We start from the raw sequence: 114675 nt of genomic DNA, 5'->3' as shown, positions 1-114675 counted from the left end.
TTTCCGGGGCGCGGTGCTGCCGGTGCTGTCGTTCGCGACGTTGCTGGCGCGGCCGCGCGGCGGGGAAGCGCGGATTCTGCTGGTCGAGGACGGCGATCCGGTCGGCATCGCGGTCGATTCGGTCGAGGGGATCGCGCGCGAGGCCGATGGCGCTGCCGAGCCGGTGGCGCTGGCGCCGCTGATCGCGGCCGGCTTCGCGCGCACCACCGGACGGCGCGGCGGACACACGGTCGTCGCGATCGCGCGTGCCGCCGAACGGCGCGACGAAATCGCGCTGCTCGTTTTCGCAGTCGGCGGGCAGGAGTTCGCGCTGCCGCTCGGCGCCGTCGAGGAGGTGCTGCGGCTGCCGCGCGAGGTGACGTTGCTGCCGCGCGCCGAGGCGGCGGTGGTCGGCAGCATCGCAGTGCGCGACACGTTGCTGCCGCTGCTCTCGCTCGCCGCGCTGCTCGGCCTGCCGGGTGCCGCCGCCGGCGCGCGGACGCGGGTGATCGTCGTGCGGATCGGCGCGCACCGCTTCGGTCTCGTCGTCGATGCGATGCGGACGATCGAGCGCGTGCCCGAGGGCGGCGTGGATGCCGTGCCCCCGGTGTTCAACCGGGGCGGCGGCGAGGCGCGTATTCAGGCGATCTGCCGGCTCGACGGCGGGCGCCGGCTGGTGTCGGTGCTCGCGGTCGACCATCTGCTGAGCGACGCGATGACCGCGCGGCTGCTGCAATCGAGGGAGGAAAAGCCGGTGATGGCGAACGCGCGAGACGAGCCGGCCGAGCAATTCCTGCTGTTCCGCGTCGGCGACGGCGAGTTCGGCCTTCCCGTCGCCGCGATCGACGAAGTGGTGCAGGTGCCCGAGACGCTGACCCGGCTCCCCAAGGCGCCGGCGTTCGTTCAGGGCGTGATGAACCTGCGCGGCGCGGTGGTGCCGGTGGTCGATCAGGTGCGGCGGTTCAGCGGCGTCGCGGCGCAGGGTGGCAAGCGGCGGATCATCGTCGTCCGGCTCGGCGCGATGCGAGTCGGCTTCACCGTCGATGCCGCGCCCGAGGTGCTGCGCGTGCCGGTATCGGCGCTTCGCGACGCGCCCGAGCTCGGCGGCGCGGAAACGCGGGTGTTCGAGCGAGTCGCCAATTTCGCCGACGAGCAGCGGATCGTGCTGATCGTCTCGCCGCGCGACATGCTCGACCGCGCCGAACAGGACATGCTCGCCGCACTCGGGCCGGAAGGCGTGGCCGCACAGCCGTGACCAGATTGCTGATCGTCGATGATTCGCCGCTGATGCGGCGACTGCTGGGTGACATCTTCGAAGGCGCGGGCGATTTCGAGGTCGCGATCGCGCGTTCGGGTGCCGAGGCGGTGGCGCTGCTGAGCGACTTCGCGCCCGACGTCATCACGCTCGACATCCACATGCCGGAGATGGACGGACTCGCCTGTCTCGACCGGATCATGCTGCTGCGCCCCTGCCCGGTGGTCATGGTCTCCGCGCTGACCGCCGAGGGCGCCGACGAGACACTGGAGGCGATGGCGCTCGGCGCGGTCGATTTCATCGCCAAGCCGCGCGGCGCGATCTCTCTGGAGATCGATTCGCTCGCGCCAGTGCTGGTCGACAAGGTTCGCGCCGCCGCGACCGCGCGCGTATCGCGTGCGACTCGGCTGACCGAGCGCGTGCGCGCGCGCGCCGGCGGGATTGCCCTGCCCGGCCCGAAGACCGCGCCGCGCGCCCGTGCCGCCAGCGTGCGCCCGCCGACGCGCGCCGCGGCGCCCGCCGGGCTCGTGCTGGTCGGCTGCTCGACGGGTGGCCCGCCCGCACTCGACGCGCTGCTCGGCGGACTGGAAGCGGATTTCCCCTGGCCGATCGTCATCGCGCAGCACATGCCGGCGAGCTTCACCGGCGCGCTGGCGCGGCGGCTCGACCGGCTCTGCGCGCTCGACGTGGTCGAAGTATCGGCAGCGGTGCCGCTCGAACCCGGGCGCGCCTATATCGGGCGCGGCGATGCCGATGTGATCGTCTCGCGCCGCGCCGGCGCGCTCGTCGCGATGTCCGCGCCGAGCGATCCGGCGCGGCTGTGGCATCCGAGCGTCGATCGACTCGTCGAAAGCGCCGTCACGTCGCTCGCCCCCGAACGCCTCGTTGGCGTGTTGATGACCGGCATGGGCAATGACGGAGCGAACGCGATGGCCGACCTATACCGTGGCGGTGGCCACACCATCGCCGAAAGCGCCGAGACGGCGATCGTCTGGGGCATGCCCGGCGCGCTGGTCGCGGCGGGTGGCGCGAGCGAGACGCTGCCGCTCGATCGCATCGCGCCCGCGCTCGCCGGCCTTTTCGCGACATGAGCGAGTCGCCGGCCCGGCTCGCTGACGACGACCTCACCCGCACCAGCGATCTGATCTACCGCTGGACCGGTATGACCTTCGGTGAGACCAAGCGCTATTATATCGAACGCCGCATCGCCGAGCGGATGAAACGCACCGGCCGCGACACGTCGCGCGCGTATCTCGCCTTCGCCGCCGCGGACCTTGGCGAGCGCGAAGCGCTCATCAACGCCTTCACGATCAACGAGACCTATTTCTACCGCGAGGAGCATCAGTTCGCGGCGCTTGCCCGGCAGATCCTGCCAGCCCTGGCTGCGGAGCGGCGGCCGGGCGACCGAATCCGTATCTGGTCGATGCCGTGCTCGACCGGAGAGGAAGCCTATTCGATCGCGATCTGGCTGCTGGAGAACTGGCGGCTGGTCGATGCGTACAATATCGAGATCGTCGGATCGGACATCGACACCCATGCGCTCGCGATGGCGCGCGAGGGGCGGTACTCCGCGCGCGCGCTGGCGCGGCTGCCGGAGCCACTGATCGCCGGCTATTTCGAGCCCGAACATCGCCAAACCCGGCGCATCATCGCCGATCTGCGCGAATCGGTGCAGTTCACCGTCGCCAATCTGGTCGACCGCGCGACGTTGGTCGATCAGGGCCTGTTCGACGTGATCCTGTGCCGCAACCTGCTGATCTATTTCGACGATGCCGCGCGTACCCTTGCGGCGGACAATCTGTTCGAGCGGCTCAATCCCGGCGGCTATCTCGCGCTCGGGCACAGCGAATCGATGGCGCGCATTTCGGACAGGTTCACGACCGTTCGCCTTGACGATGCGATCGTCTATCGTCGCGCGTGATGGATGACCTGCTCGAACAATTTTTGATCGAAGGCCGCGATCTCGTCGCGCAGGCGCAGGCCGATCTCGCGACGCTGGCACGCGACCCCGCCGATGCGCGCGCGATCGACAGCGCGTTTCGCGCGGTCCACACGCTGAAGGGGTCGGTCGGGCTGTTCGACATGGCGCCGGCCGAAACGCTGCTCCACGCCGCCGAGGATGTTCTGGAGCGCGCGCGCAAGGGCACCGCCCCGCTCGATGCGGGGGCGGTGGCGACGCTGGTGGCGACGCTCGACCAGACCGATCGCTGGATCGACGCGCTCGAACGCGGCGACGCGATCGTGGCCGAGGCGACGGCGGCGGCGGTGCTCGCCGAAACCGCGCCCGAGGCCGATTGGGCCGAGGCGCTATATACCGCCGCGCGTCTTGGCGATGGCGCCGTGCCGCAGACCGCGTTCCGATATACGCCCGATGCCGACTGCTTCTTTCGCGGTGACGATCCGCTCGCCATCGTCGGTGCGGTGCCCGATCTGCTCGCCCTGACCGCGCAGCCGGCGGCGGGCGCGTGGCCGGCGCTCGACGCGCTGGAGCCGTTCCAGTGCGCCACCCGGCTGGAGGGTCTGAGCGGCGCCCCGGTCGCGGCGGTGCGCGCCGCGTTCCGCATGGTCTCCGACCAAGTCGAAATCGCCGCGATCGCGCAGCGCGCGGCGCCGGTTGCCGCCGCCGAGAGCACCAGCGCCGCCACGGCAGTGCTGCGCGTGGACGCCGCGCGAATCGACGCGCTCGGAGATGACCTCGGCGAACTGGTGGTGGCGGCCAACACGCTCGCGCCGATCGCCGCGCGGCTCGACCGGATCGATGCCGCCGCCGCGCTGGAAGTTCGGGCCGCGCAGGCGCAGATCGGCCGCTCTGTCGCGGCGTTGCTGCGCACCGTCTCGGCGGTGCGGATGGTGTCGCTCGAACCGACGCTGCGCCGCCTGCCCCGGCTGGTCCGCGAGATCGCCGAGCAACTCGGCAAGGCAGTGCGATTCGATATGCGCGGGCACACCACCGAGGTCGACCGGCAGATCGCCGAAGGCCTGTTCGAGCCGCTGCTTCACCTCGTCCGCAACGCGATCGACCACGGTATCGAGGATAGCGCCATCCGCGCCGCCGCCGGCAAACCCGCCGAGGGCGCGCTGTCGCTTCAGATTGCGCGCGAAGGCGGGCAGATCGTCGTGACGCTCGGCGACGACGGTGCCGGCATCGACCCCGCACGAATCCGCACCACCGCCATCGCGCGGGGGCTGATCGACGGCGCGGCGGCGGAGGCGCTGAGCGACGCGCAGGCGATCCGGCTGATCTTCCGCGCCGGCTTCTCGACCGCGGCCGCCGTCACCGGCGTTTCGGGGCGCGGTGTCGGCATGGATGCCGCGCTCGCCGCGATCGAGCGGCTGCGCGGGAGCATCGAAATCGACAGCACGCCCGGCGCGGGCACCCTTTTTCGGCTACGATTGCCGGTCCACGCCATCACCACGCAGATCCTCGTCGTCGAGGTGGGTGGCGACCGCTACGGCGTGTCGCTCGACCAGATCGTCGAGACGGTCAAGGTCGGCGCGGACGCGCTGCGCCCGCTCGGCACCGGCACTGCCGTCGTGCTGCGCGACCGGACCGTGCCGGTGCTCGATCTCGCCACGTTGCTCGGCGGCGCCGGACCAGCCGGCGGCGGCGCGCGGCTGCTCGTCACGCAGGCGGACGGCGCGCTGGTGGCGCTGCGTGTCGATGGCTTCGGCGAGCGGATCGACACGTTGGTGCGTCCCCCCAGTGGCGTGCTCGCGGCGGTGCCCGGCGTCACCGGCACCGCGCTGACCGGCAGCGGCGACGTGCTGCTGGTGCTCGACCTGCCCGAGTTGGTGGCATGAGCGTCCGTGTCGAAGCCGGAATGGTCCATCTCGCCGGCCGCTGTCTGGTCGAGGACGCCGAACCGCTGCTGCTCGCCTTGCAGGACGATGCCGGCGCGATCGTGTCGCTCGCTGGGGTGACGCGGCTGCACATGGCGGTGGTACAGGTGCTGATCGCCGCACGGGCGCCGTTGGCGGATGTTCCCGCTGATTTGGGCGCGGTGCGGTTTCTTCTCGCACTTTGATCTGGATCAGTCCATCCCGTCACGACTTTGCCTAAGCCGGCGGTATACGCGTGCCATCTGCCCACGGGGGCGCTTCGGAGTTCTCAATGCCGGTAAACGTCCTGATCGTCGATGACAGCAAGCTTGCGCGGATCGTCGCCGGCAAGGCGCTCGCCGCGCTTCAGCCCGACTGGTCCAAGGTCGAGGCTGGCAGCGGCGCGCAGGCGCTAGACCTCGTCGATCAGGCGTCGTTCGATCTCGCGCTGATCGATTTTAACATGACCGAGATGGACGGGCTCGAGCTCGCCGGCGCATTGCGGGCGCGCTTTCCCGACATGCCGATCGCGATCATCACCGCCAACATTCAGGATGAGATCGTCGCGCGCGCGCGCGCGGTGGGCGCGGCGTTCGTCGCCAAGCCGGTCACGACCGAGGGGCTCGAAGGCTTTCTGTCGGGAGCCGCGTTGCGGCTGCGCGCGGCGCGATCATGATGCCAGAGGGGGTGGCGCTCGGCGATCTCGAGCGCGACGCGCTGACCGAGATCGTCAACATCGGCGTCAGCCGCGCGGCCTCCAACCTGCGCAAGATGATCGGCGACCATGTCATCCTGTCGGTGCCGTCGATCGACGTGGTCAGCCAGCAGCGGGCCGCGCGGCTCATCACCGAGCGCGAAGCGACCGATCTGATCGCGGTCCGGCAGGATTTCACCGGCCCCTTCTCCGGCCGCGCGCTGTTGATCTTCCCCGAGGCCAACAGCCTCGAACTGGTGCGCGCGGTGACGCGCGGCGAGCTTTCGCCCGAAGAGGTGATCGAGATCGAGCGCGAGGCGCTGGTCGAGACGGGCAACGTCATCCTCAATTCGTGCCTCGCGACGATGGCCAATCTGCTCAAGAGTTCGCTGTCGATGACGATCCCGGAGGTGCTGCGCGGATCGGGGGCGATGCTGTTCGAAGTCGATGGGGCCGAGCCGAGCGACGGGCTGGTGCTGTTCCTCTACATCGATTTCGCGGTGCGCCGACTCGACATCCGCGGCTATATCGCGATGATCATGGACCTGCCCGCACTGGAGACGCTGCGCGCGCTGCTCGATGATTTCATCGCACGCGTGGTTGGCGACGATGCCTGACGCCGCCATCGAAGCGGAACGGCTGCTCGCGATGCTCGCGGCGGCGGGCGCGAGCGGAACGTGGGACTGGGACATCGTCGCCGACCGGCTGCGAGTCGATCAGCGCTTCGCCGAACTCTACGGCCTCGATCCCGCCGCCGGTTTGTCCGACCTGCCGACCGCGCGCTTCTTCGCCGCGGTCCACCCCGACGACCGCCCGCGCATGCGGATCGCGGTGGCGGCGATCCTCGCAGGGGCCGAGCTGTTCTCCAAGGAGTTCCGCATCGTCACGCCCGCCGGCACGACGTTGTGGATGCACGCGCGCGGGCAAAGCCACCTAGACCCGCATGACGAGCCGGTGCGCTTCACCGGGCTGCTCGTCGATGTCACCGAACGCAAGCGCGCCGAGGAACGGCTGCGCATCGCGCAATCGGCGGGCGGGGTCGGCAGCTTCGAATATAGCGACGGCTTCGCCACCGCGACCGTATCCGAGGAATTCTGCCGGCTGCTCGGGCTGCATCCCGCGCAGGCGCTGCCGGTGCGGACGATCAACGGCGTGCTCAGCGACGGCGACGTGCCGTTGATCCCGGACCCCAATCGCGGGCCGCCGCCCGAGACGCTCGACCACGTTTTCCGCGTGCGGCGCGCGGATGACGGCGGCGAACGCTGGATCGCGCGGCGTGGCGAGATCCTGCGCGAAGGCTCGGGCTATCGGCTGGTCGGCGTGATCTACGACGTGACGCTTGCCAAGGAGCAGGAAGCGCGGCTGCGCGAACTCAACGAAACGCTCGAGATGCGCGTGGCGAGTGTGATCGCCGAACGGCAGGAAGCCGAGGATGCGTTGCGCCAGGCGCAGAAGATGGAGGCGGTCGGCCAGCTCACCGGCGGGATCGCGCATGATTTCAACAATCTGCTGACGATCATCATCGGCAATATCGACACGGTGTTGCGCCGCTTCGACCCGGCGACTGACCCACGCGCGCGGCGTGCGCTGGAGAATGCGCTCAAGGGGGCGGATCGCGCCGCCTCGCTCACCCAGCGGCTGCTCGCCTTCTCGCGCCGCCAGCCGCTCGACCCCAAACGGATCGAGATCGACCGACTGCTGTCGGGCATGTCCGACCTGCTGACGCGCTCGATCCCCGAGGCGATCGCGATCCAGATCGCGCCCGCCGCCGACCTGTGGAGCATCGAGGCCGATCCGCACCAGCTCGAAAACGTCATCCTCAACTTGGCAGTCAACGCGCGCGATGCGATGCCCGACGGCGGATCGCTGACGATCGCGGCGCGCAACGTGACGGTCGGTACGGGCGGCGAGCCGGTCGCGGGCGTACCCGATGGCGCCTATGTGATGATCCAGGTGACCGATACCGGCATCGGCATGACCGCCGAGACGATCACCAAGGTGTTCGACCCGTTCTTCACCACCAAGGAGGTCGGCAAGGGCACCGGCCTCGGGCTGTCGATGGTCTACGGCTTCGTCAAGCAGAGCGGCGGGCATATCGACATCGATTCGACGCCCGGCCGAGGCACGTGCGTATCGATTTTCCTGCAGCGCCAGTTCGCCGACGCCAGCGAACGCCACGAGGATATCGAGGCGCCGACCGCGCAGCCGGGCAAGCTCTCCGAAACGATCCTCGTCGTCGAGGATGATGACGATGTCCGCGCCTATACCGTCGGCATCCTGCGCGAACTCGGCTACCGCGTGGTCGAGGCGCATGATGGCGCGGCGGCGCTGCGGCTGCTCGAACGGCAGGAAACGCCGATCTCGCTGCTGCTGACCGACGTGGTGATGCCGCAAATGTCCGGGCAGGATCTCGCGGTGCGCGTGCGAGCGCTGCAGGGGGACATACGGGTGCTCTACGCCTCCGGCTATACGCGCGAGGCGATCATGCGCGACGGGCGGCTGGAGCCGGGGGTGGACCTGATCTCCAAGCCGTTCACCTATCACACGCTCGCGGCCAAGGTGCGCGATCTGCTTGATCGGGTTCAGTAGGGCGAGAACGCCCCCACCCCCGTTCGTCCCGAGCGAAGTCGAGGGACGTGCCTCGAACGCTGTGGCATGTGTCTCGACTTCGGCCCTTTGGGCCGAAGTTTATCCTGAGCGGCTGGCTTGCCAGCCAGCCGAAGGGCTCGACACGAACGGGTTGGAGGTGGGTGCGGCTACCTCAGTTCGTCACCGGCACCTTGGGCAGTACCGCCGGATCGGCCAGCGACTGTGCGGCGCGCAGGACGCGCAGCGCGTTGCCGCCCCAGATCTTGCCGATGTCGGCCGGGCTATAACCTGCCTTGAGCAACGCCGCCGTCACCTTGGGATAGGCGGTGATATCCTCCAGACCGTCGAGGCCGCCGCCGCCGTCGAAATCGCCGCTGATGCCGACATGGTCGATCCCGACGACTTTGATGGCGTGAAGCAAATGCTGCATGAACATATCGAAATTCGCGCGCGGCGCGGGGAATTGCGTCTCGATTGCCTTGCGCCGGGCGATCAGCGCGCGGCGTTCGGCGACGGTCATCGTATCGGCTTTTTCGTAGCTCGCCATCAACTCCTTCATCGCCGCGTCGCGGGCGGCACTGGCGGCGGGGGGATCGACCATATAGCCGCTATACGCGTTGATCTGGATGACGCCGCCCTTGGCCGCGACCAGCTTCGCGTCTTCGTCCGACACGTTGCGCGGGTGATTGTGGATCGCGCGCATGCCCGAATGCGACAGGATGATCGGCGCGCTCGACAGCATCACGGTCTGGCGTAGCACATCGTCCGACGCGTGGCTGACGTCGATCACGACGCCGAGCTTGTTGGCCTCGGCGACGGCTTCCTTCCCCTTGGGCGAAAGACCGTGCCATTCGGGCGTATCGGTCGCGCTGTCGGCGAGATCGTTGTTCTTGAAGTGGACCAGGCCCATCATCGTCACGCCGAGACCACGGAAGGTCCGCATCAGCGTCAGGTCGCCTTCGAACGGATAGCCGTTCTCCATGCTCAGGAACACGAAACGCTTGTGCGCCGCCACGGCTTTCGCGGCATCGTCGGCGGTGAGCGCGAGTGCGAACACGTCGCTGTGCTTCGCCGCCATCTCGCGAATCTGCACCGCGCGCTGGATGCCGAAATCGCGCGCGGCACGATCGCCGACCGGCGTGCGCGGGCCGGAGGGCGTGTAGATCGCGAAGAAGCCGCCATCGACGCCGCCTTGCACCATGCGCGGATAATCGACCTGATCGCCGTCGGTCACGGTCGCATGGCGGTCCATGATGCTCCAGCCGGGGCGGCCGAGATTGGCGGGGGTGTCGAAATGCGTGTCGAGCACGATCAGCGTCTCATGGATTGCGCGCGCCGGATCGGCGGGCGCTTTCCGGCTCGCCGCATACCCTGCGCCGCCGATCAGCAAGGCCGCGCTCGCCAGCAGCGCCGTAATGTGTCGATTTCGTCCGTTGACCACAGCGCTGCCCCTTTATGTTTGCACGTGCAGCATCGTCGGGGTGACGGCGCGGTTCGTCAAGCGATGGATCGCGCGATTCACGCGTCGAGCCGCATCGCGCCGATTCCGGGATCGGTCTTGCGACCGCCCGCGAGGCGCCCCGCGAAGCGGCGCAGGAAGGCGGCATCGCCCTCGCGGCCCACGCTGAGATCGTACCAGCCGTCGCTCGCCGCCAAAGACCAGCGGTCGGTAGCGCGCTTGCCGGGTGCGACGGTGATACGGCGGGAACGGTCGACGCCGGAATAGGCGGGATCGAGAGCGATCACGAACACGCACGCTTCGCTGCCGTGGTTGGCGAGCGTCAGATCGACGGCGTCCGCGTGTCGCCGGAGCGTCGCTTCGGTCGTGGCGTCGAGCGTTCCGGCGAAGCGGCGGTAGAAGCCGTCGGGGCCATGCACCGTCAGGTCATAGGCGGTGTCGCCGACGCGGTGCCAGTCGTCGGCGGCATGGCGTGCGCCTGCGCCGATGGTAAAGTGCCACGGCGCTTGCCTGTCATGATTGTCGTGAACCGAAAACACCGCGCCGGTGCGGCCCGTGTTGGCCATGTCGATTCTCAAGCGGCCGTTCGACAACGCGGCGTTGATGTCGAGCGCGTAAGCGAGCGGGCGCGCGGGCCGCTGGCCGGGCATTTGCCGGGGCGGGGTTTGCACGCCCGGGATGGTGAGCGCGGTGCCGGCCTTGGAGCGCGCTATGCGATCGAGGAAATCGCGCGTTTGCGGGAGATCGGGCGCGGCGACATCGGCTCCGGCGAAATCGAACGCGGAGGTGAGATCGCCACAGACCGCGCGACGCCATGCGCTGATATTGGGTTCGGCGACCCCGAAGCGCTTTTCCATGAACCGGAGCACGGAGGTATGATCGAACAGCTCCGAGCAGACATAGCCGCCGCGCGTCCACGGCGAGACGATGATCGCGGGCACACGGATGCCGAGGCCGATCGGATGCGTGCCTGTGTTGGCGACCGCGCCCTGCCCCCAATCCTTGGTCTCACCGTCAATCGGCACGGTCGAATGGCCGCGATAGCCCGCGACCGGGGGTACCGGCGGCGCCATGTGATCGTAGAAGCCGCCGGCTTCGTCGTAGTTGATGATGAACGCGGTCTTGGCGAACATCTCCGGGTGATCGACCAGCGCCGCGATCAGCTCGGCCGCGACATGCTCGCCGCGCGACGGCTCCGCGTTCGGATGTTCGGACAGAGCGGCGGCGGTGACGATCCACGAGACCTGCGGCAGCGTACCGTTCGCGAGATCGTCACGGAACGCGGCGACGAGCTGCTCGCCGTCGGAGCGGGTGCGGTCCGCGCCAGCCTTGTGCTCGCTTACCCATGACCGGCCGCGCCGGTATAGCGGCGACTCGGGCGCGCACGGGCGGAAGGCGGGGAACACGGAAAGCAGGTTGTCGCCGAAATTGTCGTATTCCTGATAGACCTTCCAGCTTACCCCGGCTTTCTCCAGTCGCTCGGCATAGGTCGTCCAGCGGTAGGCGTCGGGGCGGAGCGGCTTGTCCTCGCGCATGTCGGCGCTCGGCGTTTCGTCCTCGCCGTAATTGTGCATCTGCGGATCACCGCCGACCGTGCCGCCGCCGTTGCAGCCGGTGAAGAGGTGCAGCCGGTTGGGATAGGTCTGAGTCATCGTCGAGCAGTGATAGGCGTCGCAGACGGTGAAGGCGTCGGCGAGCGCGTAATAGAAGGGCAGATCGCCCGCCGTGTAATGCAGCATGCGGTTGTGGAGTTCGCCGCTCGCGCCCCAGCGATCATAGCGGCCCTGATTGAAGATCGTCATGTTGCCCTGGTGCGACTGATCGGCGCCGTCGACGAGGAACGCGCGGCTGACCTTCGAATCACCGTGATACGGCATGACATAGCCGTCGGGGTGCTCGCGCGAGGGCTGGCGCCAAACGCTCGCGCCGCCTTTCAGCCGGAGCGGACGCGGATCGCCGAAGCCGCGCACGCCGCTCAGCATGCCGAAATACTGATCGAACGCGCGATTCTCCTGCATGAACACGACGATATGCTCGACATCCATGATCGAGCGCGTGCGGCGATTGGCCGGAACCGCGAGCGCGCGGCCGATCAACCCCGGAAGCGATGCCGCCGCTGCCCCCGCCCCCGCCATGCGCAGAAAATCCCGTTTCGACCGGTCCATGCTTTTGCCTTTTCAGCCTCGATCTTTGCCGCTATCGGCGCTGGCCACTGGTATAGTCCAAAAGTGACAAAACCACGACATCGGGGCGGCTCGACGCGCCCCAGCCTATCCGGCCAATCGAGGACGCTGATGACGACACAGGTGATCGACGAGATTTACGCGCTGTTCGCGGCGGCGGGCGACGAACATTATGGCGAGAACGCCACCCAGATACAGCACGCACTCCAGGTCGCCGAACTGGTGCGGCAGGCTGGTGGCGACTCGCCGCTGATTGCCGCGGGGTTGCTCCACGACGTGGGCCAGTTGATCGGCGACGCGGGCCATGCCGCCGAGCGCCACGGCATCGACATGCGCCACGAAATGCTCGGCAACACGTTGCTCAAGGCGCACTTCCCGCCCGCCGTGACCGAGCCGGTGCGGCTTCACGTCGACGCCAAACGCTATCTGTGCGCGATCGAGCCTGGCTATCAGACCTCGCTCAGCGCGGCCTCGTGGCTCAGCCTGACATTGCAGGGCGGCGCGATGACGGCGAAGGAGCGTGCGACGTTCGAGGCGGAGCCGTATTTCGCCGAGGCGGTTCTGCTGCGCCGCTGCGACGATGGCGGCAAGCGCAAGGATTGGGTGGTGCCGACGCTGGATTCGTACCGGCCGCTGCTCGAGCGACTGGTCGGTTCGGGTTACGACACGCGCGCGGCGCGTTGATCGGGCGCGCGCGGGGCCGTTACGCCTCGCGCCATTCGCCGGGCGCGAGGCCGGCGGCGGTCCAGTCGCCGATGCTCCAGCGGATCAGCCGGAGCGTCGGGTAGCCGACCGCCGCCGTCATGCGCCGGACCTGCCGGTTGCGGCCTTCGCGGATCGTCAACCTCAGCCAGCAATCGGGGATGTTCGCGCGGACGCGGATCGGCGGATCCCGCGGCCAGAGTGCCGGAGCCTCGATTCGCTCGGCTTCAGCGGGCCGGGTCACCCCATCCTTGAGCACGACGCCGGCTCTCAGCCGATCGAGCGCACCGGCATCGACCTCCCCTTCGACGTGGACGAGATAGGTCTTGGGCAACTTGAACTTGGGATCGGCGATCCGGGCCTGGAGGCGGCCGTCGTCGGTCAGCACAAGCAGCCCCTCGCTGTCGCGATCCAGCCGCCCCGCCGGGTAGACGCCGGGCAGATCGATGAAGTCCGAGAGAGTCGCGCGCGCATCCGCCGTTCCGCGATCGGTGAACTGGCTCAGCATGCCATAGGGTTTGTTGAACAGAATCACGCGCGCCATGCCACCGCCTTTAGGACCGTGCCGACACTACGGTCGAGGGGTTCGGCGATCGCGGCCGTATCAAATTATTTCCATCCGGCACCGCGCTTGTAACCATGCCGTCATCACATCTGGTTTAGACCAGTTTTAGCCGGAAAAACCGACTCGCCCGGCCCCACCGGGGAAAGGGATCAGACTGCGACGCTCCCGACCCGCAGGCGCACCCGCGCCGGCGACGAGAGCGGTGTGTCTGTGCCCGGTCGGTGTCCGGCTCGAGCTTGATATTCTCACATCCCGAAGGGGGGACATGATGACGATGCCGTTCCACAGCGCGCGCCGGGCGCGCGCGCTCCGATCCGCCGCTTTGCCCGCGCTGGCAGCCGCGCTGTTCACACCGGCGGTCGCGCGCGCCGACGCCGCCGCTCCACCCGCCGCCGATGCCGACACGGCGAACGATGTCGTCGTCAGCGGTCAGCGGCTTAGCACCGCGCGCGCGCTGGAAGACAAGCGCGCGTCCGACCGGGTGATCGACGTGATCTCCGCCGACGATCTCGGCAAGCTCCCGGACGCCACCGTGGCGGATTCGCTCGCGCGAATCCCCGGCGTCTCGACGATCGTCAATCAGGATACCGGCGAGGGCGAATATGTCACCGTGCGCGGCCTGTCGGGCACGTACAATGCGGTGATGATCAACGGCGTGCGCGTCGCCAACACCGACCCGAGCACGCGTGACGTGTCGCTCACCGTACTGCCGCCTTATGGCCTCGCCTCGGTCACCGTCACCAAGACGCTGACGCCCGATCAGGACGGCGACGCGATCGGCGGGACGATCGATTTCCGCACGCCGAGCGCGTTCGATTTCAAGAACCCGACGACGTTCCGCCTCTACGGTAGCGGCGGGTTCAACGATCGCGCCAAATCCGCGAAGCTGCCGGCGGAGAATTACACCGTCCAGGGCGATTTCGCGCACCGCTTCGCCGATGATCGCTTCGGGGTATTCGCCTCGGCCAATTACGGCGTGACCCACGGCGACGGGCAGGAGACCGAGAATGACGGCGAGTGGGAACCGAACCAGTGGCGCGCCAATTCGACTGAGGTGATCGACCAGCGTAACATGCACTTGCCCGGGATCGATCTCGATTTCCGCCGCGTCAAGAACACGCGCTATGGCGGCAACCTCTCGCTCGACTGGCGTGGCGACACCACGCAGCTGTATCTGCGCGGTCAGGTCTCGCGGCAGGAACAGCGCGGCAGCAATGACGTAACCGATTACCGCAGCCGCAAGACCGCACGGCTGACCCAGGTTAACCAGAACGACACCGGCCTCGCTCAGCCCGAGAACAGCGTCATCGGCACGACCACCATCGGCGGCGTCACCTATAGCCGCTATGGCTATTCCACGTCACAGATCGTCGATGCCGATGGCGACGGAATCATCACCGGGCACGATGCCAACTCGAGCCAATATTGGTCGCTCAACGGCCGTTCGGGCGTGTGGGACCCCAAGGCGTTTCAGTTCGCGCGCAACTTCGGCACGATCAATTCGAACCAGACGCTCGCGACGGTGAGCGGTGGCGGGCACAGCGATTTCGACAGGCTGCATGTCGACTACCAGGGCAGCTACAGCTACGGCGTGCGCGAGAACCCGGACAATTATTCGATCGCATACAATTGCGACAAATGCGCGCCGGCATTGCTGTCGCAGGGGCTCGACTGGGTCTCGGCCGATCCGCGCTTTCCGCAGGCCAGCCCGACCGGCGCCGCCGCCAACGTCCAGTACGACCCGACGCTGCTGCCGTTCGACGGCGCCAGCCACAGCCGCGACAAGCAGACTGACAACCGGATCAACGCCAAGCTCGACGTGCGCTATGATTTCGATGGGTGGCTGGAGTATCTGAAAGCGGGCGCGCAGTTCAACCGCTCGCGCCGCGTCTATAACTATACGCCGTTGTGGAGCGGCGATTTCACCGGCACCGCGCTCGACGGCAAGAGCCTCGCCGCGTCGGGGCTGATCCAGCGCGACGTGCCCGACATCCTGCACGGCGAATATTATTACGGCGCGATCTTCGATCCGGCCAAGGTGCGGGCGGCGATCAACGCGGCGCAAGCGCTCGGCAACAACGGCCTGCCCTCGGCGACCGATCTGCTGTCGAACGACAACAGGAACACCGAAAAGGTCACCGCTGGCTATCTGCTCGCGCATTTGAAGCAGGGCGCGGTTCAGGCGACGATCGGCGTGCGCGCCGAACACCGCGAGACCAAGAACATATTCTGGTCCGACGATGGAGACAACAGCGGCTTCGACAGCACCACCAACAGCTATACGGTGGTGTTGCCGAGCGCGAACCTGATCTGGCGGCCCACCGACAAGCAGGTCTATCACCTCGCGCTGTGGACCGGCTATTCGCCGCCCGAATATGGCTATCTCTCGGGCGGGCAGAGCGTCGCGCGCAACGCGCAGAACGAGATCACCGCGATCAGCCGGGGCAACCCCAATCTGAAGGCGGCGCGCGCGGTCAACCTCGATGTTTCGGCGGAATATTATCCCGATCGCACCAGCATCGTCAGCATCGCAGGCTATTACAAATCGATCAGCAATTTCATCTTCACCAACGGTAGCCAGGTCAACGCCGATACCTCGGTCGGCACGGTCGAGATCAGCCAGCCGCAGAACGGCAAGGACGCGATCGTCTATGGGTTCGAAGCAGCGATCGTGAAGCAGTTCCAGGGGCTGCCGGCGCCGTTCGACGGGTTCGGCTTCGAGGGCAATGTGACGATCCAGCATAGCGAGGGCGACACCGGCCAGGCCTACCGGATGGGCAGGAAGATCCCGCTCATCAACACGCCGGGGGTGCTCTACAACGCTTCGCTCACCTACCAGAAATACGGGTTCGAGGCGAAGCTGTCGTACAATTATCGCGGCAAGTATATCGAGAGCCTGCGCGACAATGCCGTCGACAAATGGGTGCAGCACAACCGCAGCGTCGATCTGCACACGCGCTACAACATCAATGACCGTTTCGCGATCGACGTGGATGTCAGCAATCTGCTCGACGACTGGAAATATTGGACGACCAAGGGCGACAACCCGAGCTACCTCAAGGACTATATGGAGCCGGGCCGCAACGTGATCGTCCGCGCGAGCGCGCGGTTCTGATCGCGTGATGGGCGGGAGGCAAAGGCTTGCCTCCCGCCTCCGCCCCGCCCAAGATCGCGCGCATGGCGCGCCCCGACAGCATGATCCCGCTCGCCCCGCCTGAGGGCGGCGGCCCGCATTATATCGCGTTGCGCGACCAGATCGCGACCAGCATCGAGGCGGGGCAACTCGCCGCCGGGGCGAAGCTCCCTTCCGAACGCCAGCTACAGACTGGCGCGGGCACTGCGCGCGGCACGGTCCGCGAGGCGCTGTTCCAGCTGGAGGCCGAGGGGCTGATCTACCGGCGCGAGCGCAGCGGCTGGTACGTGTCTCCGCCCGCCGTCACTTATGATCCGACACGGTGGAGCGGGTTCATGACCTATGTCGCCGAACAGGGTCGCCGCCCCGCGACTCGCACGGTGAGCAAGGAGAGCGCCCCCGCCACCGCCGCCGTCTCCGACATCTTCCGCGTTGCGCCGGGGACGCTGCTCTATGTGATCGGGCGGCTGCGCTCGATCGACGGGCGGCCGGTGCTCGTCGAGAAAATCACGGTCGACCCGGCGCTGGCGCCCGGGCTGCTCGACCATTCGCTCGACGGTTCGCTGACTCAGGTGCTCACCCGCGAATATGGCGCGACGGTAATCCGAAACCGGGTCGATATGCGGCCGTGCGCGCTCATCAAGACGGTGGCGGACGAACTCGGCGTCAAATCGGGCACGCCGGGGCTGCTGGTGGTGCGCACCAGCTTCGATGCGGGCGGGCGCGTGGTCGAATACGATCAGGAATATTGGCGCCATGACGCGATCCGCGTGCATGTCGATTTGAGTGTGCGGGGGTAATTTACGGCTCCAGCGCACGTTCCTGCGCATCCACCGTGTGACGGAAGGCGAGCGCGCCGAACGCGGTGCCGGCCAGCCCCAGCCCGCACGCGCCGTAGCACACCGCACACAGGAAGTTGCTCCAGTCGAGCGAGACGTGCGCGAAGCTGCGGAACAGCAGCAACGCGACGCTGCCGACATAGCCGCAGGCATCGGCGACGTAGATCAGAAAACCGGCATTGCCCGCCACCGACGCGGTCGCCATCAGCCGGTCAAACAGCAAAGCGTTGAACGGGGTGTACGCGAAATACAGCCCGGCGCCGATCACGATCATCCACGCGACCGGGCCGATCAGGCCGAACTGGAACGCGGCGGTCGCGAGGCCGAGCAGCGCGAAACCCAGTGCGATCAGCGCAAGGTTCCAGAACACCGCCGCGCGATTGTCGCGCACGCGGATCAGCATCCCCATCGACACCAGCACCACCACCGCGACGGGCAGTTCGGATACGGTGAAGATCCCGGCCTCGCCGGCGAAGCCCAGTTCCCGCCAGATCTCGGCGGCGAAATTGTCGCGGAAATCGCGAAGTGCGGTGAGCATGACATAGACGCCGATCAGCGCGATCAGCGACGGCGCATAGGTGGCGAACAGCCGTGCGCGTTGGTCGCGGCCCATCGGCACGCGCGGGGCGCGCTCGGCCTCGTCGCGCGCATCGGGCGGTGGCAGTTGCGCGAGCGCCCACACCGCGAGCAGCAGGAGCGGCGTGAAGGCGAGGCCCGTCGCGGCGGGCATCCAGCGCTCGCTCGCCCAGCCCGACAGGATCAGCGCCTCACCCGCCGATTTGACCAGCCCGGAGGACAGGATGAAGCTCGCGCACAGCATCGCGCCGAGCACTTCGGATAGCCGCCGTCCTTCGAGGAAGCCGAACACCAGCCCCCAGATCATCCCGAGCATCAGCCCGTTGAGGAACAAGGCCGCGATGCCGACCACCGCCGGCAGCGTCGCAAAGCCGACCAGCGCGAGTTCCGCCACGCCGATCAGCGTGAGAATGCCGACGGCGCGGCGCGCGGGCGGCATTTCCGAGACGATCTTGATGCCGATCACCTTGGAGAGCGCGTAGCCCGCCACCTGTGCGATGACGAGCGCGACCTTGAAATCGATCGCGAACGGCCAGTTCGCGATATGCTCATAGCTCGCGGCGGTGAAGGGTTTGCGGAACGCGTACATCGCCGAATAGGCGCCGAAGCCGGCGAGTCCGCCGTACAGGGCGAACAAGACCGGCGGCGCGGTGCGCAGCCAGCGCGTCACCGCGCTGTCGTGAGCGCTCATGCCGGCTTTTCGCCGGCTGCGATGCGGATCGAGATTGCGTCGAGCACCGGCCACACATCGGCGACGCTGTCGACGACGTAGTCGGCTCCCGCCTCGTAGAGCGCTTCCGCCGCGTCGGCGATGCGGCGTGCGCGCGCATCGGCCGGGAGCGCGGCCAGATCGGCGGCATCCAGCCCGACGCCGTTGCCGGATGCGGCCAACCCGACCGTCCACATCCCCGCTTCTTGCCCCTCGCGGATGCCGACGCAGGCATCGTCCACTTTCACGCACGCCGACGACGGCCAGACGCCGAGCTCGACCAGGATTTTCCACGCCATCAGCGGCGATGGCCGCCCTTCCGCCGTCTCGCCCGAACAGACCACGACCTCGGGCGCATAGCCCTGTTCGGCGGCGCGCGGCAGGATGTCGGCCATCATCGCACGGGTGTAGCCGGTGCAGGAGCCGATCCGCACGCCCGCGTCGCGCAGCCGCGCCGCGATCTCCGCAGCCCCGGGGACGAGCAGCGCACAATCGGCGGCGGCGGCACGCATGATCGGCTCGACCGCATCGTGCAATCGCGACACGTCCTCCTCGCCGGGTGGCGCATCGTACACCGCCTGCCAGCCCGCCGCGATATGCGGCGCCGCGAGGATCGCGCGGATGTGGTCGCGCTTGGCGCGGCCCATGTCGGCGCGTGCATCCGCCTCGGTGATCGGCACGCCCGCATCCTCGAACAGCCGTAGCAGCGCGATGACGGGGGCGCGCGAGCCGAAATCGATCATCGTGCCGGCCCAGTCGAAAATCACGGCCTTGATCGCGAGGCTCATACGGAAGCTCCCAGTTGGATGTTGATGATGCCGCCGATCACCTCCTCGGCGAGCGCGAAGGCGGTCGAGGCGCCGGTGCCGCTGGTGACGACGACGAGCCGCACGCCGTCCATCGGCGTTTCGACGAGGCTGTGCCCCGATGCGGACGCATAAGTGCCGGTCCAGCGTTCGAGCACCGGGGGCACGAGCCCGAACACGGCGGCGAATTCGTCGAGGATAAGCGCGTCGACCTCGCTCGAACCGAACGGGTCCGGGGTGGCGGCATAATGGTGGCTGTCGCCGACGATCAAGCTGCCGTCGGCGTTCTGCGCGACAATGAGATGGACGCCGTTGGCGAGGTGATCGCCCTGCTCGGCCTCGAGCCGCGCGGAGAGCGCGGCAGCGGCAGGCAGCGCCGCATAGCCGCGATAGCGCACCAGCCCCAGATCGGACATCACCGCCGAGGGGAGACGGAAGCCGGGATCGGCGAGCCGCAGCATCTGGAGCTTGCAGCGCGTGACGCCGGCGCGCGCCAGCGCATCGGGGAACAGGGTGGCGAGATCGTCGCCGGGGCAGACGATGATCGTGCCGGCGGCGATGCTGCCGGCGCTGGTCGTCACCCGCGCGGATTCGACCGCGTTGACCGCGACGCCGCGCCGGAACGTGACATTGTGGCACTCGGTCAGCCAGGCGGCCAGTCTGGGAATGGCGGTGCGCGATTCGACGCGCAGATCGATACCGCTGAACAAGGCGCCGGCCAGATCGCGCGGGCGGACTTCGCCAAGTCGCGCGCGCGCGGCAGCGCCTTCCAGCAACTCGCAGCCTTCGGCCATGTCGGTCGCCATGAAGGCTTCGAGCACCGCCAGCGCCTCGCGCCGCTGCGCGACCATGGCGAGGCCGGTGTGCTCGATGGGGATGCCCGCCTGTGGCGCGACCTCAGCCCACACATCGCGCGAGCGGCGCGCGCGACGCCACGGCGCGCCATTTTCCTGCCCGGTAACGGTGACGAAACCGAAATTGCGGATCGACGCGCCGTTCACCTGCGCGTCGCGATCGATCACAACGGCCCGCAGGCCCGCGCGCGCGGCGGCGAGCGCATGCGCCAGCCCGACAATGCCGGCGCCGACGATGGCAATGTCATACTGGTCTTCCGCCACGATCCGCTCCCTGCGCAAACAGGGGATCGCCCTCGCGCGGAAAGCCCCGCCCGTGCCAAGCGTTTGCTTGAATGCGGCATATAGGTGAAACCTATCGACATCGCGCGAGATCGTCACGCAACCGTCACCACTCTACGGTAGACGGAAGTCCCGATGGCAGCGAATCATCAGCACCTGCGCGCGTTCCATGCGATCGCGGTGGAAGGCGGCGTGTCGCGGGCGGCGCGGCGGCTCAACGTGTCGCAGCCAACCTTGTCGCAGCAGCTCAAGGCGCTCGAAAGCCGCTACGGCGTGACGTTGTTCGAAAGCCGCAAGGCGCCGCTGCGCCTGTCGCCCGCCGGCCGCGATCTGCTTGCGCTGACGCGCAAATTGTTCGCCACCGCAGCGGATATCGACGATCTGCTCGGCGACACCGCCGACCCGGCCGGCGGGGCGCTCCGGCTCGGTTCGGACTCGCCGCTCTATGCCGCGCAACTCGTCGAGCAATTCCACCGCCGCCATCCCGATACCGGCATCCAGATCCGCATGGGCAACGCGCGCGAAGTGATGCGCTGGCTCGACGACGCCGAGATCGACGCCGCCGTCGCCAGCGACCCGCCTGCGCAAGGGGCGTTCAGTTACGATCCGTTGTTCACCGATCGCCTCGCCTGCGCGATGCGCCACGACCATCCGCTCGCACGCCACGCCAGCGTCCCGATCCGCGCGCTCGCCGACGAGACGCTGATCCTGCGCGAGCCGACCTCGAAGACACGCGCCTTCACCGAACGCGCGCTCGGCGATGCCGAAGTGCGGCCGCGTGCGACGCTCGAATTGCAAAGCCGCGAGACGATCCGCGAGGGGATCGCGCTTGGGCTGGGCATCAGCGTCTTCCTCACCTCGGAATGCCCGCCCGATCCGCGCATCCTATACCGCCCGCTGGACACCGGCCCGCGCGTTTATCGGTTGCGCAGCTATCTGGTCTGCCAAAGCGATCGAAAGCGCAGCGCGATGATGCGCGCGCTCCGCGAAATCGCGCTGGAGATGCGGGTGGCGGATGAGATCGAGGAGATCAGCCCGGCCGCCGCGCCAGCACCGAGCAACTGATCGACAATTTGTGCTTCTCCGCGCGCGCGAGCGTGGTGCCGGACATCGGGAAGGCGACCGCGTCGATCACCTCCAGCCCCGCCTCGCGCGCGATCGCCTGCGCGTGGTCGAGGCCTTCGAACAGGAAGATATGGTCGGGCGCCGGGCTGTTGGCGGGGACGTTGATCCACAGCAAGCCGCCGGGCGCGAGCCAGCGCGCCGCCGACTGGAGCGCGGCGACGGGTTGTTCGAGATGTTCGAGAATCTCGCTCATGACGATGCCGTCGAACAAGGCGTCCTCACCCGGCGCGGCGGCGGCGAACAGATCCTGCAGTGTCAGTTCGACCGGCGCGGTGACGCCGAGCAGGTCGAGCGCGTGGCGGGTCTTGGCGATGCTGGTCGGGCTGACGTCCCATGCGGCGATTCGGGACAAATGCCCGGAGGCGGCGGCGAAATAGAGCAACAGGCCGTGGCCGGGGCCGATCTCGAGGTGCCTGCCGCCGGCGGGCAGGCGCGGCAGGTAGTGATCGACGAAATAAGCGAAGGCGTGCGCGTGGTTCGACCATAAAACGTCGGAGAGGAGCAACCCGTTCATGTAGCGGTTCATGAACGGCGCGTTGGCATAGCATTCGCGGTTGGCGTCCTCGAAGCGGCTCAGACGGTAGCTGTCATAGCGGCGGAAATGCATTTCCTCGGGGAGCACGATCTCTTCGCACAGGAAGCGGTAATCCGCGACGAGCGCGGGCAAGCCGCCCTCGATATCGGGCGCTAGCTTGAGGATCGCGTCGCTGAGCCGTTCCGACACGTCGAGCACCGCGTCGGAGCGACCGGCGAGGCTCTTGGCGATGAAGCCTTGATGCTCAGGCCATGCGGTGCCGACGGTCTCCGTAATCGTGCGCAGGGCGACCCGCGAGCCGGTTTCGGTCATGTCATCTCCAGTCGCCGGAACCCGCGCGTCGCGTGGCCGTCGGCAGAGTATAACCATGCTGCGTTGCAAGGGGCAACGCCGCGGCGTTGCGGAAATCCGCAAGCGGGCGGCTGGACAAATCGCGCGCTTGGCCGCACCAGTGTGCCTTAGGGCCGATGGATCATAGGGTCCATACGGCCACGGCATTCAACGGCTTGGCGGGCAGCGCGATCGATGTTGTTCAATTCGGCGGGTTTTTTGCTGCTGTTCCTGCCGGCCGCGCTGATCCTGTACCATCTCCTGTTCGCGCGCGCGGAACGCTGGCGCCAGCCGTTCCTGATCGCGCTGACGATCCTGTTCTATACGATCGGCGGCAAAAAATTCCTTGTGTTGCTGCTGGTGTCGGTGGCGGTGAATTATGCGGTGGCGCGCTGGATCACGGCGCGGCGGCGGGTTGGCCGGTCGGCGCGCTGGCCGCTGGTGGTGGGTATCGGCTTCGATCTCGCCTTGCTGTTCTACTTCAAATATTTCGCGGCGGTGATCGTCGGTGCCGGCGGGTTGTTCGGGCTGGATCTGCCGCTCCGACACATCGCGCTGCCGCTGGGAATCTCGTTCTTCACCTTCCAGCAGATCGGCTTCCTGGTCGATCTCGCGCGCGGGCGGTTCGAGATGAAGCGAGCGGTCGATTACGCCGGGTTCGTGCTGTTCTTCCCGCAACTGCTCGCCGGTCCAATCGTTCGCTATGAGGAACTGGTGCCGCAATTGCGTGTCCGCCCGCCCGGTGCGGCGAGCGCCAACATCCTGATCGGGCTGACGATCTTCGCGATCGGGCTGTTCAAGAAGGTGGTGATCGCCGATACGGTCGCGACACTGGCGGCGCCGGTGTTCGACGCCGCCGCGACCGGGGCGACGCCGGGCATGATGGCATGCTGGATCGCCGCCTTCGCCTATACCGCGCAGATTTATTTCGATTTCTCGGGCTATTCGGACATGGCGATCGGCACCGCGCGGATGTTCGGCGTGGTGCTGCCGCTCAATTTCCATTCGCCGCTGCGCGCATCGAGCATCATCGAGCTGTGGCGGCGCTGGCACGTGACGCTGAGCCGCTGGGCGCAAAGCTATATCTTCCAGCCGCTGACGATCCCGCTTGCGCGGTTCTCGGCGGATCACGCGGCGGGCAAATTCGCGAGCTTCCTGCTGTCGTTCGCGGTGCCGATCATGCTGTCGATGGTGGTGATCGGCGTGTGGCACGGCGCGGGGTGGACGTTCGTGATGTTCGGCGTGATGCAGGGCGTCTACATGGCCGTGAACGAATATTGGCGGATGACTCACCGCAAGGCGCGCAAGGCGCGTAAAGGACCGCCGCCTTTATATGTCGAGCCGATGTACCGCGCGCTGACGCTGGTCGCGTTTGTGGTCGCGGTGGTGGCGTTCCGCGCGCCGTCGCTCGACGTGGTCGGCCGGATGTACGGCGCGATGCTCGGCGTGGGCGGCGACGCGATCGTGGCGTGGCCGGGCGGACTCGGGGCGACGCTGGCGATCCTCGCGGTCATTTACGCGATCATCTACCTCGCCCCCAACACGCAGGCGATTCTCACGCACTATGAGCCGGTGCTCGAATGGGCGAAGTGGCGTAAGGTCGATCCGCCGCGCGCGGCGATCGAATGGCGGCTCACCGCCGGCTGGACGATCGCATCCTCGGTGCTTCTGTTCGTGGGCTTCGTGCTGATGATGCGCGGCACCACAAACTTCATATACTTCAATTTTTGAGGGGGACCGTGGCGCAGCCGACCGACACCCTGAATGCCCCGGCACCCGCGCTTCCCGCGCGGCGCGGGCTGCTCGCGCTGTTCGTGCTCGCCTTCCTCGCCTGCTGTGTCGGCGCGACGCTGCTGCCGCATGACCGCTACATCCGCTACCAGCAGTTCGGCGGCACGGCGATGCTGCCGCTCGGCTGGGTCTATGACCGGCTTCATTATGATCGCACGCCGATCGACATCGCGATCATCGGCGCGTCGCGCACCGAGGTCGGCGTGAGCGGCCCGCAGGTCGAAGCGCTCCTCGCCGCGAAGCTCGGACGGCCGGTGCATGTCGCCAACCTCTCGCTGCCGCAGGACGGCCGCAACCTCCATTACGAGATGACCAAGGAGTTGCTGGCGACGCATCCCGAGGTGAAGCTGATCCTCTATTCGCTGATCGAGCACGCCTCGCGCACCGGGCACCCGGCCTTCCGCGACGTCGCCGACACCGGCGACGTGCTGCGCGCGCCGATGCTGCTCAACCCGAAGTATTTCGACAACGTCGCCTACCAACCCTATCGCCAGCTTTCGCTATTCCTCCAGACACAGATGCCGGGTCTGTTCGGCGTGCATCGCCGCTTCGATCCGAAACGCTATGCTGGCGCCGAGCATGATGGGACGCTGAGCCACTGGTCGGTCCACGGCAACTGGGTCGATCGCGATACGATCCACACCGCGGACGAACTGGCCAAGGCCGCGAAGGGCAAGGTCGCGCGGCGCAACCCGATCTTCCTGCCGGCGCGACTGCGCGAGTATGAATATGTCATCGAACGCCATTATACGCGCGCAACAATCGCGCTGGCGCACGCGCACCATGTCCAGACCGGCTTCCTGTATCTGCCGATCTACGGGCATGACCAGCCGATCGCCGATGTGGATTTCTACCGCGCGCGCGGCTTCATCCTGAATATCGGCGTGATCGCGCGCGACGCGAGCAGTTATTCCGATTACGCGCACCTCAATCGCAACGGATCGACCAAGGTGTCGCGCTGGCTGGCCGGGTGGCTCGCGACGGGGGAGAAGCGCGGCCAGCTTCATTTCGTGTCGAATGATCGGGTCCGGTAATGTTCGAAACCTATACTCTGCACCACGTCGGCATCATCTGCCCGGATCTTGCCGATGCCAACGACTTCATGGCGAAGATGGGGCTGGTCGAAAGCTATCGCGGCCATGTCGAACGCTGGGGTTGCTGGTGCATCTTCACCGTCGCCGCAGCAGGCGCGGTGATCGAACTGGTCGTGCCCGATGCCGACAGCGTGCTGGCGAAGTTCAACAAGGGCGCCGGCGGCGTCCACCATTTCGCCTATCAGGTGGAGGATCTGCGCGCGACGATGGACTGGTGCGCGGCGCGTGGCCTGCGCATGCTGGAACCCGAGCCGGTGAAAGGCGCGGGCGATTTCCTGTGCAATTTCGTCAATCCGGTCGATACGCGCGGAATTCAGATCGAGTTCGTCCAGCCGCTCACGGCTTGACGGGCAAGCCGTGAGCGGCAGCAGGGTCAGAAAACGAAGAAGCTGACGATGCCGGCCCAGATCACCAGGCTGATCGCACCACCGAGTACCACGCCACCGAGAACGCCCGCACCAGCCAGTTCGTCCGGCGCGAATTCCACAGATGACTCTTTCCCGCGACCCATACCGCTCTCCTACTCGACCCGCCGATGGCGATTCTGCCGATCGACATTGTTTTTTATCACGCCGTTTTTAACACACGTTGCACGTTTTGATGACGCGCGCCTTCATGAAGAAACGTGCATATTTGATTACGGTTCCGCGACAAACGCGATGTTTACTGCCGATGAACGGCGTCAGCGCGCCGAGTGTAATGCCTACCGGCGTTGAACCGCGCCGAAGCTCGGCGGGACCAAAGGCTCAAGCGCCCAGCCATCGCAAGCCGGGTCGCCACAGCGACAGATGCTGGCCGCCCAATGTGTCCGCCCGATGCGGACGGTGTTTCCCGAAATCGAGAAATTGTCGATCGACATCGATCGAAGATGTGCTGCCAGCGACTCGCGAACGATTTCGACCATCGCTGGATGATCCCTCTTTTGATTGTGCGTTGCAACGTCTTTGTAACGGCGCAATTCAACTCGCGTTTGTCCGACATTACGCGATCTATTGGGCGAAAGTATTGTGGGAGCGCTACCCTCGCTCTGTCGGTGACGATGATACCGGCATGCACAGGGAGGCAAGCTTCTGTTTGTTGCGGCTCGGTGGCGCGCAGTGCATGGGCGGGCCCGACGTTTCGAAGGCTCGCGAATGATTCTTGCCGGTATCAACCCGCTCTACTCGGTGGCTGGCCTGGCCATCGGCACGCTCGTCGGGCTGACAGGCGTGGGCGGCGGATCGCTGATGACGCCCCTGCTCGTGCTGCTGTTCAACTTCCATCCCGTCACCGCGGTCGGCACCGACCTGCTCTACGCCTCCGCGACCAAGAGCGTGGGGACCGGCGTCCACGGCTTCAACCGCACCGTCGACTGGCGGGTGGTGCGATTGCTCGCCATCGGCAGCGTGCCCGCCACGGTGCTGACGCTGGTCGTGCTCGGCTATGCCGGCAGACATTATGGCGGGATGGTCGAGGTCGTGACGATCGTCCTCGGTCTGACGCTGATCGCGACGGCGATCGCGATGCTGTTCCGCACCCAGATCGTCCGCCGGATCGCGCCGGCGATTGCCGCGCTCAGCACGCGCCGCATCGCCACGCTGACGATCACGCTCGGCGTACTGCTCGGCGTGCTGGTGTCGCTCACCTCCGTCGGCGCGGGTGCGATCGGCATGACCGCGCTGCTTGCGCTCTATCCGCATTTGCCGACCAACCGGCTGGTCGGATCGGACATCGCGCATGCGGTGCCGCTGACGCTGATCGCCGGCATCGGCCACTGGGCGATGGGCGCGGTCGATTTCGGGCTGCTTGGCAGCCTGCTGATCGGATCGGTGCCCGGCATCGTCATCGGCAGCTTGCTCTCGGCGCGCGTGCCCGACGGCGTGCTGCGCGCGATCCTGGCGGTGACGCTGTTCGTGGTGGGCACCAAGCTGCTGTTCTAAACCCCGTCCAACCGTGGTAGCGCCGGGTTCGCGGGGCGGAGGTTTTCAGAAGAATGCGGTTCGAACATCGCGCGGTGCCGATCGTTCTGGCGGCCGTGCTGATCGATACGATCGGCTTCGGCATCGTCATGCCGGTGCTGCCGACGCTGATCGTGCAGTTGAAGGGCGGCACCCTCTCCGACGCGGCACGCACCGGCGGCGCGCTGCTGATCGCGTTCGCCGCCGCGCAATTCTTCGCCGGGCCGATCTTCGGGAGCCTCGGTGATCGCTTCGGGCGGCGGCCGGTGCTGCTCGCGGCGATGATCGCCTTCGCGGTCGATTACGGGCTGATGGCGTTCGCGCCGACGGTCGGCTGGCTGTTCCTGGGGCGAATCTTCGCCGGGGTGGCGGGCGCGATCTATGGCCCCGCCAACGCCGTGCTCGCCGATGTGACGCCGCCTGAGAAACGCGGCGAGACCTTCGGGTTGATGGGCGCGGCGTTCGGCGCGGGGTTCATCATCGGGCCGGCGATCGGCGGGCTGCTTGCCGGGTTCGGGCCGCGCGCGCCGTTCGTCGTGGCGGCTGCGCTCGCAGTGCTGAACGCGGTGTGGATGGCCGTGGCGATGCCCGAGACGCTCGCGCCCGCCGACCGCCGCGCGTTCGACTGGCGCCGCGCCAATGCGTTCGGCGCGTTCAAGCCGGTGTTCCACGCCGGCGGCGCGACCCCGCTGCTGGTCGTCGCGTTCCTCTGGCAGCTCGGCCAGATGGTCTATCCCGCCACATGGGCGTTCTGGTGCGAGATCCGCTTCGGCTGGAGCCCGCATATGGTCGGCCTGTCGCTCGCGGCATCGGGGGTGACGATGGCACTGACCCAGGTGTTCCTCACCGGCCGCGTGATCCGACGCTTCGGCGAGGCGCGCACGGTGATGATCGGCATGGCGGTGGCGGTCGCCACCTTCGTCGCGATCAATTTCGCGACCGCGGGCTGGATGGTGTTCGCGCTGATCGCGCTGGGATCGCTCACCGGGCTGGTCTTCCCCGGCATCAACGCTTTGCTGTCACGCAGCGTCGATTCCTCCAACCAGGGCGCATTGCAGGGCGGGATGGCGAGCCTGGGCAGCGTCGCCGAGGTGATCGGCCCGCTCGCGATGACGCAGACGCTGGCGTTCGGGACGGAGCATGGCACGCCCGGCGCGGCCTTCCTGCTGGCGGCGGCGCTGGCGGCGGTGGCAGCGGTGATCGTCGCGACGCGGGTGGTGCAGCGGGAGGGCATCGCGCCAGCGTAGAGTGCGATCCGCATATCATGGCTAAGGTTGCCCACCGAGGCCACGGTGCGGGAGGTGTCACTTTTGGGCGTGTCGATGCGCGGGTACAGCCCGGTAATCGGCGGGAATGGGCCGTGACGGTTGGCGCGGGACGGTCGAAGAGCATGGCGCGCAGCATGGCGAAAGCGGCGGCTGTAGGACAGGTTTACCCGCGATGCTGATGGAAGCGCGAACGGTGGCCGTGGGCGATCCAGCGTCTTTCGGGGAGGCCGGGGACAATGATTGCTGTTGCCCAGCCCCCGCGTTCGCGGAGTCGATGATGTTTCGGGAATGGCCGGGTCTGGTGGCTAACTGCCGTTCGCACCTTGCGTTCGGAACGGATGGTGAGGGTTTCGCCGCACAAAATCCTCGACCTCCCGCAAACGGGCGGGGAATGGCTCCGCGTCGCGCCAGCGCGTGTGATTGAGAAAACGGAACCCGGCGAACCAGAGCGCCCCAACTTTCGCCCACTGTTCGGCGTCGCCTTTCTTGGGAACCTTGAAAGCGCGCCCCATCCACCGGAGATCGCCCCCACATTCCGGGCACTTGGCCGTGGACTCTTCTGGTCGCTTCCACGACTTACGGCATTCGAAACAGGCGTGTGGCCAGAGGCAATCAGGACCTTGATGCAAGGGCAACGTGGCGACCTGGGGCACCTTGCGATTACCGACTGCACGGCGGACTTCCATCCGCTCTGACTTGGTGGGGCCGTCGGACATTGCAGATATATGCGACAACCCACCTATGACCGCAATTGGGCGACTGCCGACGGGCCGCTTTGACCGGACGCCGATCGCCAGCGGTGACGGGGAAAATTGGTGGGGAGCGGACAGGCGGCTTTCGGGAGAGTAGCTAGGTAAAGCGGACGTGGCGGAGCTTATCGAGCGCAGACGCGGACTCGCTCGTTCACCCAGCACCCGCCCCGTTTGCGAGCCTTGCCGAGTGAATCGGAGGCGCGATCATCAGTAGGATCAGCATTCCAAGTCACATCGGCTGTGCCGTCGCCGTTCGACGACACCATCGCGAAGTGTGGGTAATGCGGCTTGCCATGATCCCGGGTGTTCAGGGTGTAGTCGCCGGCTCCCATTGGATAGACCCAGCAGCGACCTGCCACCTTATCTTGCCGTCGACCTCGAGTCGGCATTTCCGCTGCTGTTCCGACGGATTAGCCGTCTGGCCGCGGTTGGAAGGCTTCGCGCGTTGAGCCGCGACAATGGGAGTCATGGGCACAAACATTGCGGCGGCTAAAAGAAGGTTCAGCACACGCATCATAGATCAGTATCCGCTTGGAGAAATTAGGCGGTTAGCGTTGAACCATGGCTATCGCAGTCCGCGCTGGATCTCTCAGTCATTGGACTGGAGGCTGCATGAATTCTATCGTAATATGGTCGGGGCCTGAGACATAAGCCACCAGCGTTCCCTTCCTCGGGCCGCCGGGGATCGACTGCGGACTTCCCTTCGACTTCCATCCTGCGGCTTCGATGCGGGCGATGGCGGCGTGGATATCCGTCACGGTCAGAGCCAAGTGGGCGGCTCCGATCGCACCCGCGCTATTCGGCACGGCCCCATTCTGGCGGCCCTTGGAATATTGTAACAGTTCCACCACGAAGCCGTTTGGCGCTCTTACGATCGCCGTTTTCACATTCGGATCATCGACACCGGTCACCTGATGGAGGAAGTCACCCCCCATTTCAGAACGCCGCTCAAGCGTGAATCCAAGCGCTTCGGTCCAGAAGCGAACGGCTTCGTCCAATGAGGACACCGCGAAACCTGTGTGATCTACGGCGATTGCGTTGGCGGCGTCTGTCATTACTGTGGTCTCACTGTGGCGGCCCTGCGACGCAGGGGGCTGTGCGCCGGCTGCGATTGGAAGCAGCAGCATGGCGGTTATGATCTTCATTTTGGCGATTTAGGGAGCGGCCCCGTGCCCGTAAAGGAACTTGGCCGGGATGTTCGCTCATAACGGCCGTGCAGTCCCTGACTCGGTACGGTTTTCCCAAAATCCGTTCCCATTCAAATTCTCAAAATTCCGCTCGGATACAGAGTTATGCCAAGGAGTAGCCATTGGAGGGCGGCCCGGCCGAAGCCACTCTAGGCGTTCAACAAGCGGACGTTTTCCGTACAGGTGCTTCCCGTTCCCTATGATGCTGCAAAAACATGCGCTCTCAGACAGTTAGACAGGGAGAGTGTTCAACAAACGGGTGGGTGCCTGTGAACGGTCCAACGCGAGTGGTTGCTAATGACGGGCAAAGCGGAAAACCGGTCCGATCGCACCTACCCTAAAGGCGTTCCCGAGGCGGCCACATCCGAGCGTTTGCCGTCTGGAGATCCACGCTGCGAGCGTCTGCTTCTATCCGATCCCGCCGTTCGCGTCCGACGAGTTTAGTGACCGCTTTGTCCCCAGGCCTCGTCATTCCAGCCTTCGCGTCGGAGATGAACCAACGGCAGGTTTCACGTCCGACGATTGCGACTCTGAACGACGTGGATTGGGCGACAGCCGTCAGGCCGCTTTTCCTCCCGAACATCGCTGACCTTCAATGGTGCGACCGACTGTGGCGCATCCGCGCCCTGCTGGGCCGCACCGCCACGAGCGACGATCTGTAATGAAACCGGGCTTTGCGGTCGACACATCGCATCGCCGGCCATTAGGACAGGGGAAATCCCAACCATCAGAGGAATGCCCGACATGATCCCCAGGCCGCAGCCCACCGCGTTCGCCCTGGCCATCGGCCTGTCGCTCGGCCTGTCGGCCTGTGGTGGCGGAAACACCGCGTCCAACGCGACATCGGACACCGGCGTCCTCGCCTCCTCGTCCGACACGCCGACCGGGGACGCGCCGAAGACCGCGGCGCCCACCCTGGCCCAGGGCCCCGACGTCTGCTTCCGCGCCATCGCCAAGCAACTCGGCGCCGATGTGAAGGTATCGGAGATCAACTCCTTCTTCAGCCCGGGCAGCAAGATCGACGCCAGCGACGACGAGCCGGAGGGTGAGCTGACGACCTGCTCGGTCAAATATCAGAACCCGGAGGATCCTCGGAAGCTGCTGAGCATTTCGATGGACACCCACACCGGCACCTTCGGTAAGCCCGCTCCGGTGGAGATCAGCGTGTCCGGCGGCGATGCGTCGAAGTTCAAGCTTGACGACATTTTGATCCCGCTGTCGAAGGTCAACGCCGCCGGCCTGACCTCGGTCATGGAAAGCCAGAAGGCCAAGCTGAGCAGCGTCTACAGCCACTATGCCTGGTCGGGCGTCAGGTTGCTCTCCCCCCGCTTCAGCGACATCCACACGCTTCGCGTCGACCTCGACGGCCGCCTGGCCTCCAACGACATCAAGGAAAATGGCTACCTCTCGATTCTGACCGACGGAAAGACCGTCAAGGTCAACCAGCTGACCCCGTAACCGACAGCGGCTCCCCCTGCCTCCCGCGGCGGGGAAATCTTAAGGAGAGCGCAAACGGCTACACTGGGCGTTTGCCGTCACGCGGGACGCTGATCGGGCGTCGCATGAGGATTCCGTTGCATAGTACGGAGAGCAACCCACCCCCGCCCCCTCCCTTCCGGGGAGGGGAGCAGAACGTCCGAAGTCGGCGGGAGCTGCCGAAGCAACGGGTCCTCAAAAAGCGACCAGAAAAAGCGAAAGCTGCTCTACCCCGTCCACGTCAGACACGGGGCCGGGATCGGCGCCGTGGAGCGCGACGGCGGCGCTGGTGATGGTTGATCGGGGAAGTCCGTGTGTCAGGCCAGGTCGATGGGCTCGAGCCGCGCGAACATATCGCGCGCCTCGGGACGCTCATGGAGCGGCCCATAGACCGCGCCATAGCGTTCCCACATCGCGAGCACGTCCGGGTTGGTGTGAGCGGCCTTCCCGATTGACGGCGCTCAATCCATCGGATAATCCCGATGGGTGACCGACACCGACGCCCTTGCCGCGCTGGCGGCGCTTGCCCATCCGACGCGGCTGGCGACGTTCCGGCTGCTCGTCCGGCACGAACCGGACGGCCTTTCGACCGGAAACCTCGCCGCTGCCGCCGGGCTGACGCAAAGCACGTTTTCCACGCACCTCGCCGTGCTGGTGAAGGCGGGGCTGGTCACGCCCGAGAAACGCGGCCGTCAGATCATCCAGCGCGCCAATCTCGATACGCTGCGCGCGCTGATGATCTTCCTCGCCAAAGACTGCTGCCAGGGCCGCGCCGAACTGTGCGTGCCGCTGCTGGCAGACCTCACCTGCTGCTGATGGAGCCTGTATGCCTGTCGATATCATCGTCTATCACAATCCCGCGTGCGGCACGTCGCGCAACGTGCTCGGGCTGATCCGCAACGCCGGGATCGAGCCGCATGTCGTGGAGTATCTCAAGACGCCGCCGTCGCGTGCGTTGCTGGTCGAACTGATCGGCCGCGCCGGCATCGCCCCGCGCGATCTGCTGCGCGAGAAAGGCACGCCGTTCGCCGAGCTGGGTCTTGGCGATGCCACCCTGTCCGACGACGCGCTGGTGGATGCGATGATGGCGCACCCGATCCTCATCAATCGCCCTTTGGTGGTGTCGCCGCTCGGCGTGAAGCTGTGCCGTCCGTCCGAAGCCGTGCTCGATCTGTTGCCGGCGCAGCAGCGCGGCGCGTTCGCCAAGGAAGACGGCGAAAAGGTGGTGGATGCCGCAGGTCAGCGGATCGCATGATGCTGCTGGCGATCGCGATCTTCGTCGCGACGATCGCGCTCGTCATCTGGCAGCCCAGGGGGCTCGGCATCGGCTGGAGCGCGATGGGCGGTGCCGCCGTCGCGCTGCTCGCCGGCGTCGTCTCGCTGTCCGATGTGCCGGTGGTGTGGGGGATCGTCTGGAACGCGACCGCCGCGTTCGTCGCGATCATCGTCATCAGCCTGCTGCTCGATGAAGCCGGGTTCTTCGAATGGGCGGCGCTGCATGTCGCGCGCTGGGGCAAGGGCAACGGTCGCGGGCTGTTCGCGCTGGTGGTGCTGCTCGGCGCGGCGGTGTCGGCGCTGTTCGCGAATGACGGCGCGGCGCTGATCCTGACGCCGATCGTGATCGCGATGCTGCGCGCGCTCGGCTATGGTGACAAGGCGACGCTCGCCTTCGTCATGGCGGCGGGCTTCATCGCCGATACCGCCAGCCTGCCGCTGGTCGTGTCGAACCTCGTCAACATCGTGTCGGCCGATTTCTTCCATCTCGGCTTCGGTGACTATGCCAGCGTGATGGCGCCGGTCGATCTGGTCTCGATCGCCGCGACGCTGGGCGCGCTGCTGCTGTTCTTCGGGCGCGACATACCGGCGCGCTATGACGTGGCGCAGCTTCGTGCGCCGCGTGCGGCGATCCGCGACGGCGCCACCTTCCGCGCCGGCTGGATCGTCCTCGCGCTGCTGCTGGCGGGCTTCTTCCTGCTCGAACCGCTCGGCGTGCCGGTCAGCGCGGTGGCGGCGGCCGGCGCGGTCCTGCTGCTGGCGGTCGCGGCGCGGGGCCAAGTGATCCACACCGGCACGGTGCTGCGCGGTGCGCCGTGGCAAGTGGTGGCCTTCTCGCTCGGCATGTATCTGGTCGTCTACGGCCTGCGCAACGCCGGGTTGACCGACCATCTCGCCGCGCTGCTGGACCGCACCGCGCGAGGTGGCGTGTGGGGCGCGGCGCTCGGCACCGGCGTGATCGCGGCATTGCTCTCCTCGGTGATGAACAACATGCCGACCGTGCTGGTCGGCGCGCTGTCGATCGACGCGACTCACGCCACGGGTGCGATCAAACAGGCGATGATCTACGCCAATGTGATCGGCTGCGATCTCGGCCCGAAGATCACGCCGATCGGCTCGCTCGCGACGTTGCTGTGGCTGCACGTTCTGGGGCAGAAGGGGATTCGCATCGGCTGGGGCTATTACTTCCGGGTCGGGGCCACGCTGACCATGCCCATCCTGCTCATCACGCTCGCGGCGCTGGCGCTGCGGATCGGGATTGCCTGATGCCTGTTCGCGATCTTCCCGACCCCGACCATTTGCCCGCGCTCGATCGGCGCTATGCGATCGAGCGGCCTGCGTTCGGGCTTGGCGCCGGCGATCCTGCGCCGCGTATCCTGCTGCTCTACGGCAGCCTGCGCGAGCAGTCGTTTTCGCGGCTCTGCGTCGAGGAAGCCGCGCGGCTGCTGCGTTTCTTCGGCTGCGAAACGCGCATCTTCGACCCCGCCACGCTGCCGCTGCCCGATCAGGTGACGGGCGACGACCACCCGGCAGTCCACGAATTGCGCACGCTGTCGATGTGGTCCGAAGGGCAAGTGTGGTGCAGCCCCGAGCGGCACGGCCAGATCACCGGCATCATGAAGCTGCAAATCGATCATCTGCCGCTGGCGATGGGCGGGATGCGCCCGACGCAGGGGCGCACGCTCGCCGTCATGCAGGTGTCGGCGGGATCGCAATCGTTCAACAGCGTCAACACGCTGCGCGTGCTCGGCCGCTGGATGCGGATGGTGACGATCCCCAACCAGTCGAGCGTCGCCAAGGCCTTCGCCGAGTTCGACGAGGCCGGTCGGATGAAGCCGTCGCGCTATTACGACCGGATCGTGGACGTGATGGAGGAGCTGGTCCGCTTCACGGTGCTGCTGCGCCCGCATACCGCCCAGCTTATCGATCGCTATTCCGAGCGCAAGGACGCCAGCGTGCCGATCCACGTGGAGACCGATCTGTCGAGCATCGCCACGGCGTCTCGATAACCCGTCCCGCGCGACAAATTGCGACACAATCGCGGCTGGATGACATAGCTCCGGTACAGACGGCGCATAGACCGGCATGGACGATCCGGAGATGGCCGGGTCACTCCATGAGGACGATCACGATGAAGATGCTCTTTCTCGCCGCCGCGCTCTCCGGGACGGTGCTGGCCGGGTCGGCGGCGGTGGCGCAGGCTCCGGGTGGCGGTGGCGGCATGATGATGCGCGCAGACACCAATGGCGACGGCGTCATCACCCGCGAGGAGTTTCTGGCGCAGTCCGCCGCGCGTTTCCAGCGCATGGATGCCAACCACGACGGCAAGCTCTCCGGCGACGAACTGCGCGGGCGCATGGCGGAGCGCGCGCAGGGCGGCGCGATCACCCGGGAGGCGTTCATGGCCGAGGCCGAAGCGCGCTTCCAGCGGCTCGACACCAATCACGACGGCAAGATCACCAAGGACGAGATGGCGGCGTTGCAGGGGCGCTTGCGCGAGCGCGGTGGCGATGCCGGCGCGGGCGCGGGTGCGCCCCCGCCGCCCGGCGGCGGGATGCGCGGGCCGCACCATCATGGCGACTGGTTCGCGAAGCTCGACACCAACCACGACGGCCGCATCAGCCGCGAGGAGATGCGCGCGCAGGCCGACAAGCATTTCGACACGCTCGATACCAACCACGACGGCTTCGTCGACAAAGCGGAGCTTGAAGCCGCTCACAAACACCATGGCCACGGCGACGTGCCGCCGCCGGGTGCCGACGCCGGCCAATAGGTCGGCTGCCGGGCGGGCGGGTTCCCCCCTCCCCCTCGCCCGCCCGGCGAATTTGGCAGGATGACGCTTTATGCTAAGCCCCGAGCCCATGGGTGATACGCCGCATCTGCTCCTCGTCGACGACGAGCGCTCGATCCGCGAGCCGCTCGCGCAATTCCTGACGCGGCAGGGCTTCCGCGTCACGCAGGCGGGCGATGCCGAGGGCGCGCGGATGCGGATGGCGGCCTATGCGATCGACCTCGTCATCCTCGACATCATGATGCCGGGCGAAGACGGCCTCAGCCTGTGCCGGCACATCCGCGCGACCGGCGACACGCCCGTCATCCTGCTCACCGCCAAGACCGAGGAGACCGACCGGATCGTCGGGCTGGAGATCGGCGCCGACGATTATGTCGTCAAACCGTTCTCGCCGCGCGAACTGACCGCGCGGATCAAGGTGATCCTGCGCCGCGCCGCCGCCGGCGGGGTGCGCCAGCACGCGCCCGCCGCGGGATCGTTCGCGTTCGCCGGGTGGGTGCTCAAGTCGGGCGAGCGCGCGCTGGTCGACCACGACGGCGTCTCGGTGCCGCTGTCGACCGGCGAGTATAATCTGCTCCACGCGCTGGTGACGCGCCCGCGCCAGGTGCTGACGCGAGACCAACTCCTCGATCTGACTCAGGGGCGCGAGGCGGCGGCGTTCGACCGCGCGATCGACAATCAGGTCAGCCGCCTGCGCCGCAAGATCGAGGCCGACCCCAAGAACCCCGAACTGATCAAGACCGTGTGGGGCGGCGGCTATACGCTCGCTGCCGAAGTGACCCGGCTTTGAAATTCCGCCCCCGCCTGTGGCCGCGCAGCCTGTCCGGGCAGATGGCGCTGGTGATCGCGGCGGCGCTGTTCGTCGCGCAGGCGATCAACTTCACGTTGTTGTTGCAGGAGCGCCAGCGCGCGCGGATCGACGGCGCGACCGGGCCGGTGGTCGGGCGAATCGCCGATGCGATCGAGCGCAATACGTTCGGAGATCCGTCGCGGAGTGATCGCGGGCGTGTTCGCAGCGTCGCCGTCTCGCCGGTTGCGCCGGGGGGCGAGCACCGCCCCGATATCGAGCGGAGCCTGCGCACCGCGCTTTCGGAGGCGGGGATCAAAATCGGCCGGGTCGAAACGGAAGTGCGCACGCTCGCGCCCGACGACCAGCGCTTACGCTACACCGGCAAGGAACGCCGCGAGCGCTTCCGCCGCGCCGGCGGCGAGTTGATGATCGCGGTCGAGCGGCCCGGCCGCGACTGGCTGGTGCTGTCGGTGCCGTGGTTTCGCGGCGAAGACATGATCTTCTGGCACCTCGTTTCGCAGACGATCGTGCTTTACATCGTCGTGCTGGTGCCGGTGCTGGTCGCGGCGCGGCAGATTTCCAAGCCGCTGCGCGCGCTGGCGGGCGCGGCGCGCGGTTTTCGCCCCGGTGAGCCGGCCGAGCCGATCGAGGGGCGCGGGCCGCAGGACGTGCGCGACGTGATCGCCGCGTTCAACGCTCTGCGCCTGCGCGTGACGGCGATGCTCGACGAGAAGGACCGGATGCTCGGCGCGATCGGCCACGATCTGCGCACCCCGCTCGCGGCGCTGCGTGTGCGGATCGAATCGGTCGAGGACGAGACCGACCGCGCGCGCATGGCCGATACGATCGCCGAGATGAACCGCACGCTCGACGACATCCTCTCGCTCGCCCGGCTCGGCCGCCCGAGCGAACCGCCGACCGAGGTCGATCTGGCGGCGTTGGTCGAGGCGGTGGTCGACGATTTCCTCGATCTCGGCGAGGAGGTCGCGTTCGAGGAGCGTGCGCGGCTGCGGATGCGGTTGCGGCCATCGCTGATGCGGCGGGCGCTTCGCAACCTGATCGAGAATGCGCTGAAATATGCGCGCGAGGTGGAGGTGCAACTCGCCGAAGCGCCGCATCAGGTGACGATCGCGGTGTGCGACCGGGGCCCCGGCATCCCCGAGGCGCGGCTCAACGACGTGTTCGAGGCGTTCACCCGGCTCGAACATTCGCGCAACAAGGATACCGGCGGGATCGGCCTTGGCCTCGCGCTCGCGCGCGCGATCGTGCGCGAGGCGGGCGGGGACATCATGCTCGCCAACCGTGCCGGCGGCGGGTTGACCGCGACGATCACGTTGCCGCGCTAGAGCGTTCGCTCGGGACGAAAGCCCTCGGGGTTTGATCTACGCCGCGTTCGCCGCGAAGCGCGCGCCGCTGCGGGGCACCACGCGGAAGCCGTCGTCGATATGCGTGCGGTCGGTGCGGCGGCGCAGTTTCTCCGCGATCACACGACCGACCAGTTCATGATCCGCGCGAAAATAGATTACTCCGTTCATCGTTCGCTCCTCGTATCCGTAGAGAGAAAGAGGCTCCCGCTCGACTCGCCGTCAGTCCTGCACGATTCAACGTGTCAGCCCTTGAAGTGTTCCACACCCGACCCCCGGCGTTGCGGCGGGAGGTGACGAATGCTGCACCGCATGATAAGCGCGCAGCCTTATGCTCAATATCAATGGTATCACGGTGCGCCTTGGCGGGCGCACGATCCTCGACAACGCGTCCGCGGCGCTCCCGGGTAAAAGCCGCGTCGGGCTGATCGGCCGCAACGGCGCCGGCAAGTCGACGCTGATGAAGGTGATGATCGGATCGATCGATCCCGACACCGGCGAGATCGAAATGCCGCGCAAGACGCGGATCGGCTATCTCAAGCAGGATGCGCCGCAAGGCACCGCCACGCCGATCGAGACGGTGCTCGCCGCCGACGTCGAGCGCGCCGCGCTGCTGGTCGAGTCCGAAACGTGCGAGGATGCCGACCGGCTCGGCGAGATCTACGAGCGGCTCGGCGCGATCGACGCCTATACCGCCCCTGCCCGCGCGTCCTCGATCCTCGTCGGGCTGGGCTTCGACGAGGAAATGCAGAACCGTCCGCTCGACAGCTATTCGGGCGGCTGGAAGATGCGCGTCGCGCTCGCCGCGCTGCTGTTCTCCGAACCCGATCTGCTGCTGCTCGACGAGCCTTCGAACCATCTCGATCTCGAAGCGACCCTGTGGCTGGAGAATTTCCTCAAGTCGTATCCGAACATGATGGTCGTCATCAGCCACGAGCGCGACCTGCTCAACAATGTCGTCGACACGATCCTCCACGTCGAGGGCGGCCGCGTCGCGATGTACAGCGGCAATTACGACAGTTTCGAGCGGCAACGCGCGGAGCGGGCGGCGCAGCTTGCCGCCGCCAAGGCGAGCCAGGACGCGCAGCGCGCCAAGCTGCAGGACTATATCGCCAAGAACTCGGCACGCGCCTCGACCGCGAAACAGGCGCAGTCGCGCCAGAAGATGCTCGCCAAGATGCAGCCGATCGCATCGATGGCCGAAGACCCGACCTTGTCGTTCGAATTCCCCAGCCCCGATGAACTCAAGCCGCCGCTCATCACGCTCGATCTCGCGACGGTCGGCTATGGCGAGACGCCGATCCTCCAGCGGCTCAACCTGCGGATCGACCCCAACGACCGGCTCGCGCTGCTCGGGCGCAACGGCAACGGCAAGACCACGCTGGCGCGGCTGCTCGCCGCGCAGCTCGCGCCGATGCACGGCGAGATGAACGCGAGCGGCAAGATGCGGGTCGGCTATTTCACCCAATATCAGGTCGAGGAACTCGACGGCGACGACACGCCGCTCGAAACCATGATCCGGGTGATGCCGGGCAAGACCCCGGCGTCGGTGCGCGCGCAGCTCGGCCGGTTCGGCTTCCAGGGCGACAAGGCGGTCACCAAGGTCGGCAAGCTCTCGGGCGGCGAGCGTGCGCGGCTCGCGCTCGCGCTCATCACCCGCGACGCGCCGCATATGCTGATCCTCGACGAGCCGACCAACCACTTGGACGTCGACGCGCGCGAGGCGCTGGTGCAGGCGCTCAACGCCTATGACGGCGCGGTCATCCTCGTCAGCCACGATCGCCACATGGTCGAGCTGACCGCGGACCGGCTGGTGCTGGTCGATAACGGCACCGCGCGCGAATATGACGGCAGCATGGAGGATTATATCGCCTTCGTGCTGGCCGGCGACCCCGCCGCCGAGGCCAAGAACAAGGTGAAAGCCAAGGACAAGACCGCGGACGCGGCGCGCGAACAGGCCAATGCGCTCAGGAAGCGCGCGCACGAAGCCGAGGCGCTGGTCGCGAAACTCACCCGCCAGCGCGACGCGATCGACCGCGCCATCGCCGATCCTTCGGTGGCCGAGCCGTGGCTCGCGCGGATGAACCCGCACGCGCGGCTGAAGGAGCATGCGACGGTTTCGAAGAAGCTCGAAGCGGCCGAGGCGGTGTGGTTCGAAATCAGCGAATCGCTCGAGGGGATCGCGGCGTAGCTGCGAGACGCCGTTCGTCCCGAGCGAAGTCGAGGGACATGCCGCACGCGCGGCGCAGGGTGTCTCGACTTCGCTCGACACGAACGGGTTCGAACACAGGCAAGGACGTAACCCTCTGACCACCCCCCGCATCCTCGTCGATGGCGACGCCTGCCCGGTCAAGGAGGAGATCTACAAGGTCGCCTATCGCCGCGATGTGCCGGTCGTCGTCGTCAGCAACAGCCCGTTTCGCGTGCCGTTGCACCCGCTGGTCAGCCGCGTGGTGGTATCGGACGGGTTCGACGCGGCGGACGACTGGATCGCCGAGCGGGCGGATTCGCGCGCGGTGGTGATCACCGCCGACATCCTGCTCGCCGACCGCTGCCTGAAGGCGGGCGCGACCGTGCTGGCGCCGACCGGCAAGCCGTTCACCGCCAGTTCGATCGGCGGCGCGATCGCGACGCGCGCGATCATGGCCGATCTGCGCGCCGGCGGCGACGTGATCGGCGGGCCGGCGCCGTTCGCCAAGACCGATCGCTCGCGGTTTTTGCAGGCGCTCGACACCGCGCTGGTGAAGCTCGCGCGATGAGCGCCGATCTCGCCATCCGGCTGCGCCGCGCGGCGTTCAACCGCGCGCTCGCCGAGGGCGATCTCGCCGCGATCGGGCCATTGCTCGCGGCCGATGCAATGCTCGTCACCGGCACCGACAGCGCGGTGCTGAGCGGGCGCAAGGCACAGCTCGCCGCGTGGAAGCGCGAGTTCACGCACGCCCCGCGCACGGTGTATACGCGCACGCCCGAGACGATCGTGGCATCGCCGGTCGAGCCGATCGCGTTGGAGCATGGGCGCTGGCAGGGCGTCGCCGCCGGCCAGACCAACGCCTCTGGCGCGTACACCGCCAAGTGGCGCGAGACCGGCGGCGTGTGGGTGATCGAGGCGGAGATCTACCTCACACTTGCTTGAGGCGTGAGGGGCAACGGCCTGAAAACGGCCAAGGTCAGCCACCCTGCGCACCGTGCGGGCGTGTCACGTTTGGGCGCGGCGGGCGTGCGGGCACCGCCCTCACACGCAATGAAGCGGGAGCGAGATGGTTGGCGCGGACACTCTCGAAGAGCGTGGCCGGGAATATGGCATCGGCCCTGCGTGTAGGACAGTCCGACGGCGGTGATTAGCGAATGGCGAAACCTGGTGGTAGATCGGTCGGGCGGCCGATCCGCGTCGATGTTGAAAGCGGACGGAGCAGCGGCGCGATATGCGGGCCGAACCTCTAACAGGAGCAAAATCCATGGCCAGAGCGATGATGTTGGGCGCGGCGCTCTCGCTGATGGTGGCGGGATGCGGTGCGATTTCGGGGCCTAGCGACAAACAGATCGAAGATCTGGCGCGGCAGGAGATGATCCGCAACCCCGGCACCGACGATCCGGCGCAACGCGCCGTGATGGCCGCCGCCGCGCGCGATGCGACGATTTCGAAAAAGGGACTCTGCAACACGTCGAAGCCCGACGTCTACGCCTGCATGGTCGACGTGACCGTCAAGCTGCCCAACGCGCCCGAAGCCAAGCAGACGATGGTCGTGGAGATCGGGAAGAGCGCCGACGGCGGATGGAAGGTCGTCGAGTAGAGGTCCGCTCCTAGCCTCGAGAGCGTGAGCGCGCGCGGAGCCTGGGCATATGGGACGGCAGGTGCGATGGTCGCCTAGCCAACCGGCGGGTATTGCATCGCGCCGGTACGCGCCGGTACGGCTGCGGACACACGATTGTTTTGAAAGCACGATATGCCGGCGAGACCCAATACGTCCCTCGCATCGGAGTCACATGGGGCGAACCCGGGTGACGCCGGTTCAGACACGACGCGCGCGACCGCAGCGGCGCGCAAGACGCCGCGCTACTACCGGCCGGAGCTGGACGCGCTTCGCTTCTTCGCGTTCCTGTGCGTGTTCATCACGCATCGCAACGATCTGGCACCGATCGATCCCGTCGCGCATCCCTGGTATCATGCCGTAACGATGAGCGGCGTGTTCGGGCTGCCGGTCTTTTTCCTGTTGAGCGCGTTCCTTATCACTGAGTTGCTGCAACGCGAGATAGCGGCGACCGGTCGGGTCGATACGCGCGCTTTCTACATCCGCCGCATCCTGCGAATCTGGCCGCTCTACTTTCTGGTGTTCTTTGGGATGGCCGCATTGAACCGGTTTGTGCCTGGAGCCGGCGCGGATTCGGCGGCAGAGATTTTCTCGTTCGTCGCATTCGCCGGCAACTGGTTCATCACCTTCAATGGCTGGACGATCGAATACCCGGTCATACCGCTGTGGAGCCTGTCGGTAGAAGAACAATTCTACATCGCCATCCCATTCCTCGCCGTATTGAGCCGGCGCAATCTGGTCGCCGTGAACATCGCGGTGCTGGTCGTCGCTTATGCGGTGATCGCCTATTACGCCGCTCGGTTCACCCCTTCACAACCGTTCAGCGGGCAGTGGACGAACAGCTTCGTGCAGTTTCAATTCTTCGCCGGCGGCATACTGCTGTCGCTTGGCTTGCGCGGGCGGCAGCCGGACTGGCCGTTGATCGTGCGGATCGCGCTGTTTGCGGTGGCCGTGGGCATGTGGCTGGTCGCGTTCTCGGTGTTCGGGGTCACCTCCTACGATGCCCAATCGAGCGTAGGGGAACAGTTGGCGGGATGGCTGCTGGTATTGGGAGGGGCGATCCTCATGCTGGTCAGCGTGCTGGGCATGCCGACGCGCTATGTTCCAAAAGCGCTCGTGTATCTCGGGCGCATTTCTTACGGCATGTACCTTATCCACATCATCTTCTTTTGGATCGTGTTCGCGAAGGCCCGGCCGTGGATGACCGAGGTCACGACCCGCGCCGGTGTCCCCGGATGGCGAGACAATATCGGCATGGCACTCGCTTTTGCCGCGACGGTGATCGTCGCCTCGCTGCTGTACCGCTATTTCGAGATGCCCTTCCTCAGGCTCAAGCGGCGCTTCACCTCCGTCCCGTCGCGAGATTGATATGGCCTAGCCTGCCGGAACGCCTTCGCGATCGCGGTTCCCGAAACTGTCTGCCGGAGGTCAACAAACGGGAATGTAGCGCGTGGTTGACCGGCCGGTTTCGGCATCCCGTGTCGTTCGGGTAGATGTTTGTCATTGGGCGCCGGCAGTCCGACAACGGCCACGCCAGACCGTCCGCCGGGCACCCTCTCGAAGCCGTCAGTAGCTCTTTGCCCGCCCCGCGAAACGCGGTAGCACCGCCGCATGATCCCGACCCTCATCGCGCTCGCCGCCGCGCCGCTCGCCGTCTCGGCGGACGCGCCTGCCCCGATCCTCACCACGCCCGAGGCGAAGGATACGCTTTCCTTTGCCGAGCCTGAAAAGGCGCGGGTGACTCATGTCGATCTCGATCTCACCGCCGATTTCAGCGCGCAGCGGCTGAGCGGGACGGCGACGCTCGATATTCTCGCCAAGCCGGGTGTCGGCACGATCGTGCTCGATGACGACGGGCTCGTCATCGCGCGGATCACCGACGCCAAGGGGCGTGCGCTGAAATACACCGTCGGCGCGATCGTGCCGGACAAGGGCGCGCCGCTGACCGTCGCGATCGGTGCGGCGCGGCGGATCGTCGTCACCTATACGTCCGCGCCCAAGGCGAGCGCGTTGCAATGGCTGCCGCCGTCGCTCACCGCCGGCAAGACCAAGCCGTTCCTGTTCAGCCAGGGCGAGCCGACCAACAACCGGAGCTGGATTCCGACTCAGGACAGCCCCGGCATCCGGCAGAGCTGGTCGGCGCACCTCACCGTCCCCGCCGACATGATGGCGGTGATGAGCGCGAACCGGCTGACGCCACAGGGCGCGGCGGCGGGCAAGGGGCTCAAGCGCTTCGCGTTCGACATGCCGCACGCGGTGCCGCCGTATCTGATCGCGTTCGCGGTCGGCGATCTCGCGTTCAAGCCGCTTGGGGCCACCACCGGAATCTATGCCGAGCCGGCGACGCTCGCGCGCGCCGCCGCCGAACTCGACGATACCGAGAAGATGGTGGCCGCCGCGAGCGCGCTGTACGGGCCGTATCGCTGGGGCCGCTATGACATCCTGATGCTGCCGCCAAGCTTCCCTTATGGCGGGATGGAGAACCCCACCCTCACCTTCGCGACGCCGACGATCCTGACCGGCGACAAATCCAACGTCGATGTGATCGCGCACGAACTCGCGCATAGCTGGTCGGGCAATCTCGTCACCAACGCGACCTGGTCCGATGCGTGGCTCAACGAGGGCTTCACCACCTATTTCGAGAACCGCATCGACGAGGCGGTCTATGGCAAGGAGCGCGCGGCGACCTTGGCGGACCTGAGCTGGGACAATCTCCAGCGCGACCTGAAGGCGGCAGGGCCGGACTCGCCCGCGACGCGGCTGCATGGCGATCCGGGCGGCACCTATGGCGAGCTCGATTACAACAAGGGCGCGACCTTCCTGCGCACGATCGAGTACCGCGTCGGGCGGGCGCGCTGGGATGCGTATCTGCGCAGCTATTTCGATCGCCACGCCTTCCAGCCGCAGACCACCGCCGGCTTCCTCGCCGATCTGCGCGCCAATCTGATCAAGGGCGATGCCGCGCTGGAGAAGGATCTCGAGCTCGATCGCTGGGCGTATCAACCCGGCCTGCCCGACAATGCGGTGCATGTCCGCTCCGCCACGCTGGCGGCGATCGACACCAAGCTCGCCGCGTTCAACGCCGGCGCGGCGGCGGCCTCGATCGATACCGCTAAGTGGAGCACGCAGGAATGGCTGCGTTTCCTGAACGGCCTGCCCCGCCAGCAGAGCGCGGCGCGGCTGGCGGAACTCGATTCGGCCTGGGGACTCTCCAAATCGCCGAGCGCCTATATCGGCTTCGCATGGTTCAGCCTCGCCATCGCCAACCATTATGATCCGGTGGTGGCGCCGCTCGACCATTATCTCCACACGATCGGGCGCGGGCTGTTCGTCTATCCGCTGTATCGCGGGCTGATGGCGCAAGGCGCGTGGGGGCAGCCGATCGCGCGCCGCATCTACGCGACCGCGCGCGCGACCTATCACCCGACGGTGGCGGCGACGCTCGACGGGATGGTCAAATAGGTGGCGAAGCTCCCGTCACGGCTGCGGCGGCTCGACGAGATCCTCTACGATCTGCCGGTGGACGAGCCGATGCTGCTGCCCGAGCTGGACGGCTATCTCGCCGGCATCGCCACGTCGCCCGAGCCGATCGCGTCGGCGGAATGGCTGCCGCTGCTCTGGGGCGGCCTGTATGGCGAGGCGGCGCCGTTCGAAGACCCGATCGACCGGAGTCTGTTCGCCGACATGGTGATCGCACGCCACGGCGAAATCGTGCGCGACCTCGGGCGGGGCAAGCTCGTGCCGATCTTCGACGTGGACGATCGCAACGGCGAGGTGTTGTGGGAAATCTGGATCGCGGGCTTCGCGGAAGCGATGGCGCTGCGCGAGGACGCCTGGCGCGCGATCGCCACCGGCGCGGACGCGGAAGCCGCCGCAGCGGTGATCTATCTGCTGGCGCTGACGGATATCGCGCACAACCAATCGTCGCTGACCAGCATGGAGATCAACGACATCAGCGACGCGGCGCCGATCGCTATCCCCGAGCAGGTGGTGCGGCTTTATGCGGTGCGCGGTGGCGCGGGTGGCGCGCTGCCGGAGGTGGGCACGCCCGCTGCGAAGGTCGGCCGTAACGACCCCTGCCCGTGTGGATCGGGGAAAAAGTTCAAGAAATGTTGCGGCGGATCGTGAGGTCGCTCTCACCCCGTTCGTGCTGAGCCTGTCGAAGCACGTGCCGCAGGCGTGGCGCGTGTGACACGCACTTCGACAAGCTCAGTGCGAACGGGGGGGAGCATCCTTTGGCGATAGCCTGAAGTGCCCGACGGCGCGAGACGCTGCCGGCATCCGGTCGGGTAAAGTCATCGCGCCGCGACGCCGCTGCGGACCATCCGATCCGCCGGCGTCGCGGCGCGCTGTGCCGTCAGTCCTTCTTCGCGGTGAGATGCGCGCTGAGGTGCTTGTTCATCTCGAACATGCTGACCGATTTCTTGCCGAAGATCTTCTGCAGCTTGTCGTCGCCGTTGATCTGGCGACGGTCCTTGGCGTCCTGCAGATCGTGCTTCTTGATATAGTCCCAGACCTTCTTGACGACCTCGCTGCGTGGCAGGTCCGCCTTGCCGACGATCTCGGCCAGGTCCGCCGAAGGCGTGACCGGTGCGGTGATGCCGCCGCGCGCGGCGCCGGCTGGCTTAGCGGCCGCCTTGGTCTTCTTCTCCGCGGCTGCCGTCTCGCCCTTGCCGCTCTTTTCTGCCGTTCGTGCCATCATGCTCTCCGTGCTTGCCTGTTCGAGCGGAATGCTCCCTGCCAGGCATATACGTTGCTCGTCCGCCTTCGTTGCCTGCACGCCGCCTTATGACGCGGTTGCGCCCCGTTTATGCGACGGAAACGCCCTTCGCCCTGGAAGATGCGCGGGAAACGCCCTCGAACGGCGCCGCCATCATCCGCGCGGCGGCGCAAAAGGGCAAGTGGGCTGATCGCACCGCGCCGACACGGGCTTCAGCCGAAGACGATTCCGTCCATCAGCTTGCGCGCGGTGCGCAGCAACGCGGCGGTGGCGACGGCGCCGTGGTCGTCGAGCGCGAGCACGCAGCTCATCTCGCCGGTGGGATGCTCGACCGACAGCGTCTTGCGCGTACCCTCGGGGATCACCGCGACTTCGGCGGCGGGCGAGCCGGCGACGAGGCACGCGGTCGCCACGCTGACCGCGCCGAGCACGCCGATCGTCGCGTGCGCGCGGTGCGGGATGAAGCTGCGCACCGTCACCGCGCCGCCGTGTGCGGGGGCGGCGACGAGCATCATCTTCGGCACCGACTTTTCGGTGACGTCGCCGAGGTTCATCAGCGGGCCGGCCTTGAGGCGGATCGCCTCGATCTTCGCCTTGAGATCGGTCGCGGCGTCGAGCGTGTCGCGATCCTCATAGCCGGTCGCGCCGACGTCGACGGCCTTGAACACCACGCAGGGCATGCCGTTGTCGATCAGCGTGCAGGCGATTCCGTCGATCATGTCGACCGCATTGCCGGTGGGAAGCAGCGCGCCGCACGACGAGCCGGCGGTGTCGCGGAATTCGAGCGGGATCGGCGCGGCGCTGCCGGGGACGCCGTCGATGCGGGCGTCGCCGGCATAGGTCGGCACGCCGCCGGGGGTCTGGACGCTGGCGACGGCGATCTGGCCGGTGTTGACCATGAAGATCGCGACTCGCGTCTCGTCGCCGGTTGCGGGGACGAGACCGCGTTCGATCGCGAACGGGCCGACCGCCGCGAGCATGTTGCCGCAATTCTGCGCGTCGGTGACGATCGCCTGGTCCACGAACACTTGCAGAAACAGATACTCGACATCGACGCCGTCGCGCGCCGATTTGGAAACGACCGCGACCTTGGAGGTGAGCGGATCGGCGCCGCCCATGCCGTCGATCTGGCGCGGATCGGGCGATCCCATCACGCGCAGCAGGAAGGCGTCGCGGGTAGCGGTGTCTTGCGGGAGATCGTCGGCGAGGAACACCGCGCCTTTCGACGTGCCGCCGCGCATCCACATGCAGGGTGCGGAGGTCACAATCCCTCTCCCAGCGGGAGAGGGAGGGAGGCGCGTAGCGCCGGAAGGGTGAGGGTGACGAGACACGTGCCGCCCTCACCCTTCCCGCCGCTTACGCGGCGGGCCCAGTTTCGGGTGAACAGCGCCCCGCGCTGTTCAGTCCATGCCGGGGGCATGGACGACCCGAAACTCCTCTCCCGCTGGGAGAGGGAGATTGGCGTCTTACTCATATTTCAGCCCCATCGCTTCGAGCTTGCCGCGCATGTCGTAAATGTCGAGGCCGAGTTCGCCGGCGGCGAGGCGCTGGCGCTTGGCTTCCTCGGCGGCTTCGCGGGCTTGCGCCTTTTTCAGCACGTCGGCCGCGTCGGCGCGCTTGACGACGCAGACGCCGTCATCGTCGGCGACGATCACGTCGCCGGCTTCGATCGCGGCGTTCGCGCACACGATCGGCACGTTGACCGAGCCGAGCACCGCCTTGACGGTGCCTTGCGCGAACACCGCTTTGGACCAGACCGGGAAGTTCATCTGCGTGAGGTCGCGCACGTCGCGCACGCCGGCATCGATGACGAGGCCGCGACAGCCGCGCGCCATCGCCGAGGTGGCGAGGAGATCGCCGAAATAGCCATCTTCGCAAGGCGACGTGGGCGCGAGCACGAGGATGTCGCCAGCCCGCAATTGCTCGATCGCGACGTGGACCATCCAATTGTCGCCGGGCGGGGCCGAGATGGTGACGGCGGAGCCGGCGATGCGCGCGCCGGGGTAGATCGGGCGCATGTGGCTGGCGAGCAGGCCGATGCGGCCCTGCGCCTCGTGGACGGTGGCGACGCCCGCCGACGCGAGGCCGTCGATCACCGACGGATCGGCGCGTTCGATGTTGGTGACGACCCTGGCCATGTTCGTGTCTCCTTTATCGTCCGCCCTGAACCATCGCCGCGCGATCACAATTCCGAATTGCAAAGTGGCGATAAGTTTTCTCTATTCGTGGGCATGGCGCTCGACCCCTTCGATCTCAACCTGCGGCATCTGCGCGCGGTCGGCGCGATCGTGCAGCGGGGCAGCATGAGCGCGGCGGCGAACGCGGTCAGCCTGTCGCAGCCGGCGCTGACGCAGGGCATCGCCAAACTGGAAGCGCAGCTCGGCGTAGCCTTGTTCGCGCGGCGGCCGGGCGGGATGGACGCGACCGAGGCGGGCCGCGCGCTGGCCGAACGCGTCGCCACCGCATTCGCGCATCTGGCCGGTGGGGTGCGCGGCGGGCGGCGCTTCGCCAGCCCCGAATGGCTGATGACCGCGACACAGATGCGCGCGTTCCTGAGCCTCGCCGATGCCGGCAGCTTCGTCGGCGCGGGGACCGCGACCGGGCTGTCGCAGCCGGCGATCCACCGCGCGGTGCGCGATCTCGAGCAGGTATGCGGGGTCGCGCTGGTCGACCGGCGCGGACGCGGCATCGCGCTCAGCCCGGCGGGGCTACGGCTGGCGCGCGGCATCCGGCTGGCGCGCGCCGAGATCGCGGGCGGCATCGCCGAGATCACCGATCAGGAGGGCGGCAGCGTCGTGATCGGCGCGATGCCGCTGTCGCGCGCGATGCTGGTGCCGCGCGCGATCGCGCAGACGGTGGCGGCGGCGCCGCACGTCGCGATCCATGTCATCGAGGGATCGTGGCGCGAACTCGCCGAGGCGCTGCGCGACGGCGCGATCGACCTGATGATCGGCGCGCTGCGGCCCGAGCCGGGGCCGCCCGACATGGTGCAGATGCCGCTGCTGACCGACCGGCTGGTGATCGTCGGGCGCGCCGGCCATCCGCTCGCCGGGGTGGCGGCGCCGACGCCCGAGCAGCTCGCCGGTTTTCCCTGGGTGGTGAGCCATGCCGGCGCGCCGCTGCGCGCGCTGTGGGAGCGGATGTTCGGCGATGGGCCGCTGCCGCGCGCGCCGGTGCAGTGCGGATCGGTGATGGTGATCCGGGGGATCCTGGTCGAAAGCGATTTCCTGACCTTGCTGTCGCCGCAGCAGGTCGCGCTTGAGGTGGAGAGCGGCGTGCTGGCCGCGATCGGCCCGGAACCCGAGGTGAGCGGGCGGGTGATCGGCGTGACGACACGGCGCGATTGGCGGCCGACGCGCGCGCAGGCGCGGTTTCTGGAGGCTTTGGCTGGGGTGGCGCAACAATAGGCCGTCCGCGGGAGCACACGATGATGATGCGATACTTCTGAAGTCAGGATTTCGAATAGCCGGGCGCGCATTCCGATTGGGCGCTTCGCAGCGCACGCGGCAAGCCGGGGTCATGGAGCGGACGATAGCCCTGATCGGATTCGGCGAGGCGGCGATGGCGTTCGCGCCCGGCCTGTCGGCATCGCTGCGGGCATATGACATCAAGACCGACCACGCCGATCTCGCCGCTGCTAGACGTGACCAATATAACTCGCTGGGCGTAACCGGCTGCGACACCGCTGCGCAGGCGTTTGATGGCGCCGAGGCGGTGTTGTCGCTCGTCACCGCCGATCAGGCGTTGTGCGCGGCCGAGAGCGCCGAAATCGCGCCCGGCACGCTCTGGTTCGACATGAACAGCGTCGCGCCCGACACCAAGCGCGCCGCCGCCGCCGCGATTCATGCCAGGGGTGGCCGCTATGTCGATGTCGCGGTGATGTCGCCAGTGCTGCCGGCGCGGACCGGCGTGCCGCTGCTCGTCTCCGGCCCGCACGCCGAGGCGGGCGCGGCGGTGCTGCGCGCGCTCGGCTTCGGGAACGTGCGCGTCGTGCCCGGTGCGGTCGGGCGGGCGTCGTCGATCAAGATGATCCGGTCGGTGATGGTCAAGGGACTCGAGGCGCTCACCGCCGAATGCGTGCTCGCCGCGAGCCAGGCCGGGGTGCTCGACGACGTGCTCGCCTCGCTCGACGCCAGCGAAAAACCGAAACCGTGGGCCGAGCGCGCCGATTACAATCTCGACCGGATGCTCGCGCACGGGCTTCGCCGCGCCGCCGAGATGGAGGAGGTCGTCAAAACGCTCGACTCGCTCGGCACCGGCTCCGCGATGACCACCGGCACGGTCGTCCGCCAGCGTGCGATCGGCGCGCTCGGTGCCACCCCGCCCGACGGCCTCGCCGCCAAACTCGATCTGCTCACCCGAAAGGCTGACGCCGCATGATTATCGATTGCCACGGCCATTACACCACCGCGCCGGCCGCGCATAACGACTGGCGCGAGGCGCAGAAGGCGGCGTTCAAGGCGGGCGAGGCCACGCCCCCCTACCCCGTGATCTCCGATGACGAGATCCGCGAGACGCTGGAGACCAACCAGCTTCGCCTGCTGCGGGAGCGCGGCGCGGATATGACGATCTTCTCCCCGCGCGCCTCGGCGATGGCGCCGCATGTCGGCGACGAGAGCGTCGCGACGGCGTGGGCGCGCGCCAACAACGATCTCATCAAGCGCTGCGCCGATCTGTATCCCGACATCTTCGCGCCGGTGTGCATGCTGCCGCAGAACCCCAAGGCCGATATGGCCGGGTCGATCGCGGAACTCGAACGCTGTGTCGGCATGGGGTTCATCGGCTGCAACCTCAACCCCGATCCGGGCGGCGGGCATTTCACGTCGCCGCCGCTGACCGACCGCTTCTGGTATCCGTTCTACGAGACAATGGTCGAGCTCGACGTGCCGGCGATGATCCACGTCTCGGGAAGCTGCAATCCGGGGCTGCACGCGACCGGCGCCTATTACATCGCCGCCGATACGATCGCGTTCATGCAATTGATCGAGGGCGATCTGTTCGCCGATTTCCCGACTTTGCGGTTCATCATCCCGCATGGCGGCGGGGCAGTGCCGTACCATTGGGGGCGCTATCGTGGCCTCGCCGACATGCTCAAGCAGCCGAGCCTCGACACGCATCTGATGAACAACGTGTATTTCGATACCTGTGTGTATCACCAGCCGGGGGTGAACCTGCTCGCCGAGGTGATCGACACCGAGAACATCCTGTTCGGCAGCGAGATGGTCGGCGCGGTGCGCGGGATCGACCCGACCACGGGGCAGTATTTCGACGATACCAAACGCTATGTCGATGCGCTGCCGATCTCGGACGACCAGCGCCACGCGATCTACGAGGGCAATGCGCGGCGGGTGTTTCCGCGGCTGGACGCCATGCTGAAGGCGCGCGGGCTGTGATGGGCTGTCTCTCCTCCCCCGTTCGTGCCGAGCGCAGTCGAGGCACGTGCCCCACACGCCACCGCCTGCGGCATGTCCCTCGACTTCGCTCGGGACGAACGGAGGCGGGGGTGCGCGCACTGGCTAGGTCCGTCATCTCGACCGCCATAATCGTCACCCCAGCGGAAGCTGGGGTCTTTCGCGGCTTGCGCGCGGCCAGCCCCACGGAGATCCCAGCTTCCGCTGGGATGACGAACGTGGCGGGCGTGACGATAATGGCGGCAGGAGTCACCCGATGACCGCCTTCACGATGGACGCCAACTGGCTGTGCTTCGATCCGGCGCCGACAAAGCCGGTCTTCACGCCGCCGCCCGGTTCCGTAGATGCGCATTGCCATGTGTTCGGCCCCGGCGACGTGTTCCCGTTCGCGCCCGAGCGCAAATATACGCCGTGCGACGCGGGGCGCGAGACACTCTACGAACTGCGCGATTTCCTCGGCTTTTCGCGCAACGTCGTCGTGCAGGCGACCTGCCACGGCAAGGACAATCGCGCGATGGTCGATGCGCTCGTCCACGCCGGCGGCCGCGCGCGCGGGGTTGCCGATGTGGCGGCGGATATCGGCCGCGATGACCTCGCGGCGATGCATGACGCGGGCGTGCGCGGGGTGCGGTTCAACTATGTGAAGCGGTTGGTCGATCCCAAGCCCGATGCCTATTATCGCGGCATCATCGACAGAATCGCCGAGTTCGGCTGGCATATCGTGATCTATTTCGAGGCGGCCGATCTCGCCGAGAAGTGGGATTTCTTCACGTCGCTGCCGACGACCGTCGTGGTCGATCACATGGGCCGCCCCGACGTGACCAAAAGCGCGGACGGCCCGGAGTTCGCGCGCTTCCTGAAGTTCATGGAAGGCGACAATATCTGGTGCAAGACCACCTGCCCCGAGCGTCTGTCGAAGTCCGGCCCGCCGACCTATGACGATTTCGTGCCGTTCGCGCGAAAGGTGGTAGAGAGCTTCCCCGACCGCGTGATCTGGGGCACCGACTGGCCGCATCCCAATCTCAACATGGTCGGCCACATGCCTGACGACGGCACGCTGGTCGACATGATCCCGCGCATCGCGCCGACCGAGGAGCTTCAGCGCAAGCTGCTCGTCGACAATCCGATGCGGCTGTACTGGCCCGAGGAGATCGCATGACCCGCGTCACCGACATCCACGCGTATCTCGCCGAGTTCGACGATATTCCCGGCACACGCGTGTTCACCGCCAAGCGTGCGCGGGCCGGCTATCATCTCAACCAGTTCGCGATGAGCCTGATGAAGGCGGAGAATCGCGAGCGCTGGAAGGCCGACGAGCGCGCCTATCTCGACGGCTGGGCGATGACCGAGGAGCAGAAGCAGGCGGTGCTCGACCGGGACTACAACGGGCTGCTCGATCTCGGCGGCAACATCTATTTCCTCGCCAAGCTGTTCTCGACCGATGGCCTCAGCTTCCTGCAGGCGGTTTCGACGATGAGCGGCATGAGCCTCGATGAGTATGCGGCGATGATGATCGCCGGCGGCCGCTCGGCCGAAGGGCAACGCTCGATCAAGGAGGGCCGCTGACATGGCACGGATCACCGCCGGGGTCGCCTCGTCGCACATCCCCGCGCTCGGCGTGGCGAGCGATTTCGACAAGACCGCCGAACCCTATTGGGCGCCCGCCTTCGCCGGCTACGAATGGACCAAACACTGGGAGGCCGAGCAGAAGCCCGACGTGGTGATCCTGGTCTATAACGACCATGCCTCGGCATTCGACATGAAGATCATCCCGACCTTCGCGATCGGCTGCGCGGAAAGCTACCGACCCGCCGATGAAGGCTGGGGGCCGCGCAAGGTGCCGGTGGTCGAGGGGCATCCCGATCTCGCCTGGCACATCGCGCAGAGCCTGATCCTCGACGAATTCGACATGACCATCATCAACGAGATGGACGTCGATCATGGCCTCACCGTGCCGCTGTCGATGATGTTCGGCAAGCCCGAGGCGTGGCCGTGCAAGGTGATCCCGCTCGCGGTGAACGTGGTGACGTATCCGCCGCCCTCGGGCAACCGCTGCTGGGCGCTGGGCGAGGCGATCGCGCGCGCGGTGGCGAGTTACGACGAGGATCTCAACGTGCAGGTGTGGGGCACCGGCGGGATGAGCCACCAGTTGCAGGGGCCGCGCGCGGGACTCATCAACGCGGCGTGGGACAATGACTTTCTCGACGGTCTGGTCGGCGACAGCGACCGGCTGCGGTACATTCCGCACATCGAATATCTGCGCGAGACCGGCAGCGAGGGCATCGAGATGGTGATGTGGCTCATCATGCGCGGTGCGCTTGGGCCGGCGACGCGGGTGTTGCACCGGCATTATCATGTGCCGGCGAGCAATACGGCGGTCGGGCATATCGTGCTGGAGCCGGTGTAAGAGCGCTTCGCCCAGCCCCACACCTACCCACCCCCAGCCCCTCCCTTCCAGGGAGGGGGAAGAAGGAAGATACTATGAGAATCGCCCTCGCTGGCGCCGGCGCTTTTGGTGAAAAGCATCTCGACGGCCTCAAGCAGATCGACGGTGTCGAGATCGTCTCGATCATCAGCCGTACCGCCGAACAGGCCGAAGCGGTCGCCGCCAAATATGGTGCCAAGCATAGCTCGACCGAGCTCGCCGATGCGCTCGCGCGTGACGATGTCGATGCGGTGATCCTGTGCACGCCGACGCAGATGCACGCCGCCCAGGCGATCGCGTGCATGGAGGCGGGCAAGCACGTCCAGGTCGAGATCCCGCTCGCCGACAGCCTTGCCGATGCCGAGGCGGTGCTCGCCAAACAGCAGGAAACCGGGCTCACCTGCATGGTCGGGCATACGCGGCGGTTCAACCCGAGCCATCAGTTCGTCCACAACCGCATCGTCGCGGGCGAGTTCGCTATCCAGCAGATGGACGTGCAGACCTATTTCTTCCGCCGCAAGAACATGAACGCCAAGGGCCAGCCACGGAGCTGGACGGACCATCTGCTATGGCATCACGCCGCGCACACGGTCGATCTGTTCGCCTATCAGGCCGGGCCGATCGTCAAGGCCAACGCCATCGAAGGGCCGATCCACCCCGAACTCGGCATCGCGATGGACATGTCGATCCAGTTGAAGGCCGAGAGCGGCGCGATCTGCACGCTGTCGCTGTCGTTCAACAATGACGGGCCGCTCGGCACGTTTTTCCGCTACATCGGCGACACCGCGACCTATATCGCGCGCTACGACGATCTGGTGAACGGCAAGGAAGAGCCGATCGACGTGTCCAAGGTCGATGTGTCGATGAACGGCATCGAATTGCAGGACCGCGAGTTCATCGCCGCGATCCGCGAGGGACGCGAGCCGAATTCGTCGGTCGCGCAGGTGCTGCCGTGCTACCGCGTGCTCGGCGCGTTGGAAGAGCAACTGAAGTAAGGAGACAGGCGTGGCTTTGGAAACCCGGACGCTTGGGGATCGCCCAGTATCGGCGATTGCCCTCGGGTGCATGAATCTCAGCCACGCCTATGACGTGACGCCGCCTGAGGCGGAGGCGGTCGCTCTGCTCAACCGCGCGCTCGATCTCGGCGTGACGATGCTCGATACCGCCGCTTTGTACGGCGGCGGCGAGAACGAAAAGCTGCTCGGCCGCGCGGTGATGCACCGGCGGGCCGAGTTCACCCTCGCCAGCAAGTGCGTGCTCGACATGATCGATGGCAAGCGCTCGCTCAACGGCAGCCCGGCGGCGATCGCCGCGTCGATCGACCGATCGCTGGCGCGGCTCGGCACCGACCATATCGACCTGATGTACCTCCACCGGCTCGACAAGGCGGTGCCGATCGAGGACTCGGTCGGCGCGCTCGTGCGCGCGATCGAGGCGGGCAAGATCGGCATGGTCGGGCTGTCGGAAATGTCGGCCGAAACGATCCGCCGCGCGCATGCGGTGCATCCTGTCACGGCGGTGCAGAGCGAATATTCGCCGATGGTCCGCAATCCCGAAGTCGCGGTGCTGGAGACGTGCCGCGCGCTCGGCATCGCTTTCGTCGCCTTCTCGCCGGTCGCGCGCGGGATGCTGGCCGGCGCGATCCGCGATGACGCCTACACGCCCGGCGACATCCGCGCGACCATGCCGCGCTTCATCGCGCCGCAGCTCGCGCACAACCTCGATCTGGTCGCCGCGTTCGATGCGGCGGCGGCGGATGCCGGCGCGACACCCGCGCAACTCGCGCTCGCCTGGGTGCTGTCGCGCGGCGACCACGTCATCGCGCTGCCGGGCACGCGCAGCATCGCGCATCTGGAGGAGGATCTCGCCACGCTCGCCACGCCAATCCCGGCGGCGACGCTGGCCGCAGTCGATGCGATGTTCGCGATTCAGGATATCGCGGGGCCGCGCTACACGGCGGCGATGCAGGCGATGATCGAGACCGAACTGCTGCCGGGTGAAGTGCTGGCGTAGCCGGCGTCAGCCGATCTTCCCCTCCCTGGAAGGGAGGGGTTGGGGGTGGGTCGGCCCACGAGGAACCATTTCGCCCGCCCCAAACCTACCCACCCCCAGCCCCTCCCTTCCAGGGAGGGGAGCAAGGTTGCCCTACAGCGGCAACCCCACGTAATTCTCCGCGATCGTGGTCTGCGCCGCGACCGACGAGGCGATGTAATCCAGGTCGGCGAGTTGCATGCGGCGGTCGAAGGCGTCGCGGCCGGGGAAGCGGTGCATCAGGTTGGTGAGCTGCCACGAGAAGCGCTCGGACTTCCAGACGCGGGCGAGCGCCTTGTCGGAATAGCCGGCGATGCCGGCACCGTCGTTCGCCTTGAACCAGCGGATCAGCGCGTCCGAAAGATACGCCACGTCGGAAGCGGCGAGGTTCAGCCCCTTTGCGCCGGTCGGGGGAACGATGTGCGCGCTGTCGCCGGCGAGGAACAGGCTGCCGTGGCGCATCGGTTCGAACACGAACGAGCGCAGCGGCGCGATCGACTTTTCGAGCGCGGGGCCGCGCGTCATGTGCGCGGCGGCGTCGGGGCCGAGCCGGACGGCGAGTTCGTCCCACAGCCGGTCGTCGGGCCAGTCCTCGAGCTTCTCGTCGAGCGGCACCTGGATGTAATAGCGGCTGCGCGTCGCCGAGCGCATCGAAGCGAGCGCGAAGCCGTTGGCGTGGTTGGCGTAGATCAGTTCGTGATTGCACGGCGGCACATCGGCGAGGATGCCGAGCCAGCCGAACGGATAGACCTTCTCGAAGCTTTGCGCGACCGAGGCCGGCATCGCCTTGCGCGAGGGGCCGTGATAGCCGTCGCAGCCGCAGATGAAGCGCGCGTCGATGCGGTGCTGCGCGCCGTCCTTCTCATAGGTCAGGTACGGCGCGTCGCTCTCGATGTCGTGGAGCGCGACGTCGCTGGCCTCGTAGATCACCTCCAGCCCGCGCGCGTCGGCGGCGTCCATCAGGTCGCGAGTCACCTCGGTCTGGCCATAGACCATCACCTGCCGGCCGGTGAGCGCACCGACATCGATTCGGATCAGCCGTTCGCCATCGGCGAGGTTGAAGCCGTCGTGCGGCAGCCCTTCCGCGTGCATCCGCGCGCCGAGGCCGAGCCGGTCAAGCAGATCGGTGAGTGTCGTTTCGAGCACGCCGGCGCGGATTCGGCCGAGCACATAATCGGCGGAAGACCGTTCGACGACGACCACCTCGAGCCCTTCGGCGCGGAGCAGATGCCCGAGCAACAGCCCCGCCGGCCCGGCACCCACGATCGCCACCTGTGTCTTCACGCACGCTCTCCTGTTTTGATTTGCGGCGAGGATGCCCGTGGCGGCGGTGGTTGGACATGGCCGCTGCGACCGGATATCTGGACGATCCAACCGGAGGACATACCGCCATGCGCGCGCCCGCCAGCGCCGTCCCGAGCTTCTATCTCTATGGCGAGCCGCAGCGTGCCGTGCGCGAAGGGTTCGTCCATGTCGAAAGCCTCGATGACCGCTCGCGGCCGAGCGAATGGACGATTCAGCCGCATCTCCACCGCGATCTCAACCATGCCATCCTGATCGGCGAAGGCGGCGGGACGATGCACGCCGAAGGCGTGGCGTGCGCGTTCGAGGCGCCGGCGCTGCTGCTGATCCCGGCGGGGGTGATCCACGGCTTCGCGTGGCACAGCGAGTCGCGCGGCTGGGTCATCACGCTCGCCGACAGCTATGTGACCCAGCTCGCCGAGCGCGACCGCGATCTCGGAAGGCTGTTCGGGCACGCGCAGGCGGTCGCGCTCGACGGAGAGGATCGTGGCGCGATCGAGCGGTCGGTCAGCCAGATGCTGCGCGAACTCGGCTGGATCGGACCGGCGCAGCGCAGCGCGGTCGAGGCGGAAGTGCTTGCAATCCTGGTGCGGGCGCTGCGCCGCGCGCAGGTGGCACGGCTGGAGGGCGATGCGCCGGGGCGGCAGGCGCTGGTGGTGGCGCTTCTGCGCGAGCGGATCGAGGCGCGGTTCCGCGAGCGCGAGAGCGTGACCGCGCAGGCTGCCGCGCTGGGGGTGAGCGAAACCGCGCTCCGGCTGGCGTGCGCGCGGGTCGGCGGGCTGTCGCCGAGCGCGATGCTCGACGAGCGCACGATGCTCGAGGCGCGGCGGCTGCTGCTCTACACCAACATGTCGGTCAACGAGATCGCCTGGTCGGTGGGGTTCGAAGACCCGGCCTATTTCTCGCGCTTCTTCACGCGCCATGCCGGGCAATCCCCGCGCCGGTTTCGTGCGGCGCGCGGTGGGTGACGATCACCGCCGGTCGCCGAGCGCCCAATGGATAGCGAACGCGGTGACGATGCGTCGTCCGAAAAAAATCGGAAAGACGCCGCGCGCGGCGAATGGCATGACGCATCATCATAGCAGGAGCAACCGCATGACCGATCCGCTGCCCGGCGGTGCCATCGCCGAAGAGACGGGCGCCAGCCGTTTCCAGATCCGAATCGACACGGGCGGGACGACGATCCTCGCCGATGAGCCGGTCGCGGCGGGTGGGCTCGGCAGCGGTCCCAATCCTTATGAGCTGCTGTGCTCGGCGCTCGCCGCCTGTACGACGATGACGCTGCGGCTGTACGCGGCGCAGAAGGGCTGGACGGTGGGTACGATCCGCACGCAGGTCGGCCATCGTCGCGAGACCGGCACGACGCCGCCCGATCTGTTCACGCGCCGAATCGCGATCGACGGCGATCTCGACGCGGAGCAGCGCGCGCGACTGATCGAGATCGCCGACCGCTGCCCGGTCCACCGCACGCTGACCGGCGGCGCGCGGGTCGAGACGCAAGCGAGCGTGGAGACGCCGCCGTGCGAGCCGGCAGTGACGCATATGGTCGATATGGAAGCGCTGATTTCGGTCGGCCGCGGGTCGTTCGACTTCACGGAGCACTGACCGCACGTACCGGCCATGTCGAAAATCGCCAATCCTTCGCCGGCGAGGCGATATATGGTATTGCCTTCGTGAATCGTAGGGGCGGTTGTGGGGGGACTTCATGGCGTCGATTGCGTCTGCGCGTGATCCGGTTTCGGCCGAACGCAGGTTCTTTTTCGCGATGGCGATCGCCTTCGCGGTTACGGTCGTGGCGGGATTTTCGCTGAGTTATGCGCGAATGACCGAGCCGCCGACCACATTGCCGCTGCAGATCCATGTGCACGCGATGGTGTTCGTGAGCTGGGTCGGGTTCTATCTGCTCCAGAACGGCCTGATCGCGAACGGATCGGTCGCGATCCACCGGCGGCTCGGCGCGGTCGGCGGGGTGCTGGCGGCGCTGATGGTGGTGCTCGGGCTGGTCGTGACGGTGATGTGCCTTCGTCGCGGCGCGGTGCCGTTCTTCTTCACGCCGGGGGTGTTCCTGCTGCTCGATGCCGTGGGCGTGATCGTGTTCGGTGCGCTCGTCGCGGTGGCGATCCGGCTGCGCAACCGGCCCGACTGGCACAAGCGGCTGATGCTGTGCGCGATGGCGGTGGTGATCTCGCCTGCGCTGGGGCGTATCCTGCCGATGCCGTTGCTCGGCGCGTGGGCGCCGGTGGCGGTCTATGTCGCCTTGATGCTCTATATCGTCGCGGGGATGGTGTATGACGTTCGCGCGCGCGGCTCGATTCATTCGGCCTATTGGTGGGGGGCGGGCGTGCAGACGGCCTTCATCCTGATCGTGATGATCGGCGGGTATAGCGCGCCGGTGATCGCGCTGGCCAACTGGATCGCACGCGCCTGATCGTCGGCGCGGCGCGGGTTACGCCGGTTCGTCGTCGAGTACGAAAGCGACGCTGCGCGCGGGCACCGTCTTCGCCGGATCGGCGAAGATGACCTCCGCCTCGGTGCGGTTGAACAGCACGCTGACGCCGGTGAGCTTCATCGCCACCGCGCCGGCATCCGGTATGTTCCAGTCTTCGTCCTTGAAGGGTTCGCCGTCTGGGCGCAGCCACGCGACGTCGCCGCCGGTGAGCATGGCGGGACCGGACAGATGCGGGCTGCGCGCGCGCAGCCCCGCGAGCGCAGCGGTGAAATCCTCCAGATCGGTGTCGCGGTTCGCCCAGTCGAGCCAGGTGATCGCATTGTCCTGGCAATAAGCGTTGTTGTTGCCGCGCTGGGTGCGGCCGAACTCGTCGCCGGCGGTGAGCATGATCGTGCCGCGCGTGGCGAAGATCGTGGCCAGCAATGCCTTCACGTCGCGGCGGCGCGCGTCGCGGATCGCGGGGTCGTCGCTCGGCCCCTCAACGCCCATGTTCCAGGAGAAATTGGGCTCGTGGCCGTCGCGATTGGCCTCGCCATTGGCTTCGTTGTGCTTGGCGGCATAGGCGACGAGATCGGCGAGCGTGAAGCCGTCGTGCGCGGCGACGAAGCTGACCGAGCGCGTGGCGGCGCCCGTGAACACGTCGGACGATCCGGCGATGCGCGTGACGAAATCGCCGAGCCGGTGCTCGTCGCCACGCCAGAAGCGGCGCACGTCGTCGCGGTAGCGGTCGTTCCATTCGAGCCAGCCCGCCGGGAAATTGCCGAGCTGGTAGCCGCCCGGGCCGAGATCCCACGGCTCGGCGATCATCACGCGGTCGGCGAGGACCGGATCGGCGGCGATGGCGGCGAGCAAGGGCGCGTTTGGATCGAAACCGTCGGGGCCGCGCGCGAGGATCGGCGCGAGATCGAAGCGAAAGCCATCGACGCCCGCATTCACCACGAAATGGCGCAACGTACCGAGGATCAGCCGCTGCATCGGCGCGCGCTCGCACGCGAGCGTATTGCCGCAGCCGGTATCGTTGACGAGCATCCCGTCGGCCATGCGGAAATAGCCGGCGCCGTCGATGCCGCGCAGCGACAGCGTGCCGCCCATCGCGTCGCTTTCGCCGCTATGGTTGAACACCATGTCGAGGATCACGCCGATCCCGGCGGCGTGGAGCTTCGCGACCGCGTCCTGCAACTCGCCGATGCCGCCCGGCGCGATGCGCGGATCGAGCGCCATGAACGGCACGCTGTTATAGCCCCAGCCATTGCGCAGCCACAGCGGCGGCAGGTGCCGTTCGTCGATCCAGGCCGAGATCGGCATCAGTTCGACCGCGGTGACGCCGATCTTCTGGAGGTGCGCGATCACCGCCGGGTGGCCGAGCGCGGCGATGGTGCCGCGCTGCGCCTCGGGCACGTCGGGATGGAGCATCGTGAACGGGCGGACGCCGATTTCGTAGATCAATCCGCCCGGCGTGAAGCGCGGCGGCTCGGGGAACGCCGGCTCGGGCAGCGCGGTGACGATCGCCTTGGGAACGAGCGCGACGGTATCGTACCCGCGCTGGCCGAGCCGCGGATCTTGCACGAACGGCCGGTCGATCGCGAGCGCATAGGGATCGACCAGCAGCTTGGCGGGATCGTACCAATGGCCCGCCGACGGATCATAACGCCCGTTCGCGCGGAAGCCGTAGCGCGCGCCGGGCTCGATCGATTCGAGGAAAATATGGTGCCAGCCGCCCTGCCCGGCCTCGAGCCGCTGCCGCGCGATCTCGCTATCGTCGGCGTCGAACAGCACGACATCGATGGTCTCGGCATGTTCGGACCAGATCGTGAAATGCGTGCCGTCTTCAACGGCGCAGGCACCGGGCGGGAAAGGCGGTTCCATCAGGTGACGACGTCGGGTTCGCTGCGACCGCTGTGGCGGGCGATGCCGGCAATGGCTTCGGCGGCGGTAATCAGCGGCGCGAGCGCTTGCGGAGTGTCCTGCGCGAGATCGCCGTCGGCGGGTTCGTAGCGTTCGAGATAGACGCGCAGCGTCGCGCCCGAGGTGCCGGTGCCCGACAGGCGGAACACCACGCGCGAGCCGCCTTCGAAGCCGATGCGAATGCCCTGCTTGGCGCTGACCGAGCCGTCGACCGGATCGGTATAGGCGAAATCGTCAGCGCTCGCGATGGTGAGGCCGGCAACCGCGCTGCCCGGCAGAGACGCGAGTTTGCCGCGCAGTTCGGCCATCAGTGCGTCGGCGGCGGCGGTGTCGATGCCTTCGTAATCGTGGCGCGCGTAGTAATTGCGGCCATAGGTCGCCCAATGCGCTTCGGCGATCGCGGCGACGCTTTCGCGGCGGACGGCAAGGATGTTGAGCCACAGCAGCACCGCCCACAGCCCGTCCTTCTCGCGGACGTGATCCGAGCCGGTGCCGGCGCTCTCCTCGCCGCAGATCGTCGCCATGCCGGCGTCGAGCAAATTGCCGAAGAATTTCCAGCCGGTCGGGGTCTCGTAGAGCGGGATGCCGAGCTTCTCCGCGACGCGGTCGGCCGCGCCGCTGGTCGGCATCGAGCGAGCGATGCCCTTCAGACCGGCGGCATAGCCGGGTGCGAGATGCGCGTTGGCGGCGAGCATCGCCAGCGAGTCCGACGGCGTGATGAAGATGTGCTTGCCGACGATGAGATTGCGGTCGCCATCGCCATCCGAAGCCGCACCGAAATCGGGCGCGTCGGGGGCCATCAGCGTGTCGTAGAGATCCTTGGCGTGCACGAGATTGGGATCGGGATGGTGCCCGCCGAAATCGGGCAAGGGCACGCCGTTGAACACCGCCGCCTCACCTGCGCCCAGACGCCGCCCGATGATTTCGAGCGCATAGGGGCCGGTGACCGCGCTCATCGCATCGAACACGACGCGGAACCCCGAACCGATCAGGTCGCGGATCGCGCCGAAATCGAACAGGGTTTCCATCAGCGCGGCGTAATCGGCGACCGAATCGATCACCTGAACCGACATGCCTTCGATGAAGCTCTCGCCGATCGTATCGATGTCGATATCGGGCGCGGTGACGGTCTTGTAGGCGTCGATCGCCTGGGTGCGCGCGTAGATCGCGTCCGTGACGCTTTCGGGCGCGGGGCCGCCGTTGCCGATATTGTACTTGATCCCGAAATCCTCGTCCGGCCCGCCGGGATTGTGGCTGGCCGAGAGGATGATGCCGCCGAACGCCTGGTATTTGCGGATGACGTTGCTTGCCGCCGGGGTGGAGAGGATGCCGCCCTGCCCGACCAGCACGCGGCCGAAGCCGTTCGCCGCCGCCATGCGTAGCACGACCTGGATCACCTCGCGGTTGTGGTAGCGCCCGTCGCCGCCGAGCACGAGCGTCTGGCCTTCGAAGCCGTCGAGGCTGTCGAAGATCGCCTGGACGAAATTCTCGATATAGTTCGGCTGCTGGAAGTGCCGGACCTTCTTGCGCAGCCCCGAGGTGCCGGGCTTCTGGTCCTGATAGGCCGTCGTCGGCACGGTCTCGATCATGCTGGCGTCCGTTCTTGGAGGAGCGAATGGTACAGAGCCGCATAGCGCGCCGCGCTCTGTCGCCAAGAGAAATCGGCGCGCATGCCGGCGCGCTGCATCGTCGCCCATGTCTCGCGCTCGCGGTACAGCGCGATCGTGCGGTGGATGCCCGAGTGGAGCGCCTCGCGCGTGCCGGGATCATGCACCACGCCAGTCGCGACCCCGGCGGCGAGCGCGGCCTGATTCGCGTCGATCACGGTATCGCCGAGCCCGCCGGTATGCGCGACGACCGGGATACAGCCGTAGCGCAGCGCATAGAGTTGGGTCAGCCCGCACGGTTCGAACCGCGAGGGAATGAGGAGCGCGTCGGCGCCGGCCTGGACGAGATGCGACAGGCTTTCGTCATAGCCGGTGAGCACGCCGACCTTGCCACGGTGACGCGCGGCGGCATCGAGCATCGCGCCCTCGATGCCGCGGTCGCCCGAGCCGAGCACCGCGAGCCGCCCGCCCATCGCGACCAGATCGTCGATCTCGTCGGCGAGGATATCCATGCCCTTCTGCCATGTCAGCCGGCTCACCACCGCGAACAGCGGGCCATCACCGGGCGCGATGCCGAAGCGCTTCTCGACCGCGCGGCGGTTGCGGCGGCGTTCGGCAAGGCCGCGCGGGCCGTAATGGACGGGGACATGGCGGTCGGTCGCCGAGTCCCATTCGACGGTGTCGATGCCGTTGAGGATGCCGTGCAGCCGCCCGCGCCGCGCGGCGAGCAATCCGTCGAGACCCATGCCGTGCGTCGGCGTGAGGATCTCGTCGGCATAGGCGGGGCTGACCGTGGTGATCGCGTCCGCATAATACAGCCCGGCCTTGAGATAGCCGACCCCGCCATAATATTCGACGCCTTCGGTGGCGAAGGCGCTCCACGGCAGGCCGAGCGCGGGGAAGATATCGGCGTCGAACCGGCCCTGAAAGGCGAGGTTGTGGATCGTCGCCACCGTCGGCAGATCGGGGCGGCGGCCGTGGCGCACATAGGCGAGCGTCAGCGCCGCCTGCCAGTCATGCGCGTGGACGATATCGGGCGCATAGCCCTTGATCGCGCCGCCCGCGACATCGGCCGCGACCGACGACAGCGCCGCGAAACGCTGCCAGTTATCCGACCATTCGCGTCCGCTCGGATCGCCGTAGAGGCTGCCGTCGCGCTGGAAATGCAGCGGCGCATCGAGCACGAGCAGCCGGGTTTCGCCGAGCGTCGCGCGCAGCACGCGCGCCGGGGCGCCGAACAGATCGGCATAGCGCGCCACCGTGCGCGTGGTCGGCAGCGCCGCGAGCACGGCGGGATAGCCCGGCAGGATCGTGGTGACGCGCACGCCGTAGGGCGCGAGCGCCGCCGGAAGCGCGCCGACCACGTCGGCCAGTCCGCCGGTCTTGACCAGCGGGTGCATTTCGGAAGCGACCGCGAGAATGTCCACCATGCGTCAGACGGCCAGTCGATCGATCATCGGCTGGGTGATGAGCACCACGCCCTGTTCGGTACGGTGGAAGCGCTGCGCATCCGCGACCGGGTCTTCGCCGACGATCAGCCCGGCCGGGATCTTGACGTGCGAATCGACCACCACCTTGCACAACTGCGCACCGCGCCCGATCTCGCAATAGGGCATCACCACCGCTTCGGTGATCGACGAATAGCTGTGCGCGCGCACGCCGGTGAAAATCAGACTTTTGTGCAGCGCCGACCCCGAGATGATGCAGCCGCCAGCGACCAGCGACGAGATCGCGCTACCGCGCCGCCCTTCGAAATCATGGACGAACTTGGCCGGCGGGGTGATCTCGGAATAGGTCCACAAAGGCCAGGCGCGATCGTAGATGTCGAGTTCCGGGATGACGTCGGTAAGGTCGATGTTGGCCTCCCAATAGGCATCGATCGTGCCGACATCGCGCCAATACGCCTTCTGCTCCAGCTTGGAACGCACGCAGCTCGCCGCGAACCGATGCGCCACCGCGTTGCCGTGTTCGACGACATAGGGGATGATGTCGCCGCCGAAATCATGTTTCGACTCCGGATTGGCGGCATCGCGGCGCAGCAGATCGGCAAGGAAGCTGGTGCGGAACACGTAGATGCCCATCGAGGCGAGCGCGAGTTCGGGCTGGGCGGGGATGCCGGGCGGGTCGGCGGGCTTTTCGAAGAACGCGATGATGCGATCGGCCTCGTCGACGTGCATCACGCCGAACGCGGTCGCGTCCATGCGCGGCACTTCGAGGCAACCGACCGTCACGTCCGCACCCGAATCGACGTGCTGTTGCAGCATCAATTCATAGTCCATCTTGTAGACGTGATCGCCCGCGAGGATGACCATGAACTCGGGCGCGTAGCTCTCGATCACGTCGAGATTCTGGTACACCGCGTCGGCGGTGCCCGAATACCAGCCATATTCCTCCATCCGCTGGCTGGCGGGGAGGATGTCGAAACTCTCGTTGCGCTCGGGCCGGAAGAAGTTCCAGCCGCGCTGGAGGTGGCGGATCAGCGAATGCGCCTTGTACTGGGTCGCCACGCCGATCCGGCGGATGCCCGAGTTGAGCGCGTTCGACAGCGCGAAATCGATGATCCGCGCCTTGCCGCCGAAATAAACGGCGGGCTTGGCGCGCACGTCGGTCAATTCCCATAACCGGCTGCCGCGACCACCGGCCAGCACATAGGCCATTGCGTCGCGTGCGAGCGGTGCGCCTCTCCGATCGACCATGACTGCTTCTCTCCCGTTAGATGGTATGTTCGAACATCAGCGTGCCGAGCGGCGGGACGGTGATGATCGCCGCGCCATCCTCCGCCGCTTCGACTCCGCCAAGATTGCCAGCCCCGCTGCCGCCGTAGATGTGGGCATCGGTGTTGAGGATCTCGCGCCACCGCCCGCCCGCCGGCAGGGTCAGCCGGTAGCCGGTGAGCCGTTGCGGGGTGAAGTTGGTGACGACGACGACCGGGGCTTCGCCGGGCGCGCGGCGGACCCAGGCGAACACCGAATTGGCGCGATCGTCGGCGACGACCCACGCGAACCCCTCGCCCTCGCAGTCGCGCGCGTGGAGCGCCGGCGTGTCGCGATAGAGGTGGTTGAGATCGCGCACGAGGCTGCGCACGCCGTCATGCGCGGGCGCTTCGAGCAGATCCCAATCGAGCTGGCGGCTCTCGCTCCATTCGCGGCGCTGGGCGAATTCCTGCCCCATGAACAGCAGCTTCTTGCCGGGATAGCCCCACATGAAGCCGTAATAGGCGCGCAGCGTCGCGAATTGCTGCCAGTCATCGCCCGCCATCTTGGTGAGCAGCGTGCCCTTGCCGTGGACGACTTCGTCGTGGCTCAAGGGCAGCACGAAATTCTCGGAGAAGGCATAGACGAGGCCGAACAGGATCTCGTCATGGTGCCAGTGCCGGTACAAGGGATCGCGCGCCAGATAGGCGAGCGTATCGTGCATGAAGCCCATGTTCCATTTGAAGCCGAAGCCGAGGCCGCCGGCATGGACCGGCTTGCTGACGCCGGGCCACGAGGTCGATTCCTCGGCGATCGTCATCATGCCGGGGTGCGCGCCGTACACCGCGATGTTCATGCGCTGGAGGAACTCGACCGCCGCCCAATTCTCGCGCCCGCCCTGTTCGTTGGGCACCCATTCGCCGCTTTTGCGCGAATAATCGAGGTACAGCATCGAGGCGACCGCATCGACGCGCAGCCCGTCGAGGTGGAATTTCTCGGTCCAGTAGAGCGCGCTGTTGACGAGGAACGCCGACACTTCGCTGCGCCCGAAATTGTAGATCGCGGTGTTCCAGTCGGGGTGGAAGCCCTGACGCGGATCGGCATGTTCGTACAGCGCGGTGCCGTCGAAATGTTCGAGGCCGAACGCGTCGGTCGGGAAATGCGCCGGCACCCAGTCCAGGATCACGCCGATGCCGGCGCGGTGGCAGCCGTCGACGAAGCGCGCGAACCCCTCGCCGTCTCCGAAGCGCGAGGTCGGCGCGAACATGCCGGTGGTCTGATAGCCCCAACTCGGATCATAGGGATGCTCGGTGATCGGCATCAGCTCGATATGGGTGAAGCCCATATCGGCGACATAGGGGATGATCTGCGCGCCGAGTTCGTCCCAGCTCAGGAAATTGCCGTGCCAGTCGCGCCGCCACGATCCGGCGTGAACCTCGTAGATCGAGATCGGCTGGCGGCGCGCGTCGGCCTTCGACCAGAAGGCGCGGTGGTCGGCATCGCCCCATTCGTGCGCGAGCGGCGCGGTGGTGATCGACGCGGTGGCGGGGCGGAGTTCGGCGTGGAAGGCGAACGGATCGGCCTTGAGCGGCAGTGGCGTGCCGTCGGCGGCGAGGATCTCGAACTTGTAGGTCTCGCCGGTGCCGATGCCGGGGACGAAGATTTCCCAGATGCCGGTGTCGCGGCGGTGGCGCATGACGTGCCGCCGACCGTCCCACTGGTTGAAAGCGCCGACCACCGACACGCGGCTGGCGTTGGGCGCCCACACCGCGAAGTGGATGCCGTCGCTGCCCTCGTGGTGGAGCGGATGCGCGCCGAGCTTGTCGAACAGCCGCAGATGCGTGCCCTCGGCGATGTAATAATCGTCCATCGGGCCGAGCACCGGGCCATAGGCATAAGGATCATCGACCCACCAGTCGCCGCCGGCATTGCGCGCGTGATAGCGCAGCGGCTGCGGCGCCGTGAGCGCGACCTTGCCCGCGAACAGCCCGTCAGGGCCGGCGGACGCGAGCGCGCCGAGCGACTCGCCGTCGAGCGTGAAGGCCTCGACGCTCTCCGCGCCGGGGATGTAGCAGCGTGCGACGATGGTCTTGCCGTCGCGGTGCACACCGAGCACCGCGAACGGGTCACCATGCGTACCCGCGACGATCGCTTCCGCTTCGCCGGGTTTCACCGCGCACTCCTTCTCACTGAAATCTGGCTATGGCAGGATGCCCCAGATCTCGCTGGCATATTGTCGGATGGTCCGATCCGAGGAGAACCAGCCAACGCGCGCGGTGTTCCGAACGGTTTTCGAATACCATGCGGGTTCGTCGGCCCAGAGCGCGTCAACCGCGCGTTGTGCGGTGTGGTACGCCTCGAAATCCGCCGCGACCATGAACCAGTCGTGATCGTAGATGCCGTCGGTGAGCGCGCGGTAGCGATCCCGATCATCGGGCGAGAACACGCCCGAGGCGATCGCCGACAGCGCCTGGCTCAGTTCGCGCGACCCCTCGATCGTCTCGCGCGGGTTGTAGCCGCCGGCACGCTTGGCCGCGACTTCCTCGGCGGTGAGGCCGAAGATCATGATGTTCTGGTCGCCGACATGATCCTTGATCTCGATGTTCGCGCCGTCGAGCGTGCCGATCGTCAGCGCCCCGTTGAGCGCGAACTTCATGTTGCCGGTGCCCGAGGCTTCCATGCCCGCGGTCGAGATCTGTTCGGACAGGTCGGCGGCCGGCATCATCACTTCGGCGAGGCTGACATTGTAGTTCGGCACGAACACGATCTTGAGCAGCCCCTGCACCGCCGGATCGTGGTTGATGACGCGCGCGACGTCGTTCGCCAGTTTGATGATGAGCTTGGCGTTGTGATAGCTCGGCGCGGCCTTGCCGCCGAACAGCTTGACGCGCGGCTGCCAGTCCTTCTCCGGGTGCGAGCGGATCTGGTCGTAGAGCGCGACCGCCTCGATGATGTTGAGGAGCTGGCGCTTGTATTCGTGGATTCGCTTGATCTGGATGTCGAACAAGGCGGTCGGATCGATCTTCAGCCCCATCCGCTCGCGCAGCAGGTTGGAGAGCGCGGCCTTCTTGGCGAGCTTGACCGCCTTGAACTTCGCCTGAAACGCGGAATCGTCGGCGAAGGCGTCGAGCGCGGACAGCGCCTCGGTATCGTCGAGGAAGGTATCGCCGATCGTCTCCCGCAGCAGCCCGGTCAGTTCGGGGTTGCACTGTTGCAGCCAGCGGCGCGGGGTGACGCCGTTGGTCTTGTTGTTGATCCGTTCCGGGAACATGCGGTGCAGATCGGCGAACACGGTCTGCTTCATCAATTCGGTATGCAGCGCCGCGACGCCGTTGACGCTGTGCGACCCGGCGAAGGCGAGGTTGGCCATGCGGACGCGCCGCTCGCCGGTCTCGTCGATCAGCGAGATCGCGGCGATGGCGCGATCGTCCATGTTCTTCTCGCGCCGCGCCTGGATCAGCAGCTTGGCGTTGATCGCATAGACGAGCTGCATGTGGCGCGGCAGCAGCCGTTCGAACAGCGGCACCGGCCACGTCTCGAGCGCCTCGGGCAGCAACGTGTGGTTGGTGTAGCCGAAGGTCGGCTGAGTCACCGCCCACGCCTCGTCGAACGACAGGTCGTGTTCGTCGATGAGGAGGCGCATCATCTCGGCGATCGAGACGGCGGGGTGCGTATCGTTGAGCTGGATCGCGGCTTTTTCCGGCAAAGTGCGGATGTCGCCGAAATACTGGATGTGGCGGCGAACGATGTCCTGAAGCGACGCCGAGGAGAAGAAATATTCCTGGCGCAGCCGCAGTTCCTGCCCGGCGGGGTTCGAATCCGCCGGATAGAGAACCCGCGCGAGGCTGTCCGCCTTGTTGCTCTCGGCGAGCGCGCCGAGATGGTCGCCGGCGTTGAAGCGGTCGAGCAGGATCGGGTCGATCGGCGTCGCGGTCCACAGCCGCAGCGTGTTGACGCGCTCGGCGCGCCAGCCGACCACCGGCGTATCATAAGCGGTCGCGATCAGCCGCTCGCCGGGCTTCCAGATGCGCGCATCGTCGCCGCTGCCGTCCGCCGCCGTCGGTTCGACGGTGCCGCCGAAGCCGATCTCGTAGCTCGATTCACGCCGCTCGAACTCCCACGGATTGCCGTGCGCGAGCCAGGTTTCGGGCAGCTCGACCTGCCAGCCGTCGTGGATTTCCTGCCGGAACATGCCGTTCACGTAGCGGATGCCATAGCCGTAGGCGGGCACATCGACCGTCGCCATCGATTCCATGAAACACGCCGCCAGCCGGCCGAGGCCGCCGTTGCCGAGCGCGGCATCGGGCTCAAGCTCGCGGATCAGGTCGAGCTGAACGCCGAGCGACGCCAGCGCCTGCCGCATCTCGTCCATCAGCCCGAGGTTCGAGACCGCATCGCGCATCAGCCGGCCGATCAGGAACTCAAGGCTCAGATAATAGACGCGCTTGCCGCCCTCGTCATAGGTTTCCTGAGTCGAGGCGATCCAGCGATCGATGATGCGATCGCGGATCACGTTGATGACCGCGGCGAGCCAGTCGTGCGGCTTGGCGGCGGCCGCGTTCTTGCCGCTGCGGTAGGTGAGCCGCTCGACGATCTCGGCCGCGAGCACCGCCGGGTCGGTGGCGCGCGGCGTCGGCTTCGGGAGAGTGGACACGGCCTTGATCATCGAAATCCCCCAGCGAAAACCCGATGCGAGCCTATCGCGGCGGACGCGCTTTGTAGAGAGCGAATCCGCCGCGCGACCGTAACGATTTTCGCGGGACTCAATAGGCGGCGGTGAACCGCGTGCGGGGGTGGCGATGTTGCTCGAGTTCATCAACCATCGCGATCGCATAATCGGCGAAGCTGATCTTGCTGTCGCCGGCGGCGTCGGTGACGAGCTGATCGCCGCCGATGCGGTAGCTGCCCAGACGCGGACCTTCGAAGATCAGCGCGGCCGGTGAGAAGAAGGTCCAGTCGATCTCGGTTTCGCCGCGCAGCGCATCGAGGAAGGCAATGCCGCCCATCGCGGGCACCTTCCACTCCTCCGGGAAATCGGGCGTGTCGATCACCCGGGTGCCGCCGCCGACTTCGAGGCTGGCCGCGCCGCCAGTGACGAGCAGCCGCTTGACCCCGGCTTGCCGCAGCGCACCGAGCAGGGTCGCGGCGGTCACGTCGAAATGCAGCGCGCTGATGACCGCGTCCTGACCGCGAAGCAGATCGGCGAGCGCGTTGGGATCGGTCGCGTCGCCTGCCACGGGCACGATCCCCGGCGCGACGGGAATGCCCGCAGGCTTGCGCGCGATGCCGAGCACCTGATGCCCCCGCGCCGCCGCTTCCCTGGCGATTTCCGATCCCGCGCGTCCGCTCGCGCCCAATACCGCTATTTTCATCGTCCGGCTTTCTGTAGTTACCAACGGTGACCTAGTTGGCTATGGCGACCCACCATGCAAGACGGCACTTTGATCGCACCTGGTTACGTCCAGGAAACCGCCCCTGCGCGCGGCAACGCCTATGCGGCCGATTGCCCGACGCGGCAGTTGCTCGACCGGATCGGCGACAAATGGAGCGCGCTGATCCTGCTCCTGCTCGGCGACGGCGAGCTTCGCTTCAACGCGCTCAAGCGGCGGATCGACGGGATCTCGCAGAAGATGCTCAGCCAGACGTTGCGCTCGCTCGAACGCGACGGCCTCGTCACGCGCACGGTCGCGCCGACGGTGCCGGTGTCGGTCACCTACGCGATCACCCCGCTCGCGCGCGAGTTGATGGCGGCGCTCCGGCTGATGATCGATTGGGCGGAGACTCGGATGGGCGCCGTGGCGGCGGCACAGCGGCGGTATGATAGACCGAAATAGACGCCGTTCGTGCCGAGCTTGTCGAAGCACGTGCCCCAAGCGCCGCGTTCCGGGCACGTGCTTCGGCTTCGCTCAGCACGAACGGTCGTTGGGTGCGATGCCCCGGCCAGAGAACCATCTCCCCGCCGTTTAGCCTTTGTTTGTCAATTCCTGCGACATGGCCAAGGCATGTCGGAATTGCTTACACATGCCACCGGGGCCGCGCGACGATGATCAGGCTGTTCAAGCATTACATTCCCAATGCGGTGCTGCTGCTTGGGCTGCTCGATATCGCGCTGCTCGTGATCGCGGGCGAGGTCGGCTATGTGCTGCGCATCCATCAGCTCGGCAGCATCGTCGAGCCGATCCAGCATCGCGTTCCGCAGCTCGCCACCTTCGCTTTGTGTGTCGAGGTCGCGATGATGGCGACCGGCGTCTACAGCGCGCAATCGCTGCAATCGCTGCGCTTCGCGCTGGCGCGGCTGGTGGTGGCGATCTCGCTGGCGGTGATCCTGCTCAGCGTGGTGTTCTTCCTCGTGCCCGGCGCGACCTTCTGGCGGTCCAACCTGCTCTATTCGATGGCGATCAGCGTGGTGCTGCTGATGACGATGCGGATGTTGCTCGGCAAGGCCTTGGGCGCGCAGATCTTCAAGCGGCGGATCGTCGTGCTCGGCGCGGGCGCGCGCGCGGCGCGATTGAAGGCGCTGGCGGCGGCGCCGGGGGCGGGCTTCGTCGTGGTCGGCTATGTCGCGATGAGCGAGGCGGTGACGCGCGTCATCCCCGAGGCGATCGCGCGCGACGCGATCTACAACCTCGCCGACCACGTCGTTCTGCTGAACGCGAGCGAGGTGGTGCTGGCGCTGGAGGAACGCCGCAACGCGCTGCCGCTGAAGGATCTGCTGCGCATCAAGACGACCGGCGTCCACGTCAATGAGATTTCGACCTTCCTCGAACGCGAGACCGGCCGGGTCGATTTGCAGAGCGTCAATCCGAGCTGGCTGATCTTCTCCGACGGTTTCTCGTCGGGGCGGATGTTTTCGAGCATGTTCAAGCGCTTGTTCGACATCTGCGCGAGCGCGACGTTGCTCGCGTTCATGGCGCCGGTGATCCTGCTCACCGCGATCGCGGTCAAGCTGGAGAGCCGGGGGCCGGCGTTCTATCGCCAGCGCCGGGTCGGGCTGTTCGGGGTCGGGTTCGATTGTATTAAGCTGCGCTCGATGCGGCAGGATGCCGAGATCGCAGGGCAAGCGGTATGGGCCGAGAAGGACGATCCGCGCATCACCCGCGTCGGCCGGTTCATCCGCAAATGCCGGATCGACGAACTGCCGCAGACCTGGAGCGTGCTGAAGGGCGAGATGAGCTTCGTCGGCCCGCGCCCCGAGCGGCCGCAGTTCGTCGAGGATCTCGAACAGCAACTGCCTTATTATGCCGAGCGGCATATGGTGAAGCCGGGCATCACCGGCTGGGCGCAGATCAACTATCCCTATGGCGCCTCGATCGAGGATTCGCGGCACAAGCTCGAATATGATCTGTATTACGCGAAGAACTATTCGCCGTTCCTCGATCTGCTGATCATCCTGCAGACGATCCGCGTCGTGCTGTTCCCCGAAGGCGTGCGGTAGGCGCGATGTCCGCTGGAACATCCGACGTCCAACCGTTCGTGCTGAGCGACGTCGAAGCACGTGCCCCGGGGGTGGCGCGTCGGGCACGCACTTCGACGTCGCTCAGTGCGAACGGGTTGTATTTGGCGAGCCACCCTTCAGACACGTGTGCGCGCCTACCATGATCGCGGGCGTGATCCTGTGGGGCCATGCGCTCGCCGCGCTGCTGTTCGCGGGGGTGGCGCTGTCGCTGCTGCGCGAACCCGCATCGGGGCTGCCGCGCCTGACGCTGATGACCGCGCTGAGCGTGACCGCGTTGTGGGCGCTGGCGGTGGCGGGGATCGGCGGCGGCGAGCTGGTGACTCGCCTCGCCGAGAGCGCGCGCAACCTCGCCTGGCTCGCGTTCATGTTCGCGCTGGTGCGGCGCGACCCCTCCGATGCGCGACGCCGGGCGGTATCGCTGATCTACGGCGCGGTGGTGCTGGTCATCGTGGGCGGAGGCATGGTGGCGGTGATGCAGGCGGGGCTTGGCCGGGAAGCCACCGCCGACCTCGCCTCGGCGCGGACGCTGCTGCGCGCGATGGTGGCGATCGGCGCGCTGGTGTTGGTTCAGCATCTTCATGGCGCGGTGGCGCCACGCGCGCGCGGCGGCATCCGGCTGGTGGTGATCGCGCTTGCCGGCATGTGGGGCATCGACCTGATGCTCGCCGCGACGACATATGCGAGCGGCGATGCGCCGCAGAGCCTCGTCGCCGCGCGCGGCATCGTCATGGCGCTGATCGCGCCGATCCTCGCGGTGGCGGTGCGGCGCGGTGGCGACTGGACGCTGCAGGTGTCGCGCACCGTCGCGTGGCAGACGCTCTCGTTCGCGGCGACGATCCTCTACGCCATCGCGATGCTGCTCGCGATCCGGGCGATCGCCACGCTGGGCGGCGACCATGCGCGGCTGCTCCAGACCGCGTTCGTGTTCGGCACCACCGCCGCCGGGCTGACATTGCTGTCCACGCCGCGCGTCAAGGCGTGGGCGAAGGTGACGCTCGCCAAGCATTTCTTCGCGCACCGCTATGATTACCGCGCCGAATGGGTGCGCTTCACCGATACGCTCGGCCAGCCCGATGGCGCGGCACCGCTCGCCGAGCGGATCGTCAAGGCGGTGGCGGACCTCACCGATTCGCCCGCCGGGCTGCTGCTGGTGCCGGAAGGCGTTGGGCTGGGCGTCGGCGCGGGCTGGCGCTGGGATCAGGTGCCGGCGCACGGCAGCGACGAGGCGCTCGCGGCCTATCTCGCCACCAGCGGCCGCATCGTCGAACTCGATACCCTGCGCGGCGGCGGCGGCGATCCGGCCGAGCGCGCGAGCGTGCCGGCTTGGATGCTCGCGACCGATGCCTGGGCTTTGGTGCCGCTCGTCCATCTTGGGCGGCTGGCCGGCGCGATCCTGCTCGCGCGGCCGCCGGTCGACCGGGCGCTCGACTGGGAGGATTTCGACCTGCTGCGAATCGCCGGGCGGCAGGTGGCGAGCTATCTCGCCGAGGCGCGCGCGCAGGAGGCGCTCGCCGAGGCGGAACGGTTCGACGAGTTCAACCGCCGCTTCGCGTTCATCCTCCACGACATCAAGAATCTGGTCAGCCAGTTGACGCTCACGGCGCGCAATGCCGAGCGGCATGCCGAGAACCCCGCCTTCCGCGCCGACATGATCGCCACGCTCAAGGAGTCGGCTGGACGGATGAACGATCTGCTCGCACGGCTGTCGCAACACCATTCGGGCCGCGCCGAGGCGCCGCGCGCGGTCGATCTCGGCGACATCGCCGAACGGGTGATCCGCCAGCGCCGTCGCCAGCATCCGATCACTTTCACCTGCGCGCCGCACGCGCTGGCGCTCGCTGATCCGACGCGGCTGGAGCAAGTGCTCGGGCATCTGCTCCAGAATGCGATCGAGGCGAGCGGGCCGGACCAGCCGGTCGAGATATCGGTCACGGGCGGCGAGCGCCCTGCCCTCACCATCGCCGACGGCGGCTGCGGCATGTCGCCGGCGTTCGTGCGCGACCAACTCTTCAAACCGTTCGTGTCCTCCAAGCCCGGCGGGTTCGGCATCGGCGCGTTCGAGGCGCGCCAGCTCGCCGAGGCGATGGGCGGCAGCGTCTCCGTCACCAGCCGCGAGGGCGCCGGCACCCGCTTCGTGGTGACGCTCGCCCCCGCCCCCAACATGCCCGTGGAGCAGGCAGCATGACCGACAAACCCAAAGCGCTGCCCAAATTGCTCATCATCGAGGACGATCTCGGGCTGCAACGCCAGTTGCGCTGGGCATATGAAGGCTATGAGGTGATCGTCGCCAGCGACCGCGCGAGCGCGATCGACGCGGTGCGCGCCGAGGAGCCGGCGGTCGTCACGCTCGATCTCGGGCTGCCGCCCGATCCCGATGGCGTGACCGAGGGTTTCGCGACGCTCACCGAAATCCTCGCGCTCAAGCCCGATACCAAGGTGATCGTCGCCTCGGGCCACGGCGCGCGCGACTCCGCACGGCAGGCGATCGCCGACGGGGCGTGGGATTTCTACCAGAAGCCGATCGACATCGACGCGCTCGGGCTGATCGTCGCCCGCGCGTTCCATGTTCATGCGCTGGAGACCGAGAACCGCCGCCTCGCCGAGCGTGCGAGCGGCACGGCGCTGGGCGGGATGATTACGGCAGCGCCGGAAATGCTCAAAGTGACGCGCACGATCGAGCGGGTCGCCGGGGCCGACGTGTCGGTGATGCTGCTCGGCGCCAGCGGCACCGGCAAGGAATTGCTCGCGCGCGGGCTGCACGACACCAGCCGCCGCGCGCGCGGCAATTTCGTCGCGATCAACTGCGCCGCGATCCCCGAGACGTTGCTGGAAAGCGAATTGTTCGGGCATGAGAAAGGCGCGTTCACCGGCGCGATCAAGACCACCGAGGGCAAGATCGAGCAGGCGGGCGGCGGCACGCTGTTCCTCGACGAGATCGGCGACGTGCCCTTGCCGTTGCAGGTCAAGCTGCTGCGGTTCTTGCAGGAGCGCGTGATCGAGCGGATCGGCGGACGCAAGCCGATCGCGGTCGATACGCGAATCGTCTGCGCGACCCACCGCGACATCGATGCGATGGTGGCGGACGGGTCGTTCCGCGAAGACCTGTATTACCGGCTCGCCGAGATCGTCGTGCGAATCCCGTCGCTCGCCGAGCGCAGCGGCGACGCCAGCCTGCTCGCCAGCCATTTCCTCAAGAAATACGCCAAGTCGATGCAGTCCGCCGTGACCGGGCTGGCGCCCGACGCGCGCGCGGCGATCGATGCGTGGGGCTGGCCGGGCAATGTCCGCGAGCTGGAAAACCGGATGAAGCGCGCGGTCATCATGGCCGAGGGCAAGCTCGTCACCGCCGCCGATCTCGATCTCGCCGAGGGTGCCGAGGAAGTGCCGCTCAACCTGCGCGCCGCGCGCGAGGGCGCCGACCGCAAGACGATCCGCCAGGCGCTGGCGCGCGCCGAGGGCAATATCTCGAACACCGCCAAGCTGCTCGGCATCAGCCGGCCGACCCTCTACGATCTTTTGAAGAGCTATGATCTCCATGCCTGAGCGTCGCACGATGTATCGAATCGCGCTGGTGGCGAGCGGCGCGGTCGCCGCCGTCGCAGGCGCGTGTGTTTTCGCGTTCGGGGCGATCACTCCGGCGCACGCCGATGCCGGCAACGCACGCGGCGAGCTGACGCAGAGCCTGACATTGCTCGATGCGGGCAATTACAGCGCGGCGCGGCTGCATGCGCAGCGTGCGATCAAGGCCGATCCCAACTGGGGCCTCGCCCATGCCGTGCTGGCGCGCGCCTATCTCGCGCTCGGTGACGGCACTTCGGCCGAGGGCGAACTCGATCGCGCGCGCGACGATGGGTTCGATCGGGGCCGCGCGCACCAGCTTTACGCGCATGCCGCGCTGCTCGAAGGCGATCCCGACCGCGCGCTCGCCGAAGCCGCCAAGGCGCAGCCGCGCTTCGCCGGCTATGCGGTGCGCGTCGCCGCACTGGCGCTCGCCGCCAAGGGGCACAGCCCCGAGGGCGAGGCGCTGCTCGATCGGCTGCTCGACGCCAACCCCGAGGGCGGCGCCGGCTGGGCCGATCTCGGCCGAATCCGCTTCGCCGCCGGCAACGTGGCGGGCGCGATCGACGCGACCACGCGCGCGGTCGCCGCGAGCCCGAACAACCTCGCCGCGCTGACGTTGCGCGGCGAACTCGTGCGCGCGCAATATGGTCTAGTGGCGGCGCTGCCTTGGTTCGAGGCGGCCTTGTCGCGCGATGCCTATTATTACGATGCGCTGATCGATTATGCCGCAACGCTCGGCGATGTCGGGCGCTATCAGGACATGTTGGCGGCGACGCGCAAGGCGCTCGACGCGCGGCCGGATGATGCCCGCGCCTATTATCTCCAGGCGGTGCTGGCGGCACGTGCGGGCCAATATGACCTCGCCCGCACCTTGCTGACGCGGACGGCGAACACGCTTGGCGACGTGCCGGGGGTGCGATTGCTCGGCGGGATGCTCGCCTATCAGGCGGGCGCCTACCAGCAGGCGATCGACCAGTGGAGCGCGCTCGCCAACCAGCAGCCGATGAACCTCACCGCCAAGCGGCTGCTCGGCCTCGCCACATTGCGCGCGGGCGATGCGCGCGGGGCGCTGGCGGCGCTGCGCCCGGCGGCTTTGCGCGGTGACGCCGACAGCTACACGCTGACGTTGGTCGCGCGCGCGTTCGAGCAATCGGGCGAGCGCGCCTGGGCGGCGCCGTATCTCGATCGCTCGTTCTGGCCGGCGCGGCCGGGCGCGGCGCCGTTCGGCACCGACGACACCCCCGCCGCGCTCACCGCCACGGCAGCAGCGCAACCGAACGAGCCGGTCGCGCGGCTGAGCGCGGTGCGCGGGTTGCTGGAGGCGGGCAACCAGAATGGTGCGCTCGGCGAGGCGCAGGCGATCACCCGCATCCTTCCCGGCGCGCCCGCCGCGTGGCTCGCGCTGGGCGATACGCTCGCGGCGATGGGGCGGTTCGCCGACGCCGCGCGCGCCTATACCCGCGCCGCCGACATCCGCTTCGACGAACCGACGATGCTGCGCATGGTCGACGCGCTCGACCGCGCCGGACAGCGCCCCGCCGCGCTCGATGCGCTCACCAAGTTCCTGTCGCAAAACCCGCAGAGCATCGCCGCACAGCGCATCGCCGCGCACTGGCAGATCGCGGGCGGGCAGTATGACGATGCGATCGACACGTTGGAGGGGCTGCGCCAGCAGCTCGGCGACGGTGATTCGGCGCTGCTCGCCGAACTCGCCTTCGCCTATACCGGCGACGGCGATGCCGACACCGGACGCAGCTATGCCAAGGCCGCCTATGCGCTGGCGCCGATGAACCCGGCGGCGACCGATGCCTATGGCTGGGCGCTGTACCAGCTCGGCAAGACCGATCTCGCGCTGCAATTGTTCCAGAAGGCGGTGGCGATCGCGCCGGGGGATGCGACGCTGCGCTGGCATCTCGGGCAGGCGCTGGGCGACCTCAACCGCAGCGGCGAGGCGGCGGCGCAGATCCGCGCGGCGCTGGCCGATCCGGGGTTTACCGATCGGACCGCGGCGACGGCGGCGCTGAAGGCGTTGAGCACGTAGTTCCCCGCGAAAGCGGGGGAACAGGTAGGTTGCTTTGGCGCTCGGTGGCGATACAGCGCGAACCCTCTCGCTGAGGAACACGCCATGACAGACCCGATCGAGCGGATCGCCGCCGCGCTGGAGCGGATCGCGCCGCCCCGCCCCGCCCCCGCCGACCCGCTCGCGCACCCCGCCTATGTGTGGCGCGGCGACACGCTGGCGGCGGCGCGCGCGTTCGCGCCGGTGCCGCTGGAGCGGATCTTCGGGCTTGCCGCACACAAGCAGACGTTGCTCGACAACCTCGACCGGCTCGCGCGCGGTGCCGCCGCGCATGACGTCTTGCTGTGGGGCGCGCGCGGTACGGGCAAGTCGGCGCTGGTCAAGAGCTGCACCGGCGCGGTGCAGGCGGATGGCGCGAACCTCGCGCTGATCGAGGTGATCGGCGCGGGGCTGGAGACGATGCCGGCGCTGTTCGCGTTCATCGCAGCCGTGCCCCGCGCGTTTGCGATCTTCATCGACGATCTCGGTTTCGACGCGGCGAGCGATGCGCGAGCGTTACGCTCGATGCTCGACGGCGGCGCGGAGGCGCGGCCGGGCAACGCGCGGCTGTTCGTCACCTCGAACCGCCGCCATCTCGTGCCGCGCAACCTGGAGGAGCAGGAAAACGCGATCAACCCGCGCGATTCGGTCGATGACAATCTCGCGCTCGCCGACCGGTTCGGGCTGAGCCTCGGCTTCCACGTCATCGATCAGGACACGTATCTCGGCATCGTCGAAGGCTATGCGCGGGCGCTCGACCTGCCATTCGATGCGCAGGAAGCGGTTGGTTGGGCGACGCGGCGCGGCAGCCGGTCGGGCAGGGTGGCGTGGCATTATATCGTCGATCTTGCCGGGCGCCACGGCAAGGCCGTCGCCTGACGGCTTACCTTTACCCCATGGGGTGGCCGTTTAGCGGAACAGCGCCAGCGGCACCGCCTCGCCCATCGCCTCGTAGCCGGCCGGATTGGGGTGAAGGTGATCGCCCGAATCGAACGCGGGCGCGAGCCGAGAGGGGTTGGCGGGGTCGCGCGTGACCTTGTCGAAATCGACCACCGCGTCGAAATGGCCGGGGGCGCGAATCCAGGCGTTGATCGCTTGCCGGTCGGCTTCGCTGCCGGCGTCGGGGTGGTAATAGTCGCTCCCCGTATCGGGCGTGATCGTCGCGCCATAGACCTTCATCCCGCGCGCATGCGCCCGCGCGACGATCTGCGCATAGCCGGCAGTGAGCTGGGTGACGAACGCCTTGCGCTCGGCCGGGGTCTTGGCTTCGAGCCGGGTCAGCACGCCGAGATCATTGATCCCCTCCAGCACCAGCACGTAGCGCACGCCCGGTTGCGCGAGCACGTCCCGATCGAGCCGCGCGAGTGCGCTGGGGCCGAGCCCGTCGAGCAGCACGCGATTGCCGCCGATTCCCTGGTTGAGCACCGCCGCCTTGCCGCCGAGCCGGCGCGCGAGCACGTCGGGCCAGCGATCATTGCCGTTGGTGGTCGCGCCGCGCCCGTCGGTGATCGAATCGCCGAGCGTGACGATGCCATTCGCCACCGCGCAACGCTCGACCTCGACGCCCGAGAGCAGATACCAGTGATCGACCGGGGTCGCGCCGGTCAGTGCCTGCGCCGCGATCTGGTCCCCCGCCGCGACATAGGAGGTCGCGCGCGAGCCGGGATGCGCGGTCTGGCTGGCGGGGTCGCCGCTTGCGCGCAGTGAGATGGCGAGATCGTCGAACGCCTTCACGTCGAGCGCGACGGGATCAGACAGCCAGTCGGCGCCGGGCGGGATGGTGATGCCCGCCGCGCCCGCGAAGGTCAGCGTGCGGCGGGTGGCCGGATCGATCCGGTCGCTGTGATTGTCGGCGGAGCGCGCCAGCCCGGCGCCGAGAATCACCAGCGGGGTGCGGCCGAAGGCGTTGGAGAAGCGCACGCGGAGTTTGCTCGCGCCGAGCGTCGGCCGCACGATCTGGCGGAGCGTTGCCCCGGTCATGCCCGCCGCCGGCATCGCGTTGGCGGCGTCGGGGCTCATCTGCGCGGAGGCCCAGGCGGCCTGCCACGAACAGGCCGGCGCGGCCTGCGCCGCCGAAACCATGCCGCCGATGCCCCAGGCCAACAGCAACGCCTTGAACATGCTATGCATCAACCGCTCCTGACAAGAAAAAGGGGGCCGGCCGACTGGCCGACCCCCGAAGGTCTACACTGGGGAGTGTATCTCTGAAAAACACGCGTCGGATGGCTTGCATCCTGAAATTCCGGGTCACCCGCAAGCCACGCTGGCTCGCCTGATAACGTTATCATTTCTAGCGTCAGGCCAATTTGTGTCAAGTGACAAACCACATCATATCGCATTTCCATCAAGCTTTACCGCATCGTAGCGCGGCACGAGCAGGTGGATGACGAGAAGCGCGACCAGATAGGCGCAGGCCGCGACGAGGAAGATCGGCTGATAGCTGCCGACGGTCGCGAGGATCACGCCGGCGAACTTGGCCATCAGCATGCCGCCGACCGCGCCCGACAGCCCGCCCAGCCCGATCACCGATCCCGCGCGGCCGCGTGGGAACAGATCACCGGGCAGCGCGAAGACGTTGGCGGAAAAGCCCTGATGCGCCGCGCAGGCGAGCCCGATCAGCAGCACCGCCGACCACATGCCCGGCGCGTGAGTCGCGAACGCGATCGGCAGCGCGAACAGCGCGCAGACGAACATCGCGGTCTTGCGCGCACGTCCGACGTGCCAGCCGCGTAACAGCAGCCGCGACGACAGCCAGCCGCCGCCGATCGACCCGATATCGGCGAGCACATATACCGCGACCAGCGGCGGCCCGAAATCGAGCATCTTCACGTGATACTGGCGGTTGAAGAAATCGGGCAGCCAGAACAGGAAGGTCCACCACACCGGATCGATCAGGAAACGACCGAGCATATAGGCCCAGGTCTGCCGCATCCCGAGCAGCGTGCGCCACGGGATCGGCCGCGCCGCCTCGGCCGGCTCATGCTCGATCCACGCCAGTTCCTCGGGCGAAACGCGCTTGTGGTCGCGCGGGCGGCGATAGAAGCCGAGCCACGCCACCAGCCACAGGATCGTCAGCGCGCCGGTCGCGATGAACGCCATCCGCCAGCCGAACGTCAGCGCGATGACCGGCACGATCAGCGGCGTGACGATCGCGCCGACGTTCGAGCCGGCGTTGAAGATGCCGATCGCCAGCGCGCGTTCGGACTTGGGGAACCATTCGTTGGTGGCGGAGAGCGCCGCCGGGAACGCGCCCGCCTCGCCGATCGCGAGCGGAACGCGCGCGATCAGCATGCCGGTGGTCGAGGTGAACAGCGCGTGCGCGACGTGGCCGATCGTCCAGAGCGTCACCGCGACCGTATAGCCGATCCGCGCGCCGAACCGGTCGACCAGCCGCCCGAACAGCACATAAGCGAGACCATAGGCGCCCTGAAACCAGATCGCGAGATCGGCATAGCCCTGCTCGCTCCAGCCATATTCGGCCTGGAGCGAGGGTTTGAGCACCGGCAGCACGAGCCGGTCGATGTAGCTGAGCACCACCGCCGCGAACAGCAACGCGCAGATCACCCAGCGGATGCGGCCGCGCGGCTTCACCGGCAGGGCAGACGATCGGGCGGCGGACTCGCTCACCAGTTGAACATCGTGCCGTCTTCGAGCCGGTTCACCGGCAGGAAGGCGCGGTTGTATTCATAGCCCTTGGCGAGTTCCTCATCGATATCGACGCCGAGGCCGGGCGCTTCGCCGGGATGCATCGCGCCGTTCGCGAAGGTGTAGGCGTGCGGGAAGACCGCGTCGGTCTCGGGCGTGTGGCGCATATATTCCTGCACGCCGAAATTGGGCACCGACAGATCGAAGTGGAGCGCCGCCGCCATGCACACCGGCGAAAGATCGGTCGCACCGTGGCAGCCGGTCTTGACCTGATACAGATCGGCGAGCGCGGCGATGCGGCGCAGATGGGTGATGCCGCCGGCATGGACCACGGTGGCGCGGATATAGTCGATCAACTGGTTCTCGATGAGATCCTTGGCATCCCAGATCGAGTTGAAGATCTCGCCGACCGCGAGCGGGGTGGTGGTGTGCTGGCGGATCAGCTTGAACGCTTCCTGATTCTCGGCCGGGGTCGCATCCTCCAGCCAGAACGGACGGTACGGCTCCAGATCCTTGCCGAGCCGGCCCGCCTCGATCGGCGTCAGGCGGTGGTGGATGTCGTGGAGCAGATGCACGTCCCAGCCCAGCGCCTCGCGCGCGGCTTTGAACAGCTCGGGCACGACGCGCATGTATTTCGACGTGTTCCAGACGTTCTCGGTCGGCAGATCGGCGTCGGCGGGTTCGTAGAAATATTTGTCCTTCGACACGCCATAGGTCGAGGCCATGCCGGGCACGCCGCACTGGATGCGGATCGCCTTGTAGCCCTGCGCCTGATAATCGAGCGCAACGTTGATCGTGTCCTCGATCGTGGTGCCGTTGGCATGGCCATAGACCATCACGTTCTCGCGGCTGGCGCCGCCGAGCAACTGGTAGACCGGCAACCCCGCGAGCTTGCCCTTGATGTCCCACAGCGCGGTATCGACAGCAGCGATCGCGCTCATCGTGACCGGACCACGACGCCAATACGCGCCCTTGTAGAGATACTGCCAGATATCCTCGATGCGGTGCGCGTCGCGGCCGATCAGGCAGGGAATGACGTGATCGGTCAGGTAGCTCGCCACCGACAGCTCGCGGCCGTTGAGCGTCGCGTCGCCGACGCCGGTGGTGCCGTCGTCGCACTCGATCTTGAGCGTGACGAAGTTGCGACCCGGCGAGGTGATGATGACGCGAGCGGAAACGATCTTTGGCATGGGGCTCCTCAGGCTATTTCGAGAGTGACGGTTTTGAGATCGGCGGAGTTCGGCCCCGCCATGATGTCGAACAGGCCGGGCTCGACGACTTCGCGCATCTCGGCGTTCCACAGGCGGAACGCCTCGGGGCCAAGCTCGAAGCGAAGCGTGCGGCGCTCGCCGGGCGCGAGCGTGACGCGTTCGAAGCCCTTGAGTTCGCGCACCGGGCGGCTGACCGAGGAGACCTGATCGCGAATGTAGAGCTGCACCACCTCGTCGCCCGCGCGCGCGCCGGTGTTGCGAACATCGACCTCGACGGTGACGGTCCCTTCGCGCGCGATGCGCGGCGCCGACAGACGCGGCGTGCCAATCTCGAAGCTCGTGTAGCTGAGACCGAAGCCGAACGGGAACAGCGGCGCCTTGTCCGCGAACAGATAGCCGCGAAGCGCGGTCGGCTTGTGATCGTAATAGAGTGGCACCTGCCCGACCTCGCGCACCACCGTCACCGGCAGCTTGGCGCCGGGGTTGATCACGCCGAACACGGCTTCCGCGATCACGGTGCCGCCCTCCTGCCCGACGTACCAGCATTCGAGCAGCGCGTTGGTCTGCGCAACGACGGTCGGCCAGGACGGCGGACGGCCGTTGATCGCGATCACCACCACCGGCTTGCCGGTCGCCTTCATCGCGGCGAACAGCGCATTCTGTTCGCCGAGCAGATCGAGATCGACGCGGTCGCCGAGATGGTTGGCGGCATAGCCTTCGCGGCTGGTCTGTTCGGTGTCGCCGATCGCGAGCAGGATGACGTCGGCGGTCCTGGCGACCGCGACAGCCTCGGCGATCAATGTGCGGTTGCGCGCCGGATCGGCGAGCTGCACGTCGTTGGCGGAGCGATCCTCGCTGCGGGTGATGAACACGCCCTGCGCGTGGACGACCTCCGCCGTGCCGGCGAGATGCGCTTTGACGCCGTCGAGCAGCGAGACGGTCGCCTTCGGGGTGGAGGAATAGCCGCCGAGCCGCGCGATGGCTGCATTGGGGCCGATCACGGCGACACGCTTCAATGCCTTGGCGTCGAGCGGCAGCGTGCCGTCGTTGACGAGCAAGGCGATGCTCTTGCGTGCCGCCTCCAGCGCGATCGCGCGCGCCTCGGCATTGCCGGTGAGCTTCGCGGCGGCGCGCGGATCGATCGGTGCCGCCTCGAACAGCCCGGCGCGGAACTTCATCGTCAGCATGCGCCGGCACGCGGCATCGACGTTGGCGAGCGGCACCTTGCCGGCGCGGACCAGATCGGCGAGCGCGCCATAGCTCTTGCCGTCGGGCAGGTCGCAATCGACGCCGGCGTCGAGCGCGATCCGCGCCGCCTCGCCCGCGTCGGCGGCGACATGATGGAGCGTCGCCAACTCGCCGATCGCGGCGTAATCGCTGACGATCGCGCCGTCGAAACCCCATTCGCCCCGCAGCACATCGGTCAGCAGCCAACGGTTGCCGTGGCTCGGCACGCCGTCGATCTCGTTATACGACGGCATCACCGCGCCGATGCCGGTACGCGACACCACCGCGCGGAACGGCGGGAAGAACGCCGAGCGCAATTCGCGCTCGCCGAGCAAGGCGGGCGCGATATTGTCGCCGGCTTGCGGCTGGCCGTGGCCGGTCATGTGCTTGAGCGTGGCGTGGACCTTGCCGGGCGCGAGTTCGCGGCCCTCGCCCTGCAATCCGATGACGGCGGCGACGCCCATCTCGCCGCACAGATACGGATCTTCGCCGAACGTTTCCTCGATCCGGCCCCAGCGCGGATCGCGTGCGATATCGACGACCGGCGACAGCACCAGGGTCGAGCCGTGCGCACGCGTTTCCCGCGCGATGACGCTGTTGGCGCGCTCGACGAGATCGCGGTCGAACGTGCCGGCGAGCGCGATCGCCTGCGGGAAGCTGGTCGCGTCTGGCGCCATATAGCCGTGCAGCGCTTCCTCGTGGAACAGGATCGGGATGCCCAGCCGCGTTCGCGTCCGCGCCCAGTCTTGCGCAGCGTTGATGAACGCGATCGTGTTGGCGGGGGTGCGCCAGCGGCCGCTGACGTCGGCGCCGGTGTTGGTTGCGGTGGCGGCGCCGGCGAGGTCCGACGGGCGCGTGATCTGGCCGATGCCGGCGGGGTGGAGCGTGTCGGCGCGCGCGGCGTCGAACCCGCCCTCGGGCGTCATCACCGCACGCTTGCGGGTGGAGAGCACGTCGAGTTGCGCGACTTTCTCGTCGAGCGTCATCCGCGCCATCAGGTCGCGGACGCGCAGATCGATCGGCGCGCGCGCATCCTTGTAGACCGGCGGCGCAGCCCGAGTCGCGGCGGGCAGGAGCGTCAACATCGAGACGCCCGCGCCCCAGCGCAGGAAATCGCGACGGCTGTTCACAGCTTTGCGCAACACGACATGACCATCTCCCGGGAATTGGTCAGATCATATGCCGGGAGTGTGTGCGAATTGGAAGCGCGTTCTGACACCGGCGGCATCCAGCGCCTGTCGTCACCCGGCACATCCGAACCCGATCGTCGCATCCCCAAGCCTCTCCTGTTTTTTCTCATAAAACGCGGCATTGCTGTGCTGCCGTTGCGGTGATAGCGATATCACTCACGATACTGGGCGCCCATGTCAATGGCGTGAACCGCAGGAGAGGCTTGTGAAACTCGTACGGACGCTGTGCGCGGGAATCGCTTTATTTGGTATGACCACCGGCGCGGCGCAGGCCGAAGACGGCTATGATTTGTGGCTGCGCTATGGACAGCCCGGCGGCTCGGCGGTTTCGATTCCACACACCTCGCCGACGCTCGCTGCCGCCGCGGCCGAATTGCGGCGCGGATTGCCGCGTACCACGCGCCCGATCGTGCTGGAGCGTGCCACCGCGCCAGAGGTCAGCGCGCTCGGGCTGAAGCTCGGCGCGCTCGGGGACGAAGGCTATGCGGTGCGGCAGGTGCGACTCGGCGGCCGCGCCGTCACGCTCGTCACCGGCAACAGCGATGTGGCGATCCTCTACGGCGCGTTCGCGCTGATCCGCCACGCGCGCACCGGCGGCAATGTCGACACCGCTACCCTCACCTCAGCGCCGCGCATCAAACTGCGCATGCTCGATCATTGGGACAATCTCGACGGTTCGGTCGAGCGTGGCTACGCCGGGCAATCCTTGTGGGACTGGTGGACACTCCCCGATTTCCGCGATCCGCGCTACGTCGATTATGCGCGCGCCAACGCGTCGATCGGCATCAACGGCACCGTCCTCAACAACGTCAACGCCAAGCCGGACAGCCTGACGGCGCCGTATATCGCCAAGGCGGCGGCGCTCGCCGACATCTTCCGACCCTATGGCATCAAAGTGTATCTGTCGGCGCGCTTCTCCGCGCCGATCGAGATCGGCGGGCTGAAGACGGCCGATCCGCTTGATCCGCAGGTCGCGGCGTGGTGGAAGGCCAAGGCCGACGAAATCTACCGCGCCATCCCCGATTTCGGCGGCTTTCTGGTCAAGGCGAACAGCGAGGGCCAGCCCGGCCCGCGCGATTACCACCGCAGTCACGCCGACGGCGCCAACATGATGGCGGCGGCGGTCGCGCCGCACGGCGGCATCGTGATGTGGCGCGCCTTCGTCTATGCCGAGACCAACGCCGAGGACCGCGCCAAGCAGGCGTATAGCGAGTTCAAGCCGCTCGACGGCACCTTCGCGAACAACGTGATCCTGCAGGTGAAGAACGGCGCGATCGATTTCCAGCCGCGTGAACCGTTCCATCCGCTGTTCGGCGCGATGCCGAAGACGCCGCTGATGATGGAATTCCAGATCACCAAGGAATATCTCGGCTTCGCGACTCACCTCGCCTATCTCGCGCCGATGTTCAAAGAAACGCTCGACGCCGACACGTATGAGCGCGGCCCCGGCTCGACCGTCGCGCGCGTGATCGACGGGTCGATCGAGGGGCATAAGCTCACCGGCATCGCCGGGGTCGCCAATATCGGGCGCGACCGCGACTGGTCGGGATCGACCTTCAACCAGGCGAATTGGTATGCATTCGGGCGGCTGGCGTGGGACCCGTCGCTGCCGTCGGAAGGGATCGCGCGCGAATGGGCCGAGCAGACGCTCGGCACCGATCCCAAAGTCGTCGATACCAGCGTGGCGATGATGCAGGGATCGCGCGAAGCGGTGGTCGATTACATGACTCCGCTCGGCCTCGCCCACCAGATGAGCACGTCGGGCCATTACGGGCCAGCGCCGTGGATCGCCGATCTCAAGCGCCCCGAATGGAACCCGGTCTATTACAATCAAGCCGACGCGAGGGGCATCGGGTTCGACCGCACCGCCACCGGCAGCGACGCGGTCGCGCAATATGCGCCGCCGGTCGCGAAGATCTTCGCCGATCCCAAGCTCACGCCCGAACGCGACCTGCTGTGGTTCCACCATGTCGCATGGGACCGGAAGATGGCATCGGGCCGCACGCTCTGGGCCGAGATGATCGCGCATTACGATCGCGGTATCGACTATGTCACCGGCATGCGCACGCGCTGGGACGGGCTGAAGCCGCTGGTCGATGCCGAGCGCTGGCAGAAGACCGCGACCTATCTCGCCATCCAGCAGCGCGAGGCGCGCTGGTGGCGCGACGCGAGCCTTGCTTATTGGATGTCGCTCAATCATCTGCCGCTGCCGGCGGGCGAGGCAGCGCCCGAACATGATCTTGGCTGGTACAAAAACCAGACGTTCCCATTTGCCCCCGGACAGGGCAAATGAGCCGCCATCGCGCGGGGGCAATCTTTGCCGCCCGGCGGTGATCCGGGTTAGGAAGCCGCGACCTTCCCGAGCTTGCACATTGTTCGCGGGTGCGTAAACTGGTCTGCGAAAGGTATTGCATTGAGGGAACCCCGCGGCCTCCGGCGCCAGCGCAACGTGCCGACAATCAACGATGTTGCGGCACAGGCTGGCGTGTCGCCGATGACGGTGAGCAGGGTCATCAACCACGAGGCGAACGTGCGCGACGAAACGCGCCGCCGCGTCGAGGAAGCGATCGCCGCGCTCAACTATCGCCCCAGCGCCGCGGCGCGGACGCTGGCGGGCGGCGACGAGATCCGCATCGGCCTGCTCCATTCCAACCCGAGCTTCGCCTATCTGAGCGCGTTTCTGGTCGGCAGTCTCGATCAGGCGAGCCGCAGCAACGTGCAGATCGTCGTCGAGAAATGCGACGACGACCGTAGCGAACAGTCCGCGATCGAGCATCTGCTGCGCGGACGAGTCGACGGCATCGTGCTGCCGCCCCCGCTCAGCGACTCGGCCTCGGTGCTGAGCGCGCTCGAGGCGACCGATCTCCCGGTGGTGGCCGTGGCGACCAGCCATGCGCCGGACTGGGCGATGTCGGTCAGCATCGACGATCGCCAGGCCGCCTATGACATGACTCGCCATCTTGGCGCGCTCGGCCATCACCGGATCGGCTTCATCACCGGCAACCCGAATTTGACCGCGAGCGCCGAGCGGCTCGAAGGTTATCGCGCCGCGCTCATCGACATGAAGCTGCCCGAAGCGCCCGAGTTGATCGCCGAGGGGCTGTTCACCTATCGCTCGGGCCTCGACGCCGCCGACCAGCTGCTCGAACTCACCGATCCGCCGTCGGCGATCTTCGCATCGAACGACGACATGGCGGCGGCGGCGGTGGCGATCGCGCACCGGCGCGGACTCGACGTGCCGGGCGATCTGACGGTGTGCGGGTTCGACGATACCGCGCTGGCGACGACGATCTGGCCCGAACTGACCACGATCCGCCAGCCCGTCATCGACATGTCGCGAATGGCGATCGACATGCTGGTGCGCGAAATCCGCGCGCGCAAGGCGAGCGAGGGGAACGTTTCGGGCGCGCATCTCGTCGCAGACTATGAGTTGATCCGGCGGCAGTCCGACGCTGCGCCGCGCCGCCGCCCGGCGGCCCGGCGCGGCGTGCGCGCGCACGAAACCCAGTAAGCTCCGCCCGAAGCGTTTCGGCGTCGACCAGCCTGCTTGAGGCAGGCAAAAAAAATACCGCCCTTCCGAAACAGGCCGGAAGGGCGGTTCATCACATCCATTCGCGAAGACGCGCTTTAAGCGGCGGGATACACCGCGAACCGGCACCGACGAGATGACTCGCATCCCGCCGGCGCCGGTGGCAGCCTTATCCCTCCATCGCTTCGAGTTCGCGGCCGCGCGTTTCCTTGACCATCTTCTGGACGAAGAAGAACGAGATCGCCGCGAACACGGCATAGCCGGTGTAGGTCAGCGCGAGGCCCGGCGACTTGGCGAGCGTGGGGAAGCTCACCGAAATCGCCGCGTTGGCGATCCACTGCGCGAAGCCAGCCACCGCGAGGCCCGAACCGCGAATCTGGTTCGGGAACATCTCGCCGAGCATCACCCACATGATCGGGCCCCAGCTCATGTTGAACGAGATCGTGTAGAGGTTGGCCGCGACCAATGCGATCACGCCATTGTGGCCGGGCAGCGAGACGGCACCGTCGGCGCCGGTCACCGCAGTCGAGAACGCCCAGGCGACGGTGGCGAGAGTCACCGTCATGCCAGCCGAGCCGATCAGCAGCAGCGGCTTGCGGCCGACCTTGTCGACCAGCGCCAGCGCCGCGAAACACGCGCCGATCGAGAGCACGCCGGACAGGATGTTGGTCATCAGCGCGTCGTTTTCGGAGAAACCGACCGCTTCCCACAAAGTCGCGCCGTAATAGAACACGACGTTGATGCCGACGAGCTGCTGGAACACCGCGAGACCGATACCGGCCCACAGGATCGGACGGATCTTACCGGTGGTCTTGTCGATCAGATCGGACAGCTTGGGCTTGTGGTGATCGGCGGCGAGGCTGCCGCGAATCTCCAGCACCTTGCGGTCGGCCTCATTGCTGCCGAGCAGCCGGGTCAGCACGACCCGCGCGTCTTCATCGCGGCCCTTGGTGACGAGGAAGCGCGGGCTTTCGGGGATAAAGAACAGAGCGACGAGGTAGATCGCGGCAGGGATCGCCTGGAGCCAGAACATCCAGCGCCAAGCCGAAAACCCGAACCAGAAATCGGCGGTCGATCCGCCAGCGAAGCGCGCCAGCGCGTAATTGGCGACGAACGCGCCGGTGAGGCCGGTGATGATCATCACCTGCTGCACGCTCGACAGCCGCCCGCGAATCGCCGCCGGCGTGACTTCCGAAATGTACACCGGCGAGATGACGCTGGCCGCGCCCACGCCGAGCCCGCCCATGATGCGCGCGAGGATGAACACCAGCGAACTGCCGGCGGCACCGGCGAGCAACGCGCTGATGAGGAACAGCACGGCGGCGAGCATCATCACGCTGCGCCGGCCGATCCGGTCGGCGAGGCGCCCGGCGATGAACGCGCCGATCGACGATCCGATCAGGATCGCGCCGACATTGATGCCGAGGCCGAGTTTGCCGAGATCGAACGCGGCCTCCAGCCCCTTCTGCGTGCCGTTAATGACACCCGAATCATAACCGAACATGAAGCCGCCGATCGTCGCCACCGCGACGATCATGGCGATAAAGCCCATGTTCAGCTTCTGGTCGGGAGATAATGTCGCCGAACCTGTCACACCCTGCTCCTTGTTGCGCCGGTATCGGCGTCGTCCCACCCAATATCGTGTCGTGCTTATTCGATCAGCGCCAGCCGGCATCGATGAAATAATCGTGGCCGGTACACATACGCGCATCGTCCGACGCCAGGAACAGCACCAGCGCGGCCACATCGGCGGGCTGGATTCGCCCGTCGAGGCATTGTGCGGCGACGATCTCGGCCTCGCCCTCGGGCGTGTACCATTTTTCCTGGCGCGGCGTCTGGACGTTGCCGGGCACGATCGTCGAGACGCGGATGTTGTCGCGGCCGAAGTCGCGCGCCATCGCGCGGGTCATGCCTTCGATGCCGGCCTTGGCGGTCTCGTACAGCAGCAATTCGGGCAGGCCGAGGTGCCAGGAGATCGACCCGAAGTTGAGGATCACCCCGCCGCCACGCGCGCGCATGCCGGGCACCACCGCCTGCGCGGCGAACAGCAGGTGGCGCAGATTGGTCGCCATCCGCTCGTCCCAATATTCGGGCGTGATCTCGTCGATCGTGTGGCGGTCGTCGCTGGCGGCGTTGTTGATGAGAACGTCGATGCCGCCGAACTCGGCGTCGATCGAGTCGATCGTCGTTTTGAGCAAAGCCAGATCGCGCAGGTCGCACGGCCTGAAGATCGCGCCCTCGAACTGCGCCGCGTGCGCCGCGCCCGCCTCGGCATTGATGTCGAGAAAGGCGACACGCGCGCCGGCGCGGGCGAAGGCTTCGACCAGACCGGCGCCGATGCCGGTCGCGCCGCCGGTCACCAAGACGCGCTTGCCCTTGAGGCTCGGATAGACGGCGCGGTCTTCGGCAGGAAGCAGGGCTATGCTCACGCTGCGCCGCCGAGCAGGCCGCGCGAGGCGAGGTTGGTAATGAACGCGCCGATGCCGGTTTCCCACGGCGCGGCGTCGCGCGAATAGACCACGCGGTTGACCAGTTCGCCCAAGCGCTCGCTTTCGATCCGCACCGTATCGCCGACCTTGTGGGTGAAGCCCCGCCCCGGCTCGTCACGGTCCTGCACGGGCGCGAACAGCGTGCCGAGGAACAGCACGAAGCCGTCGGGATATTGATGCTCGCTCAGCGTCTGCTTGACGAGGTCGAGCGGGTCGCGGCTGATCTCGGCCATGTTGCTCGCGCCTTCGAGGCGGTAATTGTCCTCGCCTTCGATGGTGAGGCGAACCTCGGCCTTGCGCACGTCGTCGATCGTGAAGCTGTCGTCGAACAGCCGCACGAACGGCCCGAGCGAGCACGATGCATTATTGTCCTTGGCCTTGCCGAGCAGCAGCGCCGAGCGCCCCTCGAAATCGCGCAAATTGACGTCGTTGCCGAGGCACGCGCCGACCGCCTGGCCCTTGCTGTCGACGAGCAGCGCGATCTCGGGCTCGGGATTGTTCCAGCTCGAATCGGAGCGAATGCCGATCTCGGCGCCGGCGCCGACGGTGGAGAGCACCGGCGCCTTGGTGAACACCTCGGCGTCGGGGCCGATCGCGACTTCGAGATATTGCGACCACAGGCCCGCCTCGACCAGCGCCGCCTTGAGTTCGGCGGCTTCGTCCGAGCCGGGCTTGACCGAGCGGATCGAGCCGCCGACGCGCGCTTCGAGGCTGTCGCGGATCGCACCGGCAGCGGCCCAGTCACCACGCGCGCGCTCTTCGATCACGCGCTCGACCGCCGACACGGCGAAGGTGACGCCGCACGCCTTGACGCATTGCAGATCGACCGGGCTGATGACGGTCACATCGGCATGGTCGAGCGCACCGAGCGATACGCCGCCCGCGCCCGAGAAATCCCCCGCTTCGACCAGCGCAGACACGGTTGGCGCGACGCTGGACATGTCGAACAGCTCGCCGCCGATGACCAGCACCGGACTTGGGCCTTGCGCGGTCTGCACACGACCAAGGAAACGCCCCGCCTGCCAGTCGCCTGGCAAGCTGTTCTGAATCGCGGTTCCGCCCCTCATATCCCACTCCGGTCGTCTATTAGATTTGATAGCGCTACCAGCACGGCAGGGCCAGCGCTGTCAATAGGACAGGCCAATGGGGTACGCCAGAACGCACGTAAGTTGCGCGAATGCGAATTTCAGGCCGCGGCGGACGCCACGCGACGGACGCCGCCGGAGGCGGCGTATCGTGGCAAATAGTCCCCGTTCACAAGATCTTCGAACACGCCGCGCGACAGGATCGGGAGAGCGTCGCGCGCTGCGTCGCCCTCGCGTCCGGCGCGATCGTCCACACCCCGCCGCCGCCGACGATGCCGCGCGTATCGAGGCGATGCTTCGCCCCCAACGCGACCAAACGGAGGGGTTTTTCACGCGACAGGTGGCGGCGGCGGCGGAGCGGTGGCAAGACACGCCGGATGCGCCGCCTGCTGCCTCTCGTTCTGTTGCTCTTTGCCGGCGGGTGCGACTCGCGATCGGATGCGGGCGCGGTGGTGGTCAGCGCAATCGGCGGCGCGCCCGCGCTGGCCGATCCGGCGCGCGGGAGCCTCACCACGCCCGACCGGCTGCTGCTCGATTCGGCCGCGCAGGGGCTGGTGCGCTTCGACGCGGCCGGGCAGATCGAACCCGGCCTCGCCGAACGCTGGACCGTGCTCGACGACGGCCGCAGCTACATCTTCCGAATCCGCGATGCGACATGGAGCGACGGCAAGCCCGTCACCGCTGCCGAGGTCGTCGCGATCCTCAAGCGGCAGCTCTCGCCCGCATCGCGCAACCCGCTCCGCCCGTTCCTCACCGCGATTCACGAAATCGTCGAGATGACGCCCGAGGTGATCGAGGTGCGGCTGACCCGGCCGCGCCCCGATCTGCTAAAGCTGTTCGCCCAGCCCGAACTCGCGATCGTTCGGGCGCGCCCCCCGGGCGGCAGCGGGCCGTTCCGCGCCGGCGCCATCCCGCAGGGCGGCGTGATGCTGCGGCCATCCTTTGATCCGAGCCGCGCCGACGACGAAGATGCGACGGCGCCGCCGCCGCAAGCCTCGGTACGGCTGATCGGCGAGCGCGCGGCGAAGGCGATCCTGCATTTCCAGCATCGGGACTCCGATCTCGTCACGGGCGGCAGCTTCGCCGACTGGCCGCTGCTCGCGCAGGCGTCGATCCCGCCCGCCACGGTGCGGGTCGATCCGGCGGCGGGGGTGTTCGGTCTCGCCATCGCCGATCGCACCGGCTTCCTCGCCGATCCCGGCAACCGTGCCGCGATCGCGCAGGTGATCGACCGTGATGCGATCGTCGCCGCCTTCGCGCCCGGCTGGGCCGCGACGCTGAGCATCCTGCCCGAACAGCTCGATTCGGCCGCGCCGCCCGCCGTGCCGACGTGGCAGCAGGCCGGCGCGCTCAACCTCTCGCCGGCGGAGCGCGTGCGGCAATGGCGCCAGATGCACCCGCTGCCTTTGTACCTGCGCGTCGCAGTGCCCGCCGGGCCGGGCGCGACGATCCTCTACGGCCATGTCGCCGCCGCGCTGGTGCGGATCGGTATCGTCCCGCAACGGGTGGCGCTGGCCGAACCCGCCGACCTTCGCCTCGTCGATGCCGTCGCGCCGTATGACAGCGCGCGCTGGTATCTGGCGATGGCGTGCCAGCCGTGCGGCGACACCGCGCAGGCCGCGCTCGACGCCGCGCGCGATGCGCCGACGCTTGCCGAGCGCGCGCGCCACATCGCCGATGCAGACGCCGCGCTCGCCGCCGATGTCGCGTTCGTGCCGATCGCCCGGCCGCTGCGCTGGTCGCTGGTTTCGGTGCGGCTCAAGGCGTGGGCGGGGAACCCGCGCGCGTGGCATCCGTTGAATCGGCTACGCACCGACACCAATTGAGGTGACATGACCCAGGCAACCCGCATCAAGCCCGAACCGCTCCATGGCTTCGCCGCCGGCTATGTCGGCCGCGACGCCGCCGCCGTGCGCAAACGCATCGAGGCGATGGAGCGCCTGCTCGAAGGGCTGTTCGTCATCCCCGGCATCAACCGGAAGATTGGCCTCGACGTGATCCTCGACCTGATCCCGGTCGGCGGCGACGCGGTCGGCGCGGCGATGGGCGCGTGGATGGTGTGGGAGGCGCGCAACCTCGGCATGTCCAAGACGCAGATCGCGCGGATGATGGGCAACGTCGGCATCGACTTCGCGCTCGGGCTGATCCCGTTCGTCGGCGCGATCCCCGATGCGCTGTTCCGGTCGAACACGCGCAACCTGAAGATCATCCACAAGCATCTCGACAAACATCACCCGTCGCTCGCGGTGGTCGAGCAGCGGTAAACCGTCGCCCCGGCGCAGGCCGGGACTTTTGGGCGATCCGCTCGCCAGATTATGGCACCGGTTAGCGGCGGCCGCGCCAGATCTTGAGCGGTGCGTTCGCCGGCACCCCGCCCGAATTGGGCTTGCACCGCTCATAAGCGAAGCTCTTGTCGAGGCACAGCCAGAGTTCGTCGAGCCAGCCCTTGCGGTTGGCGGTGACGCGGATCGCGCTGGCCGGCAGCCCCGGGTTGGCGGCCGCGAACGCCGCCGCGAAATCACCCGCGGTCAGCGGCCGGCGCGAAAGCGCGTCCATGTCGGGGTAGCGCAGCGTCGCGTACAGCCCGGTCGAGCGTTTGAAATAGTCGGCGGGCGTGGTCGGCATGCAGGTGCCGTGCTTGGCCCATTCGTGCTGGAGCAATTGCGCCGAGGGCGTCGAACACAGATGCTTTTTGATGAGCGCGGCGGGCAGGATCGGCGTCGCCTGGCAATATTGCGGCCACTGCGCCCCTACCCCGTCCGGCCACAGCCCATGCAGCGTGAAGCCGAAACGGTTGCCGCCGCCACATTCGATCTGCGCGCTCGTGTCGCGGCGGTGCGCCTGGCAATATTCGGGCGCCCAGGTGAGCGCGAGCGTGTAGCTGCCGATCGGAAGTTTGCGCACCGGCTCCTTGATCGACGGGAGTTCGGGGCGCGGGGCGGGCACGAACGCGGGGATCGCGCATTGCAGCGCCTGTGCCTGCGCGACGCCGGGCAAGGCCAGCGCCAGCAGCGGCAGGATGTACGACAGTTTCATGCGGCGTCTCCCCTCGTGTGCGGTCGCCATCGCTCTCACAGCGCGGCGAAATCAAGCCCGATATCGGCGGCGGGCGCCGACTGGGTGATGCGGCCGACGCTGACATAGGTCACGCCGCTCTCGGCGATCGCGCGGATCGTGTCGAGCCGCACCCCGCCCGAGGCTTCGGTCGGCACGCGGCCCCCGACCAGCGCGACCGCTTCGCGGAGCATGTCGGGCGCCATATTGTCGAGCAGCAGGTGAGTCGCGCCGGCATCGAGCGCGGGCGCGATCTGCGCGAGCGTATCGACCTCGGCGATGATGCTGGCGATCCCCGCCGCCTTCGCGCGGCGCACCGCCTCGCCGATATCGCCGGCGACCGCGACGTGATTGTCCTTGATCATCGCCGAATCCCACAGCCCCATGCGGTGATTGGTCGCGCCACCCATGCGAGTCGCGTATTTTTCCAGCACGCGCAGGCCGGGAATGGTCTTGCGCGTATCGAGCAGGGTCGCGCCGGTGCCGGCGATCGCATCGACATAGGCGCGAGTCAGCGTGGCGATTCCCGAGAGATGCTGCACGGTGTTGAGCGCGGACCGTTCGGCGGTGAGCATCGCGCGCGCGGCGCCTTGCAGCCGCAGCAGTTCGGTGCCGGGCGCGACGCGGTCGCCGTCTTCGACCAGCCGCGTGATCTCCACGGCAGGATCGAGCGCACGGAAGAACGCCTCGGCCACGCCTAACCCGGCGACGACGATCGCGTCACGACTGTCCATCACGCCGGTGAAACGCGCCTCGGCGGGGATCACCGCCGTCGCGGTGATGTCCCCCCGATCCCCCAGATCCTCGGCGAGCGTCGCCGCGACGAAAGCATCCAGATCGAAGCGGTCGAGGTGAAAGCGCATGCGGGCATCCGGGCGGTGAACGACGCGCTGCCCTTGCCAGATCGTGCGACGGACGAACAGCGCGTTCGCGCCGCCGGCGCTTACAACTCCTGAACGGTCGGGCGGAACAGGATCTCGTTGACGTCCATGTCCTCGGGCTGGCTGATTGCGAACGCCACCACGCGCGCGAAGCTGTCGGCCGAAATCGCATTCTTCTCGTAAAAATCGTTCATGCCCGCCGCGATATCGGGCTCGGTGATGCTCTGCGCCAGTTCGGACGAAACCGCGCCGGGCGAGACGATCGTGGTGCGGATGTTGTACGGCTTCACCTCCATGCGCAGCCCTTCGGAGAGCATCCGCACCGCCGCCTTGGTCGCCGCATAGACGGCGCTGCCGGGGCGGACCTTGTGCCCCGCGACCGACGAGACGTTGATGATGTGCCCGCCCTTCTGCGCGGTCATGTGCGGGAGCGCGGCGGCGATGCCGTAGAGCGTGCCCTTGAGGTTGACGTCGATCATCCGGTCCCAATCGGCGATCTTGCCGCGTTCGAGCGGCGAATGCGGCATCAGCCCGGCGTTGTTGATGAGCACGTCGATTCGACCGTGCAGCGCGACCGCGCGATCGACCAGCGCCTTGACCTGCGCGACATCGGTCACGTCGGTCTGGACCGCAGCATCCTCGCCCAGCCCGAGGTCGGCGGCGAGCGCCTGAAGGCGATCGATCCGGCGCGCGCCGAGCACGACCTTCGCGCCCGCTGCGGACAGGTGGCGCGCGGCCGCCTCGCCCAAGCCGCTGCTCGCGCCGGTGATGACGATGATCTTGCCTGCGATATTCTCGGTCATGGAAATCTCCTGAAAGGTGCGGAAGCGATCAATTGCCGGTCGCCGCCATCAACTGGGCTGGATAACGCTCGCCCGCGACATCGATATCCGCCAGCGCGCTACGGATATCGGCGAGATCGCCCTCACCGAGCGTGACGTTCACCGCACCGAGATTCTCTTCGAGCCGGTGGAGCTTGGTGGTGCCGGGGATCGGCACGATCCACGGGCGCTGGGCGAGTAGCCACGCCAGCGCGATCTGCGCGGGGGTCGCCTGTTTGGTGTCGGCGATCGTCCTGATCCGATCGATCAGCGCCTGATTCTTCGCCATCGCCTCGGGGGTGAAGCGCGGCAGCAGCCTGCGGAAATCGCCTTCGGAAAGCTGGCTGTCGGCGCCCATCGCGCCGGTAAGGAATCCGCGGCCGAGCGGGCTGTACGGCACGAAGCCGATGCCGAGCTCCTCGCACACGTGGAGGATGCCGTTGGTCTCGGGTCCGCGCGTCCATAGCGAATATTCGTTCTGGAGCGCGGCGACCGGCTGGACCGCGTGCGCGCGGCGCACCGTCGCCACGCCGGCTTCGGACAGGCCGAAATGCTTGACCTTGCCTTCGGCGATGAGTTCCCGGACGGTGCCGGCGACATCCTCGATCGGGACGGCGGTGTCGACTCGGTGCTGGTAGAACAGGTCGATCACTTCGACGCCGAGCCGCTTGAGCGAGGCGTCGCACACCGCGCGGATATGGTCGGGGCGGCTGTTGAGCCCGCCGGCCACGCCCTTGTCGGCGTTGAAGCCGAACTTGGTGGCGATCACCACCCGGTCGCGCACCGGGCGCAGCGCTTCGCCGACGATCTCCTCGTTGGTGAACGGGCCATAGACTTCGGCGGTGTCGAAGAAGCTGACGCCGAGATCGACCGCCTTGCGGAGCAGCGCGACGCTCTCGTCGGTGCCGAGCGCCTGGCCGTAGCTGAAGTTCAATCCCATGCAGCCGAAGCCGAGCGCCGAAACCTCAAGGCCGCTGGTGCCGAGCGTGCGTGTTTCCATGTGCGATACTCCTGTGCGCCGGTGACGTGCGCCATCGGTGCGCGGGAGATAGGGATTTGCGGTTCGGGGGATTAGGCTGCGGACGTGGGATGAGGTTATGCGGCGCGTTCATGAATGCCGGGTGCATTGATGCGCGTAAAAGCCCTCTCCCCCAGAGGGGAGAGGACTTCCAGCGCTCAATGCACTGGCGTCAGCAACCTTAACGCCAGCGCAAGCCGGCTGGCATCGTCGCGCGCGACGTGTTCGGCGGGCAGCAGCCGCTTGGCGTGGTCGAGCGCGGCGACGACGTCCTTGCGTGACACACCCTGCGCGCACAGCAATTCGCCGAGGTAGCGCACGCGGAACGGCGCGGCGCGGTCGCACGCTTGCGCGAGCGTTTCGAGCCAGTACGCATCGAGATCGCAATCGGCGTAGACCTCGCACCCGGCGGCTTCGGCCATCAGTTCATCGAGCACTTGCTGCGGACGCTGGCCCTGTTCGGACAGCATCGCGCGGCTGATGCCGTGGAGATGCTCGGCTTCGACCGACCAGTCCCAATATTCCCATTCGGCGACCGGCCGGATCAGCCAGCTTTTGGTCGTGCCGTCGACCTTCGCCAGCGCGACTTCGATCGGATAGGATTCGCCCGCTTCGGGCAGACACGACGCCTCGAAGTCGATGATCGCCACCGGCCGCGTTTCGCCCTGGGAGAGAGACTGAGTCGCCACGATTCACCTCCTGGTGACAGTCTGGCGACACTTATGTGACGTGTCACGCGCCGTTTGTGCGCTGCGGCAAGATCACCGTATCCCGAGCGACAGAAGCAGGTCGTTGCCGATCGCGGGCGTCAGCGGCAGGTTCATCCTGGCGCGATAGGCGAGGATCGCGGCGCGCGTGGTCGAACCGATCACGCCGTCCGGGTCGCCCGAGTCGAACCCTGCCGCATCGAGCGCGGCCTGGACGCGGAATTCGGTCGAATGTTCGACCGGCGGCGCACCGATCACGAACGGCCAGATCTTCGCGAACCACGCCTTGCGCTTGTCCAGCCCGACCAGCCCGCCGTTGATCAGCTTCGTCACCAGATCGATGTCGTTGTGGTCGGCGGCGGCATTGCCGTGCGAATCGTCCCATTCGGCGAGCGCGGGTTTGAGCGCATGGTCGGCCGAGACGACGAGATCGGGCGTGCCGACGAAATCGACGCCGCAGCGCGTTCCGAACTTGGCGTAGCTGGCACGGCCCGTCGTCTGGAGAATGCCGCGCCCGCGATACGTCCAGCCATCCTGCGAGCCTGGCGGGCCATTGCCCATGCGATTGCCATAGACGAGGCTGAACAAGGCGACGCCGTGGTCGAGCTTACACTGACCGGCCATCTTCACGCAGGCGGTACGATTGGCGAAATACCTATGCCAATTGCCCGAATCCCACATATCGCCGAGATTCTCGGCCGAATAGTTACCGCTTTCGACGAGGATGGTCAGCCCGCCGGTTTCGTGGAGCACCTGTGCCATGAAATGCGCAAGGCGAAGCGGCGTGGTGATGCCGCTCTTGGCGAGCTGCGCATCACCTTGTTGGAAAGCCTTTTTGTAAGCATCCTTCGCGCTTGGCGCGAAACGGGTAACGATATCGCTCGCACGAACGGCAGCGGTTACGCGCATCGACAGCCTCCCCCTCAGTGACTGACCGCGATCTTCTGCCGATCAGTCACTGTAGGAAAGCTTTATTATCGCCGATGTGGTTACGAACTTGAGTCCACCTGCTCCCCTCCCTGGAAGGGAGGGGTCGGGGGTGGGTTGCTCTTATGGGAGCGGAGCGGCCGCCTTTGGCCGACCCACCCCCAGCCCTCCCTTTCAGGGAGGGGAGCAGGTATTATCAGGCGACCTTGAGCGGCCCCAAATCGCCCAGCCCGACCGTGCCCGATGCCATCGCCAGCATCGCGTCGAGGCTCTTCTTGGCTTGCAGCCGCAACCCCTCCTCGATCTCGACGCGCGGGGTGAGGTCGCGCAGCGCGACGTACAATTTCTCCAGCGTGTTGAGCGCCATGTACGGGCAGATGTTGCAGTTGCAATTGCCGTCGGCGCCGGGGGCACCGATGAAAGTCTTGAGCGGGGCCGCCTTCTGCATCTGGTGAATGATGTGCGGCTCGGTCGCGACGATCAAAGTGTCGCCGGGCATCGTATCGGCGAAGGCGAGGATGCCGCTGGTCGAGCCGACGTAATCGGCGTGGTCGAGAATATAAGGCGGGCATTCGGGATGCGCGGCGACCGGCGCGCCGGGATGCTCGATCTGGAGCTTGAGCAATTCGGTTTCGCTGAACGCCTCGTGGACGATGCACACGCCCGGCCACAGCAGCATCTCGCGCCCGGTCTTGCGCGCGAGATAGCCGCCGAGGTTCTTGTCGGGGCCGAAGATGATCTTCTGTTCGGGGGGGATCTGGCTGAGGATCTTTTCCGCCGAGGACGAGGTGACGATCACGTCGGAGAGCGCCTTCACCTCGGTCGAGCAGTTGATGTAGGTGAGCGCGATGTGATCGGGATGCGCGGCGCGGAACGCAGCGAACTGCTCGGGCGGGCAGCTATCCTCGAGCGAACAGCCGGCGTCCATGTCGGGCAGCACGACGATCTTCTCAGGGCTGAGGATCTTGGCGGTCTCGGCCATGAAGCGCACGCCGCAGAAGGCGATCACGTCGGCATCGGTCGCCTGCGCCTTGCGCGACAGATCGAGGCTGTCGCCGACGAAATCGGCGAGATCCTGAATCTCGGGCTTCTGGTAATAATGCGCGAGGATGACGGCGTTGCGCTCCTTGCGGAGCCGGTCGATCTCGGCGCGCAGATCGAGTCCTTGCAAGTCTTGGGTCTGGACGGTCATGCGCACTATCTCCCTCGCGCGCCCAGATAGGGACTCGCGCGGCGGTTGTCAGCCGGGATCGCTCAGCGCCCCTCGGCGAGGATTTCCTCGATCGATCGGCTGCGGTCCCATTGTTCGGTGTCGCGGCGGCCCTCGCCTTCGAACTGGACGACGACATGTGCGTCCACGCCGGCGATGGTGAGCGGGCGTTGGTAGAGATCGGCGATCTCGCGCCGCGCATTTTCGCGCGCGCGCACCATGTTCTTCGCGCTCGCCGCCTCACCCTGCACCACCTGCGCGGCGCGTGACGAAGCGCGCTGGCGCAGCCGCGCCATCGCGCCGCGCGTGACGATGAGGCCGGTCGCCTGATCGACCGTCGCGCGGCCCTCATCGACGTTGACGCTGTCGACGCGCACGTCGGGCGGTGTCACGATCAGCGTCTTGGTCTTCGCATTCCAGAAGAAATGGCCGCGATCGAGCTTGGCGAGATCGACGAAATAGTCCGCCTCGAACGGCGCCTTGAACACCAGCCCGGACGGCAGGATGCCGCCCCAGCCCGAATCGGACGCGGTCGCCTGAACGGTGCCGGTCAGGCGGCTGACGCGCAGATCGGTCGCGCCGGCGAGCCGCGCATCGACCACCTTGGAGACGACCAGCCCGTCGCTCTCGCGCTCGACCGTGTAGCGCGTCGTATAGCGCTGGTAGGCGAGGTAGCCGCCGACGCCGAGCGCGATCACCACCGCCAGCACGATCGCGCCAGCGAGCGCCGGCATCAGCCTTGCGGCGCGGCGCGGCGACTCAGCCGACATGGGACCAGGTCTCGCCATCCTCAGTCACCAGCCCGCGCGTGCGCAGGTCGATCAGATGCGCCAGTACCGAGCGCCCGGCGGCGGGGAACAGCTTTGGGTCGAGCCCGGCGTACATGCGCGCGACCATCGCGGGCACCGGCCGCGCTTCTTCGCGCAGCAGGCGGAGGATCTGTCCCTCGCGCTGCTTGCGATGCCCCATCATGCCGCGCACCAGCCGGCGCGGGTTTTCGATCGGGTTGCCGTGCGCGGGATAATAGATGCGGTCATTGCGGTGCATCAGCCGGTCGAGGCTCGCCATATAATCGGCCATGTCGCCATCGGGCGGCGCGACGACGCTGGTCGACCAGCCCATCACGTGATCGCCGGTGAACAGCGCGCGCGTCTCCTCCAGCGCGAAGCAGAGGTGGTTGGAGGTGTGGCCGGGGGTGTGGACCGCGCGCAGCGTCCAGCCCTGCCCGGTCACCGCCTCGCCATGGGACAGAATTCGGGCCGGCGCGTAATCGGGGTCGAACCCGGCTTCGAGGCGCGGGCCGGTATCGGCGACGACGAGTGGCGCGCAACCGACGATCGGCGCGCCGGTCAGCGCGGCGAGCGGGCGCGAGGCAGGGCTGTGATCGCGGTGGGTGTGGGTGATGACGATCGCCGTCACGGGCCGCCCGGCGATGGCGGCGAGGATCGCGTCGATATGCTCGGGCACGTCGGGACCGGGATCGATCACCGCGAGATCGGTGGTGCCGACCAGATAGGTCTGCGTGCCGGTATAGGTGAAGGGCGACGGATTGGGCGCGAGCACGCGCACGACGAGCGGCTCAAGCGATTGCGCGGTGCCGGTGTGCTGCTCGTCCATGCCGGGCGATGTGGCGGCAGCGGGCGCGGAACGCAAGTCCGCGCCCGCCGCGCAAGGTCAGTCCTCGCGGGCGATATCGGCCTGAAGCTCGGCAAGCGACGCGTCGATCGCCTGCAGTGCCTCGCGGCGCGCGTCCGTCGGCATATGCGCATTGTCAGTGACGCTGGCGCGCGCACGGCGCAGGCCATCGAGCGCGGAGCGATAGGCGGTCCGTTGTATCGCCGCGCTGTTCGCCGCCAGTTCCGCGCCGCGCGATGCCGCGCGTTCGATCCGGTCGGTGCAGACCGTGATGCTGCGCTTGCCGCCATGCTCTTCCTTGATGACCATCGGCCGGTCGGCGCCACCACAGCTTGCCGAACTCACGCGCGGCAGAGTGCCGGCGACAGTGTCGGTCACGACGTCGCCGTCCCTGCCGATGCGGACGAAATGCCGGCGCGTGACGCGGCCATCGGTCGCTTCGGTACGGTCCGACACCGCGAGCGCGTCGCCATCGAACGGCGGAGCGGGTGGCGCGGGTGGCGCGGATCGCATCGACGGCGCCGGCGCCGGCGCCGGCGGTGCAGGTGGCGCGTCCGGCGCAGCGGTGGAAGCGGGCACGTCTGGGGCGGGCGGAACATCCGCGCCTGCTTGCTCCACCCCCGTCGCGGGCAGGTCAGGCGCGGCCGGTGCGAAGGCGGCGATCGGCGCAGCACTGTCGAGCGCCGCGAGGTCGATCCCCGTCACGGTCTTTACCTTGGTGCGGACATGCTCGGCGGCTTGCGTGCCCGAGGCGGTCAGCCCGAGCGCGGCGACGCCGAGCAGCGCGATGGTGGCGGTGCCGCCGGCGAGGCGGACGCGGGAAATGCGGCGGGTGGTCAGCATCCTCAGTCTCCCTTTCAGATCGTCGATGGTGTGGAGGTGACACGCCGCCGAGACCGCGCCGCCATGCGCCGCTTTCAGGATCGCGCAGGCATAGGTGTGGCGGGTGATGGCGGGGCGGCCGGCGAGTACGCGCGCATCGTTCGCCACTTCCTGATCGGTACGGAACGCGCGGAAGGCGTACCAGGCGAGCGGGTTGAACCAGTGCAGCGCAAGCACCGCGAGCGCGATCCAGTTGGCGACCAGATCGCCGCGCGCGTGGTGGCCGAGTTCGTGCGCCAATGCGAGATCGCGCTCGGCGGGGTCGTACAAAGCATCGAAATCGGTCGGGAAGGCGACGTAGCGGCGCACGACGCCAAACGCGAGCGGGCCACGCGCGACCGGCGTCTCGATGACATCGACGCCATCGCGCTCTTCCAGCGACTCCGCGCCGGCGAGCAGATCCAGACAAAAACGCCGGTGCGCGAGCATGTGCCACCCGGCGAAGCCGAGCGCGCCGACCAGCCACACCGCCGCCAGCACCGGCACGAACGCCTCCCAGCCGATCGACTGTGCGGCGGCGCGCGCCGGCGCGGCGAGCAGGATGGTGACCGGCTCGCTCGCCTGCGCGACCGGCAGGATCGCGACGTGGCGCACGCTTTCGGACACGGTTTGCGGAAGCGGCGGCAGGCACAGCCGCAGCACCGGCATCGCCCACAAGGCATACGCGACATCCGGCCCGAACGCGCGGCGCACCGGCGCGCGGATCGCCATCACCAGCGCCATCAGCAGCGCCGAGCCGGCGAGCGCCTCGACTGCCCAGCCGATCATGATTTCAACGCCTTGAGCAGAGCTTCGATCTCGCTGATGTCCTGCGCGGACAGCGCGTCGCGTTCGGCGAGATGCGCAACCAGCGGCGTGAGCTTGCCGCCGAACAGCCGGTCGATCAGCCGCCGCGACTCGCCTTCGACATAGTCTTCGCGCGCAACCAGCGGCCGGTAGAGATAGCGCCGGCCATCGGCCTCGTGCGCGATCACGTTCTTGGCGAGCAATCGCCCGAGCAAAGTCTTGACGGTATTGGCCGACCATTCGCGCGCCGAGGCGACCCGTTCGGCCACGTCCTGCGCGGTGAGCGGGCTATCGTCCCACAGCACCTCCATCACCGCATGTTCGGCATCGCTGATCCGTTCGGCCACAGACTCACTCCCGTACTGACTACAGATGTAATCGCACCGACTACGACTGTAGTCAACACGCCCCGCGCCCTGTCGCCGCAAATCGTGTGTGCGCCTCTCTTGACCAGTGCTGCACCGCACCCCTATCCGCCGGATGTTGGAGGGACACGCATGCAGAAGCTCTACCCGAACGCCGCCGCCGCTTTAGAGGGGTTGCTTCAGGACGGCATGACGATCTGCGCGGGCGGCTTCGGCCTGTCCGGCATCCCCGAACGGCTGATCGACGCGATCCGCGATGCGGGCACCAAGGATCTCACCATCGCCAGCAACAACGCCGGGATCGACGGCGAGGGCCTCGGCAAGCTGCTGCGCACGCGCCAGGTCAAGAAGATGATCTCCTCCTATGTCGGCGAGAACAAGGAGTTCGAGCGGCAATATCTGGCGGGTGAGCTGGAGGTGGAATTCTGCCCGCAGGGCACGCTCGCCGAGCGCTGCCGTGCCGGTGGCGCGGGCATCCCCGGCTTCTACACCAAGACCGGCGTCGGCACGCTCGTCGCCGAGGGCAAGGAAGTGAAGAGCTTCGATGGCGAGGACTATATCCTCGAACGCGGCATCCGCGCCGATCTGGCGATCATCAAGGGCTGGAAAGCGGACAGCACCGGCAATCTGATCTTCCGCAAGACCGCGCGCAACTTCAACCAGCCGATGGCGACGGCGGGCAAGGTCTGCGTCGCCGAGGTCGAGGAAATCGTGCCGGTCGGCAGCCTCGACCCCGATTGCATCCATCTGCCCGGCATCTACGTGCAGCGGCTGATCGTCGGCAGCCCCTACGACAAGAAGATCGAGTTCCGCACCGTGCGGGAACGCGCTGCGTGAAGCGACTCCTCGCCCTCTCGGGGTCGCTTGCGGCAGCGGCGCTGCTGCAAGGCTGCGCGGCGGCGATCCCGATGGCGGCCGACATGATGGGGCGGCGCCATTATGATGCGCGCCTCAACGGGCGGATCGAGACCGATACCGATATCGCTTCTTATGCCACCGCAGCGGCGAGCGCGCCGCCGGTGATCCCCGCCGCGTTCGCCGGCCCCGAGACCGCGCCCGCACCGATCCACGCGGCGATGCTCCAGCCGGGCGGCGGCAGCGACATCGCGCTTCAGCAGGCCTCGGCGCAAGAGGACGAGGCGCCGTCCGCGTCGCGCACCTATGTCGCGCCGCGCAAGCGCAAGCGTGGCGCCCCGCCGCCGCCGGCCCCGCGCACCACGACGGCGGTGCCGGCGGGAATCCAATATCTCTACGGCTCGGGCGAAGCGTCGGCGCAATATCTGCAAACCTATATCGCGCTCGAAAACTATCTGCTCGGCGTCACATCGGATCGCGCGATCGGGCATATCGTGCGCTCGGTCGTGCTCGCGCCGGGGGCGTCGCTCCAGAACCCGAGCTTCCTGCCGTGCGACCAGAAGCCGATGGCCGTCGTGTTCGACATCGACGAGACGGTGGTGTTCAACCTCGGCTTCGAGCAGGCCAGCCTCGCGGCGGGCGGCGGCTATAATGCGGCGCGCTGGGATGCGTGGGAACGCTCGGGCAGCAAGGCAGTGTCGCTCGCGCCCGGCGTGGCCGAAGCGATCAAGGTCGCGCGCGATTCGCATGTCGAGGTGATCTTCAACAGCAACCGTTCGGGCGCCAATGCCGCGAAGACCGCGGCGATGCTCAACGGCCTCGGCGTCGGCCCGGTCGCCTATGGCACCAACCTGTGGCTCAAGGGCGACAGCGGCAGCACCGGCAACGGCAAGGACGCGCGCCGCCAGGACATTTCGGTGCATTATTGCGTGATCGCGATGGTCGGCGACCAGCTTGGCGATTTCAGCGATCTGTTCAACGCCGGCGACATCACCTTGTCCGAGCGGCGCCAGCTTACGGCGAACCGCGAGATCTACCTGCTGTGGGGGCATGGCTGGTTCATGCTGCCGAACCCCGCATATGGCACCGCCGTCAACGGCACGCAGGCGGAGATCTTCCCCGCCGACAAGCGCTGGACGCCCGGCGAGGCGCCGCCCCCCGATCCTGCTCCCACGGAGAAATAAGATGGTTTGGACCCGTGACGACATGGCGGCGCGCGCCGCGCGCGAGCTGCAGGACGGCTTCTACGTCAATCTCGGCATCGGCATCCCCACGCTGGTGGCGAACCATATCCCCGAGGGCGTCGAAGTGACGCTCCAGTCCGAAAACGGGATGCTCGGCATCGGCCCGTTCCCCTTTGCGGGCGAGGAAGACGCCGATCTGATCAACGCCGGCAAGCAGACGATCAGCGAGCTGCCGCAAAGCGCCTATTTCTCGTCGTCGGACAGCTTCGCGATGATCCGCGGCGGGCATATCGACCTGACCGTGCTCGGCGCGATGGAAGTCGCCGAGAATGGCGACATCGCCAACTGGATGATCCCCGGCAAGATGATCAAGGGCATGGGCGGCGCGATGGATCTCGTCGCGGGCGTCAAGAAGATCATCGTCGTGATGGAGCATACCTCCAAGAACGGCGACCCGAAGTTCATCCCCGCCTGCACGCTGCCGCTGACCGGCAAGAACGTCGTCGACATGATCATCACCGATCTGTGCGTGTTCCGCCGGCCCGACCATGACAGCGCGTTCGAACTGATCGAACTCGCCCCCGGCGTGACGACCGAGGAGGTCGCCGCCAAGACCACCGCGCATTACACCAGCGCCATCGCGTGATCCTGCGCATCGCCGCGATCGGCCTGCTGGCGGTCGCGGTGGCGCTGGTCGCAGCGCTCCGGCTGCTCTCGCCGCCGGGGCAGTTGAGCCTGCTCGACGGCGCGATGGGCGGCGGCTGGGGCACGACGCGGCCGGGCGCGGCGCTGCCGTTCGGCAGCCACGGGCAGACGCTCGATGTATGGCGGCCCGCGCATCCGCCGGGCGCGAAGCTGCCGGTGGTGATCTTCTTCTACGGCGGCGGCTGGGTGGCGGGATCACCGGACGGCTACCGCTTCGCGGCGCGCGCCTTCGCCAAACAGGGCTTCGTCGTCGTGGTGCCCGATTACCGCAAGGTGCCGGCGGTGCGCTTCCCCGCCTTCGTCGAGGATGGCGCCGAGGCGGTGAAGTGGACTCGCGACCATATCGCGGCTTATGGCGGCGATCCCGACCGGATCGCGCTGGCGGGGCATTCGGCGGGCTCGCACATCATCGCACTGCTCGCGCTCGATCCGTGCTATTTGTCCGCCCAAAAGCTGCCGCCGAACACGATCAAGGCGGTGGTCGGCCTGTCCGGCCCCTATGATTTCTACCCATGGACCTCGCCGCGCGCGATCGAGGCGTTCAAGGGAACGCGCGACCCGCTGACGACACAGCCGATCACCTACGCCAGCGCCGATGCGCCGCCGATGCTGCTCGTCACCTCTTCGGGCGATACCGAGGTCGAGCCGCGCAACACGGTCAGCCTGGCCAAGCGGCTGACCGCGCTCGGCGCGCCGGTGACGGTCCGCGAGTATCCCATGCTCAGCCACGAGGAGGTGGTGATGGCGCTGTCGGTGCCGTTCCGGGGCAAAGCGCCGGTGCTGGCGGACAGCGCGGCGTTCCTGCATCGGGTGCTGGACCGCCCCTGACGCCCAAGCCAGTTCGTGCTGAGCCCGTCGAAACACATGCCCCAACAGGGGCGGAAAAACGTGCGTCTGCCTCTCACCTCACGCCAGCCTGCGCAATGAACATGCAGTCTAAGGTTGCGATCGCGCATCAAAGGGTTAAAGCGCGGCTCCATGTCGAACCCGCAAACGCTGTACGAGAAAATCTGGAACGCGCATGTCGTCGAGAAGCGCGACGACGGGACGTGCCTTGTCTATATCGATCGTCACCTCGTCCATGAAGTGACGAGCCCGCAGGCGTTCGCGGGGCTACGCGCCAATGGCCGCGCGGTGCGCCGGCCCGATCTCACGCTCGCGGTGCCCGACCATAATCTGCCGACCACGCCGCGCGTCGATGCGGCGGGCCACCGCCTGCCGATCACCGACCCCGACAGCGCGCAGCAGCTCGACGCGCTGGAGCGCAACACGCGCGACTTCGGCGTCGATTATATCGACGCGGTCGCGCCCGAGCAGGGCATCGTCCATGTCGTCGGCCCCGAACAGGGCTTCACCTTGCCCGGCACGACCCTGGTGTGCGGCGACAGCCATACCTCGGCGCATGGCGCGCTGGGGGCGCTCGCGTTCGGCATCGGCACCTCCGAGGTCGAGCATGTGCTTGCGACGCAGACCTTGCTGCTCAGCCCGTCGAAGACCTTCGAGGTGCGGATCGAGGGCAAGCTCGGCGCGGGTGTGACGCCCAAGGACGTGATCCTCCACGTGATCGGCCGGATCGGCACCGCCGGCGGCACCGGTCATGTCATCGAATATACCGGCTCGACGATCCGCGACATGTCGATCGAGGGCCGGCTGACGATCGCCAACATGTCGATCGAGGGTGGCGCACGCGCCGGGCTGATCGCGCCCGACGAGAAGACGTTCGCCTATCTCAAGGGCCGGCCGATGGCGCCAAAGGGCGCGGCGTGGGATGCGGCGGTCGCCTATTGGCGGACGCTGCCCACCGATCCGGGCGCGACCTATGACCGCACGATCCTGATCGACGCGACCACGATCGCGCCGTCGCTGACCTGGGGCACCTCGCCCGAGGATGTGGTACCGATCACCGGCGTCGTGCCCGATCCCGCGAGCTTCGCCGATCCGTCGAAGCGCGTCGCGGCGCAGAAGTCGCTCGACTATATGGGCCTCACGCCCGGCACGCCGATCGCCGAGGTGCCGGTGCAGCATGTCTTCATCGGCAGTTGCACCAACAGCCGAATCGAGGATCTGCGCGCCGCCGCCGCCATCGCCGGTGGGCGGCATGTGGCCGAGGGCGTGCGCGCGCTGGTCGTGCCCGGCTCCGGGCTCGTCAAGCGGCAGGCCGAGGCCGAGGGGCTCGATCGCATCTTCCTCGACGCCGGGTTCGAATGGCGCGAGCCGGGCTGCTCGATGTGCCTGGCGATGAACCCGGACAAGGTGCCGCCGGGCGAACGCTGCGCTTCCACTTCGAACCGCAATTTCGTAGGGCGTCAGGGGCCGGGTGCGCGGACGCATCTGGTTTCGCCCGCGATGGCGGCGGCCGCCGCGATCAACGGCCGGTTGAGTGACGTCCGCGAGTTCGGTTTGGGGAACACTGCATGAAGCGCGCACTTATCTTGCTGATCATGGGCACCATCGTCAGCGGCGTCGCCGCTTATGCAGCGACGGCGCGCCCGAACCTGACGCTGACCACCGGCGAGCGCTGACTCGCCGGCGCGGCGTCGGTGTAAAGCATACCGACACCTCCGTTCTTTGAAGGCATTCGTCCGATGAAGCCCGTCACCCAAGTCTCCGGCCGCGCCTATCCGTGGGGCGCGAAGAACATCGACACCGACGTCATCATCCCCGCGCACTGGCTCAAGACGGTCACGCGCGACGGCCTCGGCAAAGGTGCGTTCGAGACGGTGCGCGCGGAGCCGGACAACATCTTCGACGATCCGCGCTATGCCGGCGCGCCGGTGCTGATCGCCGGCGACAATTTCGGCTGCGGATCGAGCCGCGAACATGCCGCCTGGGCGCTCGCCGACATGGGCATCGCCGCGGTGATCGCGCCGAGCTTCTCGGACATCTTCTCGGGCAATGCCTTCAAGAACGGCATCGTCACCGTCGTGCTCCCGCAGGAGGCGGTCGATCGGCTCGTCGAAGTGGCGAAGACCGATAGCGTCTCGGTCGATCTCGAGACGATGACCGTCACCACGCCGTTTCAGGACCGGTTCCCGTTCGAACTCGATCCGTTCCGCCGCCAGTGCCTGATGGAAGGCCTCGACGAGGTCGGGCTGACGCTGGCGCGCGACGCGGCGATCTCGGGCTATGAGGCCGATCTCGCGCGGACCCGCCCCTTCATGGCCGGCGAACGCTTCCACGCCGCCGCCTAACTGCATTCCCCTCCCTGGAAGGGAGGGGTTAGGGGTGGGTCGGCCCGCGAGGATACGCGGTGCCCACCACAAGCCGACCCGCCCCCTCCCTTTCAGGGAGGGAAGAAGGTAAGTGTGGGAACACAGGCGCTGTCGCAGCACGCGGTTGCGCCACCCCATCGCCTTCCCTATCTCGGGTGCGAGTTTTTTGCGGCCCGAGGGGAGAGCCAGATGACCACATTCGACGAGCGCGAGCAGGCGTTCGAGGCGAAGTTCGCACGCGACGAGGAGATGGCGTTCCGCATCATCGCGCGGCGCAACCGCCTGCTCGGCTATTGGGCTGCCGAGCAGATGAAGCTGACCAAGGCCGAGGCCGATGCGTATGCCACCTCGGTCGTTCACGCCGAATTCGAGGAAGCGGGCGACGACGATGTCGTGCGCAAGCTGATCGGCGATCTCACCGCCGCCAATATCACGTGCGACGAAGCCTTGGTGCGCCGCGCGATCGACGAACATACCGTCGAGGCGCGCCGCCAGTTGATGGCATCCGAATAGATGCCGATGGCCGCTCATGAAATCGAGGCGCTGATCGTCGCTTCGATACCCGACGCGCGTGTCGAGATGACCGATCTTGCCGGCGACGGCGACCATTGGGCCGCGCGCGTCACCAGCGAGACGTTCCGCGGGATGACGCGCCTCAAGCAACAGCGCGCCGTCTATGCCGCGCTGGGCGAACGCATGGGCGGCGTTCTCCATGCACTCCAGCTTACCACCGCCGTTCCAGAGTGAAGGAAACCGAGATGACCACCGAAACCAGTGGCGACACCCAGGCCCGCCTCGCCGACATGGTCGGCAAGAGCGACGTGCTTCTGTTCATGAAGGGCAGCCCGCTGTTCCCGCAGTGCGGCTTTTCGAGCCGTGCCGTCGCGATCCTCAACCATGTCGGCGTCGAGTTCGACAGCGTCGACGTGTTGCAGGATCAGGCGGTGCGCCAGGGCATCAAGGCGTTCTCGGACTGGCCGACGATCCCGCAACTCTACGTCAAGGGCGAGTTCGTCGGCGGATCGGACATCATGATGGAAATGTACGAGAGCGGCGAACTGGCACAGTTGCTGACCGACGCTGGGCTGGTGAAAGCCGCCTGATCTCGGGTACCACGTCCGCATCCGGGAAATGCCGGGTGCGGACGGGCCGACGCGAGATCGGGGGCAGCATCGGCCCGTCCTGCTGAAGCGTTACCGCTCGGCATGATCCTATTATAGCAGGGTGCGTGCCAATTTGCGCGAACGGCGGATTTTCGGGATTTTTCTGGTTAACCCGGATCGTCTGGCGGTGGCGTTGTAAGGCTTTCCGACAGTGCGTATCGCCGGCGCGGGCGGGATCGTTGCACGAATTATGGCATTCTGTTTTCCCGCGCACGCCGGAATCCAGAGCCAAGCAAAACACCGATGTGCGGCGCTTGGAACGCTGGACTTCCGCATGCGCGGGAGAACAAGAACAGTTTCACGCGCTCCGCAAACGCGGCGGCGATCTTCCCAAGCGACAAGCTCGGGGCAAGACGGTAATCACGGCCACATGGCTTCAGATTCCGCAAACCCCGCCACTCTCCGCACCGGCGGCCGCATCCTCGTCGATCAACTGCGCGCGCAGGGCTGCGACCGGATCTTCACCGTCCCCGGCGAGAGTTTCCTCGCTGTGCTCGACGCGCTGCACGACACGCCCGCGATCGACCTCGTCGTATGCCGGCAGGAAGGCGGCGTCGGCTTCATGGCGTGCGCGGACGGCGCGCTGACCGGACGGCCGGGGATCGCCTTCGTCACGCGTGGGCCGGGCGCGACCAATGCGTCGATCGGCGTGCATGTCGCGATGCAGGACAGCCAGCCGATGATCCTGTTCATCGGCGACGTCGATCGCGGCACGCGCGACCGCGAAGCGTTTCAGGAAATCAACTTCGAGGCGATGTTCACGCCCATCGCCAAATGGGCGGCGCGGATCGACGACGCGCGCCGCATCCCCGAATATGTCGCGCGTGCCTACGCCACCGCGATGAACGGGCGACCGGGCCCGGTGGTGCTGGCGCTGCCAGAGGACATGCTCAAGGATGTGGTGGAGGCGGTCGATCGGCCGCGCGTGGATCGGGTCGTGCAGGCGACCGATCCGATCCAGATCGCCGCGCTCGGCGGCGCGCTGGATGGGGCCGAACGGCCGATGCTGCTGATCGGCGGCGCCGGATGGGACGATGCGGCGGCGCGCGATATCGCACAATGGGCCGAGCGCAGCGGCGTGCCGGTCGCATCCGCCTTCCGCCGGCAGGACGCGGTGCCGAACGACTGCCCGGTGTGGGCGGGCAATCTCGGCTATGGTCCCAACCCCAAGCTCGTCGAACGCATCCGTGCCGCCGACCTGCTGCTGGTGATCGGCGCGCGGCTCGGCGAGGCGACCACCGATGGCTATACGCTCATCACGCCCGAGCACCCCGGCCAGACGCTCGTCCATATCCATCCCGACCCCG

General features: G+C 67.3%; 101 protein-coding genes (2 of these 101 running past the window's edge). 63 read left to right on the top strand and 38 right to left on the bottom strand.

Features of this window, described 5'->3' with window-relative positions:
* The 8 genes from J0A91_RS08520 to J0A91_RS08485 form a co-directional block, all read left to right on the top strand.
* A protein-coding gene (locus J0A91_RS08520) for a chemotaxis protein CheW (protein ID WP_069204554.1) crosses the window boundary here: on the top strand, positions 1 to 1234 show its 3' portion. 140 nt of this gene lie to the left of the window's left edge; 1234 of the gene's 1374 nt are visible here — the last part of the coding sequence; its start codon lies off the left edge, out of view; its stop codon occupies positions 1232 to 1234.
* Entirely contained in the window at positions 1231 to 2325 is a 1095-nt protein-coding gene (cheB, locus tag J0A91_RS08515) for a chemotaxis-specific protein-glutamate methyltransferase CheB (protein WP_069204553.1), read from the top strand. Before J0A91_RS08520 ends, cheB begins: the two co-directional genes overlap by 4 nt.
* Positions 2322 to 3155 (top strand): CheR family methyltransferase, encoded by an 834-nt coding sequence (locus J0A91_RS08510; protein WP_069204552.1) that lies wholly within the window; start codon positions 2322 to 2324, stop codon positions 3153 to 3155. Before cheB ends, J0A91_RS08510 begins: the two co-directional genes overlap by 4 nt.
* On the top strand, positions 3155 to 5035 hold the full coding sequence (locus J0A91_RS08505) for a chemotaxis protein CheA (RefSeq protein ID WP_069204551.1): 1881 nt from the start codon (positions 3155 to 3157) through the stop codon (positions 5033 to 5035). Before J0A91_RS08510 ends, J0A91_RS08505 begins: the two co-directional genes overlap by 1 nt.
* Positions 5032 to 5259 carry a hypothetical protein gene (locus J0A91_RS08500; protein WP_069204550.1) on the top strand — a complete coding sequence of 76 codons (228 nt, stop codon included), beginning with the start codon at positions 5032 to 5034 and terminating at the stop codon, positions 5257 to 5259. The genes J0A91_RS08505 and J0A91_RS08500 overlap by 4 nt, the downstream gene beginning before the upstream one ends.
* Positions 5260 to 5345: 86 nt before the next feature.
* Complete coding sequence (locus tag J0A91_RS08495; RefSeq protein ID WP_069204549.1) at positions 5346 to 5729, top strand: response regulator transcription factor; 384 nt, start codon at positions 5346 to 5348, stop codon at positions 5727 to 5729.
* Positions 5726 to 6364, top strand: a complete 639-nt coding sequence (locus tag J0A91_RS08490; protein WP_069204548.1) for a chemotaxis protein CheX — start codon at positions 5726 to 5728, stop codon at positions 6362 to 6364. Before J0A91_RS08495 ends, J0A91_RS08490 begins: the two co-directional genes overlap by 4 nt.
* Positions 6357 to 8336, top strand: coding sequence for a hybrid sensor histidine kinase/response regulator (locus tag J0A91_RS08485; RefSeq protein ID WP_069207164.1), 1980 nt, complete (start codon positions 6357 to 6359; stop codon positions 8334 to 8336). Before J0A91_RS08490 ends, J0A91_RS08485 begins: the two co-directional genes overlap by 8 nt.
* A 172-nt stretch (positions 8337 to 8508) precedes the next feature.
* Here the strand turns inward: J0A91_RS08485 and J0A91_RS08480 are convergent, their stop codons facing one another.
* Both J0A91_RS08480 and J0A91_RS08475 read right to left on the bottom strand, forming a co-directional pair.
* Entirely contained in the window at positions 8509 to 9777 is a 1269-nt protein-coding gene (locus J0A91_RS08480) for a dipeptidase (protein WP_240502241.1), read from the bottom strand.
* 77 nt (positions 9778 to 9854) lie between these two features.
* Positions 9855 to 11960 (bottom strand): phosphocholine-specific phospholipase C, encoded by a 2106-nt coding sequence (locus J0A91_RS08475; RefSeq protein WP_069204547.1) that lies wholly within the window; start codon positions 11958 to 11960, stop codon positions 9855 to 9857.
* 129 nt (positions 11961 to 12089) lie between these two features.
* Between J0A91_RS08475 and J0A91_RS08470 the strand changes: the two genes are divergently transcribed.
* Positions 12090 to 12662, top strand: a complete 573-nt coding sequence (locus J0A91_RS08470; RefSeq protein ID WP_069204546.1) for an HD domain-containing protein — start codon at positions 12090 to 12092, stop codon at positions 12660 to 12662.
* 19 nt (positions 12663 to 12681) lie between these two features.
* Here J0A91_RS08470 and J0A91_RS08465 read toward each other — a convergent pair whose 3' ends face one another.
* Positions 12682 to 13224, bottom strand: coding sequence for a pseudouridine synthase (locus J0A91_RS08465; protein ID WP_069204545.1), 543 nt, complete (start codon positions 13222 to 13224; stop codon positions 12682 to 12684).
* 289 nt (positions 13225 to 13513) lie between these two features.
* Between J0A91_RS08465 and J0A91_RS08460 the strand changes: the two genes are divergently transcribed.
* Together J0A91_RS08460 and J0A91_RS08455 are read left to right on the top strand one after the other, a co-directional pair.
* Positions 13514 to 16360, top strand: coding sequence for a TonB-dependent receptor (locus J0A91_RS08460; protein ID WP_206365006.1), 2847 nt, complete (start codon positions 13514 to 13516; stop codon positions 16358 to 16360).
* A 62-nt stretch (positions 16361 to 16422) separates the two neighbouring features.
* Positions 16423 to 17178 carry a UTRA domain-containing protein gene (locus J0A91_RS08455; protein ID WP_069204543.1) on the top strand — a complete coding sequence of 252 codons (756 nt, stop codon included), beginning with the start codon at positions 16423 to 16425 and terminating at the stop codon, positions 17176 to 17178.
* Between the two features lies 1 nt (position 17179).
* On the opposite strand, the gene J0A91_RS08450 is transcribed toward J0A91_RS08455, so the two are convergent.
* The 3 genes from J0A91_RS08450 to J0A91_RS08440 are packed head-to-tail and all read right to left on the bottom strand — an operon-like array spanning position 17180 to position 20426.
* A complete protein-coding gene (locus J0A91_RS08450) occupies positions 17180 to 18484 on the bottom strand; it encodes a DUF5690 family protein (RefSeq protein WP_069204542.1) in 1305 nt (434 codons plus the stop codon).
* Positions 18481 to 19290, bottom strand: a complete 810-nt coding sequence (phnX, locus tag J0A91_RS08445; protein WP_069204541.1) for a phosphonoacetaldehyde hydrolase — start codon at positions 19288 to 19290, stop codon at positions 18481 to 18483. The genes J0A91_RS08450 and phnX overlap by 4 nt, the downstream gene beginning before the upstream one ends.
* Positions 19287 to 20426: a TIGR03364 family FAD-dependent oxidoreductase gene (locus tag J0A91_RS08440; RefSeq protein ID WP_069207162.1), complete on the bottom strand. Its 1140-nt coding sequence runs from the start codon at positions 20424 to 20426 to the stop codon at positions 19287 to 19289. Before J0A91_RS08440 ends, phnX begins: the two co-directional genes overlap by 4 nt.
* A gap of 153 nt (positions 20427 to 20579) precedes the next feature.
* On the opposite strand from J0A91_RS08440, the gene J0A91_RS08435 reads away from it, so the two are divergent.
* Entirely contained in the window at positions 20580 to 21509 is a 930-nt protein-coding gene (locus tag J0A91_RS08435) for a LysR substrate-binding domain-containing protein (protein ID WP_069204540.1), read from the top strand.
* On the opposite strand, the gene J0A91_RS08430 is transcribed toward J0A91_RS08435, so the two are convergent.
* On the bottom strand, positions 21475 to 22416 hold the full coding sequence (locus J0A91_RS08430; RefSeq protein ID WP_069204539.1) for a class I SAM-dependent methyltransferase: 942 nt from the start codon (positions 22414 to 22416) through the stop codon (positions 21475 to 21477). The genes J0A91_RS08435 and J0A91_RS08430 overlap by 35 nt on opposite strands.
* A 213-nt stretch (positions 22417 to 22629) precedes the next feature.
* Here J0A91_RS08430 and J0A91_RS08425 point away from each other — a divergent pair, with 213 nt between their 5' ends.
* The 5 genes from J0A91_RS08425 (at position 22630) to J0A91_RS08405 (ending at position 28503) form a co-directional block, all read left to right on the top strand.
* Entirely contained in the window at positions 22630 to 24165 is a 1536-nt protein-coding gene (locus tag J0A91_RS08425; protein ID WP_069204538.1) for an MBOAT family O-acyltransferase, read from the top strand.
* An 8-nt stretch (positions 24166 to 24173) separates the two neighbouring features.
* Positions 24174 to 25259, top strand: coding sequence for a hypothetical protein (locus tag J0A91_RS08420; RefSeq protein WP_069204537.1), 1086 nt, complete (start codon positions 24174 to 24176; stop codon positions 25257 to 25259).
* Complete coding sequence (locus tag J0A91_RS08415) at positions 25259 to 25666, top strand: VOC family protein (RefSeq protein WP_069204536.1); 408 nt, start codon at positions 25259 to 25261, stop codon at positions 25664 to 25666. Before J0A91_RS08420 ends, J0A91_RS08415 begins: the two co-directional genes overlap by 1 nt.
* 786 nt (positions 25667 to 26452) lie before the next feature.
* The gene (locus tag J0A91_RS08410; RefSeq protein WP_069204534.1) at positions 26453 to 27238 is read left to right on the top strand and encodes a sulfite exporter TauE/SafE family protein; all 786 of its coding nucleotides are present in this window, start codon (positions 26453 to 26455) and stop codon (positions 27236 to 27238) included.
* A gap of 53 nt (positions 27239 to 27291) precedes the next feature.
* The gene (locus J0A91_RS08405) at positions 27292 to 28503 is read left to right on the top strand and encodes a TCR/Tet family MFS transporter (protein WP_206365005.1); all 1212 of its coding nucleotides are present in this window, start codon (positions 27292 to 27294) and stop codon (positions 28501 to 28503) included.
* A 1366-nt stretch (positions 28504 to 29869) separates the two neighbouring features.
* Here J0A91_RS08405 and J0A91_RS08400 read toward each other — a convergent pair.
* Positions 29870 to 30331, bottom strand: coding sequence for a VOC family protein (locus J0A91_RS08400; RefSeq protein ID WP_206365004.1), 462 nt, complete (start codon positions 30329 to 30331; stop codon positions 29870 to 29872).
* An 876-nt stretch (positions 30332 to 31207) separates the two neighbouring features.
* On the opposite strand from J0A91_RS08400, the gene J0A91_RS08395 reads away from it, so the two are divergent.
* The 8 genes from J0A91_RS08395 to J0A91_RS08360 all read left to right on the top strand — a co-directional run bounded on the left by J0A91_RS08395 (position 31208) and on the right by J0A91_RS08360 (position 38141).
* Positions 31208 to 31921: a hypothetical protein gene (locus tag J0A91_RS08395; RefSeq protein WP_169833106.1), complete on the top strand. Its 714-nt coding sequence runs from the start codon at positions 31208 to 31210 to the stop codon at positions 31919 to 31921.
* Positions 31922 to 32425: 504 nt separating this feature from the next.
* Entirely contained in the window at positions 32426 to 32755 is a 330-nt protein-coding gene (locus tag J0A91_RS08390) for an ArsR/SmtB family transcription factor (RefSeq protein ID WP_069204530.1), read from the top strand.
* Positions 32756 to 32765: 10 nt separating this feature from the next.
* A complete protein-coding gene (gene arsC / locus J0A91_RS08385; protein ID WP_069204529.1) occupies positions 32766 to 33194 on the top strand; it encodes an arsenate reductase (glutaredoxin) in 429 nt (142 codons plus the stop codon).
* On the top strand, positions 33194 to 34480 hold the full coding sequence (locus J0A91_RS08380) for an arsenic transporter (RefSeq protein WP_069207160.1): 1287 nt from the start codon (positions 33194 to 33196) through the stop codon (positions 34478 to 34480). Before arsC ends, J0A91_RS08380 begins: the two co-directional genes overlap by 1 nt.
* On the top strand, positions 34480 to 35223 hold the full coding sequence (arsH, locus tag J0A91_RS08375) for an arsenical resistance protein ArsH (protein ID WP_069204528.1): 744 nt from the start codon (positions 34480 to 34482) through the stop codon (positions 35221 to 35223). Before J0A91_RS08380 ends, arsH begins: the two co-directional genes overlap by 1 nt.
* 122 nt (positions 35224 to 35345) lie before the next feature.
* A complete protein-coding gene (locus J0A91_RS08370; RefSeq protein WP_169833105.1) occupies positions 35346 to 35987 on the top strand; it encodes an EF-hand domain-containing protein in 642 nt (213 codons plus the stop codon).
* Positions 35988 to 36075: 88 nt separating this feature from the next.
* Positions 36076 to 36795: a response regulator gene (locus tag J0A91_RS08365; RefSeq protein WP_069204526.1), complete on the top strand. Its 720-nt coding sequence runs from the start codon at positions 36076 to 36078 to the stop codon at positions 36793 to 36795.
* A 41-nt stretch (positions 36796 to 36836) separates the two neighbouring features.
* Entirely contained in the window at positions 36837 to 38141 is a 1305-nt protein-coding gene (locus J0A91_RS08360) for a sensor histidine kinase (RefSeq protein ID WP_083224927.1), read from the top strand.
* Between the two features lie 36 nt (positions 38142 to 38177).
* Here J0A91_RS08360 and J0A91_RS08355 read toward each other — a convergent pair whose 3' ends face one another.
* The gene (locus J0A91_RS08355) at positions 38178 to 38330 is read right to left on the bottom strand and encodes a hypothetical protein (protein WP_169833104.1); all 153 of its coding nucleotides are present in this window, start codon (positions 38328 to 38330) and stop codon (positions 38178 to 38180) included.
* Between the two features lie 160 nt (positions 38331 to 38490).
* Between J0A91_RS08355 and J0A91_RS08350 the strand changes: the two genes are divergently transcribed.
* The 7 genes from J0A91_RS08350 to J0A91_RS08320 all read left to right on the top strand — a co-directional run bounded on the left by J0A91_RS08350 (position 38491) and on the right by J0A91_RS08320 (position 46096).
* A complete protein-coding gene (locus J0A91_RS08350) occupies positions 38491 to 40350 on the top strand; it encodes an ABC-F family ATP-binding cassette domain-containing protein (RefSeq protein WP_069204524.1) in 1860 nt (619 codons plus the stop codon).
* A 115-nt stretch (positions 40351 to 40465) separates the two neighbouring features.
* On the top strand, positions 40466 to 40918 hold the full coding sequence (locus J0A91_RS08345) for a YaiI/YqxD family protein (protein ID WP_069207159.1): 453 nt from the start codon (positions 40466 to 40468) through the stop codon (positions 40916 to 40918).
* The gene (locus J0A91_RS08340) at positions 40915 to 41292 is read left to right on the top strand and encodes a nuclear transport factor 2 family protein (protein ID WP_069204523.1); all 378 of its coding nucleotides are present in this window, start codon (positions 40915 to 40917) and stop codon (positions 41290 to 41292) included. Before J0A91_RS08345 ends, J0A91_RS08340 begins: the two co-directional genes overlap by 4 nt.
* A gap of 322 nt (positions 41293 to 41614) precedes the next feature.
* Complete coding sequence (locus tag J0A91_RS08335; protein ID WP_150126862.1) at positions 41615 to 41950, top strand: hypothetical protein; 336 nt, start codon at positions 41615 to 41617, stop codon at positions 41948 to 41950.
* 153 nt (positions 41951 to 42103) lie between these two features.
* On the top strand, positions 42104 to 43336 hold the full coding sequence (locus tag J0A91_RS08330) for an acyltransferase family protein (protein WP_069204521.1): 1233 nt from the start codon (positions 42104 to 42106) through the stop codon (positions 43334 to 43336).
* 243 nt (positions 43337 to 43579) lie between these two features.
* Positions 43580 to 45430, top strand: a complete 1851-nt coding sequence (locus J0A91_RS08325) for a M1 family metallopeptidase (RefSeq protein ID WP_069204520.1) — start codon at positions 43580 to 43582, stop codon at positions 45428 to 45430.
* Positions 45431 to 46096, top strand: coding sequence for a UPF0149 family protein (locus tag J0A91_RS08320; protein WP_069204519.1), 666 nt, complete (start codon positions 45431 to 45433; stop codon positions 46094 to 46096).
* Between the two features lie 229 nt (positions 46097 to 46325).
* On the opposite strand, the gene J0A91_RS08315 is transcribed toward J0A91_RS08320, so the two are convergent.
* From J0A91_RS08315 to ligK, 3 genes are all read right to left on the bottom strand, one after another.
* A complete protein-coding gene (locus tag J0A91_RS08315; RefSeq protein ID WP_150127070.1) occupies positions 46326 to 46667 on the bottom strand; it encodes an SWIB/MDM2 domain-containing protein in 342 nt (113 codons plus the stop codon).
* 233 nt (positions 46668 to 46900) lie between these two features.
* Positions 46901 to 47935, bottom strand: coding sequence for a 4-oxalomesaconate tautomerase (locus tag J0A91_RS08310; RefSeq protein WP_069204517.1), 1035 nt, complete (start codon positions 47933 to 47935; stop codon positions 46901 to 46903).
* Positions 47936 to 48154: 219 nt separating this feature from the next.
* The gene (gene ligK / locus J0A91_RS08305; RefSeq protein WP_069204516.1) at positions 48155 to 48826 is read right to left on the bottom strand and encodes a 4-carboxy-4-hydroxy-2-oxoadipate aldolase/oxaloacetate decarboxylase; all 672 of its coding nucleotides are present in this window, start codon (positions 48824 to 48826) and stop codon (positions 48155 to 48157) included.
* Between the two features lie 93 nt (positions 48827 to 48919).
* On the opposite strand from ligK, the gene J0A91_RS08300 reads away from it, so the two are divergent.
* The 8 genes from J0A91_RS08300 to J0A91_RS08265 all read left to right on the top strand — a co-directional run bounded on the left by J0A91_RS08300 (position 48920) and on the right by J0A91_RS08265 (position 56537).
* Entirely contained in the window at positions 48920 to 50095 is a 1176-nt protein-coding gene (locus tag J0A91_RS08300) for a LysR family transcriptional regulator (protein ID WP_069204515.1), read from the top strand.
* Positions 50096 to 50207: 112 nt separating this feature from the next.
* Positions 50208 to 51068 carry an NAD(P)-dependent oxidoreductase gene (locus J0A91_RS08295; RefSeq protein WP_069204514.1) on the top strand — a complete coding sequence of 287 codons (861 nt, stop codon included), beginning with the start codon at positions 50208 to 50210 and terminating at the stop codon, positions 51066 to 51068.
* Positions 51065 to 52081: an amidohydrolase family protein gene (locus J0A91_RS08290; protein WP_069204513.1), complete on the top strand. Its 1017-nt coding sequence runs from the start codon at positions 51065 to 51067 to the stop codon at positions 52079 to 52081. The genes J0A91_RS08295 and J0A91_RS08290 overlap by 4 nt, the downstream gene beginning before the upstream one ends.
* Before the next feature lie 274 nt (positions 52082 to 52355).
* Complete coding sequence (locus J0A91_RS08285) at positions 52356 to 53258, top strand: amidohydrolase family protein (protein WP_069204512.1); 903 nt, start codon at positions 52356 to 52358, stop codon at positions 53256 to 53258.
* On the top strand, positions 53255 to 53665 hold the full coding sequence (gene ligA / locus J0A91_RS08280; protein ID WP_069204511.1) for a protocatechuate 4,5-dioxygenase subunit alpha: 411 nt from the start codon (positions 53255 to 53257) through the stop codon (positions 53663 to 53665). Before J0A91_RS08285 ends, ligA begins: the two co-directional genes overlap by 4 nt.
* 1 nt (position 53666) lies before the next feature.
* Positions 53667 to 54506 carry a class III extradiol dioxygenase subunit beta gene (locus J0A91_RS08275; protein WP_069204510.1) on the top strand — a complete coding sequence of 280 codons (840 nt, stop codon included), beginning with the start codon at positions 53667 to 53669 and terminating at the stop codon, positions 54504 to 54506.
* A gap of 74 nt (positions 54507 to 54580) precedes the next feature.
* Positions 54581 to 55519: a Gfo/Idh/MocA family oxidoreductase gene (locus J0A91_RS08270; protein ID WP_069204509.1), complete on the top strand. Its 939-nt coding sequence runs from the start codon at positions 54581 to 54583 to the stop codon at positions 55517 to 55519.
* Positions 55520 to 55589: 70 nt separating this feature from the next.
* Positions 55590 to 56537, top strand: a complete 948-nt coding sequence (locus J0A91_RS08265) for an aldo/keto reductase (protein ID WP_083224570.1) — start codon at positions 55590 to 55592, stop codon at positions 56535 to 56537.
* Positions 56538 to 56669: 132 nt separating this feature from the next.
* On the opposite strand, the gene pobA is transcribed toward J0A91_RS08265, so the two are convergent.
* Positions 56670 to 57839: a 4-hydroxybenzoate 3-monooxygenase gene (gene pobA, locus J0A91_RS08260; protein WP_069204507.1), complete on the bottom strand. Its 1170-nt coding sequence runs from the start codon at positions 57837 to 57839 to the stop codon at positions 56670 to 56672.
* Positions 57840 to 57946: 107 nt separating this feature from the next.
* Here pobA and J0A91_RS08255 point away from each other — a divergent pair, with 107 nt between their 5' ends.
* The 3 genes from J0A91_RS08255 (at position 57947) to J0A91_RS08245 (ending at position 60285) form a co-directional block, all read left to right on the top strand.
* Positions 57947 to 58825, top strand: a complete 879-nt coding sequence (locus J0A91_RS08255) for a helix-turn-helix domain-containing protein (protein WP_069207158.1) — start codon at positions 57947 to 57949, stop codon at positions 58823 to 58825.
* Positions 58826 to 58952: 127 nt separating this feature from the next.
* Positions 58953 to 59462, top strand: a complete 510-nt coding sequence (locus J0A91_RS08250) for an OsmC family protein (protein WP_069207157.1) — start codon at positions 58953 to 58955, stop codon at positions 59460 to 59462.
* A gap of 100 nt (positions 59463 to 59562) precedes the next feature.
* Positions 59563 to 60285 (top strand): hypothetical protein, encoded by a 723-nt coding sequence (locus J0A91_RS08245; protein ID WP_069204506.1) that lies wholly within the window; start codon positions 59563 to 59565, stop codon positions 60283 to 60285.
* Between the two features lie 18 nt (positions 60286 to 60303).
* On the opposite strand, the gene glgX is transcribed toward J0A91_RS08245, so the two are convergent.
* From glgX to J0A91_RS08210, 7 genes are all read right to left on the bottom strand, one after another.
* The gene (gene glgX, locus J0A91_RS08240; RefSeq protein WP_069204505.1) at positions 60304 to 62172 is read right to left on the bottom strand and encodes a glycogen debranching protein GlgX; all 1869 of its coding nucleotides are present in this window, start codon (positions 62170 to 62172) and stop codon (positions 60304 to 60306) included.
* Positions 62172 to 63800: an alpha-D-glucose phosphate-specific phosphoglucomutase gene (locus J0A91_RS08235; RefSeq protein ID WP_069204504.1), complete on the bottom strand. Its 1629-nt coding sequence runs from the start codon at positions 63798 to 63800 to the stop codon at positions 62172 to 62174. The genes glgX and J0A91_RS08235 overlap by 1 nt, the downstream gene beginning before the upstream one ends.
* Positions 63797 to 65248 carry a glycogen synthase GlgA gene (glgA, locus tag J0A91_RS08230; protein WP_069204503.1) on the bottom strand — a complete coding sequence of 484 codons (1452 nt, stop codon included), beginning with the start codon at positions 65246 to 65248 and terminating at the stop codon, positions 63797 to 63799. Before glgA ends, J0A91_RS08235 begins: the two co-directional genes overlap by 4 nt.
* A gap of 3 nt (positions 65249 to 65251) precedes the next feature.
* Complete coding sequence (gene glgC / locus J0A91_RS08225) at positions 65252 to 66514, bottom strand: glucose-1-phosphate adenylyltransferase (RefSeq protein ID WP_083224569.1); 1263 nt, start codon at positions 66512 to 66514, stop codon at positions 65252 to 65254.
* Positions 66515 to 66530: 16 nt separating this feature from the next.
* Positions 66531 to 68684: a 1,4-alpha-glucan branching protein GlgB gene (gene glgB, locus J0A91_RS08220; RefSeq protein WP_069204501.1), complete on the bottom strand. Its 2154-nt coding sequence runs from the start codon at positions 68682 to 68684 to the stop codon at positions 66531 to 66533.
* A 27-nt stretch (positions 68685 to 68711) separates the two neighbouring features.
* Positions 68712 to 71177 (bottom strand): glycogen/starch/alpha-glucan phosphorylase, encoded by a 2466-nt coding sequence (locus tag J0A91_RS08215; RefSeq protein WP_069204500.1) that lies wholly within the window; start codon positions 71175 to 71177, stop codon positions 68712 to 68714.
* Between the two features lie 97 nt (positions 71178 to 71274).
* A complete protein-coding gene (locus J0A91_RS08210; RefSeq protein ID WP_069204499.1) occupies positions 71275 to 71883 on the bottom strand; it encodes an NAD(P)-dependent oxidoreductase in 609 nt (202 codons plus the stop codon).
* Between the two features lie 54 nt (positions 71884 to 71937).
* On the opposite strand from J0A91_RS08210, the gene J0A91_RS08205 reads away from it, so the two are divergent.
* The 6 genes from J0A91_RS08205 (at position 71938) to J0A91_RS08180 (ending at position 80466) form a co-directional block, all read left to right on the top strand.
* Complete coding sequence (locus J0A91_RS08205) at positions 71938 to 72345, top strand: winged helix-turn-helix transcriptional regulator (protein ID WP_069204498.1); 408 nt, start codon at positions 71938 to 71940, stop codon at positions 72343 to 72345.
* A 209-nt stretch (positions 72346 to 72554) separates the two neighbouring features.
* Positions 72555 to 73946 (top strand): TIGR03013 family XrtA/PEP-CTERM system glycosyltransferase, encoded by a 1392-nt coding sequence (locus J0A91_RS08200; RefSeq protein WP_069204497.1) that lies wholly within the window; start codon positions 72555 to 72557, stop codon positions 73944 to 73946.
* Positions 73947 to 74106: 160 nt separating this feature from the next.
* Entirely contained in the window at positions 74107 to 76152 is a 2046-nt protein-coding gene (gene prsK, locus J0A91_RS08195) for an XrtA/PEP-CTERM system histidine kinase PrsK (protein WP_069204496.1), read from the top strand.
* Positions 76149 to 77510 (top strand): PEP-CTERM-box response regulator transcription factor, encoded by a 1362-nt coding sequence (gene prsR, locus J0A91_RS08190; protein WP_069204495.1) that lies wholly within the window; start codon positions 76149 to 76151, stop codon positions 77508 to 77510. Before prsK ends, prsR begins: the two co-directional genes overlap by 4 nt.
* The gene (locus tag J0A91_RS08185) at positions 77503 to 79569 is read left to right on the top strand and encodes a tetratricopeptide repeat protein (protein WP_240502240.1); all 2067 of its coding nucleotides are present in this window, start codon (positions 77503 to 77505) and stop codon (positions 79567 to 79569) included. The genes prsR and J0A91_RS08185 overlap by 8 nt, the downstream gene beginning before the upstream one ends.
* An 84-nt stretch (positions 79570 to 79653) precedes the next feature.
* Positions 79654 to 80466 (top strand): ATP-binding protein, encoded by an 813-nt coding sequence (locus J0A91_RS08180; RefSeq protein ID WP_069204493.1) that lies wholly within the window; start codon positions 79654 to 79656, stop codon positions 80464 to 80466.
* A 30-nt stretch (positions 80467 to 80496) separates the two neighbouring features.
* On the opposite strand, the gene J0A91_RS08175 is transcribed toward J0A91_RS08180, so the two are convergent.
* From J0A91_RS08175 to J0A91_RS08160, 4 genes are all read right to left on the bottom strand, one after another.
* The gene (locus J0A91_RS08175; protein ID WP_069207156.1) at positions 80497 to 81708 is read right to left on the bottom strand and encodes an SGNH/GDSL hydrolase family protein; all 1212 of its coding nucleotides are present in this window, start codon (positions 81706 to 81708) and stop codon (positions 80497 to 80499) included.
* Between the two features lie 207 nt (positions 81709 to 81915).
* Positions 81916 to 83214, bottom strand: coding sequence for an MFS transporter (locus J0A91_RS08170; protein ID WP_069204492.1), 1299 nt, complete (start codon positions 83212 to 83214; stop codon positions 81916 to 81918).
* Entirely contained in the window at positions 83211 to 84422 is a 1212-nt protein-coding gene (manD, locus tag J0A91_RS08165; protein ID WP_069204491.1) for a D-mannonate dehydratase ManD, read from the bottom strand. The genes J0A91_RS08170 and manD overlap by 4 nt, the downstream gene beginning before the upstream one ends.
* A gap of 8 nt (positions 84423 to 84430) precedes the next feature.
* Entirely contained in the window at positions 84431 to 86755 is a 2325-nt protein-coding gene (locus J0A91_RS08160) for a glycoside hydrolase family 3 N-terminal domain-containing protein (RefSeq protein WP_206365038.1), read from the bottom strand.
* 355 nt (positions 86756 to 87110) lie between these two features.
* On the opposite strand from J0A91_RS08160, the gene J0A91_RS08155 reads away from it, so the two are divergent.
* The gene (locus J0A91_RS08155; protein WP_069204489.1) at positions 87111 to 89153 is read left to right on the top strand and encodes an alpha-glucuronidase family glycosyl hydrolase; all 2043 of its coding nucleotides are present in this window, start codon (positions 87111 to 87113) and stop codon (positions 89151 to 89153) included.
* Positions 89154 to 89273: 120 nt separating this feature from the next.
* The gene (locus tag J0A91_RS08150; protein WP_069204488.1) at positions 89274 to 90371 is read left to right on the top strand and encodes a LacI family DNA-binding transcriptional regulator; all 1098 of its coding nucleotides are present in this window, start codon (positions 89274 to 89276) and stop codon (positions 90369 to 90371) included.
* Positions 90372 to 90558: 187 nt separating this feature from the next.
* Here J0A91_RS08150 and J0A91_RS08145 read toward each other — a convergent pair whose 3' ends face one another.
* From J0A91_RS08145 to J0A91_RS08135, 3 genes are all read right to left on the bottom strand, one after another.
* Positions 90559 to 91941, bottom strand: a complete 1383-nt coding sequence (locus J0A91_RS08145; RefSeq protein ID WP_069204487.1) for a sugar porter family MFS transporter — start codon at positions 91939 to 91941, stop codon at positions 90559 to 90561.
* Positions 91942 to 92047: 106 nt separating this feature from the next.
* Positions 92048 to 92818 (bottom strand): D-xylose 1-dehydrogenase, encoded by a 771-nt coding sequence (gene xylB, locus J0A91_RS08140; protein ID WP_206365003.1) that lies wholly within the window; start codon positions 92816 to 92818, stop codon positions 92048 to 92050.
* Entirely contained in the window at positions 92815 to 93945 is a 1131-nt protein-coding gene (locus J0A91_RS08135; RefSeq protein ID WP_069204486.1) for a fumarylacetoacetate hydrolase family protein, read from the bottom strand. Before J0A91_RS08135 ends, xylB begins: the two co-directional genes overlap by 4 nt.
* Before the next feature lie 395 nt (positions 93946 to 94340).
* Here J0A91_RS08135 and J0A91_RS08130 point away from each other — a divergent pair, with 395 nt between their 5' ends.
* Both J0A91_RS08130 and J0A91_RS08125 read left to right on the top strand, forming a co-directional pair.
* The gene (locus tag J0A91_RS08130) at positions 94341 to 95789 is read left to right on the top strand and encodes an ABC transporter substrate-binding protein (RefSeq protein WP_069204485.1); all 1449 of its coding nucleotides are present in this window, start codon (positions 94341 to 94343) and stop codon (positions 95787 to 95789) included.
* Positions 95790 to 95795: 6 nt separating this feature from the next.
* Positions 95796 to 96227 carry a DUF4112 domain-containing protein gene (locus J0A91_RS08125; protein WP_069204484.1) on the top strand — a complete coding sequence of 144 codons (432 nt, stop codon included), beginning with the start codon at positions 95796 to 95798 and terminating at the stop codon, positions 96225 to 96227.
* Positions 96228 to 96288: 61 nt separating this feature from the next.
* Here J0A91_RS08125 and J0A91_RS08120 read toward each other — a convergent pair whose 3' ends face one another.
* The 11 genes from J0A91_RS08120 to J0A91_RS08070 all read right to left on the bottom strand — a co-directional run bounded on the left by J0A91_RS08120 (position 96289) and on the right by J0A91_RS08070 (position 106231).
* Positions 96289 to 96999, bottom strand: a complete 711-nt coding sequence (locus J0A91_RS08120) for a ribonuclease T2 family protein (RefSeq protein WP_069204483.1) — start codon at positions 96997 to 96999, stop codon at positions 96289 to 96291.
* Between the two features lie 35 nt (positions 97000 to 97034).
* Positions 97035 to 97880 carry a carboxylating nicotinate-nucleotide diphosphorylase gene (gene nadC / locus J0A91_RS08115; protein WP_069204482.1) on the bottom strand — a complete coding sequence of 282 codons (846 nt, stop codon included), beginning with the start codon at positions 97878 to 97880 and terminating at the stop codon, positions 97035 to 97037.
* Positions 97881 to 97960: 80 nt separating this feature from the next.
* Positions 97961 to 98701 (bottom strand): SDR family oxidoreductase, encoded by a 741-nt coding sequence (locus tag J0A91_RS08110; RefSeq protein WP_069204481.1) that lies wholly within the window; start codon positions 98699 to 98701, stop codon positions 97961 to 97963.
* Positions 98702 to 98729: 28 nt separating this feature from the next.
* Positions 98730 to 99719 carry an aldo/keto reductase gene (locus J0A91_RS08105; protein ID WP_069204480.1) on the bottom strand — a complete coding sequence of 330 codons (990 nt, stop codon included), beginning with the start codon at positions 99717 to 99719 and terminating at the stop codon, positions 98730 to 98732.
* 176 nt (positions 99720 to 99895) lie between these two features.
* Positions 99896 to 100426: a 3'-5' exonuclease family protein gene (locus tag J0A91_RS08100; protein ID WP_240502238.1), complete on the bottom strand. Its 531-nt coding sequence runs from the start codon at positions 100424 to 100426 to the stop codon at positions 99896 to 99898.
* A 72-nt stretch (positions 100427 to 100498) separates the two neighbouring features.
* Entirely contained in the window at positions 100499 to 101353 is an 855-nt protein-coding gene (locus J0A91_RS08095; RefSeq protein WP_069204478.1) for a peptidoglycan-binding protein, read from the bottom strand.
* A gap of 214 nt (positions 101354 to 101567) precedes the next feature.
* Positions 101568 to 102563, bottom strand: coding sequence for a quinolinate synthase NadA (gene nadA, locus J0A91_RS08090; protein WP_069204477.1), 996 nt, complete (start codon positions 102561 to 102563; stop codon positions 101568 to 101570).
* Between the two features lie 62 nt (positions 102564 to 102625).
* A complete protein-coding gene (locus J0A91_RS08085) occupies positions 102626 to 103351 on the bottom strand; it encodes a DUF4230 domain-containing protein (protein ID WP_069204476.1) in 726 nt (241 codons plus the stop codon).
* Complete coding sequence (locus J0A91_RS08080; RefSeq protein WP_069204475.1) at positions 103341 to 104198, bottom strand: MBL fold metallo-hydrolase; 858 nt, start codon at positions 104196 to 104198, stop codon at positions 103341 to 103343. The genes J0A91_RS08085 and J0A91_RS08080 overlap by 11 nt, the downstream gene beginning before the upstream one ends.
* A gap of 57 nt (positions 104199 to 104255) precedes the next feature.
* Positions 104256 to 105866 (bottom strand): M56 family metallopeptidase, encoded by a 1611-nt coding sequence (locus J0A91_RS08075; protein WP_069204474.1) that lies wholly within the window; start codon positions 105864 to 105866, stop codon positions 104256 to 104258.
* Positions 105863 to 106231: a BlaI/MecI/CopY family transcriptional regulator gene (locus J0A91_RS08070; protein WP_069204473.1), complete on the bottom strand. Its 369-nt coding sequence runs from the start codon at positions 106229 to 106231 to the stop codon at positions 105863 to 105865. Before J0A91_RS08070 ends, J0A91_RS08075 begins: the two co-directional genes overlap by 4 nt.
* 150 nt (positions 106232 to 106381) lie before the next feature.
* Between J0A91_RS08070 and J0A91_RS08065 the strand changes: the two genes are divergently transcribed.
* The 10 genes from J0A91_RS08065 to J0A91_RS08020 form a co-directional block, all read left to right on the top strand.
* The gene (locus J0A91_RS08065; RefSeq protein WP_069204472.1) at positions 106382 to 107086 is read left to right on the top strand and encodes a CoA transferase subunit A; all 705 of its coding nucleotides are present in this window, start codon (positions 106382 to 106384) and stop codon (positions 107084 to 107086) included.
* Positions 107083 to 108288, top strand: coding sequence for an HAD family acid phosphatase (locus J0A91_RS08060; RefSeq protein WP_150126859.1), 1206 nt, complete (start codon positions 107083 to 107085; stop codon positions 108286 to 108288). Before J0A91_RS08065 ends, J0A91_RS08060 begins: the two co-directional genes overlap by 4 nt.
* Position 108289: 1 nt before the next feature.
* Entirely contained in the window at positions 108290 to 108934 is a 645-nt protein-coding gene (locus J0A91_RS08055) for a CoA transferase subunit B (RefSeq protein WP_069204471.1), read from the top strand.
* Complete coding sequence (locus J0A91_RS08050; RefSeq protein WP_338056969.1) at positions 108931 to 109821, top strand: alpha/beta hydrolase; 891 nt, start codon at positions 108931 to 108933, stop codon at positions 109819 to 109821. Before J0A91_RS08055 ends, J0A91_RS08050 begins: the two co-directional genes overlap by 4 nt.
* Before the next feature lie 150 nt (positions 109822 to 109971).
* Positions 109972 to 111411 (top strand): 3-isopropylmalate dehydratase large subunit, encoded by a 1440-nt coding sequence (gene leuC / locus J0A91_RS08045; RefSeq protein WP_069204470.1) that lies wholly within the window; start codon positions 109972 to 109974, stop codon positions 111409 to 111411.
* Positions 111412 to 111578: 167 nt separating this feature from the next.
* Positions 111579 to 112184 (top strand): 3-isopropylmalate dehydratase small subunit, encoded by a 606-nt coding sequence (gene leuD / locus J0A91_RS08040; RefSeq protein ID WP_069204469.1) that lies wholly within the window; start codon positions 111579 to 111581, stop codon positions 112182 to 112184.
* A 210-nt stretch (positions 112185 to 112394) separates the two neighbouring features.
* Positions 112395 to 112718 carry a DUF1476 domain-containing protein gene (locus J0A91_RS08035; RefSeq protein ID WP_069204468.1) on the top strand — a complete coding sequence of 108 codons (324 nt, stop codon included), beginning with the start codon at positions 112395 to 112397 and terminating at the stop codon, positions 112716 to 112718.
* Positions 112719 to 112952, top strand: a complete 234-nt coding sequence (locus tag J0A91_RS08030; RefSeq protein WP_069204467.1) for a BolA/IbaG family iron-sulfur metabolism protein — start codon at positions 112719 to 112721, stop codon at positions 112950 to 112952.
* 11 nt (positions 112953 to 112963) lie between these two features.
* Positions 112964 to 113308, top strand: coding sequence for a Grx4 family monothiol glutaredoxin (gene grxD, locus J0A91_RS08025; RefSeq protein ID WP_069207152.1), 345 nt, complete (start codon positions 112964 to 112966; stop codon positions 113306 to 113308).
* Between the two features lie 430 nt (positions 113309 to 113738).
* A protein-coding gene (locus J0A91_RS08020) for a thiamine pyrophosphate-binding protein (RefSeq protein WP_069204466.1) crosses the window boundary here: on the top strand, positions 113739 to 114675 show its 5' portion. 722 nt of this gene lie beyond the right edge of the window; the window shows 937 of its 1659 coding nt (coding positions 1–937); its start codon is at positions 113739 to 113741; its stop codon lies off the right edge, out of view.

Source organism: Sphingomonas panacis (genome assembly GCF_001717955.1).
In the GTDB taxonomy this organism is placed as follows: Bacteria; Pseudomonadota; Alphaproteobacteria; order Sphingomonadales; family Sphingomonadaceae; genus Sphingomonas; species Sphingomonas panacis.
The sequence above is the reverse complement of the archived record's forward strand: the minus strand, read 5'-3'. Positions and strand labels throughout refer to the sequence as shown.

What these genes read in the sequence shown, in the direction of transcription:
- J0A91_RS08510 (WP_069204552.1), top strand. Translation starts at nt 2,322, where the DNA reads ATGAGCGAGTCGCCGGCCCGGCTCGCTGACGACGACCTCACCCGCACC.
- J0A91_RS08505 (WP_069204551.1), top strand. Translation starts at nt 3,155, where the DNA reads ATGGATGACCTGCTCGAACAATTTTTGATCGAAGGCCGCGATCTCGTC.
- J0A91_RS08500 (WP_069204550.1), top strand. Translation starts at nt 5,032, where the DNA reads ATGAGCGTCCGTGTCGAAGCCGGAATGGTCCATCTCGCCGGCCGCTGT.
- J0A91_RS08495 (WP_069204549.1), top strand. Translation starts at nt 5,346, where the DNA reads ATGCCGGTAAACGTCCTGATCGTCGATGACAGCAAGCTTGCGCGGATC.
- J0A91_RS08490 (WP_069204548.1), top strand. Translation starts at nt 5,726, where the DNA reads ATGATGCCAGAGGGGGTGGCGCTCGGCGATCTCGAGCGCGACGCGCTG.
- J0A91_RS08485 (WP_069207164.1), top strand. Translation starts at nt 6,357, where the DNA reads ATGCCTGACGCCGCCATCGAAGCGGAACGGCTGCTCGCGATGCTCGCG.
- J0A91_RS08475 (WP_069204547.1), bottom strand. Translation starts at nt 11,960, where the DNA reads ATGGACCGGTCGAAACGGGATTTTCTGCGCATGGCGGGGGCGGGGGCA.
- J0A91_RS08470 (WP_069204546.1), top strand. Translation starts at nt 12,090, where the DNA reads ATGACGACACAGGTGATCGACGAGATTTACGCGCTGTTCGCGGCGGCG.
- J0A91_RS08465 (WP_069204545.1), bottom strand. Translation starts at nt 13,224, where the DNA reads ATGGCGCGCGTGATTCTGTTCAACAAACCCTATGGCATGCTGAGCCAG.
- J0A91_RS08460 (WP_206365006.1), top strand. Translation starts at nt 13,514, where the DNA reads ATGACGATGCCGTTCCACAGCGCGCGCCGGGCGCGCGCGCTCCGATCC.
- J0A91_RS08455 (WP_069204543.1), top strand. Translation starts at nt 16,423, where the DNA reads ATGGCGCGCCCCGACAGCATGATCCCGCTCGCCCCGCCTGAGGGCGGC.
- J0A91_RS08450 (WP_069204542.1), bottom strand. Translation starts at nt 18,484, where the DNA reads ATGAGCGCTCACGACAGCGCGGTGACGCGCTGGCTGCGCACCGCGCCG.
- phnX (WP_069204541.1), bottom strand. Translation starts at nt 19,290, where the DNA reads ATGAGCCTCGCGATCAAGGCCGTGATTTTCGACTGGGCCGGCACGATG.
- J0A91_RS08435 (WP_069204540.1), top strand. Translation starts at nt 20,580, where the DNA reads ATGGCAGCGAATCATCAGCACCTGCGCGCGTTCCATGCGATCGCGGTG.
- J0A91_RS08430 (WP_069204539.1), bottom strand. Translation starts at nt 22,416, where the DNA reads ATGACCGAAACCGGCTCGCGGGTCGCCCTGCGCACGATTACGGAGACC.
- J0A91_RS08425 (WP_069204538.1), top strand. Translation starts at nt 22,630, where the DNA reads ATGTTGTTCAATTCGGCGGGTTTTTTGCTGCTGTTCCTGCCGGCCGCG.
- J0A91_RS08415 (WP_069204536.1), top strand. Translation starts at nt 25,259, where the DNA reads ATGTTCGAAACCTATACTCTGCACCACGTCGGCATCATCTGCCCGGAT.
- J0A91_RS08410 (WP_069204534.1), top strand. Translation starts at nt 26,453, where the DNA reads ATGATTCTTGCCGGTATCAACCCGCTCTACTCGGTGGCTGGCCTGGCC.
- J0A91_RS08405 (WP_206365005.1), top strand. Translation starts at nt 27,292, where the DNA reads ATGCGGTTCGAACATCGCGCGGTGCCGATCGTTCTGGCGGCCGTGCTG.
- J0A91_RS08400 (WP_206365004.1), bottom strand. Translation starts at nt 30,331, where the DNA reads ATGACAGACGCCGCCAACGCAATCGCCGTAGATCACACAGGTTTCGCG.
- J0A91_RS08395 (WP_169833106.1), top strand. Translation starts at nt 31,208, where the DNA reads ATGATCCCCAGGCCGCAGCCCACCGCGTTCGCCCTGGCCATCGGCCTG.
- arsC (WP_069204529.1), top strand. Translation starts at nt 32,766, where the DNA reads ATGCCTGTCGATATCATCGTCTATCACAATCCCGCGTGCGGCACGTCG.
- J0A91_RS08380 (WP_069207160.1), top strand. Translation starts at nt 33,194, where the DNA reads ATGCTGCTGGCGATCGCGATCTTCGTCGCGACGATCGCGCTCGTCATC.
- arsH (WP_069204528.1), top strand. Translation starts at nt 34,480, where the DNA reads ATGCCTGTTCGCGATCTTCCCGACCCCGACCATTTGCCCGCGCTCGAT.
- J0A91_RS08370 (WP_169833105.1), top strand. Translation starts at nt 35,346, where the DNA reads ATGAAGATGCTCTTTCTCGCCGCCGCGCTCTCCGGGACGGTGCTGGCC.
- J0A91_RS08365 (WP_069204526.1), top strand. Translation starts at nt 36,076, where the DNA reads ATGGGTGATACGCCGCATCTGCTCCTCGTCGACGACGAGCGCTCGATC.
- J0A91_RS08360 (WP_083224927.1), top strand. Translation starts at nt 36,837, where the DNA reads ATGGCGCTGGTGATCGCGGCGGCGCTGTTCGTCGCGCAGGCGATCAAC.
- J0A91_RS08355 (WP_169833104.1), bottom strand. Translation starts at nt 38,330, where the DNA reads ATGAACGGAGTAATCTATTTTCGCGCGGATCATGAACTGGTCGGTCGT.
- J0A91_RS08350 (WP_069204524.1), top strand. Translation starts at nt 38,491, where the DNA reads ATGCTCAATATCAATGGTATCACGGTGCGCCTTGGCGGGCGCACGATC.
- J0A91_RS08340 (WP_069204523.1), top strand. Translation starts at nt 40,915, where the DNA reads ATGAGCGCCGATCTCGCCATCCGGCTGCGCCGCGCGGCGTTCAACCGC.
- J0A91_RS08335 (WP_150126862.1), top strand. Translation starts at nt 41,615, where the DNA reads ATGGCCAGAGCGATGATGTTGGGCGCGGCGCTCTCGCTGATGGTGGCG.
- J0A91_RS08330 (WP_069204521.1), top strand. Translation starts at nt 42,104, where the DNA reads ATGCCGGCGAGACCCAATACGTCCCTCGCATCGGAGTCACATGGGGCG.
- J0A91_RS08325 (WP_069204520.1), top strand. Translation starts at nt 43,580, where the DNA reads ATGATCCCGACCCTCATCGCGCTCGCCGCCGCGCCGCTCGCCGTCTCG.
- J0A91_RS08315 (WP_150127070.1), bottom strand. Translation starts at nt 46,667, where the DNA reads ATGGCACGAACGGCAGAAAAGAGCGGCAAGGGCGAGACGGCAGCCGCG.
- J0A91_RS08310 (WP_069204517.1), bottom strand. Translation starts at nt 47,935, where the DNA reads ATGTGGATGCGCGGCGGCACGTCGAAAGGCGCGGTGTTCCTCGCCGAC.
- ligK (WP_069204516.1), bottom strand. Translation starts at nt 48,826, where the DNA reads ATGGCCAGGGTCGTCACCAACATCGAACGCGCCGATCCGTCGGTGATC.
- J0A91_RS08300 (WP_069204515.1), top strand. Translation starts at nt 48,920, where the DNA reads ATGGCGCTCGACCCCTTCGATCTCAACCTGCGGCATCTGCGCGCGGTC.
- J0A91_RS08295 (WP_069204514.1), top strand. Translation starts at nt 50,208, where the DNA reads ATGGAGCGGACGATAGCCCTGATCGGATTCGGCGAGGCGGCGATGGCG.
- J0A91_RS08290 (WP_069204513.1), top strand. Translation starts at nt 51,065, where the DNA reads ATGATTATCGATTGCCACGGCCATTACACCACCGCGCCGGCCGCGCAT.
- J0A91_RS08285 (WP_069204512.1), top strand. Translation starts at nt 52,356, where the DNA reads ATGACCGCCTTCACGATGGACGCCAACTGGCTGTGCTTCGATCCGGCG.
- ligA (WP_069204511.1), top strand. Translation starts at nt 53,255, where the DNA reads ATGACCCGCGTCACCGACATCCACGCGTATCTCGCCGAGTTCGACGAT.
- J0A91_RS08275 (WP_069204510.1), top strand. Translation starts at nt 53,667, where the DNA reads ATGGCACGGATCACCGCCGGGGTCGCCTCGTCGCACATCCCCGCGCTC.
- J0A91_RS08270 (WP_069204509.1), top strand. Translation starts at nt 54,581, where the DNA reads ATGAGAATCGCCCTCGCTGGCGCCGGCGCTTTTGGTGAAAAGCATCTC.
- J0A91_RS08265 (WP_083224570.1), top strand. Translation starts at nt 55,590, where the DNA reads ATGAATCTCAGCCACGCCTATGACGTGACGCCGCCTGAGGCGGAGGCG.
- J0A91_RS08255 (WP_069207158.1), top strand. Translation starts at nt 57,947, where the DNA reads ATGCGCGCGCCCGCCAGCGCCGTCCCGAGCTTCTATCTCTATGGCGAG.
- J0A91_RS08250 (WP_069207157.1), top strand. Translation starts at nt 58,953, where the DNA reads ATGACCGATCCGCTGCCCGGCGGTGCCATCGCCGAAGAGACGGGCGCC.
- J0A91_RS08245 (WP_069204506.1), top strand. Translation starts at nt 59,563, where the DNA reads ATGGCGTCGATTGCGTCTGCGCGTGATCCGGTTTCGGCCGAACGCAGG.
- glgX (WP_069204505.1), bottom strand. Translation starts at nt 62,172, where the DNA reads ATGGAACCGCCTTTCCCGCCCGGTGCCTGCGCCGTTGAAGACGGCACG.
- J0A91_RS08235 (WP_069204504.1), bottom strand. Translation starts at nt 63,800, where the DNA reads ATGATCGAGACCGTGCCGACGACGGCCTATCAGGACCAGAAGCCCGGC.
- glgA (WP_069204503.1), bottom strand. Translation starts at nt 65,248, where the DNA reads ATGGTGGACATTCTCGCGGTCGCTTCCGAAATGCACCCGCTGGTCAAG.
- glgC (WP_083224569.1), bottom strand. Translation starts at nt 66,514, where the DNA reads ATGGTCGATCGGAGAGGCGCACCGCTCGCACGCGACGCAATGGCCTAT.
- J0A91_RS08215 (WP_069204500.1), bottom strand. Translation starts at nt 71,177, where the DNA reads ATGATCAAGGCCGTGTCCACTCTCCCGAAGCCGACGCCGCGCGCCACC.
- J0A91_RS08210 (WP_069204499.1), bottom strand. Translation starts at nt 71,883, where the DNA reads ATGAAAATAGCGGTATTGGGCGCGAGCGGACGCGCGGGATCGGAAATC.
- J0A91_RS08205 (WP_069204498.1), top strand. Translation starts at nt 71,938, where the DNA reads ATGCAAGACGGCACTTTGATCGCACCTGGTTACGTCCAGGAAACCGCC.
- J0A91_RS08200 (WP_069204497.1), top strand. Translation starts at nt 72,555, where the DNA reads ATGATCAGGCTGTTCAAGCATTACATTCCCAATGCGGTGCTGCTGCTT.
- prsK (WP_069204496.1), top strand. Translation starts at nt 74,107, where the DNA reads ATGATCGCGGGCGTGATCCTGTGGGGCCATGCGCTCGCCGCGCTGCTG.
- prsR (WP_069204495.1), top strand. Translation starts at nt 76,149, where the DNA reads ATGACCGACAAACCCAAAGCGCTGCCCAAATTGCTCATCATCGAGGAC.
- J0A91_RS08185 (WP_240502240.1), top strand. Translation starts at nt 77,503, where the DNA reads ATGCCTGAGCGTCGCACGATGTATCGAATCGCGCTGGTGGCGAGCGGC.
- J0A91_RS08180 (WP_069204493.1), top strand. Translation starts at nt 79,654, where the DNA reads ATGACAGACCCGATCGAGCGGATCGCCGCCGCGCTGGAGCGGATCGCG.
- J0A91_RS08175 (WP_069207156.1), bottom strand. Translation starts at nt 81,708, where the DNA reads ATGTTCAAGGCGTTGCTGTTGGCCTGGGGCATCGGCGGCATGGTTTCG.
- manD (WP_069204491.1), bottom strand. Translation starts at nt 84,422, where the DNA reads ATGCCAAAGATCGTTTCCGCTCGCGTCATCATCACCTCGCCGGGTCGC.
- J0A91_RS08160 (WP_206365038.1), bottom strand. Translation starts at nt 86,755, where the DNA reads ATGTTGACGCTCCTGCCCGCCGCGACTCGGGCTGCGCCGCCGGTCTAC.
- J0A91_RS08155 (WP_069204489.1), top strand. Translation starts at nt 87,111, where the DNA reads ATGACCACCGGCGCGGCGCAGGCCGAAGACGGCTATGATTTGTGGCTG.
- J0A91_RS08145 (WP_069204487.1), bottom strand. Translation starts at nt 91,941, where the DNA reads ATGGGCTTTATCGCCATGATCGTCGCGGTGGCGACGATCGGCGGCTTC.
- J0A91_RS08135 (WP_069204486.1), bottom strand. Translation starts at nt 93,945, where the DNA reads ATGAGGGGCGGAACCGCGATTCAGAACAGCTTGCCAGGCGACTGGCAG.
- J0A91_RS08130 (WP_069204485.1), top strand. Translation starts at nt 94,341, where the DNA reads ATGCGCCGCCTGCTGCCTCTCGTTCTGTTGCTCTTTGCCGGCGGGTGC.
- J0A91_RS08125 (WP_069204484.1), top strand. Translation starts at nt 95,796, where the DNA reads ATGACCCAGGCAACCCGCATCAAGCCCGAACCGCTCCATGGCTTCGCC.
- J0A91_RS08120 (WP_069204483.1), bottom strand. Translation starts at nt 96,999, where the DNA reads ATGAAACTGTCGTACATCCTGCCGCTGCTGGCGCTGGCCTTGCCCGGC.
- nadC (WP_069204482.1), bottom strand. Translation starts at nt 97,880, where the DNA reads ATGCGCTTTCACCTCGACCGCTTCGATCTGGATGCTTTCGTCGCGGCG.
- J0A91_RS08110 (WP_069204481.1), bottom strand. Translation starts at nt 98,701, where the DNA reads ATGACCGAGAATATCGCAGGCAAGATCATCGTCATCACCGGCGCGAGC.
- J0A91_RS08105 (WP_069204480.1), bottom strand. Translation starts at nt 99,719, where the DNA reads ATGGAAACACGCACGCTCGGCACCAGCGGCCTTGAGGTTTCGGCGCTC.
- J0A91_RS08095 (WP_069204478.1), bottom strand. Translation starts at nt 101,353, where the DNA reads ATGCGCGTAACCGCTGCCGTTCGTGCGAGCGATATCGTTACCCGTTTC.
- nadA (WP_069204477.1), bottom strand. Translation starts at nt 102,563, where the DNA reads ATGACCGTCCAGACCCAAGACTTGCAAGGACTCGATCTGCGCGCCGAG.
- J0A91_RS08085 (WP_069204476.1), bottom strand. Translation starts at nt 103,351, where the DNA reads ATGTCGGCTGAGTCGCCGCGCCGCGCCGCAAGGCTGATGCCGGCGCTC.
- J0A91_RS08080 (WP_069204475.1), bottom strand. Translation starts at nt 104,198, where the DNA reads ATGGACGAGCAGCACACCGGCACCGCGCAATCGCTTGAGCCGCTCGTC.
- J0A91_RS08075 (WP_069204474.1), bottom strand. Translation starts at nt 105,866, where the DNA reads ATGATCGGCTGGGCAGTCGAGGCGCTCGCCGGCTCGGCGCTGCTGATG.
- J0A91_RS08065 (WP_069204472.1), top strand. Translation starts at nt 106,382, where the DNA reads ATGCAGAAGCTCTACCCGAACGCCGCCGCCGCTTTAGAGGGGTTGCTT.
- J0A91_RS08055 (WP_069204471.1), top strand. Translation starts at nt 108,290, where the DNA reads ATGGTTTGGACCCGTGACGACATGGCGGCGCGCGCCGCGCGCGAGCTG.
- leuC (WP_069204470.1), top strand. Translation starts at nt 109,972, where the DNA reads ATGTCGAACCCGCAAACGCTGTACGAGAAAATCTGGAACGCGCATGTC.
- leuD (WP_069204469.1), top strand. Translation starts at nt 111,579, where the DNA reads ATGAAGCCCGTCACCCAAGTCTCCGGCCGCGCCTATCCGTGGGGCGCG.
- J0A91_RS08035 (WP_069204468.1), top strand. Translation starts at nt 112,395, where the DNA reads ATGACCACATTCGACGAGCGCGAGCAGGCGTTCGAGGCGAAGTTCGCA.
- J0A91_RS08030 (WP_069204467.1), top strand. Translation starts at nt 112,719, where the DNA reads ATGCCGATGGCCGCTCATGAAATCGAGGCGCTGATCGTCGCTTCGATA.
- grxD (WP_069207152.1), top strand. Translation starts at nt 112,964, where the DNA reads ATGACCACCGAAACCAGTGGCGACACCCAGGCCCGCCTCGCCGACATG.